This window comes from Actinomadura sp. NEAU-AAG7, assembly GCF_018603865.1.
GTDB lineage: Bacteria > Actinomycetota > Actinomycetes > Streptosporangiales > Streptosporangiaceae > Spirillospora > Spirillospora litoris.
Map to the genome: position 1 here is coordinate 227,346 of NZ_JAHFZY010000006.1, position 110,506 is coordinate 337,851.

General features: G+C 75.3%; 109 protein-coding genes and 1 pseudogene (2 of these 110 only partly in view). 45 read left to right on the forward strand and 65 right to left on the reverse strand.

What is annotated here, in order from left to right; genetic code table 11:
• On the forward strand, nt 1–98 hold the 3' portion of the coding sequence (locus KLI87_RS27380) for a hypothetical protein (protein WP_156216776.1). 265 nt of this gene lie to the left of the window's left edge; 98 of the gene's 363 nt are visible here — the last part of the coding sequence; the start codon falls outside the window, past its left edge; the stop codon is at nt 96–98.
• Nucleotides 99–140: 42 nt separating this feature from the next.
• On the opposite strand, the gene KLI87_RS27385 is transcribed toward KLI87_RS27380, so the two are convergent.
• Nucleotides 141–1,169 (reverse strand): alpha/beta fold hydrolase, encoded by a 1,029-nt coding sequence (locus KLI87_RS27385; RefSeq protein WP_214619250.1) that lies wholly within the window; start codon nt 1,167–1,169, stop codon nt 141–143.
• A 238-nt stretch (nt 1,170–1,407) separates the two neighbouring features.
• On the opposite strand from KLI87_RS27385, the gene KLI87_RS27390 reads away from it, so the two are divergent.
• Nucleotides 1,408–2,400 (forward strand): ABC transporter ATP-binding protein, encoded by a 993-nt coding sequence (locus tag KLI87_RS27390; protein ID WP_214619251.1) that lies wholly within the window; start codon nt 1,408–1,410, stop codon nt 2,398–2,400.
• Nucleotides 2,397–3,245, forward strand: a complete 849-nt coding sequence (locus KLI87_RS27395; RefSeq protein ID WP_156216770.1) for an ABC transporter permease — start codon at nt 2,397–2,399, stop codon at nt 3,243–3,245. Before KLI87_RS27390 ends, KLI87_RS27395 begins: the two co-directional genes overlap by 4 nt.
• Nucleotides 3,246–3,301: 56 nt before the next feature.
• Here the strand turns inward: KLI87_RS27395 and KLI87_RS27400 are convergent, their stop codons facing one another.
• Nucleotides 3,302–3,970, reverse strand: coding sequence for a class I SAM-dependent methyltransferase (locus tag KLI87_RS27400; protein ID WP_308166214.1), 669 nt, complete (start codon nt 3,968–3,970; stop codon nt 3,302–3,304).
• Nucleotides 3,971–4,122: 152 nt separating this feature from the next.
• On the opposite strand from KLI87_RS27400, the gene KLI87_RS41140 reads away from it, so the two are divergent.
• On the forward strand, nt 4,123–4,248 hold the full coding sequence (locus KLI87_RS41140; RefSeq protein WP_284734203.1) for a hypothetical protein: 126 nt from the start codon (nt 4,123–4,125) through the stop codon (nt 4,246–4,248).
• Nucleotides 4,249–4,669: 421 nt separating this feature from the next.
• Entirely contained in the window at nt 4,670–4,867 is a 198-nt protein-coding gene (locus KLI87_RS27405; RefSeq protein WP_214619252.1) for a hypothetical protein, read from the forward strand.
• A gap of 18 nt (nt 4,868–4,885) precedes the next feature.
• Here KLI87_RS27405 and KLI87_RS27410 read toward each other — a convergent pair whose 3' ends face one another.
• From KLI87_RS27410 to KLI87_RS27440, 7 genes are all read right to left on the reverse strand, one after another.
• On the reverse strand, nt 4,886–6,514 hold the full coding sequence (locus KLI87_RS27410; RefSeq protein WP_214619253.1) for an MFS transporter: 1,629 nt from the start codon (nt 6,512–6,514) through the stop codon (nt 4,886–4,888).
• 106 nt (nt 6,515–6,620) lie between these two features.
• Complete coding sequence (locus KLI87_RS27415; RefSeq protein WP_308166215.1) at nt 6,621–7,763, reverse strand: FHA domain-containing protein; 1,143 nt, start codon at nt 7,761–7,763, stop codon at nt 6,621–6,623.
• Between the two features lie 8 nt (nt 7,764–7,771).
• Complete coding sequence (locus KLI87_RS27420) at nt 7,772–8,212, reverse strand: hypothetical protein (RefSeq protein ID WP_214619255.1); 441 nt, start codon at nt 8,210–8,212, stop codon at nt 7,772–7,774.
• Between the two features lie 64 nt (nt 8,213–8,276).
• Nucleotides 8,277–9,794: a hypothetical protein gene (locus tag KLI87_RS27425; RefSeq protein ID WP_214619256.1), complete on the reverse strand. Its 1,518-nt coding sequence runs from the start codon at nt 9,792–9,794 to the stop codon at nt 8,277–8,279.
• Nucleotides 9,795–9,967: 173 nt separating this feature from the next.
• On the reverse strand, nt 9,968–10,867 hold the full coding sequence (locus tag KLI87_RS27430) for an NAD-dependent protein deacetylase (protein WP_308166216.1): 900 nt from the start codon (nt 10,865–10,867) through the stop codon (nt 9,968–9,970).
• A 73-nt stretch (nt 10,868–10,940) separates the two neighbouring features.
• Nucleotides 10,941–11,657 (reverse strand): Crp/Fnr family transcriptional regulator, encoded by a 717-nt coding sequence (locus KLI87_RS27435; protein WP_308166217.1) that lies wholly within the window; start codon nt 11,655–11,657, stop codon nt 10,941–10,943.
• 390 nt (nt 11,658–12,047) lie between these two features.
• Nucleotides 12,048–12,968, reverse strand: coding sequence for a 5'-3' exonuclease (locus KLI87_RS27440; protein WP_214619258.1), 921 nt, complete (start codon nt 12,966–12,968; stop codon nt 12,048–12,050).
• 255 nt (nt 12,969–13,223) lie between these two features.
• Between KLI87_RS27440 and KLI87_RS27445 the strand changes: the two genes are divergently transcribed.
• Nucleotides 13,224–14,333, forward strand: coding sequence for a Xaa-Pro peptidase family protein (locus tag KLI87_RS27445; RefSeq protein WP_308166218.1), 1,110 nt, complete (start codon nt 13,224–13,226; stop codon nt 14,331–14,333).
• A 123-nt stretch (nt 14,334–14,456) separates the two neighbouring features.
• Here KLI87_RS27445 and KLI87_RS27450 read toward each other — a convergent pair whose 3' ends face one another.
• Nucleotides 14,457–15,722, reverse strand: a complete 1,266-nt coding sequence (locus tag KLI87_RS27450; protein ID WP_156216755.1) for an ABC transporter ATP-binding protein — start codon at nt 15,720–15,722, stop codon at nt 14,457–14,459.
• A gap of 148 nt (nt 15,723–15,870) precedes the next feature.
• Here KLI87_RS27450 and KLI87_RS27455 point away from each other — a divergent pair, with 148 nt between their 5' ends.
• Nucleotides 15,871–16,944: a LacI family DNA-binding transcriptional regulator gene (locus tag KLI87_RS27455; protein ID WP_214619259.1), complete on the forward strand. Its 1,074-nt coding sequence runs from the start codon at nt 15,871–15,873 to the stop codon at nt 16,942–16,944.
• Between the two features lie 104 nt (nt 16,945–17,048).
• A complete protein-coding gene (locus KLI87_RS41650) occupies nt 17,049–17,489 on the forward strand; it encodes an Lrp/AsnC family transcriptional regulator (RefSeq protein ID WP_214619260.1) in 441 nt (146 codons plus the stop codon).
• 30 nt (nt 17,490–17,519) lie between these two features.
• Here the strand turns inward: KLI87_RS41650 and KLI87_RS27465 are convergent, their stop codons facing one another.
• The 7 genes from KLI87_RS27465 to KLI87_RS27495 all read right to left on the reverse strand — a co-directional run bounded on the left by KLI87_RS27465 (nt 17,520) and on the right by KLI87_RS27495 (nt 25,306).
• Entirely contained in the window at nt 17,520–18,428 is a 909-nt protein-coding gene (locus tag KLI87_RS27465; protein ID WP_214619261.1) for a TIGR03619 family F420-dependent LLM class oxidoreductase, read from the reverse strand.
• A gap of 104 nt (nt 18,429–18,532) precedes the next feature.
• Nucleotides 18,533–19,543: a BadF/BadG/BcrA/BcrD ATPase family protein gene (locus KLI87_RS27470; RefSeq protein ID WP_308166220.1), complete on the reverse strand. Its 1,011-nt coding sequence runs from the start codon at nt 19,541–19,543 to the stop codon at nt 18,533–18,535.
• Nucleotides 19,531–20,787 carry a 6-phospho-beta-glucosidase gene (locus tag KLI87_RS27475; RefSeq protein ID WP_156216753.1) on the reverse strand — a complete coding sequence of 419 codons (1,257 nt, stop codon included), beginning with the start codon at nt 20,785–20,787 and terminating at the stop codon, nt 19,531–19,533. Before KLI87_RS27475 ends, KLI87_RS27470 begins: the two co-directional genes overlap by 13 nt.
• On the reverse strand, nt 20,784–21,668 hold the full coding sequence (locus KLI87_RS27480; RefSeq protein WP_214619262.1) for a carbohydrate ABC transporter permease: 885 nt from the start codon (nt 21,666–21,668) through the stop codon (nt 20,784–20,786). The genes KLI87_RS27475 and KLI87_RS27480 overlap by 4 nt, the downstream gene beginning before the upstream one ends.
• The gene (locus KLI87_RS27485) at nt 21,665–22,675 is read right to left on the reverse strand and encodes a sugar ABC transporter permease (protein WP_308166221.1); all 1,011 of its coding nucleotides are present in this window, start codon (nt 22,673–22,675) and stop codon (nt 21,665–21,667) included. Before KLI87_RS27485 ends, KLI87_RS27480 begins: the two co-directional genes overlap by 4 nt.
• Nucleotides 22,676–22,677: 2 nt before the next feature.
• Nucleotides 22,678–24,009, reverse strand: coding sequence for an ABC transporter substrate-binding protein (locus tag KLI87_RS27490; protein WP_214619263.1), 1,332 nt, complete (start codon nt 24,007–24,009; stop codon nt 22,678–22,680).
• Between the two features lie 73 nt (nt 24,010–24,082).
• Nucleotides 24,083–25,306 carry an ROK family transcriptional regulator gene (locus KLI87_RS27495; RefSeq protein ID WP_214619264.1) on the reverse strand — a complete coding sequence of 408 codons (1,224 nt, stop codon included), beginning with the start codon at nt 25,304–25,306 and terminating at the stop codon, nt 24,083–24,085.
• Between the two features lie 439 nt (nt 25,307–25,745).
• Between KLI87_RS27495 and KLI87_RS27500 the strand changes: the two genes are divergently transcribed.
• Nucleotides 25,746–26,909, forward strand: a complete 1,164-nt coding sequence (locus KLI87_RS27500; protein ID WP_214619265.1) for an alkaline phosphatase PhoX — start codon at nt 25,746–25,748, stop codon at nt 26,907–26,909.
• A gap of 36 nt (nt 26,910–26,945) precedes the next feature.
• Here the strand turns inward: KLI87_RS27500 and KLI87_RS27505 are convergent, their stop codons facing one another.
• From KLI87_RS27505 to KLI87_RS27525, 5 genes are all read right to left on the reverse strand, one after another.
• Complete coding sequence (locus KLI87_RS27505) at nt 26,946–27,500, reverse strand: DUF1707 and FHA domain-containing protein (RefSeq protein ID WP_214619266.1); 555 nt, start codon at nt 27,498–27,500, stop codon at nt 26,946–26,948.
• Nucleotides 27,501–27,622: 122 nt separating this feature from the next.
• A complete protein-coding gene (locus KLI87_RS27510; protein ID WP_214619267.1) occupies nt 27,623–28,834 on the reverse strand; it encodes an acyl-CoA dehydrogenase family protein in 1,212 nt (403 codons plus the stop codon).
• Nucleotides 28,831–29,922 (reverse strand): DUF3616 domain-containing protein, encoded by a 1,092-nt coding sequence (locus KLI87_RS27515; RefSeq protein ID WP_214619268.1) that lies wholly within the window; start codon nt 29,920–29,922, stop codon nt 28,831–28,833. The genes KLI87_RS27510 and KLI87_RS27515 overlap by 4 nt, the downstream gene beginning before the upstream one ends.
• Nucleotides 29,923–29,965: 43 nt before the next feature.
• Nucleotides 29,966–31,168 (reverse strand): cytochrome P450, encoded by a 1,203-nt coding sequence (locus KLI87_RS27520; protein ID WP_308166223.1) that lies wholly within the window; start codon nt 31,166–31,168, stop codon nt 29,966–29,968.
• A gap of 76 nt (nt 31,169–31,244) precedes the next feature.
• Nucleotides 31,245–32,648 (reverse strand): KamA family radical SAM protein, encoded by a 1,404-nt coding sequence (locus tag KLI87_RS27525; protein WP_156216740.1) that lies wholly within the window; start codon nt 32,646–32,648, stop codon nt 31,245–31,247.
• A gap of 129 nt (nt 32,649–32,777) precedes the next feature.
• On the opposite strand from KLI87_RS27525, the gene KLI87_RS27530 reads away from it, so the two are divergent.
• A complete protein-coding gene (locus KLI87_RS27530; protein ID WP_214619269.1) occupies nt 32,778–33,824 on the forward strand; it encodes a zinc-binding dehydrogenase in 1,047 nt (348 codons plus the stop codon).
• A gap of 73 nt (nt 33,825–33,897) precedes the next feature.
• On the opposite strand, the gene KLI87_RS27535 is transcribed toward KLI87_RS27530, so the two are convergent.
• Nucleotides 33,898–34,632, reverse strand: coding sequence for a hypothetical protein (locus KLI87_RS27535; protein ID WP_214619270.1), 735 nt, complete (start codon nt 34,630–34,632; stop codon nt 33,898–33,900).
• Between the two features lie 164 nt (nt 34,633–34,796).
• Here KLI87_RS27535 and KLI87_RS27540 point away from each other — a divergent pair, with 164 nt between their 5' ends.
• From KLI87_RS27540 to KLI87_RS27550, 3 genes are all read left to right on the forward strand, one after another.
• A complete protein-coding gene (locus tag KLI87_RS27540) occupies nt 34,797–35,141 on the forward strand; it encodes a helix-turn-helix transcriptional regulator (RefSeq protein ID WP_214619271.1) in 345 nt (114 codons plus the stop codon).
• Nucleotides 35,138–35,602: an SRPBCC family protein gene (locus KLI87_RS27545; RefSeq protein WP_214619272.1), complete on the forward strand. Its 465-nt coding sequence runs from the start codon at nt 35,138–35,140 to the stop codon at nt 35,600–35,602. The genes KLI87_RS27540 and KLI87_RS27545 overlap by 4 nt, the downstream gene beginning before the upstream one ends.
• A gap of 71 nt (nt 35,603–35,673) precedes the next feature.
• Nucleotides 35,674–36,267, forward strand: coding sequence for a dihydrofolate reductase family protein (locus KLI87_RS27550; protein ID WP_214619273.1), 594 nt, complete (start codon nt 35,674–35,676; stop codon nt 36,265–36,267).
• An 88-nt stretch (nt 36,268–36,355) separates the two neighbouring features.
• Here KLI87_RS27550 and KLI87_RS27555 read toward each other — a convergent pair whose 3' ends face one another.
• From KLI87_RS27555 to KLI87_RS27565, 3 genes are all read right to left on the reverse strand, one after another.
• Nucleotides 36,356–37,612: an FAD-dependent monooxygenase gene (locus KLI87_RS27555; RefSeq protein ID WP_214619274.1), complete on the reverse strand. Its 1,257-nt coding sequence runs from the start codon at nt 37,610–37,612 to the stop codon at nt 36,356–36,358.
• Between the two features lie 170 nt (nt 37,613–37,782).
• Nucleotides 37,783–39,285, reverse strand: a complete 1,503-nt coding sequence (locus tag KLI87_RS27560; RefSeq protein WP_214619275.1) for a CYTH and CHAD domain-containing protein — start codon at nt 39,283–39,285, stop codon at nt 37,783–37,785.
• A 201-nt stretch (nt 39,286–39,486) separates the two neighbouring features.
• Nucleotides 39,487–40,260 carry an SDR family oxidoreductase gene (locus tag KLI87_RS27565; protein ID WP_214619276.1) on the reverse strand — a complete coding sequence of 258 codons (774 nt, stop codon included), beginning with the start codon at nt 40,258–40,260 and terminating at the stop codon, nt 39,487–39,489.
• Nucleotides 40,261–40,333: 73 nt separating this feature from the next.
• Between KLI87_RS27565 and KLI87_RS27570 the strand changes: the two genes are divergently transcribed.
• The 3 genes from KLI87_RS27570 to KLI87_RS27580 all read left to right on the forward strand — a co-directional run bounded on the left by KLI87_RS27570 (nt 40,334) and on the right by KLI87_RS27580 (nt 43,615).
• Nucleotides 40,334–41,212, forward strand: a complete 879-nt coding sequence (locus KLI87_RS27570; protein WP_308166225.1) for a sigma-70 family RNA polymerase sigma factor — start codon at nt 40,334–40,336, stop codon at nt 41,210–41,212.
• A gap of 88 nt (nt 41,213–41,300) precedes the next feature.
• Nucleotides 41,301–42,119 carry an alpha/beta fold hydrolase gene (locus KLI87_RS27575; RefSeq protein ID WP_214619277.1) on the forward strand — a complete coding sequence of 273 codons (819 nt, stop codon included), beginning with the start codon at nt 41,301–41,303 and terminating at the stop codon, nt 42,117–42,119.
• A 164-nt stretch (nt 42,120–42,283) separates the two neighbouring features.
• Nucleotides 42,284–43,615: a DUF2252 domain-containing protein gene (locus tag KLI87_RS27580; protein WP_156216727.1), complete on the forward strand. Its 1,332-nt coding sequence runs from the start codon at nt 42,284–42,286 to the stop codon at nt 43,613–43,615.
• 7 nt (nt 43,616–43,622) lie between these two features.
• Here KLI87_RS27580 and KLI87_RS27585 read toward each other — a convergent pair whose 3' ends face one another.
• A complete protein-coding gene (locus KLI87_RS27585) occupies nt 43,623–45,344 on the reverse strand; it encodes a PP2C family protein-serine/threonine phosphatase (RefSeq protein ID WP_214619278.1) in 1,722 nt (573 codons plus the stop codon).
• A 95-nt stretch (nt 45,345–45,439) separates the two neighbouring features.
• Here KLI87_RS27585 and KLI87_RS27590 point away from each other — a divergent pair, with 95 nt between their 5' ends.
• Nucleotides 45,440–46,240: an SAM-dependent methyltransferase gene (locus KLI87_RS27590; RefSeq protein ID WP_214619279.1), complete on the forward strand. Its 801-nt coding sequence runs from the start codon at nt 45,440–45,442 to the stop codon at nt 46,238–46,240.
• A gap of 79 nt (nt 46,241–46,319) precedes the next feature.
• Here KLI87_RS27590 and KLI87_RS27595 read toward each other — a convergent pair whose 3' ends face one another.
• A complete protein-coding gene (locus tag KLI87_RS27595) occupies nt 46,320–47,501 on the reverse strand; it encodes a hypothetical protein (RefSeq protein ID WP_214619280.1) in 1,182 nt (393 codons plus the stop codon).
• 2 nt (nt 47,502–47,503) lie between these two features.
• Nucleotides 47,504–48,271 (reverse strand): DUF4239 domain-containing protein, encoded by a 768-nt coding sequence (locus KLI87_RS27600; protein WP_156216718.1) that lies wholly within the window; start codon nt 48,269–48,271, stop codon nt 47,504–47,506.
• Nucleotides 48,272–48,605: 334 nt separating this feature from the next.
• Between KLI87_RS27600 and KLI87_RS27605 the strand changes: the two genes are divergently transcribed.
• From KLI87_RS27605 to KLI87_RS27635, 7 genes are all read left to right on the forward strand, one after another.
• Nucleotides 48,606–50,219, forward strand: a complete 1,614-nt coding sequence (locus tag KLI87_RS27605; protein ID WP_214619281.1) for a lysine 5,6-aminomutase subunit alpha — start codon at nt 48,606–48,608, stop codon at nt 50,217–50,219.
• Nucleotides 50,216–51,094: an OAM dimerization domain-containing protein gene (locus KLI87_RS27610; RefSeq protein WP_156216716.1), complete on the forward strand. Its 879-nt coding sequence runs from the start codon at nt 50,216–50,218 to the stop codon at nt 51,092–51,094. The genes KLI87_RS27605 and KLI87_RS27610 overlap by 4 nt, the downstream gene beginning before the upstream one ends.
• Complete coding sequence (locus KLI87_RS27615; protein ID WP_156216715.1) at nt 51,091–51,486, forward strand: hotdog domain-containing protein; 396 nt, start codon at nt 51,091–51,093, stop codon at nt 51,484–51,486. Before KLI87_RS27610 ends, KLI87_RS27615 begins: the two co-directional genes overlap by 4 nt.
• A gap of 665 nt (nt 51,487–52,151) precedes the next feature.
• Nucleotides 52,152–53,855, forward strand: coding sequence for an apolipoprotein N-acyltransferase (gene lnt / locus KLI87_RS27620; protein WP_214619282.1), 1,704 nt, complete (start codon nt 52,152–52,154; stop codon nt 53,853–53,855).
• 5 nt (nt 53,856–53,860) lie between these two features.
• Nucleotides 53,861–54,607: a polyprenol monophosphomannose synthase gene (locus tag KLI87_RS27625; RefSeq protein WP_156216713.1), complete on the forward strand. Its 747-nt coding sequence runs from the start codon at nt 53,861–53,863 to the stop codon at nt 54,605–54,607.
• Nucleotides 54,608–54,723: 116 nt separating this feature from the next.
• Nucleotides 54,724–55,293: an FxsA family protein gene (locus tag KLI87_RS27630; RefSeq protein WP_214619283.1), complete on the forward strand. Its 570-nt coding sequence runs from the start codon at nt 54,724–54,726 to the stop codon at nt 55,291–55,293.
• 365 nt (nt 55,294–55,658) lie between these two features.
• Nucleotides 55,659–55,817: a hypothetical protein gene (locus KLI87_RS27635; protein ID WP_214619284.1), complete on the forward strand. Its 159-nt coding sequence runs from the start codon at nt 55,659–55,661 to the stop codon at nt 55,815–55,817.
• Nucleotides 55,818–55,827: 10 nt separating this feature from the next.
• On the opposite strand, the gene KLI87_RS27640 is transcribed toward KLI87_RS27635, so the two are convergent.
• Genes KLI87_RS27640 through KLI87_RS27650 form a run of 3 tightly spaced genes read right to left on the reverse strand, consistent with a single transcriptional unit; the run spans nt 55,828 to nt 58,969 of the window.
• The gene (locus KLI87_RS27640; RefSeq protein WP_214619285.1) at nt 55,828–56,616 is read right to left on the reverse strand and encodes an ABC transporter permease; all 789 of its coding nucleotides are present in this window, start codon (nt 56,614–56,616) and stop codon (nt 55,828–55,830) included.
• A complete protein-coding gene (locus tag KLI87_RS41655) occupies nt 56,613–58,043 on the reverse strand; it encodes an ABC transporter permease subunit (protein ID WP_214619286.1) in 1,431 nt (476 codons plus the stop codon). The genes KLI87_RS27640 and KLI87_RS41655 overlap by 4 nt, the downstream gene beginning before the upstream one ends.
• Nucleotides 58,040–58,969, reverse strand: a complete 930-nt coding sequence (locus KLI87_RS27650) for an ABC transporter ATP-binding protein (RefSeq protein ID WP_156216707.1) — start codon at nt 58,967–58,969, stop codon at nt 58,040–58,042. Before KLI87_RS27650 ends, KLI87_RS41655 begins: the two co-directional genes overlap by 4 nt.
• Nucleotides 58,970–59,202: 233 nt before the next feature.
• Between KLI87_RS27650 and KLI87_RS40405 the strand changes: the two genes are divergently transcribed.
• Complete coding sequence (locus KLI87_RS40405; RefSeq protein WP_214619287.1) at nt 59,203–60,198, forward strand: histidine kinase; 996 nt, start codon at nt 59,203–59,205, stop codon at nt 60,196–60,198.
• Nucleotides 60,195–60,878 (forward strand): response regulator transcription factor, encoded by a 684-nt coding sequence (locus KLI87_RS27660; protein ID WP_214619288.1) that lies wholly within the window; start codon nt 60,195–60,197, stop codon nt 60,876–60,878. The genes KLI87_RS40405 and KLI87_RS27660 overlap by 4 nt, the downstream gene beginning before the upstream one ends.
• Nucleotides 60,879–61,000: 122 nt before the next feature.
• On the opposite strand, the gene KLI87_RS27665 is transcribed toward KLI87_RS27660, so the two are convergent.
• From KLI87_RS27665 to KLI87_RS27675, 3 genes are all read right to left on the reverse strand, one after another.
• On the reverse strand, nt 61,001–61,345 hold the full coding sequence (locus KLI87_RS27665) for an RNA polymerase-binding protein RbpA (protein ID WP_156217007.1): 345 nt from the start codon (nt 61,343–61,345) through the stop codon (nt 61,001–61,003).
• Nucleotides 61,346–61,498: 153 nt separating this feature from the next.
• Nucleotides 61,499–62,140, reverse strand: coding sequence for an ATP-dependent Clp protease proteolytic subunit (locus KLI87_RS27670; protein WP_214619289.1), 642 nt, complete (start codon nt 62,138–62,140; stop codon nt 61,499–61,501).
• Complete coding sequence (locus KLI87_RS27675) at nt 62,137–62,841, reverse strand: ATP-dependent Clp protease proteolytic subunit (RefSeq protein WP_308166230.1); 705 nt, start codon at nt 62,839–62,841, stop codon at nt 62,137–62,139. The genes KLI87_RS27670 and KLI87_RS27675 overlap by 4 nt, the downstream gene beginning before the upstream one ends.
• Nucleotides 62,842–62,939: 98 nt before the next feature.
• Between KLI87_RS27675 and KLI87_RS27680 the strand changes: the two genes are divergently transcribed.
• Nucleotides 62,940–63,236 (forward strand): type II toxin-antitoxin system Phd/YefM family antitoxin, encoded by a 297-nt coding sequence (locus KLI87_RS27680; RefSeq protein WP_156216702.1) that lies wholly within the window; start codon nt 62,940–62,942, stop codon nt 63,234–63,236.
• On the opposite strand, the gene KLI87_RS27685 is transcribed toward KLI87_RS27680, so the two are convergent.
• On the reverse strand, nt 63,118–64,428 hold the full coding sequence (locus tag KLI87_RS27685) for an alpha/beta hydrolase (protein ID WP_250904294.1): 1,311 nt from the start codon (nt 64,426–64,428) through the stop codon (nt 63,118–63,120). The genes KLI87_RS27680 and KLI87_RS27685 overlap by 119 nt on opposite strands.
• Nucleotides 64,429–64,601: 173 nt before the next feature.
• Between KLI87_RS27685 and KLI87_RS41660 the strand changes: the two genes are divergently transcribed.
• Nucleotides 64,602–65,807, forward strand: coding sequence for a histidine kinase (locus KLI87_RS41660; protein WP_308166231.1), 1,206 nt, complete (start codon nt 64,602–64,604; stop codon nt 65,805–65,807).
• Nucleotides 65,795–66,487, forward strand: coding sequence for a response regulator transcription factor (locus KLI87_RS27695; RefSeq protein WP_214619291.1), 693 nt, complete (start codon nt 65,795–65,797; stop codon nt 66,485–66,487). Before KLI87_RS41660 ends, KLI87_RS27695 begins: the two co-directional genes overlap by 13 nt.
• Before the next feature lie 10 nt (nt 66,488–66,497).
• Here KLI87_RS27695 and KLI87_RS27700 read toward each other — a convergent pair whose 3' ends face one another.
• Nucleotides 66,498–66,956, reverse strand: coding sequence for an Lrp/AsnC family transcriptional regulator (locus KLI87_RS27700; protein ID WP_214619292.1), 459 nt, complete (start codon nt 66,954–66,956; stop codon nt 66,498–66,500).
• Between the two features lie 63 nt (nt 66,957–67,019).
• Between KLI87_RS27700 and KLI87_RS27705 the strand changes: the two genes are divergently transcribed.
• Together KLI87_RS27705 and KLI87_RS27710 are read left to right on the forward strand one after the other, a co-directional pair.
• Nucleotides 67,020–67,715 (forward strand): AzlC family ABC transporter permease, encoded by a 696-nt coding sequence (locus KLI87_RS27705; protein WP_214619293.1) that lies wholly within the window; start codon nt 67,020–67,022, stop codon nt 67,713–67,715.
• 120 nt (nt 67,716–67,835) lie between these two features.
• On the forward strand, nt 67,836–68,168 hold the full coding sequence (locus tag KLI87_RS27710; RefSeq protein WP_214619294.1) for a branched-chain amino acid transporter permease: 333 nt from the start codon (nt 67,836–67,838) through the stop codon (nt 68,166–68,168).
• A 16-nt stretch (nt 68,169–68,184) separates the two neighbouring features.
• Here the strand turns inward: KLI87_RS27710 and KLI87_RS27715 are convergent, their stop codons facing one another.
• A complete protein-coding gene (locus KLI87_RS27715) occupies nt 68,185–68,700 on the reverse strand; it encodes a DUF4240 domain-containing protein (protein ID WP_214619295.1) in 516 nt (171 codons plus the stop codon).
• Nucleotides 68,701–68,805: 105 nt separating this feature from the next.
• A complete protein-coding gene (locus KLI87_RS27720) occupies nt 68,806–69,615 on the reverse strand; it encodes a glycerophosphodiester phosphodiesterase (RefSeq protein ID WP_214619296.1) in 810 nt (269 codons plus the stop codon).
• A 107-nt stretch (nt 69,616–69,722) separates the two neighbouring features.
• On the opposite strand from KLI87_RS27720, the gene KLI87_RS27725 reads away from it, so the two are divergent.
• Nucleotides 69,723–69,941, forward strand: coding sequence for an EF-hand domain-containing protein (locus KLI87_RS27725; RefSeq protein ID WP_156216687.1), 219 nt, complete (start codon nt 69,723–69,725; stop codon nt 69,939–69,941).
• A 114-nt stretch (nt 69,942–70,055) separates the two neighbouring features.
• Here KLI87_RS27725 and KLI87_RS27730 read toward each other — a convergent pair whose 3' ends face one another.
• The 6 genes from KLI87_RS27730 to KLI87_RS27755 form a co-directional block, all read right to left on the reverse strand.
• Nucleotides 70,056–70,859 (reverse strand): ABC transporter permease, encoded by an 804-nt coding sequence (locus tag KLI87_RS27730; protein ID WP_156216685.1) that lies wholly within the window; start codon nt 70,857–70,859, stop codon nt 70,056–70,058.
• Entirely contained in the window at nt 70,856–71,815 is a 960-nt protein-coding gene (locus tag KLI87_RS27735) for an ATP-binding cassette domain-containing protein (protein ID WP_214619297.1), read from the reverse strand. Before KLI87_RS27735 ends, KLI87_RS27730 begins: the two co-directional genes overlap by 4 nt.
• A gap of 28 nt (nt 71,816–71,843) precedes the next feature.
• A complete protein-coding gene (locus tag KLI87_RS27740; protein ID WP_156216680.1) occupies nt 71,844–72,689 on the reverse strand; it encodes a DUF4097 family beta strand repeat-containing protein in 846 nt (281 codons plus the stop codon).
• Between the two features lie 128 nt (nt 72,690–72,817).
• Nucleotides 72,818–73,393 (reverse strand): hypothetical protein, encoded by a 576-nt coding sequence (locus KLI87_RS27745; protein ID WP_214619298.1) that lies wholly within the window; start codon nt 73,391–73,393, stop codon nt 72,818–72,820.
• Nucleotides 73,394–73,462: 69 nt separating this feature from the next.
• A complete protein-coding gene (locus KLI87_RS27750; protein ID WP_214619299.1) occupies nt 73,463–74,392 on the reverse strand; it encodes a phosphotriesterase in 930 nt (309 codons plus the stop codon).
• A complete protein-coding gene (locus KLI87_RS27755; protein WP_173390757.1) occupies nt 74,389–74,802 on the reverse strand; it encodes a carboxymuconolactone decarboxylase family protein in 414 nt (137 codons plus the stop codon). Before KLI87_RS27755 ends, KLI87_RS27750 begins: the two co-directional genes overlap by 4 nt.
• A gap of 75 nt (nt 74,803–74,877) precedes the next feature.
• Between KLI87_RS27755 and KLI87_RS27760 the strand changes: the two genes are divergently transcribed.
• Nucleotides 74,878–75,435: an ABATE domain-containing protein gene (locus KLI87_RS27760; RefSeq protein WP_156216675.1), complete on the forward strand. Its 558-nt coding sequence runs from the start codon at nt 74,878–74,880 to the stop codon at nt 75,433–75,435.
• Between the two features lie 14 nt (nt 75,436–75,449).
• Here the strand turns inward: KLI87_RS27760 and KLI87_RS27765 are convergent, their stop codons facing one another.
• The 6 genes from KLI87_RS27765 to KLI87_RS27790 form a co-directional block, all read right to left on the reverse strand.
• On the reverse strand, nt 75,450–76,133 hold the full coding sequence (locus KLI87_RS27765; RefSeq protein ID WP_308166234.1) for a class I SAM-dependent methyltransferase: 684 nt from the start codon (nt 76,131–76,133) through the stop codon (nt 75,450–75,452).
• A 592-nt stretch (nt 76,134–76,725) separates the two neighbouring features.
• The gene (locus KLI87_RS27770; protein WP_156216670.1) at nt 76,726–77,277 is read right to left on the reverse strand and encodes a TrmH family RNA methyltransferase; all 552 of its coding nucleotides are present in this window, start codon (nt 77,275–77,277) and stop codon (nt 76,726–76,728) included.
• Complete coding sequence (locus KLI87_RS27775; protein ID WP_214619300.1) at nt 77,274–77,918, reverse strand: class I SAM-dependent methyltransferase; 645 nt, start codon at nt 77,916–77,918, stop codon at nt 77,274–77,276. The genes KLI87_RS27770 and KLI87_RS27775 overlap by 4 nt, the downstream gene beginning before the upstream one ends.
• A 72-nt stretch (nt 77,919–77,990) precedes the next feature.
• On the reverse strand, nt 77,991–78,938 hold the full coding sequence (locus KLI87_RS27780; RefSeq protein ID WP_156216664.1) for a VWA domain-containing protein: 948 nt from the start codon (nt 78,936–78,938) through the stop codon (nt 77,991–77,993).
• A complete protein-coding gene (locus tag KLI87_RS27785; RefSeq protein WP_214619301.1) occupies nt 78,935–80,059 on the reverse strand; it encodes a DUF58 domain-containing protein in 1,125 nt (374 codons plus the stop codon). The genes KLI87_RS27780 and KLI87_RS27785 overlap by 4 nt, the downstream gene beginning before the upstream one ends.
• On the reverse strand, nt 80,056–81,072 hold the full coding sequence (locus KLI87_RS27790) for a MoxR family ATPase (RefSeq protein WP_156216660.1): 1,017 nt from the start codon (nt 81,070–81,072) through the stop codon (nt 80,056–80,058). The genes KLI87_RS27785 and KLI87_RS27790 overlap by 4 nt, the downstream gene beginning before the upstream one ends.
• Nucleotides 81,073–81,344: 272 nt before the next feature.
• Here KLI87_RS27790 and KLI87_RS27795 point away from each other — a divergent pair, with 272 nt between their 5' ends.
• The 3 genes from KLI87_RS27795 (at nt 81,345) to KLI87_RS27805 (ending at nt 84,622) form a co-directional block, all read left to right on the forward strand.
• Entirely contained in the window at nt 81,345–82,112 is a 768-nt protein-coding gene (locus tag KLI87_RS27795; RefSeq protein WP_156216658.1) for a hypothetical protein, read from the forward strand.
• Between the two features lie 92 nt (nt 82,113–82,204).
• Nucleotides 82,205–82,888 carry a LysE family translocator gene (locus KLI87_RS27800; protein ID WP_308166236.1) on the forward strand — a complete coding sequence of 228 codons (684 nt, stop codon included), beginning with the start codon at nt 82,205–82,207 and terminating at the stop codon, nt 82,886–82,888.
• Between the two features lie 75 nt (nt 82,889–82,963).
• On the forward strand, nt 82,964–84,622 hold the full coding sequence (locus KLI87_RS27805; protein ID WP_156216654.1) for a DUF885 domain-containing protein: 1,659 nt from the start codon (nt 82,964–82,966) through the stop codon (nt 84,620–84,622).
• Between the two features lie 31 nt (nt 84,623–84,653).
• On the opposite strand, the gene KLI87_RS27810 is transcribed toward KLI87_RS27805, so the two are convergent.
• Nucleotides 84,654–85,517 (reverse strand): methyltransferase domain-containing protein, encoded by an 864-nt coding sequence (locus tag KLI87_RS27810; protein WP_156216652.1) that lies wholly within the window; start codon nt 85,515–85,517, stop codon nt 84,654–84,656.
• Nucleotides 85,518–85,545: 28 nt separating this feature from the next.
• Between KLI87_RS27810 and KLI87_RS27815 the strand changes: the two genes are divergently transcribed.
• A complete protein-coding gene (locus KLI87_RS27815; protein ID WP_214619302.1) occupies nt 85,546–87,345 on the forward strand; it encodes a PLP-dependent aminotransferase family protein in 1,800 nt (599 codons plus the stop codon).
• Nucleotides 87,346–87,436: 91 nt separating this feature from the next.
• Here the strand turns inward: KLI87_RS27815 and cydC are convergent, their stop codons facing one another.
• The 4 genes from cydC to KLI87_RS27835 all read right to left on the reverse strand — a co-directional run bounded on the left by cydC (nt 87,437) and on the right by KLI87_RS27835 (nt 93,087).
• Nucleotides 87,437–89,182 (reverse strand): thiol reductant ABC exporter subunit CydC, encoded by a 1,746-nt coding sequence (gene cydC / locus KLI87_RS27820; protein ID WP_214619303.1) that lies wholly within the window; start codon nt 89,180–89,182, stop codon nt 87,437–87,439.
• A gap of 17 nt (nt 89,183–89,199) precedes the next feature.
• Nucleotides 89,200–90,972, reverse strand: coding sequence for a thiol reductant ABC exporter subunit CydD (gene cydD / locus KLI87_RS27825; protein WP_308166237.1), 1,773 nt, complete (start codon nt 90,970–90,972; stop codon nt 89,200–89,202).
• The gene (locus tag KLI87_RS27830) at nt 90,969–91,727 is read right to left on the reverse strand and encodes a cytochrome d ubiquinol oxidase subunit II (protein ID WP_156216648.1); all 759 of its coding nucleotides are present in this window, start codon (nt 91,725–91,727) and stop codon (nt 90,969–90,971) included. The genes cydD and KLI87_RS27830 overlap by 4 nt, the downstream gene beginning before the upstream one ends.
• 94 nt (nt 91,728–91,821) lie before the next feature.
• Complete coding sequence (locus KLI87_RS27835; protein ID WP_214619304.1) at nt 91,822–93,087, reverse strand: cytochrome ubiquinol oxidase subunit I; 1,266 nt, start codon at nt 93,085–93,087, stop codon at nt 91,822–91,824.
• A 282-nt stretch (nt 93,088–93,369) separates the two neighbouring features.
• Here KLI87_RS27835 and KLI87_RS27840 point away from each other — a divergent pair, with 282 nt between their 5' ends.
• On the forward strand, nt 93,370–94,524 hold the full coding sequence (locus KLI87_RS27840) for an NAD(P)/FAD-dependent oxidoreductase (RefSeq protein WP_214619305.1): 1,155 nt from the start codon (nt 93,370–93,372) through the stop codon (nt 94,522–94,524).
• Nucleotides 94,525–94,543: 19 nt separating this feature from the next.
• Here KLI87_RS27840 and KLI87_RS27845 read toward each other — a convergent pair whose 3' ends face one another.
• Nucleotides 94,544–95,410, reverse strand: coding sequence for an LLM class flavin-dependent oxidoreductase (locus KLI87_RS27845; RefSeq protein ID WP_214619306.1), 867 nt, complete (start codon nt 95,408–95,410; stop codon nt 94,544–94,546).
• Nucleotides 95,411–96,020: 610 nt separating this feature from the next.
• On the opposite strand from KLI87_RS27845, the gene KLI87_RS41910 reads away from it, so the two are divergent.
• Complete coding sequence (locus KLI87_RS41910) at nt 96,021–96,206, forward strand: hypothetical protein (protein WP_374225486.1); 186 nt, start codon at nt 96,021–96,023, stop codon at nt 96,204–96,206.
• A gap of 64 nt (nt 96,207–96,270) precedes the next feature.
• On the opposite strand, the gene KLI87_RS27850 is transcribed toward KLI87_RS41910, so the two are convergent.
• The 5 genes and pseudogenes from KLI87_RS27850 to KLI87_RS27870 all read right to left on the reverse strand — a co-directional run bounded on the left by KLI87_RS27850 (nt 96,271) and on the right by KLI87_RS27870 (nt 101,006).
• Nucleotides 96,271–98,676 carry an excinuclease ABC subunit UvrA gene (locus KLI87_RS27850; protein WP_214619307.1) on the reverse strand — a complete coding sequence of 802 codons (2,406 nt, stop codon included), beginning with the start codon at nt 98,674–98,676 and terminating at the stop codon, nt 96,271–96,273.
• A gap of 64 nt (nt 98,677–98,740) precedes the next feature.
• Nucleotides 98,741–99,154, reverse strand: coding sequence for a VOC family protein (locus KLI87_RS27855; protein WP_214619308.1), 414 nt, complete (start codon nt 99,152–99,154; stop codon nt 98,741–98,743).
• 5 nt (nt 99,155–99,159) lie between these two features.
• Nucleotides 99,160–99,626, reverse strand: a pseudogene (locus tag KLI87_RS27860) (helix-turn-helix transcriptional regulator).
• Between the two features lie 180 nt (nt 99,627–99,806).
• The gene (locus tag KLI87_RS27865) at nt 99,807–100,520 is read right to left on the reverse strand and encodes a DUF72 domain-containing protein (protein ID WP_214619309.1); all 714 of its coding nucleotides are present in this window, start codon (nt 100,518–100,520) and stop codon (nt 99,807–99,809) included.
• Between the two features lie 33 nt (nt 100,521–100,553).
• Nucleotides 100,554–101,006 carry a hypothetical protein gene (locus KLI87_RS27870; RefSeq protein ID WP_214619310.1) on the reverse strand — a complete coding sequence of 151 codons (453 nt, stop codon included), beginning with the start codon at nt 101,004–101,006 and terminating at the stop codon, nt 100,554–100,556.
• A gap of 150 nt (nt 101,007–101,156) precedes the next feature.
• Here KLI87_RS27870 and KLI87_RS27875 point away from each other — a divergent pair, with 150 nt between their 5' ends.
• On the forward strand, nt 101,157–102,080 hold the full coding sequence (locus tag KLI87_RS27875; protein WP_214619311.1) for an NADP-dependent oxidoreductase: 924 nt from the start codon (nt 101,157–101,159) through the stop codon (nt 102,078–102,080).
• Nucleotides 102,081–102,189: 109 nt separating this feature from the next.
• Complete coding sequence (locus tag KLI87_RS27880; protein ID WP_214619312.1) at nt 102,190–103,257, forward strand: tyrosine-type recombinase/integrase; 1,068 nt, start codon at nt 102,190–102,192, stop codon at nt 103,255–103,257.
• Nucleotides 103,258–103,543: 286 nt separating this feature from the next.
• On the opposite strand, the gene KLI87_RS27885 is transcribed toward KLI87_RS27880, so the two are convergent.
• On the reverse strand, nt 103,544–104,746 hold the full coding sequence (locus KLI87_RS27885) for a serine hydrolase (protein WP_214619313.1): 1,203 nt from the start codon (nt 104,744–104,746) through the stop codon (nt 103,544–103,546).
• A gap of 310 nt (nt 104,747–105,056) precedes the next feature.
• Between KLI87_RS27885 and KLI87_RS27890 the strand changes: the two genes are divergently transcribed.
• The 4 genes from KLI87_RS27890 to KLI87_RS27905 all read left to right on the forward strand — a co-directional run bounded on the left by KLI87_RS27890 (nt 105,057) and on the right by KLI87_RS27905 (nt 108,681).
• A complete protein-coding gene (locus KLI87_RS27890; protein WP_214619314.1) occupies nt 105,057–105,719 on the forward strand; it encodes a DedA family protein in 663 nt (220 codons plus the stop codon).
• A 160-nt stretch (nt 105,720–105,879) separates the two neighbouring features.
• Nucleotides 105,880–106,668, forward strand: coding sequence for a phosphatase PAP2 family protein (locus KLI87_RS27895; protein WP_214619315.1), 789 nt, complete (start codon nt 105,880–105,882; stop codon nt 106,666–106,668).
• A 220-nt stretch (nt 106,669–106,888) separates the two neighbouring features.
• The gene (locus tag KLI87_RS27900) at nt 106,889–107,836 is read left to right on the forward strand and encodes an ABC transporter ATP-binding protein (RefSeq protein ID WP_156216626.1); all 948 of its coding nucleotides are present in this window, start codon (nt 106,889–106,891) and stop codon (nt 107,834–107,836) included.
• On the forward strand, nt 107,833–108,681 hold the full coding sequence (locus KLI87_RS27905; protein WP_214619316.1) for an ABC transporter permease: 849 nt from the start codon (nt 107,833–107,835) through the stop codon (nt 108,679–108,681). Before KLI87_RS27900 ends, KLI87_RS27905 begins: the two co-directional genes overlap by 4 nt.
• A 62-nt stretch (nt 108,682–108,743) precedes the next feature.
• On the opposite strand, the gene KLI87_RS27910 is transcribed toward KLI87_RS27905, so the two are convergent.
• The gene (locus KLI87_RS27910) at nt 108,744–109,421 is read right to left on the reverse strand and encodes a response regulator transcription factor (protein WP_214619317.1); all 678 of its coding nucleotides are present in this window, start codon (nt 109,419–109,421) and stop codon (nt 108,744–108,746) included.
• Nucleotides 109,418–110,506, reverse strand: the 3' portion of a protein-coding gene (locus tag KLI87_RS40415; protein WP_214619318.1) for a sensor histidine kinase. It continues 810 nt past the right edge of the window; only the last 1,089 of its 1,899 coding nucleotides appear in the window; the start codon falls outside the window, past its right edge; the stop codon is at nt 109,418–109,420. Before KLI87_RS40415 ends, KLI87_RS27910 begins: the two co-directional genes overlap by 4 nt.

Genomic DNA, 110,506 nt, shown 5'->3' on the forward strand with positions numbered 1-110,506 from the left:
GCCTGTGGTGGCGCTGCGAGTCGCTCGGCGAGCGGCTCTACGTCAACAGGCGGTTCCACAAGGACGTCAACGCGGCCGACGAGCTCGCCACCGCCTGACCGCGCGTCCGGGCCCGGCCCCGCGCCGGGCCGGGCCCGCAATCAGCGCCCCGGGGCCGCGGCCTCGATCGCGTCCGCGACCTCGCGCGGGTGCGACACCAGCGCCAGGTGCCGCGCCCCCGGGATGACCGTCGGGGGCGGGGCGCCGATCCGGGCGGCCGTCTCGCGGGGGGTGGCGGCGGAGAACACGTCGTCGCCGGCGCCGAACACCACCGCCTTGCGGAGCGGGACCCGCGCGAGGTCCGCGACCCGGGACGCGGGCAGCCCGACCACGCCCCGCATCCGCCACAGCGCCTCCTCGGCGCCCTCGACCTGGAACGGGCGCCGCCACCGGTCCACGCCCGCGCCGTCCAGCCGGGGGCAGGCCGGCCCGCACTGCGACCCGTAGATCTTCCTGATCACCCAGTCGGAGCGGACCGCCAGCCGCAGCAGCGTCGTCCGGAACGGGTCGCGCAGCACGAACCGCAGCCCGTCGGCGCCCGACCCCGCCCCGGTGTCCAGGGCGTCGCCGTCCAGGAACACCAGCCCGCCCATCCGGGACGGGGCGCGCAGCACCGCCTCGGCGGCCACGCCCGCGCCGCTGGAGTGCCCGACGACCAGCGCGCCGTCCAGGCGCAGCGCGTCCAGGAACCCCAGGAGCTGCTCCCCCTGGTGCGCGGCGTCGTAGGGGGCGCGGCGCTCGCTGTAGCCCCAGCCGGTCAGGTCGAGCGCGAACACCCGGTGCCGCGCCGCGAGCCGCGCCGCCACCGCCTCCCAGGTGTCGGACGACTCGGCGGCTCCGTGCACCAGCACCACCGGCGGCCCCTGCGTCCCCCAGTGCCGGTAGCGGGTGCGGATCCCGGCGGCCTGGACGAACTCCAGCCCGTCCGGTTCGCGGGCGCGGCCCGCCGTCGCCGCGTTGTAGCCGAAGGAGAAGCAGGTCGCCAGCACCAGCAGCGCGAGGAACGCCACCGCGGCCCGCCGCGCCCACCGGCGGAGCCTCGGACGCCCCCGCCGGGGTCCGGGGTTCGGCGCGGGCTCTTCGGCGGGCCCCGCGGCGGGGTCCGTCGCGGGCTGGGGCTCGGCTGTCATGGGCCTCCCTTTCGGTCGCCACCCCAGCATTCCCGCCGCCGCCCCGCCCGTCATCGGGCCTCCAGACGACCCGTCCCTGCTCCCCACGAAGTAGGAGACCGGATTGTCCTACACCTCCGGGATTCCCCTACCGTGGTCGGAGACGGATCGGCTTCCAGGAGGATCCGTCGCCGACGATCAGCACGTTAGTGTGATCCCGGTCACCGAACCCGTCATCGACCCCCCAGGACGTAAACGCATGATCGAGGCGGAGAACCTCACCAAACGCTACGGCGACAGGCTCGCCGTGGATGACCTCTCTTTCACCGTGCACCCCGGCAGGGTGACCGGCTTCCTCGGCCCGAACGGCGCCGGGAAGTCGACCACGATGCGGCTGCTGCTCGGTCTCGACCGGCCGCACCGCGGCGACGCGCGCATCCACGGCCGCCACTACCGCGACCTGCACGAGCCGCTGCGGGTCGTCGGCGCGCTGCTGGAGGCCCGCGCGGTCCACACCGGCCGCAGCGCCTACAACCACCTGCGCTGCCTCGCCCAGACCCAGGGCGTCGGCCGCAAGCGGCTCGACGAGGTCATCGAGCTCGTCGGCCTCACCGGCGTCGCCCGCAAGCGCGCCGGCGGCTTCTCGCTGGGCATGGGGCAGCGGCTCGGCATCGCCGCCGCGCTGCTGGGCGACCCGTCCATCCTCATCCTGGACGAGCCGGTCAACGGCCTCGACCCCGAGGGCATCGTCTGGATCCGCACCCTCATGCAGCGGCTCGCCGCCGAGGGGCGCACGGTGTTCGTCTCCAGCCACCTGATGAACGAGATGGCGGTCACCGCCGACCACCTCATCGTCATCGGCCGGGGCAAGCTGATCGCCGACTGCTCCACCGAGGAGTTCATCGAGCGCAGCACCGAGAAGATGGTCCTCGTCCGCACCCCCGAGGCCGAGCGGCTCACCGGCCTGCTCACCGCCGAGGGCGCCACGGTCGTGCCCGGCGCCGAGCCGGGCGCCCCGCTCACCGTCACCCACATGGAGGCGCCGCGCGTCGGCGAACTCGCCGCCGCCGAGGGCCTGGTGCTGCACGAGCTCACCCCGCGCCGCGGGTCGCTGGAGGCGGCGTTCATGGAACTCACCCGCGAGAGCGTCGAGTACGGCGACACCGCCGGGGGCGCGGCCGCCGCGGCCGGCCTCGACGGTGCCGCGGCGATCCCGGGTGCCGTTCCCGCACAGGAAGGGAAGACCCGATGACCGCCGCCACCTCCGGCCACGCCGCGTCCGCGCCGCCCGGGACGGCGCCGGTGCCGCTCGGCAAGCGCGTCGGCCGGCTCATGATCGCCGAGTGGACGAAGATCCGCACGGTCCGCTCGACGCTGTGGTCGCTGATCCTGCTGGTCGTCCTCGACCTCGGCTTCACCGCCCTGTTCGTCGGGCTCACCGTCGGGCAGTGGGACAAGACCGACGCGGGCGACCGCGCGACGATCGCCGCCGACCCCACCAGCATGATCCTCGGCAGCGGGTTCTTCCTCAGCCAGCTGACCGTGTGCGTCCTCGGCGTCCTGGTGATCGCCTCGGAGTACTCCACCGGCATGATCCGCGCGAGCCTGCTGGCCGTGCCGCGCCGGCTGCCGATGCTGTGGGCGAAGGCCGCCGTGTTCGGGCTGCTGATGCTCGTCCTCGGCGTCGTGGTGTCGTTCGCGTCGTTCTTCATCGGCGCCGCGCTGATGAACGACAAGGTGCCGGTGTCGCTCGGCGACCCCGGCGTGCTGCGCGCGGTCGTCGGCGGCGGCCTGTACCTGGCGATGCTCGGCCTGTTCGCGATGGCGATCGGCGCGATCGTGCGGCACCCCGCCGGCGGCATCACCGGCGTGATCGGGTTCGTGCTCGTGCTCTCGCCGCTGGCCGCGCTGCTGCCCGGCAGCCTCGGCGACCACGTCCACGCCTACCTGCCCTCCGAGGCCGGGCACCTCATCGCCCAGGCCCACCAGGGCAAGGACGACCTGCTGACGCCCTGGCAGGGCTACGGCGTCTTCGCCGTGTGGACGGTGCTGCTGCTCGCCCTCGCGGCGACCCTGCTGAAGCGCCGCGACGCCTGACCCGCATCACCTGACCGGCCCGGGGCATCGCGCCCCGGGCCGGCCACGTGAGACGGTCAGGCGGGGCGTGCGGCCACCCAGCCGTGCTCCTCGTCCAGGAACCGGTCCAGGCGCAGCCCTGACGCCGCCAGCACCTCCGGAAGCTCCTCCTCGCCCAGCCTCCGCGAGACGAAGGAGTGCGTCCAGCGGCGCTCGCCCATCCGGTACTCGATCGTCGCCGCGCACCGCTCCGGGTCCAGCCGCTCCAGCTCGGACAGCCGGAAGTCGATCCCGTCGTGCGACCACGCGCGGGGGGCCTCCTCCCAGTCGACGGTCTCGCGCTGCACGATCACCAGCCCGTCCGGGGCGGCGTGCCGGCGGCAGGCGTCCAGCAGCGCCGTCCGGTCACCGTAGTTGACCAGGTAGGACATCATCAGCACGCAGCCGAACCGGTCCGGCAGGTCCAGGTCCTCGATCGGCGAGCACACCGTCCGCGCGCCCGTCACCCGGGCGAGCATCTCCGCCGAGTCGTCCACCGCCGTGACCGGGTGCCCGAGCGCCACCAGCGGCGCGGTGACCCGCCCCGCGCCCGCGCCCAGCTCCAGGATCGACGCGCCCGGCGGCAGCGCGCCGTGCACCAGCGCGGCGGCCTCCTCGTTGCGGGGCTGCGCGGCGTAGAACTCCACCGCCGACCCGTCCGGCGCGATGTCGCCGGGCCCCGTCCCGCTCGATCGTGTCTTCCCCACCGGCGTCCCCTCCGCTCGTCCCGCCGCCCACGGCCGTTGATCACCGAATCGTCGGACGCGCCGCCCGCCCCCGTCAAGGGCCCTGCCCCGCCGCTCCTCGCACCGTCGGTACCGCTATCGGGCAGTCGCCAAGCGAGTGACCAAGCGGCGGGATGGCCGACGACGAGGTGCTGGCCGAGGGCGGCTGGGCCGCGGTGACCTCCCGGGTCGTGGCAAAGCGGGCGCGGGCCGACAACGCGCTCGCGCACTACTTCGGGTCGGTCGAGGCGCTGCGGTGATGCACGCGCCGGAGCGGGAGCCGGAGGGGCTGCCCGCGGCGGTCTCCAGGCCCCCGGCGCGCGCACCGTCGCCGACGTCCCGATGCGCATGCCCGACGGGTCCCCGCTCGTCGGACGCGTCGCCGGGCTCCCCGCCGCCGCGCAGCCCGAGGTGAACGGGGTGAAGGTCCTGAAGGGCGCCTACCTGGACCGTCGCCGACCACGCGCACCTGGCGCCCGGCTCGCGGATCGCGGTCTGGCACGGCGGTTCCTGGCGGAGCCTGGGCGTGCGCGGCACCGTGTCCTCGCCCGAGTACCTGTGGCCCGCCGCGAGCCGCCAGGACGTGCCGCCCGCGCCCGGTTCCTGCGGCGTCCTGTTCATCCCCGAGCCGCTGGCCCGGCGGATCGCGGGGACGACGGCCCCGAACCAGGTCGCGCGACGATGCTCGCCGGGCTCGCCTACGGGCTGGCCGCGGGCGCCGTGCCCGGCCTGGTCCTCGGACGGCTCGCGACGGGCGCGTTCAACAGGCGTTCCAGGGCCGGCGTCCGGGCCGCTACGTTCGCCTGGTCCGCGCTCGCCGCGGCGTTCCTCGCGCAGCGCCCTGGCCTGCCCGCCCTCGTCCGCGAGAGGGCGGGCTAGCCCGGGACCGGCCGTGCGTCAGGTGTCGGCGGACGCGGCTCCCGGCGGACCGGCCGGGCCCGCCGCCCGCCGCGTCTCGACGCCGAAGAACATCACCACGACCACGGCGGCCAGCAGCGGGATCGCGCCGAGCAGCGCCGTCTGCCCGATCGAGGGCACCGTCGAGCCCGCGACCAGCACGACCGTCACGACCACGCCGCCGAGCTTGCCGACGCCCGCCGACAGGCCCGACCCACGCGACCGGATCCGCGTCGGGTAGATCTCCGAGCTGTAGGCCGCCAGCACCGCGCCGATCGTCGCCGTCCCGACGATCGGGCCCGCCAGCAGGACGTACAGCCACACGCGGTCGTGCGCCAGGTCCTCGCCCGCGAACGAGAACGCCACCAGCGCCGCCGCGACCAGCGCCGTCAGCACGATGATCGTCTTCTTGGCGCTCCACAGCCCGTACATCGCGGCGGCGACGAACACCAGCGGCAGCCCGAGCAGCGAGGAGTCCCGCAGCGCCTCGTCGGCGCTCTTCTGCGCCAGCCCGAGCTTCTGCAGGTTGGAGGGGATCCACAGCTGGAACCCGTAGGTCACCAGCCCGATCCCGAGCCCGAGGATCACCACCGCGAGGCTCAGCCCGCCGAACGGCCGCCGGAACAGCGGCAGGTACCCGGCGCCGCGCGCGGCCTCCTCCCGCTCGTCGCGCGCCACGTCCGCGGCGGCCTCCTCCTCCGACGCCTCGACCACGCCGTAGCGGGCCATGATCTCGCGGGCCTCGGCCTCGCGGCCGTGCGCGAGCAGGAAGCGCGGCGACTCGGGGATCCACCGGTTGAGCAGGATCAGCGCGACGCCCGTGGGCAGCCCCACCAGCCACAGGATCCGCCACGAGTAGTGCGGGACGAGCGCCGACGACAGCGAGCTGGTGATCACGTAGGCGAGGGCCAGGTTCCCGCCGATCAGCACCATCACCCAGCCGCGGTGCCGCCCCGGGACCATCTCCGCCAGCAGCGAGAACGTGATCGGCAGCATCCCGCCCGCCGCCAGCCCCATCAGCAGGCACATCACGAGATTCCACCAGAACGACGGCATCGTCCCGCACACCGCCGTCGCCACGAACATCACCCCGGCCAGCAGGATCGACGAGCGGCGCCCGATGTGGTCGCCGAGCCAGCCCCACAGGAACGAGCCGAGGACCGTTCCCGTCAGCCCGAACAGCGGCAGCAGCGCCACCGGCCAGTGCCCGCCCGGGTTCAGCGCCGACTTCAGCCCGTACTCCTTGCCCATCCCCGGCGCGACGAACGACAGCGAGATCGGCTTCATCGCGTCGATCGTCACCGCCGTCGTCATCACCAGCACCAGCCCGATGTGCGCCGGACGGAACGGGGCGTCCCGCGCCGCGCGCACCCGCACCTCCGCGCCCCGGGGCGCCCGGAGCCCCCGGGGGATCAGCCCGTAGGCGGTCGCGGCGAGCCCCGCCACGATCAGCGCCATCCCGGCCTTCATCGGGGTGTCCATCGGCATGTCCGCCATGTGGTAGTGCATGTCGGACGAGTCCAGGTACATCGGCAGGTGCAGCACCACCCCCGCGACGCACGCGAGGAAACCGGCCCAGAAGGCCGGTGGATGGGCGAAGGCGATGCCGCCCACGGGCCGTGATCGCATCGAGGTCCTTTCCAGGGGGAGCCGGCGGAGCCGACCGGGGGGAGTCAGCGGGAGCGCCGCCGTGCGGACGGGCGTCCCGCGCGGGCCATGATCCCGCAGAAGCGGATCACACCTTGCGGTTGGATTCGAATCGGAAGGTGCGCGACAGCCCGATCCGGACCGTCGCGCCCGGCCGCAGCTCGACCGCGGTCTCCGGCGGCAGCCTGCGGAACTCCTCCGTGCCCGGGTCCCGCACCGCCGTGCCGTTCGCGGAGCCGAGGTCGACCACGCTCACCTGCCACTCGTCCAGCCGGACGAGCGCGTGCCGCCGCGACACCGACGCCTCCTCGTCGGTCAGCCGCAGCGGGCGCGCCTTCCCCGCGGCCACCTCCGGCGCCTTCTCGGCGACGCGCCCGACGAGCTGGTCGTGGTCGAGCGGGATCGCGTGGCCGTCGTCCAGCAGCAGCACCCCGAGCGGCGGCCGGGGCCCGTGGAACGGCGAGAGCGTGAGTTGCAGCATCGAGATCCCGCACACCGCGCAGTAGTGCGCGCGGGGGTCGTTGAAGTGCTCGTTCTTGCAGTTCACCCCGAGCACCCGCGGGCCGGTCGCGCGCCTCGGGTGCTTGCGGATCAGGCTGACCGGCTCGGGCGCCGGCTCGATCGCCGTGGGCGGCGGCGCGACCTTCGGCGCGGGCCGCGCGAGCTCCTGGACGGAGGGCTTCCCGGCGGCCCGCACCGCCGCCTGCGCGGCCGACCCGGCGGCGGGCCGAACCGGCCGGACGGATGCTCGCGCGGGCCGCCGCAATGACCGGCGCAGCCCGCCGCCCCGCACGACGCCCGAGGTCAGCCGCAGGCGCGGCTCGGCCCGCCCGGCGGTGCCGAGGGCCAGTTCGAGGCTCGCGACGGGTCCCTGGACGGTCCGCTCCTCCGTGCCGCCCGGGGCGCCGCCGAGCCGGACCTCCGCGCCGCCCGCCAGCATCACCCGGGCGCCGGCGTCCCCGCTGACCAGCACCGCGAGCCCCGACTCCCCGGACGGCCCGGCGACCGCGCACGCGTGCGGGCGCAGGCCGCGCCGCGCCGCGAGGAGCCCGGCGACCCGGCCCACCAGCGCGGTCCCGTCCCCGTCCGCCTCCGCGACCTCCTCCAGCGCCGTGAGGAGCGCGTCGACCAGTGGCGCGGTCACCGCGTCCGGCGCGGCGCACACCAGCGAGAGGGAGCCCTCCTGGGCGACGAGCCCGTCGCCCGGCAGCGGCCGCGCGAACCCGTGCACGCCGCCCCTCACAGCAGCCGCCCGCCCCGCAGCCGCCACGTCACCGACAGCACCCGCATCGGACCGTTGAGGAACAGCCACTGCCCGAGCCACACCACGACGAACATCGTCGCGAAGGTGGAGGCCGCGACATGCCCCCGCACGCCCGGCACCAGCCCGCCGTCCAGCAGGAACCACATCACCAACCCTTCCGGGACCATCGTGACGAGTCCGAACAGCGTCGGCCAGTCCTTGTCCCAGCGGAACTGCATCACCAGGTGGTAGAGCAGCTCCCAGCCGAGCCCGACCACGGCGACCGCGAGCAGGATCAGGTAGGCGGTCCGGTAGGTCTGCGCGAGCGGGCCCGCGGTGCCGGGCAGCACCGGCACGATCAGCGCGGTCAGTACCGCGCCGACGGTCGCCAGCACGAACACCCGGGTCTGGAGGCGACCGGCGAGGGTCGGGATCACGGTGGGACGCTCCTGGGGGAACCGAGATGTGAGGAGGGAGGCGGGGGGTGGCGGGGGAGAGGGGTCAGACGGGGCGGCCGGTGGCCCAGCGCGTCCACTGGCGGACCGACCGCGCCGGGCCGAGCCGCCGGCAGAACCCGCGCCGGGCGAGGTCGGCGGCGATGTCCAGCGCGGCGGTCTGCATGCCGAGGAAGCTGTCCACGGCGGGGAAGTGGTTGCCCGCCGCCGCGGCGCCCGAGGCGTAGAGCACGCCGTCGCCGCTCTCGGCGCCGAGCACCGCGAAGCTCGGCGCGACCGCGAGCCGGCCCGCGCCGTTGCGCCGCGCCCCGCCGTGCTGGAGCAGGTCGGCCAGCACCCGGTGCTCGGGCATGTCGGCCTCCAGCCCGGTGCAGTCGACGATGAAGTCCGACACGTGCCGCGCCCGGCCGCCGTCGTCGCCGCGCACGTGGCTGACCAGCCGCCCGTCCGGCGACGGCTCGACCCGGTCGACGACGGCCTGGACCGGCACGTACCAGCCGCCGCTCCGGCCCAGCCGCATCTGCTCCTGCCAGCGGCGCAGCTTCGGCGTCGTGGTCCCGCCGACGGCCTTGGACAGCGCCGCGCGCCGCTCCGGCGACGCCTTGCGGAACTGCGCCTTCAACTGCCCGCCGAACGCCGACTTGGGCAGTGTGAACGCCTGGTAGGCCCAGCCGTCGCCGCCCTTGCGCCGCATCCACGGGTGCGGACCGTGCGCGCCGGTCACATACGTGCGGAACACGTGCACGATCCGGGTCTGGAGGCCGTGGCGCTCCCGGTCGTCCATCAGCCGCTGCAGGACGCGCGAGGCGACGATCCCCGCGCCCCGCACGACCACCACGCCCGGACGCGACTTGAGCGTCTCGTACACGTGCTCGTGCGGCTCGTAGGCGTTCACGACGCGGTGGTAGTCGTTGTGGGTCTCGCGGAACTCCTGGAGGTCCTGCAGGAACTTCAGCCCGGGGTAGCCGACGGCCAGGTGCACGTACTTCGACCGGATCGCGACCCGCCTGGTCGGCGCCGTCCCCGGCGGCGGGTTCAGGACGGTGAAGTACCCGCCGCCCGCGCGGCGCCGCACCATCCGGACCTGGCCCTTGACGAGCATCTCCCAGTAGGAGATCCGGTCGGCCTCCCGCCGGACGGTGTCGAACACCGTCTGCGCGCGCGGGCTGAAGAAGTCGCTGAGGATCGGCTCGGTCAGCACCTGCCACAGCAGGCGGGGGGAACGGTCCCGCCACGCCTCGTGGACGGCGTAGGAGGGGAAGCCCCAGATGTTGTCGGGTCGCGCGCCCGCGTCGGAGCGGATCCGCTCGCCCGCCGGGAGCTGCGACACGCGCGTGAGGTACTCCCACGACTGCCAGGGCGCGTCCCGGCTGGACACCACCCGCATGGACGCGGTGGCGGCGCCCTGGATCCGCAGCACGTCCAGCAGCGTGAACGAGCCGAGCCCGCCGCCCACCGACACCAGCGGCATGTCGTAGATCGGGATCCCCGCGTCCCGTACCCGGTCGTCGTCCCACACCGAGGCCCCGAGCAGACACGGGGTGAGATCCCCCGGTGGCCGCATACCTGACAAGTGACGCCCCCGCCCTGCGAACCCCATCGAACAGGGCGACACCCTATCCCAGCCCGACGCCCCGGATCTGCGGACTCGGGCGCACACCGCCCCGGCGGCCGACGTGATCGTTCCGGTGGCGGCGCGCCGACGGTCGCCTCGGCGGACGGCCGGGCGGACGGGGATCAGGCGGAGGGGACGGTTCCGGGCGCCACGGCGGGCCCCAGTTCGGCGAGCAGGGCGGCCAGCGCCGTGCCGAGCGGCGCGTCCAGCGTGAGGGCCGCGTGCGCGTCACCCCGCGTGGCGCCCCGGTTCACGATCGCGACCGGGACGCCGAGCCGCGCCGCGTGCCGGACGAACCGGAGCCCCGACATCACCGTCAGCGACGACCCGAGCACCAGCAGCGCGCGGGCCGCCTCGGTCAGCGCGTAGCACTCCGCGACGCGGGCGGGCGGGACGTTCTCCCCGAAGAACACCACGTCGGGCTTCAGCGGGCCGCCGCACCGGTCGCAGCCCACGGTCCGGAAGGCGTCCACGGCGGCGTCGTCGAGGGCGACGTCGCCGTCGGGGTTCACCGCCTCCGCCCGCCCGGCCCAGCCGGGGTTGGCCTCGCGGAGGCGCCGCTCCAGGTGGCCGCGCGGCGTGCGCCCGCCGCAGGCCAGGCACACCACCCGGGACAGGGCGCCGTGCAGCTCCACCACGTCCCGCGCCCCGGCGGCCTGGTGCAGCCCGTCCACGTTCTGCGTGATGACCGCGCCGACCAGCCCCCGCGCCTGCAGCTCGGCGACCGCGAGGTGCCCGCCGTTCGGGCGCGCGCCCGCGATGTGCCGCCAGCCGAGATGGCTGCGCGCCCAGTACCGGCGGCGCGCGGCGGCGCTGCCGGTGAACCGCTGGTAGGTCATCGGCTGCTCGGTGGAGCGGGCGCGCTGCCGCTGCCCGGTCTCGCCCCGGTAGTCGGGGATGCCCGACTCGGTGGACAGCCCAGCCCCGCTCAGCACCAGGACGCCGCCGCCCGCCACCAGCTCCGCCAGCGGCCGCACGGCGGGGGCCGCCGCCCCGGCCTGCCCGTCCAGAACCTCCGTCACCCCTCCATGGTGCACGACGACCCGCACCGCTCGTCACCATTGCGAATCTACAATGTAAAGGGCGGGGCCGCGGTCAGTCCTGGCCGTTCGCGAACGCCCGCAGGCCGGGCAGGTCCACCACGGTGATCTTCCGCCAGCCCGTGCTGACCAGGCCGCGCCGCCGCAGGCTGTTCAGGGCGCGCGCGACGGTCTCGCGGGAGGCGTCCATCCAGCTGCCGAGCTCCTCCTGCGACAGCGGCGGGGCGATGTCGACGCGGCCGTCGGGGGAGGGCGGGCAGTGCCGCGCCGACAGCTCCGCGAGCTGGGTGAGCAGCAGCGCCAGCCGCCGGGCGCCGCGCGCCGACACGTGCGCCTGCAGGCGCCGGTCCGCGTCGTCCAGGCGGCGCACGAACGTGCCGCTGACCAGCAGCCACACGGCGGGATGGGCGTCGAGGAAGGCGGTGAAGCGCGCGGCGGGCACCACCAGCGCGCGGATCGGGCTGAGCGCCGTCACGGTCGCCGACCGCTCCCGGCCGCCGAGCACCGCGCTCTCGCACACGAGGTCGCCGGGGCCGCGCACGGCCAGCACCACCTCGTGCCCGTCGGCGGTGGAGGAGATGACCTTCGCCCAGCCGCTCTCGATGAGGATGATGTGGTCGGACTCGTCGCCCTGGTAGCACAGCGGCATGCGCGGCTGGTAGTTGCGCGGCCGCGCCACCTGCCGCAGCGCCGCGCGCTGGGGGGTGTCGAGGTCGTCCCAGAAGCCCTCGCCGCGCGCGAGGGTGAGGTCGGGGCCGGTCCGTTCGCTCACGAGGGGTCCGCTTCCCGGGCCCGCGGGCCCGCGGGTCGGGGCAGGGACGCGCCGCCAGGTGAACCGGTACCCGCGGCTGGTGGGAGGAGTGGGGCGCTGAGGCCCGGTGCCGCGGATACCGGTCCGCTCATGCGGCCGCCGCGGACGGGGCGCGTGTCCTGCCCTGTCCAGCGGCGGTGCCGGCATCGCATGTCCCTCAGGAAACCCCCTCACTGATTCCCCAGGCTGCACCCGTGGGCCCATACCGTCTGCGTCACCTGACACAGTGGGTCTCGCGCCGGTCAAGCCCCCAGGTCACGGCGCTCCGGCGGATGACGGTCGGCGGGACGGCCGGCGCGGGCGGTCCGGCGGGCGGGTCAGCGGGCGGTCAGCGGGCGGTCCGGCGGGCGGTCAGCGGGCGAGGGCGTTGAGGAGGCGGTTGACGGGGCCCGACAGGTTCCAGCGGTCGGCCAGCTCGACCAGCGCCTCGGGGTCGCGGGGCTCGGTGGGGAGCCGGTCGTGCAGGCCGGTCAGCTCGGGCGCGTCGATGTCGGTGACGACGCGGACCACCGTCTCGGCGGAGGCCAGGTACCCGCGGGCGGCCTCCATCCGGCGGCGCGCGCCCGCCGGGAAGCCCTCGTCGGTGCCCGCGTCCAGCGCGGCGAGGATCCCCGCGACCGACCCGAACCGGGTGACCAGCGCCGCCGCGGTCTTGTCGCCGACGCCCGGCACGCCGGGCAGCCCGTCGCTGGGGTCGCCGCGCAGCGTCGCGTAGTCGCCGTAGGCGCGGCCCGGGATGCGGTACTTCTCCGCGACCTCCTTCTCGCCCATGATCTGGAGGTTCCTGATGCCGCGCGCGGTGTACAGGACGGCGACGGGCCCGGCGTCGTCGACGAGCTGGAACAGGTCGCGGTCGCCGGTGACGATGTCGACCGGGCCCTCGGCGGCGCCGCGCACCGCGAGGGTGCCGATGACGTCGTCCGCCTCGTACCCGGCGACGCCCGCGCTGGCGAGCCCGAACGCGGCGAGGACGGCGTCGATCACCGGGAGCTGCGCCTCCAGCGCGTCGGGCGTCTGGTCGCCGCCGTCGTCGGCGACCCGGTGCGCCTTGTAGGACGGCAGCGCCGCGACCCGGAACTCGGGCCGCCAGTCGGCGTCCATGCAGCACACGAGCCGGTCGGGGGAGCGGTCCTGGACGAGCCGCGCGATCATGTCGACGAGGCCGCGCACCGCGTTCACCGGCGTCCCGTCGGGGGCGGTGACCGACTCGGGCACCCCGAAGAAGGCGCGGAAGTACAGCGACGGCGTGTCCAGCAGCATCAACCCGCTCATGCGCCCCATCGTCGCACGCCGGTACGACGGTCCCGGGCCGACCCGGGCGCGCGGGGGCGCGGGTGTCGCCGGCGGGGGCGGGCCGGGGCGCCGGGAGGCCGGGGTCCTTGGGATCCTGGTGGTGTGCCCGGGGCGGGCGTCCCGCCTCCGAGCACAGGTGAGACGACATAAGGCCAGGTCACAGGGAGGAGGGAGCGGCGGCACGCGGCGCGGTCGGCGCCGCGCGGTGCCGTCGCGACCGGCATGGAGACGGATGTGACGACGGAGTTGTATCCGCGCGAGCGCGTCGGACGGGTGCGGGAGGCCACGGCGCGGGCGGGCCTCGGCGCGGTGCTGCTGACGCCCGGCCCGGACCTGCGCTATGTCACCGGGTACGACGCGCTGCCGCTGGAGCGGCTGACCTGCCTGGTGGTGCCCGCCGCCGGGGAGCCGTTCATGATGGTGCCGAGGCTGGAGCTGCCCGCCGCGCGGGAGTCGCCCGCCGGGCGCCTGGACGTCGAGCTCGTCCCGTGGGACGAGACCGACGACCCGTTCGCGCTCGCCGCCGCGCGGCTGCCCCGCGACCTCGCGAGGGTGGGCGTGGCCGACCGGATGTGGGCGGTGATGGCGCTGCGGTTCCGCGCGGCGCTGCCGGGCGCCGAGCAGGTCGCGGCGGGCGAGGTGCTGCGGACGCTGCGGATCCGCAAGAGCGCCGCCGAGGTGGCGGCGCTGCGGGAGGCGGGCGCGGCGATCGACCGCGTCCACCGCCGCGTCCCCGGCCTCCTCAAGGCGGGGCGGACCGAGCACGAGGTCGCCCGCGACATCGCCGACGCGATCATCGCCGAGGGCCACGCCACCGTGGACTTCGTCATCGTCGGGTCCGGCCCGAACGGCGCCAACCCGCACGCCGAGCCGGGCGATCGCGTCATCGGCCCCGGCGAGCCCGTCGTGGTCGACATCGGCGGGACGATGCCGAGCGGCTACTGCTCGGACTCCACCCGCAACTACTGCGTCGGCGAGCCCCCGGCCGCGTACCTGGAGTACTACCGGGTGCTGGAGGAGGCGCAGCGGGCGTCGTGCGCGGCGGTCCGCCCCGGGGTCACGCCCGAGGCGGTGGACGCGGCGGGCCGCGACATCATCGCGGCGGCCGGGTACGGGGAGCACTTCTTCCACCGCACCGGCCACGGCATCGGCCTGGAGACCCACGAGGACCCCTACATCGTCGCGGGCAACCGGGAGCCGCTGGAGCCCGGCATGGCGTTCTCGGTCGAGCCGGGCATCTACCCGGGCCCGCACGGCGCGCGCATCGAGGACATCGTGGTGTGCACCGAGGACGGCCACGAGCCGATGAACACCACCGACCACGGCCTGGTGATCACCGGCTGACCCTCCGCCCGGCAGGGCGACGCCCACGGTCCGTGCGGGCCGTGGGCGTCGCCGTGCGGAGGGCGGTGTTACCTGGCGGTGGCTCCTCGGCGGTGGTCCTTGACGATGGCTGCGCGGCGGCGGCTACTTGCGGAGCGTGTCGGTGACGGTGTCGGCCGGGGACGCGGCGCCCGACGTGCCCGCCGCGTCCGGGTGCCCGATCGCCAGGCCGCTGGCCGGGTCGAAGAAGTGCAGCCGCGTGGTGTCCACGGCCAGGTCGACCTGCTGGCCGGGGCGGACGTGCGAGCGCGAGTTGACGCGCGCCGTCCACAGCGCCCGGTTGTCGATCAGCGGGATCGCCTCGGTCTCGCCCTCGGCGGCGTCCTCGGCCAGGTCGGCGGTGTCCTTGTGCTCGACCGGCGGCGCGTCGATCGCGAAGATCACGTTGATCTCGCTGCCCAGCTCCTCGGTGACGCTGCTCTTGACGGTCAGCGGCGCCCACGCGGAGTCGGCGTGCGCGGCGTCCTCGAAGTCCGACGGGCGGATGCCGAGGATCACCGTGCGGCCCACGTAGCTCTGCAGGCCCGGCTTGGCGGCGAGCACCGAGTCGGGCACCGGCAGCGAGAACCCGGCGAAGGAGATCCGCGCGCCGCCGCCGGCGCCGCCGGTCAGCTCGGCGGAGACGAAGTTCATCGCCGGGGAGCCGATGAAGCCCGCCACGAACAGGTTGACCGGGTTGTCGAACAGCCGCTGCGGGGTGTCGACCTGCTGCAGCTTGCCCTCGCGCAGCACGCACACCCGCGAGCCCAGCGTCATCGCCTCGACCTGGTCGTGGGTGACGTAGACGGTGGTGACGCCGAGCCGCTCGTGGAGCTGGCTCAGCGACGCGCGCATGGACACGCGCAGCTTGGCGTCGAGGTTGGACAGCGGCTCGTCCATCAGGAACGCGCGCGGCTCGCGGACGATCGCGCGCCCCATCGCCACGCGCTGGCGCTGGCCGCCCGACAGCGCGGCGGGCTTGCGGCCGAGGTACTGCTCCAGGCCGAGCATCTTGGCGGCCTCGTGGACCTTCTTGCGGATCTCGGCCTTGGGGGTGCCGCGCAGCTTCAGCCCGAACGCGAGGTTCTGCTCGACGGTCATGTGCGGGTACAGCGCGTAGTTCTGGAACACCATCGCGATGTCGCGGTCCTTCGGCGCGAGGTCGTTGACGACCTGGTCGCCGATCGAGACCTTGCCGCCGCTGATCTCCTCCAGCCCGGCGATCATCCGCAGCGCGGTCGACTTGCCGCAGCCGGACGGACCCACCAGGACCATGAACTCGCCGTCGCGGATCTCCAGGTCCAGGCCGTCCACGGCCTTGACGCCGCCCGCGTACACCTTGTCGACCCGGTCCAGCACGATCTTGGCCATCAGATCCTCCCGATGGAAACGTTTTCTATCCACCCTGTCCAACAGGGAATTTATGTCAGTCTCCGGAGTAAACAACATGGAATCGTTTCCAGGGGAGGCCGGGTCATGAGAAGATGATCGGAAGGCCGGGACGGGAGGGGGCGGGGTGGTGACGCAGCCGCGATCGGCGACGATCAAGGACGTGGCGGCCGCGGCCGGCGTCGGGATCGCCACGGTGTCGCGGGTGTTCTCCGGCACGGGCTCGGTGAGCGCGGCGACCCGCGAGCGGGTGCTGGCCGCCGCCCGCGAGCTGGACTACCGGCCGAGCGCCCTCGGCCGCGGCCTGAAGCTGCGCCGCAGCGGCGGCATCGGGCTGATCGTCCCGGACGTCACCGACCCGTTCTGCGCGGAGCTGGTCGCGGGCGTGCTCGCCTGCGCCCGCACGCTCGGCGAGCACGTCATCGTGGACGCCGCCCACGGCGACCCCGCCCGCGAGGCCGAGATCCTCGACCGGCTCGTCGAGCAGCGGGTGGACGGCGTCATCGCGGTGCCCGCCGGGCGGGAGGCCGACTGGCGCGCCGCCGCCCGGGTGTGCTCCAGCGTCGTGTTCGCCGACCGGGTCCTGCCGGGCCTGCCGGAGATCCCCGCGGTCCTCGCCGACGACGCGGGCGGCGTCCGCTCGCTCGTGGAGTACCTGGTCGGGCTCGGCCACCGCACGATCGCTTTCCTCGGCGCCGCGCCGCCCGGCGTCCCGCGCGAGGAGCCGGGGACGCCGCTCGGGGTGCGCGAGCGCGCGTTCCGCGACACGCTCGCGCAGCTGCGCGTCCCGGTCGAGGAGGACCTGGTCGTCGCGGCCCGCCCGGCGGGCGACGCCGCCTACGCGGCGGCCGCGGGCCTGCTGCAGCGGCGCGCCGACGTGACCGCCGTCCTGGCCGCCGGGCACCTGCTCGGCGAGGCCGCCGTGCTGGTCGCCCGCGAGCTGGACCTGCGGGTCCCCGCGGACGTGTCGATCGCGATGGTCGACGACGTCGCGTGGGCCGAGCTGTGCGACCCGCCGCTCACCGCGGTCGCGCGTCCCGCCCGCGACATCGGCTACCGGGCGTGCGAGCTGCTGCTGCGCGACCGGGCCCGGCGGGGCAGGGGAGGGCCGGTGCTGCTGCCGACCGAGCTGGTCGTGCGGGGGAGCTGCGGCGCGATCCGCACGGCCCGCGCGCCCGGCCGGGGCACGCCCCGCCACCCCTGAGCCCCGCGTTTCGGGCGGCGCCCGGCGCCGGGGACGCCGTTCTGTGGTCCGTTCTGTGATCCGACCGCCCCCGGGGAGGGCGCCCGGCACGCTAGATTTCCGGCGTGGAGGAGATCGATCGTCAGATCATGGCGCTGCTGGCCGATGACGGGCGGATGAGTTTCACCGATCTGGCCAAGGAGACCGGCCTGTCGGTGTCGGCCGTGCACCAGCGCGTCCGGCGGCTGGAGAAGCGCGGCGTGATCAAGGGGTTCACCGCGCAGCTCGACCACGAGCAGGTCGGGCTGCCGCTGACCGCGTTCGTGTCGATCAAGCCGACCGACCCCGCCGCGCCCGACGACGCGCCCGAGCGGCTCGCCCATCTCACCGCGATCGAGGCGTGCCACTCGGTGGCCGGGGACGAGAGCTACATCCTCAAGGTCCGCGTCGCGTCCCCCAACGAGCTGGAGGAGCTGCTCCAGCTCATCCGCGCGGCGGCGAACGTCGCGACCCGCACGACGGTCGTGCTGAGCACCCCCTGGGAGGGCCGCCGCCCCCGCCTGTGAGCGGCGCCTGTGAGCGGCGCCTGCGAGCGTTCAGACGGGCGCGAACGCCTCCAGCGCCTCGTGCGCGAGCCGTGTCGCGGCGTCCGGGTCGGCGTCCGGCCCGGTGACCTCGGGGTCGAAGTTCAGGTCGAGGAACGCCTCGGTGACGCCCTGCCGCTCCAGCGACGCGAGGTCGTCGCGGATCTCCTCGTGGGTCCCGGTGAGCGGCCTGCGGTCCTCTCCGCCCACCCCGCCGGGACGGATCCGGACGGCCGCCCGCGCAACGAACCGCAGCTCCGCGGCGTCCCGTCCCGCCTCCCGCGCCGCCGCGCGGACGGTCTCGATGGAGCGGCCGAGCGCGGCGGGGTCGGCGCGGCTGGAGCTGACCCAGCCCGCCGCGAGCCGCCCGGCCCGGCGCAGCGCCCGCTCGGACGCGCCGCCGAGCAGCACCGGCGGCCCCGCCGGCTGGAGCGGGCGCGGCTCCATGATCACCGGCGGGACGTCGTAGAACTCCCCGTGGTACTCCCCGGACCCGTGCCACAGCGCCCGGAGCACCGCGAGGAACTCCTCCGCGCGGGCGCCGCGCCGCTCCATCGAGGCGCCGAGCGCGGCGAACTCCTCGGGCATCCAGCCGAGCCCGAGCCCGAGGTCGAGCCGCCCGCCGCTGACGTGGTCGAGGGTGGCGGCCTGCTTGGCGAGCATCGCGGGCGCGTAGAAGGGCAGGTTGACCACGGCCACGCCGAGCCGCGCCCGCCGGGTGAACCCGGCGAGGTAGGCCAGCGTCACCAGCGGGTCGGGGACGGCGCGGTAGTCGCGCTCGGGGGAGCCGGCGGGGTTGAGCAGGCGCTGCAGCGTCCACAGCGAGTGGTAGCCGAGCTCCTCCGCGCGCCGCGCGATCTCCACCTGGTGGGCCGGGGTGGCCCACGCCCCCGACACCGGTACGGCGAACCCGATCAGCACGGCGCCTCCCTTGGTCTCCCGCTGCCCGTCTTCGCTCCGACCCTAGTACCGGCCCGCACCTTACAACGTCAAGGCGGCGGGCCGGTACGTCCTGCCGGTCGAGGTCAGCCCTCCCGGGAAGCGGTGCGGAAGGCGGCCCGGAAGGTCTGGTGGACGGCGGCCGGGGCGTCGAGCTGGTCGAGGCCGAGGAGCGCGGCGCCGAGCAGCGGGGGGTCCTCGGGGACGAGGAGGCGGGTGCGGGGGGCGGCGTCGGCGTAGCGCTCGGCGACCGCGTCCATCAGCAGGGGGCGGCGGGCGCGCAGGATCCCCCCGCCGAGGACGACCTCGGCGGGGGAGTCCTCAAGCCCGAGGCGGCGCAGGATCACGGACCCGAGCAGCGCGATCTCCTCGGCGAGCCGGAACACGACCTCGCGGGCGACCGGGTCGCCCGCCTCGGCGGTGTCCAGCAGCAGCGGCGCCAGCTCGGTGAGGTTCTCCCGGTCGAAGTCGCCGTCGTGCATGCCGAGGCCGACGTCGATGGCGCGCTCGACGCCGTAGTGCGCGGCGACGGCGGCGGTGAGCGCGGTCTCGGGACCCCGGCCGTCCTCGCCGCGGATGCCGTGCCACAGCGCCGCGCGGCCGAGTTCGCCGCCGCCGCCCCAGTCGCCGGTGTGGGGGCCGAGCGAGGGGAAGCGGGCGGTGCGGCCGTCGGGGGCGATGCCGGCGCAGTTGATGCCCGCGCCGCACACGACGGCGACGCCCCAGCCCTCGGTGACGGCGCTGCGCAGCAGCGCGAGCGTGTCGTTGCCGACCCGGACGCTCGGCGCCGGGCCGCGCGCCAGCAGCAGCTTCTCCAGCCGCTCCTCCTCGGCGGGCAGGTCCACGTTCGCCATGTACGCGGCGAGGTGCGCGACGTCGCCGCGCTCGACCCCGGCGCGCTCCACCACGGCGTCGATGACCCCGGCGAGCGACTCCAGCGCGACGTCGAACCCGGTGGTCTTCGGCCGGAACCCCGGGCCGCGCGCGGTGGCGAGAAGCTCGCCGCCTGGCCCCGCCACGGCCGCGTCGATCTTGCTGTTGCCGCCGTCCACGGCGATGAGGACGCCGCCCGGACGGCCGGGGGTCACCTCGCCCACGGCAGGTGCTCGCGGTTGGCGGCGACGAGGTCGCCGGCGAGCCTGTCGGCGAGGTCGGCCTGCCCGACCAGGGGGTGGGCGAGCAGCGCGCGGGCGACGCGGTCCACGCCGCCGCGCAGCGCCGCGTCCAGCGCCAGCTCCTCGTAGGCCGACACGTGCGCGACGAGCCCGGCGAACAGCGGCTCCAGCGGCGGGACCGGCAGCGGCTCCGGCCCGGTCGCGGTGATCCGCGCGGGCACCTCGATGACGGCGCGGTCGTCGAGGAAGGGCAGCGTCCCGCCGTTGCGGACGTTCACGACCTGGGCGTCGCCGCGCCCGGTGAGCAGGGACGCGGCGAGCTGCACGGCGGCCTCGGAGTAGAACGCGCCGCCGCGCTCCTCCAGCCGGGCCGGCTTGGTGTCCAGGGCGGGGTCGGCGTACATGTCGAGGAGGTCGCGTTCGAGGGCGGCGACCTCCTCGGCGCGGGAGCGGGCGCCGCGCAGCTCCTCCACGACCTGGTCGTGCCGGTAGAAGTAGCGCAGGTAGTAGGACGGGACGGCGCCGAGCCCGCGGATGAACGCGGCGGGCATGCTGGCGGCGCCGGCGAGGTCCTCGGCGTGCTCCTCCAGCAGCTTCGGCAGCACGTCGGCGCCGTCCACGTCGATCGAGCGGACCCAGGTGAGGTGGTTGAGCCCGGCGTGGCCGAGGCTCACCCGCTCGGGCGGGACGTCCAGGAGCTTCGCGGCGCGGCGCTGGACGCCGATCGCGACGTTGCACAGCCCGGCGGTGCGGTGGCCCGCGTCCAGCAGGGCGCGGGTGACGATGCCGACCGGGTTGGTGAAGTCGATGATCCACGCGTCGGGGGCGAGGGCGGTGACGCGCTCGGCGATGTCCAGGACGACCGGGACGGTCCGCAGCGCCTTGGCGAGCCCGCCCGCGCCGGTGGTCTCCTGCCCGACGCAGCCGCAGGCGAGCGGCAGCGTCTCGTCGACGTGCCGGGCCGCCTGCCCGCCGACGCGCAGCTGGAGCAGCACCACGGTCGCGCCCTCCACGGCCGCGTCGAGGTCGCCGGTGGTCACCACCGCGGCGGGGTGCCCGGCGCGGGCCAGCATGCGCCGGGCGAGGCCGCCGACCAGCTCCAGCCGCCCGGCGTCGGGGTCGGCGAGGACGAGCTCGGACACCGGAAGGTCCGCGCGCATCCGCGCGAGCCCGTCCACCAGTTCGGGGGTGTAGGTGGAACCACCCCCGATGACAGTCAGCTTCAACCCTTCACTCCCGTCAGAGTCACACCCTGGATGAACACGCGCTGGGCGAGCAGGAACACCACCAGCACGGGCATGATGGTCAGCAGCGTCGCCGCCATCGTGAGGTTCCATTCGACGTGGTGGGCGGCGCGGAAGGTCGCGACGCCGATGGCGAGCGTCCAGTGCTCGGGCTTGGCGTACACGAGCGGCCCGTAGTAGTCGTTCCAGCAGTAGAAGAACTGGAACAGCGCGACCGCGGCGAGCGCGGGGCGCGCCATCGGCAGCACGACCCGCAGCATCGTCCGCAGCTCCCCGCAGCCGTCGACGCGCGCGGCGTCGGCGTACTCGCGGGGGATCGTGATGAGGAACTGCCGCAGCAGGAAGATCGAGAACGCGTCGCCGAACAGCTGCGGGATGATCAGCGGCCAGAGCGTCCCGGTGAGGTGGAAGCGGGACCACACGATGTACAGCGGCACCATCGTCACCTGCGGCGGCAGCATCATCGCCGAGATCACCACGACCAGGGCGGCGTTGCGGCCGCGGAACCGGAAGCGGGCCAGCGCGTAGGCGACCGGGACGCTGGAGACCAGCATGAACGCCGTGGACAGCCCCGCGTACATGGTGCTGCTGAGCGTCCAGCGGACCATGTCGCCGGTGAACACGCGCCGGAAGTTCTCGAAGTGCCACTCGCGGGGCCAGATCTGGTCGCTGAGGGCCTGCTCGTCGCTCATCACGGCGGTGAGGAACATGAACACCAGCGGCGCGAGGAACATCACCGCGAGCGCGACGGCGATGGCGTGGGTGGCGAGCCACAGCAGCATCCGGCGGGAGCGGGGCGCGCGGAGCCGCGCGGCCCGCCGCCGGTGCGGCGAGGCGCCCGCCGTGGACGGTGCGGCGCTCATCCGGCCTCCTCTCCGGCGAAGGCGTTGAACTGCCGGAGCAGGACGAGCGTGAACGCCATCGCCACGACGAACATGACCAGCGCGAGCACGCACGCGTAGCCCATGTTGAACTGCCGGAACCCCTCGTCGTAGAGCCACTGCGGGAACGTCAGCGTGGACCCGCCGGGGTAGCCGGGCGCGAAGCTGGTGCCGGCGAGGTCGGCCTGCCCGGAGGCGACCTTGGCCGCCACCAGCGCCTGCGTGAAGTACTGGAGGGTCTGGATGACGCCGGTGACGGCGGAGAACGCCAGCACCGGCGAGACGGTCGGCAGCGTGATGTGCCGGAACCGGGCCCAGGCGCCGGCTCCGTCGATCGCGGCGGCCTCGTACAGCGACGCCGGGACGTTCAGCAGCGCCGCGAGCAGGATGATCATGACGTCGCCGACGGCCCACAGCCCGAGCAGGCCGAGGCCGGGCTTGGCCCAGGCGGAGTCGTTGAAGAAGTCGGGCAGCGAGACCCCGAGCCGGTCGGCGATCACCGGGAACGGGCCGGTGCCGGGGTTCAGCACGTACACGAACGCGACCGTGGCCGACACCGGCGGGATCAGGTAGGGCAGGTAGAACACCGACCGCAGCAGCGCGCCGCCCCGCTTGACGCGGGTGAGGAGCTGGGCGACGCCGAGCCCGAACACCACCCGCAGCGGCACGACGATCGCGACGAGCCACAGGGTGTTGCGCATCGCCGTCCAGGCGTCGTCGTCGCGCAGCAGGAACTTGTAGTTGTCGAACCCGACGTACTCCAGCGTGAACAGGTTGTAGCGGGTGAAGGAGAAGTAGACGGTGGCGGCGAGCGGGTAGGCGAAGAACATCCCGAACCCGATCAGCCACGGCGACAGGAAGGCCAGCACCCGGAGCCTGCGGCGGCGGCGCGCGCGGGGCGCCGCGTGCCCGCGGCCGCCGGGCCCGGCGCGGCGCGCCGAGCCCCGGACGCGGCCGCCGGAGGGGGCGCGCGGCGCGACGGAGGTCACCCTCAGCCCCCGGCCAGCTTCAGCGACTCGTCGACCTTCCCGTCGAGGTCCTTGAGCGCCTGGTCGAGGTCGGACACCTTCCCCGGCTCCCACTGGTCCTGGACGAACTGCTGGAACTTCACGACGTAGTCGTTGCCGTTGGGCGTCGGTGGTGTGGTGAAGGAGTTCGGGTTCTTGAAGACCTGGAGGAAGGTCTGGAACTGGGGCGGCAGCGCCAGCTGGGGCGAGCCGAGCGAGGTGATCGTGGTGGGGACGTTGCCGAGCGCGTTGGCGAAGGTGACCAGCGAGGTGGTGTCGGTGGTGAGGTACCTGACGAACTCCCAGGCGGCCTGGGCGTGCTTGGCGCCGCGCGGGATCCCGATGACCGTGCCGATGACGAAGCCGCCGCCGTAGCGCGCCTGCTGGCCGTCGGGGACGGGCGCGGGCGCGGTGCCGTAGTCGACGTTGGGCGCCTCCTCCTGCATGAACTTGGTGCGCCACTCGCCGTCGACGGCCATCGCGACCTGCCCCTTCTCGAAGGGGTTGGACGACTCGAACTCCTGGCCGATCGAGCGCAGGAACTTCTTGACGTTGTTGTAGCCGTACCAGTCGATCAGGCTCTTGTTCCATTGCAGGTAGGCGCGGAAGGCCGGGTCTCCCGCGAAGTTGGCCTTCCCCGCCGGGGTCAGCCACTTCGCGCCCCACTGGCTGGCGAGGTGCTGCGCCTGGTGCTCGTAGTACTGGACGGACGGCAGGAACCCGGCGACGCGGATCGTCCCGTCCGGGTCGCGCTTGGTGAGCTTCTTGGCGAGCGCTGTCAGCTCGGTGAACGTCTTCGGCGGCTGCTCGCCCTTCATCAGCGCCTTGTTGTAGTAGAGGCCGTAGGTGTCGGCGAGCAGCGGCATCGCGCAGCGGCGACCCTTGTACCGCGTGTACTCCTGGACGACCTTCGGGAACTGGTTCAGGTCCAGCTTCGACTTGGAGACGTAGGGGTTGAGGTCCTGCCAGGCGCCGCTCTGGCACCACTGCCCGACGCTGTCGGTGGTGAAGGAGGACACGACGTCGGGCGGGTTCCCGCCCCGGATGGCGTTGGAGATGCGCTCGTCGGTCTGGTCCTTGACCAGCTTGACGGTGATGTTGGGGTGGGCCTTGTGGAACCCGGCGGCGGCGGACTCGAACGCCTTCACCTCGTGGGCGGCGCTCCAGCCGTGCCAGACCTCGATGGTCTGCTTCTCCCCGGCGTCCGGTCCGCTGCCGGACTGGTCGCCGCCGCCTCCGGCGGTGCAGGCGGCCGTGAGGCCGAGCGCCGCGGCGGCGAGGGCCGCCGCGAGACGGCGCGGTGTGGTGGTGGGCACTCCGGTTCTCCTTCGGGGGAGGGACGGCCGGTGCCGCCGTCCGAGGGGGGCGGGGTCTAGGGGGCGGCGGGGGTCAGGGGGCGGTGGTGGAGAAGACCTCCTCACGGGTCTCCTGGAGTGCCTGCTGGAGGGCCCCGGCCAGGACGGGGTTGCCCTGGACGGAGCTGATCCGCACCTTCGGGCGCGGGATCGTCAGGCTGTGCAGGTGCTGCTCGACGCGGGCGCGCAGCGGCTCCCCGCCGGCGTGCAGGACGTCGCCGGTGAGGACGACGAGGGCGGGGTCGAGGACGCCGACGACGGTGGCGAGCGTGACGCCGAGCCGGGAGGCCAGCTCGGTCAGCGCCCGTTCGGCGCGGGCGCCCGCGTCGGCGGCGGTGCGGGTGCCGGTCGGGGCCGCGCCGACGGTGGCGGCGGCGCGGCGCAGGACGGCGGCGGCGTCGCGGCCCCGGAACCCGTGCTCGCGCAGCAGCCGCAGCACCGCCACGCCGCCGGTGAGGCTGTGCACGCCGCCGGTGTGGGTGCGGCGCACGTCCCGCATGAGGGGCGCCCCGACGGCGGGCATGTAGCCGATCTCGCCCGCGCCGCCGGTCGCGCCGCGGTGCAGGGCGCCGTTGAGGACGACGGCCATGCCGACGCCGTCGGCGACCCACAGCAGCACGAAGTCGCCCGCGCCGGCGGCGCGCCCGCCCGCCAGCTCGGCCAGCGCGGCGAGGTTCACGTCGTTCTCGATCGCGACCGGCACGCCGAGGCCGCCGCTCAGCGTGCCGACCAGGTCGGGGATGTGCCAGCCGGGGATGTGCGCGGCGTAGCCGAGGCGGCCGGTGCCCGGGTCGACGGCGCCCTGGATGCCGATGACGGCGCGGTCGAGGTCCGCGCGGGTCAGGCCCGCGTCCTTGGCGGCGCCGTCCAGCGCCTCGCCCATCCGCGCCACCACGTCCACCCGGATGCGGCCGGGGGTCTCCAGGGTGTGGGCGCCGACGACCGTCCCGGCGAGGTCGGCGACCGACACGCTGATCCGGGCCGGGGTGACGTCGGCCCCGGCGACGTGCGCGGCGGCGGCGTTGAGCCGGTACAGCCCGGCGGTGCGGCCCGGCAGGCCCGCGCGCGTCCCGTCCCGGACGACGAGCCCCGCCTCCTCCAGCCGCGCCAGCAGCTGGGACGCGGTGGGCTTGGAGATCCCGGTCAGCTCCGACAGCTCCGGCCGGGTGAGCGGGCCCCGCGCGAGCAGGGCCTCCAGCGCGGCGCGGTCGTTGATGGCGCGCAGCAGGCTGGGCGTTCCCGGGACCGGTGCGGGCACGGTACTCCCTCCGAGTTAGGAAGGTTTCCTAACTCGGAGGAGAAAGTAAGGAGTACGCACGGCCGCGTCAAGACCCGGGCCGGGAGCGGACGCCCGCCGTGCGGACGCCCGGTGGGCCCTCCCGAGGGGCGGCGCCATCGTGGGAAACGCGGAACCAATTCACGGGCGACAAGGGCGTGCGGTCGCGTCGCGCGACGAATGTGGACCTCGTTTTCGGGTGCGGGGCGATGACATTTCCGCGGCCACTTCCCCCATCTCCTGTTGTTGCGGTTCCGTTCGCTGAACAGGACAATTACGGTTAACGGTAAGTAGTGCACGGGTCATTATCCGTTAAGATCCCCTACCGCGAAATGACCGCCCGACTGCCTAGCTTTTTCCGTGGTCGTCATCGGCGGCCGTCTCTCCTTCGAGCCCCACCTCGGTCAGAGAGGTCTCGCCCATGGAACACCGTTCACTCTCCCGCCCGCCGGCGGCCGGCGCCGGCGCGCTCGCCTTCTCCGGAAGCCTGTGGCGCGGGGCGGCCCTCACCTCCGCGGCCCTCACCGACCCCGCATCCCCCTACGGCCCGCTCGGGCCCCCCGACGCGGGCGGCGTCGCGCTGCCCGAGGGCTTCACCGCCCGGGTCGTCGCCCGGTCCCGGCGGACCGTGACCGGCACGGCCTTCACCTGGCACGACGCCCCGGACGGCGGCGCGTGCTTCTCCGACGGCACGGGCTGGATCTATGTGTCCAACGCCGAGGTCGGGGCCGGGGGCGGCGGCGCGTCGGCGCTGCGCTTCGGCCCCGGGGGCAACATCACCTCGGCGTACACGATCCTGTCGGGCACCAGTCGCAACTGCGGGGGCGGCGCCACGCCCTGGAGCACCTGGCTGTCGTGCGAGGAGACCGCCGCCGGACACGTCTGGGAGACCAGCCCCTGGGGCGGCCCCGCCGTCCGCCGCCCGGCGATGGGGCGCTTCAACCACGAGGCCGCGGCGGCGGATCCGGTCCGCGAGGTCGTCTACCTCACCGAGGACGAGCCCGACGGCGGGTTCTACCGCTTCGTCCCGGACGCCTGGGGCGACCTGTCGTCGGGGACGCTGCAGGTCCTCGCGGCGGGCGCCGCGACGTCCGGGCCGTTCACCTGGGAGGCCGTGCCCGATCCCGGCGGGTCGCCGCGCGCCGTCCGCGAGCAGGTGCCCGGGATGAAGGCGTTCGACGGCGGCGAGGGCTGCCACTGCGCGGGCGGCGCCGTCTGGTTCACGACCAAGGGCGACGGCCGCGTCTGGCGGGTGGACCTGCTCGGCGGCACCTACGCGCTCGCCTGCGACGGCGGCGTCGCCGTCCCGGGCCGGGGGCCGCTGGCCCGGCTGGACGGCATCACCGGCTCCTCCTCGGGCGACCTGTACGTCGCCGAGGACGGCGGCGCCATGGAGATCCGCGTGATCACACCGGACGGCGGAGTCTCGGTGTTCCTGCGGGTGAGCGGCCAGAGCGCCTCGGAGCTGTGCGGCGCGGCGTTCAACCCCGCCGGGGACCGGATGTACTTCTCCTCCCAGCGCGGCACGAGCGGGTCGCCGTCGGGCGGCATCACCTACGAGGTCCGCGGTCCGTTCCGCACGTGACCGCGACCGCCTCCGACGGGCGGGGCCGGGGGCGCGTCAGGGGGCGCCGGGCAGCGGCGCCGCGACGATGAAGGCGGCGTTGCCGAAGCCGACCTCGTCGCCGGGGCGGACGCGCGCCGGGGCGGTCAGCCGCCAGCCGTTGACCCGGGTGCCGTTCATCGAGCCGAGGTCGGAGATCATCCATCCCTCCTCGGCGCCGTAGATCTCGGCGTGGAACCGGGACACGGTCAGGTCGGTGAGGATGAACTGGCAGCCCGGGGCGCGGCCCACGACGATGCGGGACGCCTCGCCGGGCGGCAGCGTGAAGCGGGGCAGCCGGGGCGCCCGCCAGGCCGCCTCGATCCGCGCGGTCACCTGCGACACCGAGGAGATGATGCCGGTCAGCCGGCCGAGCACCCGGCCGGCGGGCGGCAGGTCGTGCACGATGTCGGCCAGCTCGGCCTGGCTGCGCGCCCGCAGCACCTGGTCGACGCGGCGCTCGAACGTCTCGTGCGACATCCGTCCCTCGGCGACGCGTTCGCCGAGCACGCGCAGGACCCGGTCGCGTTCCATGTCGGACGCCCGCACCGGATATGAGGGCCGACCGTCCATGCTGTGAGTATCCAGTTCCCGTCGACGCCTGTCCAGAAAAAGCGAGGGGCCGGGCGATCGCCCTCACCCGCCCCCCACCGCCTTCGATGCCGGGCCCTCCGGAAAAGTTCGGGCCGGCGGGGTCAATGTTCGTCGTCGTCTTCTTCGTGGCGCGAGAGGAGGTCGCGCGCGATGTGCGTCACCTGGATCTCGTCGGTGCCCGCGTAGATCTGGAACGAGCGGGCGTCGCGGGCGAGCTGCTCCACCCGGTACTCGCTCATGTAGCCGTTGCCGCCGAACAGCTGCACGGCCTCCTGCGCGACCTCGCTCGCGGCGCGCGCCGCGTACAGCTTCATCGCCGACGCCTCGGCGAGCGTGGGCGACCGGCCGGCCCGCTGCATCTCGACGTGGCGGAACACCAGGTTCTGGACGTTGAGCCGCGCGACCTCCATCGTGGCCAGCTTGAGCTGGATGAGCTGGAAGTCGCCGATCGGCCGCCCCCACAGCTCGCGGTCCCGCGCGTACTCCACCGACAGCTTCAGGCACTCCTCGATGACGCCGAGCGCCATCGCGGCGACCCCGGCGCGCTCGGTGACGAAGTTCTGCCGCGCCGACTCCTTGCCGCCGCCCGCGCCGGAGGCCAGCAGCCGGTCGGCGCCCGCGCGGACGCCGTCCAGGAACAGCTCGCCGGTGGGGGAGGAGTGCAGGCCCATCTTGCGCAGCGGCCCGGTCTGCTCCAGGCCCTCCATGCCGCGGTCGAGGACGAAGGTGAGGATCTCCCGGTCGCGCGGCTCGCGCCCGTCGTCGAGCTTGCAGTACAGGACGACGGTGTCGGCGTAGGGGCCGTTGGTGATGAACGTCTTGGCGCCGTCGATGACGTACCCGTCGCCGGAGCGCCGCGCGGTGGTGCGCATCCCGCCGAACGCGTCGGAGCCCGACCCGGTCTCGGTGATCGCCCACGCGCCGACCTTGTCGAGCGTGAGCAGGTCCAGGCCCCAGCGCCGGCGCTGCTCGGCGGTGCCCCGCTTCATGATCGTTCCGGCGGCGAGGCCGAGGCTGACGCCCAGCGCCGAGACCAGGCCGGGCGCGACCCGGCACATCTCGATGACGGGCAGCAGCGTCATCGCCGGGTCCGCGCCGCGCTCACCCTCCGCCTTCCGTTCGCCGGACCGCCGGGCGTGGAAGGAGGAGCGCGCCATCTCGTCCAGGCCGAACGTCCGGTACAGGTTCCGCAGGAGCCCGTAGGGCGGCAGCTCGCCGGACTCCAGCGCGTCCAGATGCGGGCGGACCTCCGCGTCGACCCAGCCGCGCACCGCGTCCCGGATCATCAGGTCGTCGCCCGACCATTCGATCATGGAAGCACGATCACGTCGGCGAGGACGCCGCCGTCGGCGGTGAGCCGGGCGGGGGAGGGGCTGTCGTAGACGACCAGGACGCGGAGGCCGGAGCCGTCGGGCTCGTCCAGCACGGCGATGCCCTCGGCGTGGTCGTCGCCGTCGCCGTAGGGCAGCTCGCCCAGCACCTCCAGCTCGGACGCGGGGACGATCTCGGCGGCGTCGGTCTTGGCCGCGCCGCGCCACCGCACGACGCGGACCGGCCCGTCCAGGTCCATGCTGGGGCCGGTGAGGATGAGCAGGTCGTCGCCGTGCGGGCACAGGTCGCGGATGCCGAGCCCGCCGAGGTCGAGGAAGTGGGTGCGGTACAGCTCGTCGTCATCGTCGCCGACCGGCAGCGCCCGCAGCCGCCGGGGGTCGCGGCGGTCCGTGCCGGGGCGGATCTCGACCAGGACGGCCCAGCCGCGCAGCACGGGCCCGCGCAGGCCGATGTAGAGGCGGTCGCCGTGCGCGGCGATGCCCTCGACGTCGAGGCCGTTGTCCTTGCTCGGGATCGACAGGAACGGCGCCAGGTGGGGGTCGTCGGCGAGCAGGTCGGTGAGGGAGTCGCCGCGCCCGCCGAGGACGGCGGCGGTGCGGGTGCCGCCCTCGCCGGGGGCGTCGGGGGCGACCTCGGGCAGCCCGTCCTCCCCGGGGACCAGGGGGAGCCGCGCGATGATGTAGCGGTTGTCCTCGCGGACGACCGTCGCCAGCCGCTTGCGGGCCTTCGCGCCGGACTGCCCCGGCTTGATCTTCTTGCGCTTGAGGCTGTGCGAGCCGATCGCCCACAGCCATCCGTCGGCGCGGGCCAGGCCCTCGATGTCGGCCTCCTCGTCGGGGCCCGCGGGCAGCGGGACGAGGTCGGCCAGCGCGACCGTGACGTGCTCGCCGTACCCGGTGACCCGGCCGTCCGCGCCGGTCACGGCCGTGAGCCGCTCGATGGTGGCGGTCTCGTCGCCGGCCGTCCACAGGCAGCGGCCGTCGCGGCGCACGGCGGACAGGTTGGTGTGGGTCTCGGCGTCCCGGCTCTCTTGGCCGAAACGCAGCTCGACCTGGCGTTCCACGATCATTTGGAGATGTTCCCACAAACGCCGCGCGGTCAGGGCGGCGCGGTCATGCGGGCGCGTCCCACCGGACGTGCAGGTGCGGCGGCTTGCGGAACACCAGCCCGTGCGGCGCGGACGGCCGGGACGGGTCGAGCCGCAGGCCGGGCAGCCGGTCCAGCAGGGCGGCGAGCGCGGTGCGGGCCTCCAGCCGCGCGAGGGGGGCGCCGAAGCAGAAGTGCGGGCCGTGCGCGAACGCCAGGTGCTCGGCGGCGTCGGCGCGCCGGATGTCGAACCGGTCGGGGTCGGCGAAGACCGCCGGGTCGCGGTTGGCGCCCGCCAGCGACACCCGCACCAGGTCGCCGGCCTGGACGCTCGCCCCGCCGAGCACGACGTCGCGGGTGGCGTAGCGGTCGACGACCGACGCCGAGGGCTCCAGCCGCAGCGACTCCTCGACGGCGGCGGGCAGCAGGCCGGGGTCCTCCAGGACGAGCCGGAGCTGCTCGGGGTGCCCGAGCAGGTGGAACGCCAGGTTGGCGACCATGCCCTCGGTGGTGTCGATGCCGCCGAACATCAGGACGGCGGTGTTCGCGACGACCTCGGCGGTGTCGAGCCCGGAGGGGTGGCGGGCGGCCTCGGCGAGCAGCGAACCGGGGGAGTCGGCGCGGATCGCCTCGACGACCGCGTCGCGGAGCAGCGCGTACGCCTGGCTGGAACGTTCCGGTGCGGTGCCGCCGGCGGTGATCGCGGAGACGGCCTCGACGAACGCCCCGTACCAGGAGCGGACGGTCGCGGCGTCCACGCCGTCCAGGCCGAGGGCCTCGGCGACGACCGCGACGGCGAGCGGGCCGGCGAGGTCGCCGCGCAGCTCGGCCCGTCCCGCCGGGGCCAGGGCGCCCACCAGCCGGTCGACCTCGGCCTCGACGAACGCGGTGAACCGCTCGCGGGTGCGGGCGGGGCGCAGCGGCCGGGCGAACGGGTCGCGGTGCCGAGTGTGGTCCGGGCCGTCCAGCGACAGCATGCTCGGCCCGACGACCTGGGCGGTGGAGAAGCGCGGGTCGTCGACGGTGAACACCGGCGCCTCGCGCATCACCCGCAGCGCGAGGGCGTGCGAGGTCACCAGCCAGCCGTCGAGGGCGGGCAGCCAGGACACCGGCTCGCCCGCGCGCAGCCGCGCGAGGAGGGGGTGCGGGTCGTCCTCGATCTCGGCGACGGTCGCGGACGCGCCGACCGGGTACCGGGCCGCGAGGTCGCGCGCGTTCAGGGAGGTCACCCGTCCGAGGATAGGCACTCGCGGGACCGCCCCGCCCGTTAGAAATCTACAACGTAAAGGCGCCGGGCGGTCCGCATCACCCCTGAAGCCCCCCGGAACGTTCCCGCCACCAGGCGCGGCCGCTCTCGGGCAGGGTGTGGATCGGGTCGTGGTACTCGTAGCGGCGGGTGAGGGCGTCGGGGTCGGCCGCCTCCAGGCCGGTGCGGTAGTTCTTCGTCCAGTAGGAGATCCCGCGCTCGCGGTCGTAGTCGGCGAGCTGGTGCACCCACCGCTTGCCCACGTAGGGGACGTCGCAGACGATCCGCGGGGTGGCGAACCCGGGCAGGTAGCCCATGATCGCGTGCTGCAGCTCCTGCGCCTCCCACACGGCGAGCCGCCAGTGCTCGCTGTTGGGGATCATGTCGCACATGTAGAGGTAGTAGGGGAGGATCCCGGCCTCGTCCAGCAGCGCGAACGACAGGTCGAGCAGCGCGGCGGGGGAGTCGTTGACGCCGCGCAGCAGCACGCCCTGGTTGCGGACGTCGCGGATGCCGGTGTCGAGCATCGCGCGGGCGGCCCGCGCGACCAGCGGCGTCACCGACTGGGCGGCGTTGACGTGGGTGTGGATCGCGATCTGGACGCCGCGCCGGTGCGCCTTGGCGGCCAGGCGCTCCATGCCGGCGCGGATCTCGTCCTGGAGCCAGTGCTGGGGCAGGCCCATGAGCGCCTTGGTGGCGAGGCGGATGTCGCGGATGTTGTCGATGTCCAGCAGCGCGTCGACGAAGGACTCCAGGCGGGGCCAGGGGAGGTTGGCGACGTCGCCGCCGGAGACGACGACGTCGCGGACGCCGGGGGTGCGGCGGAGGTAGTCGAGCATCGCGGCGAGCCGGTCGGGGGGTTTGACCAGGAAGCGGTGCTTGTCGACGGTCGGGGTGGAGTTGCCGACCAGGTCCATGCGGGTGCAGTGGCCGCAGTACTGGGGGCAGGTCGGCAGCAGCTCGGCCAGGACCTTGGTGGGGTAGCGGTGGGTGAGGCCCTCGACGGCCCACATCTCGGCCTCGTGCAGGGAGTCGCGGGCGGCCAGCGGATGGGAGGGCCAGTCGGTCCGCCGGTCGCCGAACACCGGGAGCATGTAGCGGCGGACGGGGTCGGCGCGGAACGCCTCGGTGGAGGAGGCGTCCATGGTGTTGAGCATCTGGGGCGGCAGCAGCGTCGACATCGTCGCGCGCTCGGTGCGGTCGCGGTCCAGATCGGTGTAGAAGTCCTCGTCGAGCAGGTCGCCCATGACCTGGCGGAGCTGGCGCGGGTTCTTGACGCAGTGGGCGCGCTGCCACTGCGCCGACTCCCATTCGGCGCGCGTGACGTCCCGCCAGCCGGGCAGGCGGCGCCAGTCGGGCTCCTCCAGCGGCCGGCGCCGGTAGAGGTAGGGCTGGGCGGAAGCATCCCGGCCGGCGGCGGTCGCCGCGGCGGCGTCGCGGTCCGGATGCAGGGCAGTGGTCATCGTCGACCGCCTCCTCGCGTCACATTGATCGCATAAAAGTCTTGTATGCAGCCGACGTTACGGGAAGACTTTCGATGAAACCAGTGCTGCCCGGTACATCTTCCGGGCCGAGTGGGCGTGGAGGTGGCCGTGCGCGAGGGGGGCGGCGTGGGCGCCGCGGCGGGGCTGCGCCGCGTGCTGGAGCCGGCGGGGGTGCTGCCCCAGGCGGCGTCGCGGCTGGACACCGACCCGCGGATCCGCCCCGACGAGGTGCGCGTCCGCGTGGAGCGGCTGAACCTGGACGCCGCGTCCTACCGGCAGCTGCACACCGCGCACGGCGGCGACCCGGACGCGATCCGCGCGGAGGTGCTGCGGATCATCGGGGAGCGCGGCAAGATGCACAACCCGGTCACCGGGTCGGGCGGCATGCTCGTCGGCGTCGTGGACGAGGCCGGCCCCGACTCGCCGCTCGGGCTGCGGGCGGGCGACCGCGTCGCCACCCTGGTCTCGCTGACGCTGACGCCGCTGGCGGTCACCGACGGGCTCGCGCGCTGGGACGGCCGGTCCGAGCAGGTCCCGGCGGAAGGGCACGCGATCCTGTTCGCCCGCTCGATCGCCGCCGTCCTGCCGGACGACCTGCCGGTTCCGCTGGCGCTGTCGGTCATGGACGTGTGCGGCGCGCCCGCGCTGACCCACCGCGTCGTCGCGGCGCGGGAGGAGGCGCCGGTGGTGGCGGTGCTGGGCGCGGCGGGCAAGAGCGGGTCGCTGTCGCTGGCGGCGGCGCGCCGCGCGGGCGCGTCCCGGGTGATCGGGCTGGTCCCGACGGAGCGGGAGGAGGCGCTGCTGTCGGGGACCGGCCTGGCGGACGCGGTGGTGCGCGCCGACGCGCGGGACCCGGTGGCGGTGGCCGCCGCGCTCGGGGCGCCCGCCGACGTGACCGTCGTGTGCGTGGATGTGCCGGGCTGCGAGCACGGCGCGATCCTGGCGACCGCCCCGGGCGGCACCGTGGTGTTCTTCTCGATGGCGACGTCGTTCCCGGCGGCGGCGCTGGGCGCCGAGGGGCTGGCCGCCGACGTGACGATGCTCATCGGGAACGGCTACGTCCCCGGCCACGCGGCGATGGCGCTGGACCTGCTGCGCTCGGAACCGGCGGTTCGCACGCTCTTCACCGCCCGAGGGGCCGATTCGGCCCGATGACCGATCGCAGCTGAGCGACAGGCCGGCCGCCCTCCCTGGGAGACGGCCCGGGGCGTCGAGGGCTCGCGCGCCCTCACATGCTCGCGAGCTGGGTCAGCGTGTCTTTGGCGATGTCCCAACTGGTGTCCACCATCGCCAGGCTCTGGGCATCCGGCAGGGTGGCCGCGTCCATCCGATAGCCGTTGTAGGCCGTGCAGAACCACCGCCTGAGGTGGGAGTCGGCGTCGTACAGGTTGACGCACCTGGGCGTCAGGCCGGTGCTGACCTTCTGGTTGGCCTCGCGGAGGAGCGGCACGAGGGTGTCGTTGTGCAGGCCGGCCTTGCTGCGCGCCATGAGCGCGATGGGGCCGACGGCGTTGACCGAGAAGCCGAGCTGGTCCTTGGCCGCACCGCTGGTCACCGTGGACAGCAGGCTGTCGATCTGGGTGATGCAGGAGGTCGCGCTCAGCGCGAAGTACTGCTTGTTGTCCGGGGTCAGATTGTCGAAGTCGGGGAAGTTGAGCACGGCGCTGCGCGCGCAGGCGCGCGCGTCGGCGGCGGCGATGGCGTCGATGTGGTTGATGATGTCGCGCTCGGCCGTCTTGATCGCGGCGATGATCTGGGCGGTGGCCGCCGCCGATGAGCCGCCGCCGAGGAAGGACTTGTACGCGTCGTACGCGGCCTTGATCGCCGCGGCGACGGTCGCGGGGTCGGTGTTGGGCGCGGCCGTGGAGCTCGCCTCCTTGGGGGTGGCCGCCTGGGCCGGACCGGGCATGGCCGTGGCGGTCATGGCGAGCGCCACGGCAACACCGATGAGCTTGCGTCTCACTTCGTGCCTCCTTCGACCGGGCAGGACCTCTGCTGGTAATAGGCGGCCGGGTTACACGGACCGCGGTCGTGAACCACCGGGCCCGGACAAGGCCGGGGTTGACCGCCGGGCGGCGCGGCCCCTATATTCAACGCATCGGTTGATAAAGCGATTGGTTGAACAACATGAGTGTTGACGACCGTGATGAGCGGCTTGACCGGGCGTTCACCGCGCTGGGGGATCCCGTACGGCGGGCGCTGGTCGCGCGACTCTCGCGGGGGGACGCGACCGTCAACGAACTGGCCGAGCCGTTCGCCATCACCAAGCAGGCGGTCTCGCGGCACGTCCAGGTGCTGGAGGCGGCCGGCCTGATCACTCGCAGCCGGGACGCGCAGCGGCGGCCGTGCCATCTGAACGCGGCCGCCCTGGAGGAGCTGACCGCCTGGATCGACGCCTACCGGCTGGCCGTCGAACAGCGCCACCGCCGCCTGGACACGGTGCTGGAGGACATGAAGGAGCAGGACAAGTGAACGAGACGACGATCACCGCCCGGCCCGGGACCCCGTTCATCGACACCGTCCGGGAGTTCGACGCGCCCGCCGGCCTGGTGTTCCGCGCCCTGACCGACCCCGAGCTCATCCCGCGGTGGCTCGGGCCCTCCACGATGACGACGGAGGTCGTCGAGTACGAGGTGAGACCGGGAGGCCGCTACTCCTACATCCACCGCGGCGGGGGCGGGGAGCACCGTTTCCACGGCGTGTTCCACGCCGTGGTGGCCGACGAGCGGATCGTGCAGACCTTCCAGTACGACGGCCGTCCCGACGAGGTCAGCCTGGAGACGCTCACCTTCGCGAACCTGGGCGACCGCACCCGCATGCACATCCACGCGGTCCACGGGTCCGTGGAGGCCCGCGACGCCATGATCGAAAGCGGTATGGAGCACGGCGTCCGCGACTCGATGGCGCGCCTGGAGCACCTGCTGGCCCGATGACCGCTCCGCCTTGACCGCGAAGCCGACGACGTGCTCCTCCCCACCGGACACCCAGAAAGCGAACGATCACTATGACGAAGCTCCTGTGCGACATGGCCGTCTCCGTCGACGGCTTCATCACCGGCGACGGCCCCGCACCGGGGCGCGGTCTCGGGGACGGCGCCGTCCTGCACGACTGGTACTGGAACGGCGAGGCGCGCAGCCGCGTCGTGCCCGAGTTCCGGCTGTCGGAGACCACCCGCGACTTCATCGACCCGTTCGCCGAGCGCGTCGGCGCGGTGGTCGCGGGCCGCAACAGCTACGACGACGCCCGAGGCTGGGGTGGCGGCAGCCCCCATCCCACGGCCCCCCTGGTCGTCCTCAGCCATCGCCCCGCGCCTCCCGGGGCGACGCCGGCGCAGCGGTTCGCGACCTCGATCGAGGACGCGGTCGCCGCCGCCCGCGAGGCCGCCGGCGACCGCGACGTCGGCCTGATGGGAGGCGGCGTGCTCACCACCGCCCTGGCCGCGGGACTGGTCGACGAGATCGTCGTCCATCAGGTGCCGGTGCTGCTGGGCGCGGGCCGGCGCCTCTTCCAGGAGCTGCCCGGCCACATCCGCCTCACCCTCGTCCAAGCCCTGCCCGCCCCGGGCGTGACCCACCTGCACTACCGCGTGGAGCGTTGACCCCCGACGGCACGCGGGCGCCCGCTTCGACCGGCCTCGCGAGCGCCGACCAGTGAAGCGCGGTCGCCCTCGGCACGTCAGGTGTCGCCTACGGCCCGGCCGGCGAGGTGACCGGCGGTCCGGCCGGGGCCGCGGAGTCCGGCACCCCGGCGTAGTCGGGCAGTTCGATGCCGTTGATCGCGCGGCCGACCAGCTCCATGAACCATTCGCCGGTGAAGTCGGGGAGCGGCTCGGCGTCCGGCCCGGGGACGTCGCGGGTGCGGGCGTTCAACCGGCCGATCTCCTGGTTGGCCTCGACGAACGGGCGCATCCGCGCCTCGTAGCGGGCGGCGCCGGCGCCGGGGTCCCATCCGGCGGCGGCCAGCTCTCCGGCCAGGACGTAGGCGCCGACCAGGGCCAGCCCGGTGCCCTGCCCGGACATCGGCGAGGAGCTGAACGCCGCGTCCCCCAGCAGCACCACCCGTCCGCTCGACCAGCGGTCCATCACCACCTGGGCGACCTGGTCGAGGTAGAAGTCCGGGGTGTCGTCCAGGTGCGCGAGGACGTCCGGGGCCGACCAGCCCAGGCCCGCCATCCGCTCACGCAGCAGGGCCTTCTGCGCCACGATGTCGCGGTGGTCGACGTCGAAGTCGGCCGCGGCGAGGTAGAACATGGCCATCGCCCGGGTGGCGTCCTGGATGGGCCGCAGGAGGACCGACCGCCCGGACCCCTGGTCCTGGTGTTCGAGGAGCCAGCGGTCCAGCCCGAACTCGTTGGGCACGCTGTAGAAGGCCAGCACGTGCCCGAGGTGGCGGAGGAACCGCTCGTGCGGCCCGAAGACCATCGCCCGCAGCTCCGAGTGCAGCCCGTCGGCCCCGACCACCAGGTCGAAGCGCCGCCGGTCGCCGCCCGCGAAGACCACGTCGACCCCGTCCGCGTCCTGGGCGAGCCCGGCGATCCGGTCGCCGAAGATGTACTCGACGCCCTCGCGGGTGTCGTCGTAGAGCACCTGGGACAGGTCCCCGCGCAGGATCTCGATGTCCGCGATGAACCCGTCGCCGCCGTCGTCGTCGGCGCGGAAGGTCTCCAGCACCTGCCCGTCCGCGTCCACGGTGTGCGCGCCGGCGGTGTCGGTGCACGCCGCGCGCACCGCCGCGTCCAGCCCCATGCGCCCGATGACCTCCCTGGCGACCCCGCGCGCGTCCACCGCCTGCCCGCCGGGACGCAGTTCGGGAGCCCGCTCCACCACGGTCACCTCGGCCCCCCGCCGGCGGAGCCAGTGGGCCAGTGCGGGACCCGCGACGCTCGCCCCCGCCACCAGCACCCTCGGGACGGTGTGCTCCCGCTTGGAGTCGTCGCCGCTCATCACTGCCTCCATGTGCTTCCTCACGCGCTGGATCCCAGCACAGGCCCGCCGCCGTCGGTGGGTCCAGCCGTATCGACCACGGCTCCGCACGAAACTCATCGGCACGACCGAAATCGCGTCCAACGCCGATTCGGGCGCCGCCGCCGCGGCAGGAGGGTGAACGGTGCCCGCTACAGGCGCTTGACCAGCTTGGGGTCGGCCGCCTTCCGCCAGGTCGAGGGGAGGTCGGTCAGCGGATCGTCGTAGCGCTGGAGCGTCGTTAGCGCCCCCAGCGCGTAGGCGTCGGAGGCGTCGGAGGCGCCGCCGGGCTCCGGGGCCATCCGCTCCAGACGGCCGGCGGCGACGATCCTGTCCTGGTTGTCGCCGAGGACGTCCTGCAGCTTCTCGGCACGCCGGGCGATCTTGGCGGCCCGCTTGCCGAGGACGGGCTTCGCCGCCTCGGCGGTGTGGCGGAGCCGCTTGGCGGCCTTGCGGGTCTTGTGGAGGGCGGCGTCCCGGTCCTCGCCCCGCGGCGCCTTCCCCGCTTCGCGGTAGGCGTCGGTCATCTTGCGCCGGGCCCTGGCCACGATCTTCCGCTGCTGCTTGCGCGCCGCCTTGTGCGCCTTGCGGCGGACGGGCGGGTCGGTGACCATCGCGTCGATGCGGTCCAGCAGGGCCAGATAGCGCTGGCTGCGCAGGACGCCGCGCAGCCGCTCTCGGGCCTGCAGCTCCTGGTGGCGCATATCCAGCAACCAGCCCGGCTCGGAGCGGCCTCCCGGCAGGCCGGCGAGCTGGGCGCGGAACCGTGCCTGGAGCACCTCCAGGTCGCGGACCTCGCCGAGCGCGTCGGACAGCCACTTGAGTTCGGCGTCCAGGGGCTTGACGCGCGGGCGGTCGAGGATCGTGCGGTGGGTGCGCAGGATGCTCCGGAACCGGCGGATCGAGGTGCGCATCTTGTGCACCGAGTCGTCGTCGTGGTCGGCGAGCCGTACGCGGGGGTCGTAGGCCAGCATGCGCGCGGCCTGTGCGCTGAGATAGGCGGACATCACCTGGACCGTGCTGCGCATCTCGCCGGAGTAGCCGTCCGGCGCGGGCGCGACGCCCAGCACGATCGACAGCTTGTTCGACTCCTGGCTCGCCTGCGCGCCCGAACCGGTCAGGTGCTCGCCGACGGCGTCGAGCACGTCCTCCTCTCCGTCGACGAGTTCCACCTCCAGTTCACGCCAGGTGACCACGCCCTCCTCGCGCGGCTCCAGCCGGACGCCGGTGACCCTGTCGTCGACGAGCTGGGCCAGCACCGTGCCGCCCCGGTCGAGCAGCTCGCGCTCGGTGCGGTCGGTGCGGATCTCGGCCACCGCCACCAGCGGGAGGCCGCGGGTGTGGGCGAGGAGCAGGCCGGCCAGTTCGGCGGGTGGCGGGCTCGCGGCCTCCCCGGCCGGCGCCTGGATCTCGTCGCGCCCGCCCTTGGCCCTGGGGAGTTTGAGGTGCCAGCCGTCGTCGGTGCCGCCCGTACGGCGCCGCAGGGTGATGCCGCGGCGCGCCAGCCGCAGGTCGGCGGTGTCGTAGTAGCGGGCGGTGAGGGTGAGGGTGCGGGGTTCGGCCGCCGTGCTCAGCCCGGTCACCTCCCGCAGGTCCGGAAGGCTGTAACCGCCGCCGACCTTGTATTTGCGTTCGACCTCCACATGGGCCGTCACGTTCATTCCTCCTTTGCGAAATCTTGTATCCTCCCCTACCCGTCCTCTTCGTTCTACGCGTCCTTTCCGGACGCCGGGGCCCTCAAGGCGGCCGAAGACCGGTTCGCCCGCGCGGCCTACGGTCGTCCCGAAGGTGGGGGCGCATGGACCACATCACCTTCCCGCTGGGCGCCCTGACCGTCAGGGCGCCCGTCCTCGCCCTCACCGCTGGGAGCCGGTGGTCTGAGCGGTCAGGAACTCCTCCCAGGTGCGGGTGCCGACGGATGCGTCCAGGCTGAGGTTGACTCCCGACCGGTAGGCTTTGCCGATCTTGCCGGGGACGCGGATCGGGAGCCTCATCCGGCGCCTGCCCACCGCGGCGAGGTAGCCGCGCTGGAGCTCCTCCAGGGTGTAGACGCGCGGCCCGACCAGGTCGGAGACGCGCCCCGCCGGAGCGCCCAGGGTGAGCTCGGCCAGCCGGGCCGCCACATCGCCGGACGCGACCGGCTGCCAGCGGACCCCGCCGGGCGCCGGCAGGACCGGCGCCTTGGCCATCGCCCGCACCGTCTTCAGCGCCAGCTCGTGGAACTGCGCGGCACGCAGGATCGTGTACGGGATGCCGGAGGCGGCCACGATGGCCTCCGCCGCCGCCTTGCGTGCGAAGTAGCCGATCGGCACGGCGTCGGCGCCGACGACCGAGATCAGCACCAGGTGGTCCACGGAGCCGGCGCGCCGGGCGGCTTGGACCAGGTTGCGGGTGCTGGCGTCATCGCCCTTGGGGCCTCCGGCGAGATGCAGCACGGTCCGCACGCCGTCGAGCGCCGCGTCCAGGCCCTCGCCGGTCATGAGGTCGACCGCCACGTATCGCACGCCGTCCTCGGGGTCGCGGTCATGCCGGCTCAGCACTCGGACCGTGTGCCCGGCCCGCCGCAGGAGCGGAACCACCTGCGCGCCCAGCAGCCCTGTACCCCCGGTGACCAGGATGGTGGAGGTCATCGCCCGTATCTCCCTCTTGTAGGTTGACGGTGTAACAGGGCTACGACCCGGCCCCACGCAGGAACGTGACACGGTGACCCAAGATTCTTCGGCGCCGGCCGGCTTCGAGGCCGAGCGCCCCCGGCTGCGGGCACTGGCCTACCGGATGCTCGGCTCCGCCACCGAGGCCGACGACGCGGTCCAGGAAACCTGGCTGCGGTACTACCGCGCCGACCTGGCGCAGGTGCGGAACCTGCCGGCCTGGCTGACCACGGTGGTCACCCGGGTCTGCCTCAACCTGCTCCGGGCGCGGCGGACCCGGCGCGAGGAGTCGCTGGAGAGCTTCACCACCGACTGGCTCGGCGCGGCCGACCACGACCGCGTCCCGCAGGAGGAGGCCGAGCTGGCCGACTCGATCGGGCTGGCGCTGCTGGTCGTCCTCGACCGGCTGAGCCCGGCGGAGCGGGTCGCGTTCGTCCTGCACGACATGTTCGACGTGGCGTTCGGCGACATCGCGCACATGATGGAGCGCGACCCCGCCGCGGTCCGGCAGCTCGCCAGCCGGGCCCGCGCGAAGATCCGGGGCGGCACCGGGACGAAGACCGCGGACGCGGCCCGCCGCCGTCAGGCGGTCGAGGCGTACCTCACGGCCACCCGGACCGGGGACTTCGAGGCGCTGCTGAGGCTGCTCGATCCCCAGGTCGAGCTGCGCGCCGACCCGGAGGCCACCGGCGCCGCCGGGCCCCTCACCCTCCAGGGCGCCCTGGTCGTGGCCAAGAGCGCCCTCGCCTCGGCCCCCCGCGCCCGCTTCACCGCCCCGGCCCTCGTCGACGGCCGCCCGGCGCTGGTCATGGCCCCGCTCGGCCGGCTCTGCGTGGTCATCCGGTTCACCTTCGCCGACTCCACAATCACCGCCATCGACGTCACCGCCGCCCCGAGCCGCCTCCGCGCCTTCGAGATCACCCTGGACTGACGCCTCGTAGGGACGGGCATTACCCCGCACGTAATCGCCCCCGCTCACCCCTTCGGACACGATGAACACATCGAGCTGAGGAGCGGCAATGTTCATCGAGGCGAACGACGGCACTCGTCTGGCGTACGAGGATCACGGGCAGGGGCGGCCGATCGTGCTGCTGGCGAGCTGGGTTCTGCACAGCGACATGTGGGAGTACCAGATCCCCTTTTTGGTCGAGCACGGCTACCGCTGCGTGACGCTGGACCGCCGCGGTCACGGTCGCTCCGACCGGCCCTCGGCCGGGTACGACCTCACCACCAGCGCCGACGATCTCGCAGCGCTCCTGGAGCACCTCGACCTGAACGACGTCATCCTGGTCGGGCACTCGATGGGCGGCGCCGAGGTCGCCCGCTACCTGGCCCGGCACGGGGAGGACCGCGTCGCCGGCGCCGCGTTCGTCTCGGCCGTCCTGCCCTTCCTCAAGCTGACCGACGACAACCCCGGAGGCGTTCCGGAAGCGGCGCTGCGGGCCATCCTGCAGGCGTTCCGCGCCGATCGTCCCAAGTGGTTCGCCCGGCAGGCCCAGCTCTGGTTCGCCACCCACCTCAACGAGGTGTCACCGGCCATGGTCGAGCACACCATCGCCCAGTGCCTGTCGGCCTCGCCGTGGGCGACCGCCGAGCTGTTCGCCTCGGCCTTCCACGAGGACCACCGGGACGACCTGCGGAAGCTCTCCATCCCCGCCCTGGTCGTCCACGGGACGCTCGACTCCTCCGCACGGATCGAGGTCACCGGCCGCCGCACCGCCGAGCTGATCCCCGACGCGGACTACAAGGAGTACCCGACCGCCAGCCACGGCATCTACTTCACCCACAAGGACGAGCTCAACACCGACCTTCTGGACTTCATCAAGTCCCGCTGCTGAGACCGACGGTCCACGCGGCCGCGCGCCGCGTCGCCGGCCGGTGCCCGCCGCGCCCGGAACCGGCGGTTCGCGCGCCGTTCACCGCCCCGGAGGCCGGTGATTCGGCAGAATGACCGGAATACGCCCCGGCGGGGGGCCATCCGATCATCCGAGGAGTCAGCCTGATGGCGAGCATCATCGAGGACCTGCGCGGTCGTGACCGCGGGGAGCGGCAGGCGCAGATCGTGGACGTCCTGGTCGAGGCGTTCTCGGACCTGATGGAGCGCAGCCCCGCCGAGTTCCGCCGCCGCTTCCGCAAGATGGCCTCCGACCCGTTCGCGTTCTACCGGGGCAGCGCCTGCCTGTTCTACGCCGACATCGTCCACGACGAGGACCCGTGGGCCGACGAGCGCACCGGCCGCGTCTGGATCCAGGGCGACCTGCACGCGCAGAACTTCGGCACCTACATGAACGACGACGGCGTGTTCGTGTTCGACGTCAACGACTTCGACGAGGCCTACGTCGGGCACTTCACCTGGGACGTCAAGCGGCTGGTGGCGAGCCTGGCGCTGCTGGCCTGGCAGAAGGCCATCTCCGACGCCGACATCCGGCGGCTGATCGAGACCTACGTGCGCGCCTACGTCGACCAGGTCCGCGGGTTCGCGGCGCACGACGGCGGCCACCGGTTCGCGCTGACCCTCGACACCGCCGACGGCTACGTCCGGGACGTGCTGGTCGCGGCGATGTCGGGCACCCGGATCGGGCTGCTGGAGGGCATGACGGTGGTCGACGGGGCCGAGCGCCGGTTCCGGGACCGCTCCGGCGTCCGCCGGCTGGAGGCGGCCGAGCGCGCCAAGGTCGAGGCCGCCTACCAGGACTACCTGAACACGATCCCGGCGGAGAAGCGGTTCGGCAGCCTCACCTACGAGGTGAAGGACATCGTCGGCGCGTCCGGGTTCGGGATCGGCTCGGCGGGCCTGTCGGCCTACAACATCCTGGTCGAGGGCAACACGCAGGCGCTGGAGAACGACGTGGTGCTGTCGATGAAGCAGGGCAACGTCGCCGCGCCGAGCCGCGTCGTCGACGACGCCCGCATCGGCGAGTACTTCCAGCACCACGGGCACCGCACGGCGGTGTCGCGGCGCGCGCTGCAGGCCAACACCGACCCGTGGCTCGGCCACACCCAGATCGACGGCGTCGGGTACGTCGTGCAGGAGCTGTCCCCCTACGAGGAGGACCTGGACTGGGGCGCCCTCACCGAGCCGGAGGAGATGCTGTCGGTGCTGGACGACCTGGGCCGCGCCACCGCCAAGATCCACTGCGTGTCCGACAGCGACTCCGACCACACGCTGGTCGGGTTCCAGGTGGAGGACGCGATCGACGCGGCGATCGGCCCGGACGAGTCGGCGTTCGTCGCGGCGATGGTGGAGTTCGGCACCGGGTACGCCGAGGTCGTCCGCGCCGACCACGCCCTGTTCGTCGACGCCTTCCGCGAACACCAGATCACCGGGCTCTGACCCGGGGTCAGCCGGGGCGTACCAGTAGCAGCGCGATGTCGTCCTGGTCCCGCTGGTCGGGCAGCAGGGCCAGGACGCCGTCGGCGGTGTCCTCCAGCGACGGCGACTGCGCGGCGATCAGCGCCGAGGCGAGCCGGGTGATCCCGGCGTCCAGGTGGCGGTGGCGGCTCTCGACGAGGCCGTCGGTGTAGAGCGCGAGCGTCCCGCCGTCCGGGAGCGTCGCGGTGACCTGCTCGTAGGCGGCGGGGTGCGCGGGGTCGGACACCCCGAGCGGCAGGCCGTGCGGGACGCCGAGGTGCCGGGCGCCGCCGCCCGGCAGCGCCAGCAGCGGCGGCGGGTGCCCCGCCGAGGCCAGCTCGCAGCGCAGCGTCGCCGGGTCACAGGTCAGGCACAGGCAGGTCGCGAACTGGGCGGCGTCCAGGTCCTGGGCGATGGCGTCCAGCCGCGCCAGGACCTCGGCGGGCGGGAACTCGCAGCTCGCCAGCGTGTGCGCGGCGACGCGGAGCTGGCCCATCGCCGCGGCGGCGGCCACGCCGTGGCCGACGGAGTCGCCGATGACGATCGCGACGCGCCGCCCGGGCAGCGGCACCACGTCGTACCAGTCGCCGCCGACGCCCGCGCGGGCGGGCAGGTAGCGGTGCGCGATCGCCAGGCCCGGCGGCGCGGTGACGGCGGCGGGCAGCAGGCTGGCCTGCAGCACGGTCGAGGTGCGGCGTTCGCGGCGGAACACGCGCGCGTTGTCGATGCAGGTGGCGGCGCGTCCGGCCAGCTCCGCGGCGAGGGCCTTGTCGGCGGCCGAGAACGGCAGCCGGCCGCGTTTGCGGCTGAACACCGCGAACCCGAGCGCGCGGCCCCGCACGGCCAGCGGCACCGCCAGCAGCGACACGTGCTCCAGCACGCCGTCCACGACGCGGCCGGTGACCGAGGCGATCGTGTCCTGGACCGTGTCGCCGCCGAACTCGACCATGGCGAGCGTGGCCAGGCAGCGGGCGTAGGGGGTGGGCGGCGGGTAGACGATGACCTCGTTGACCGGGAACTCGCGGGAGAACGTGCGCGGGTCGTCGGCGGCGAAGGCGACCGCCAGCCGCCGCACGACCGCGGCCCGCTCCGGCTCGGCGGCGGGACGGTCGTCGTCGGCGAGCAGCCGCTCCAGGACGTAGATCGCGCCCGCGTCGGCGAACCGGGGGACGGCGACCGCGACGACCTCGCGGGCGGTCGCGCCGAGGTCGAGGCTGGAGCCGATGCGGCGGCCCGCCTCGCTGAGCAGCTCCAGCCCGCCCGCCCACGGCGGCGTGACCGTCAGCGCGACGACGCGGCCGGAACCGGTCTCCAGCGGCTCGCACGTCACCGACAGCCCTTCCGCGGTCAGGGGCAGGACGCCGCGCCAGGCGCGCCCGGCGGCGGCGAGGGCGAGCGCGGCCTCCAGCGGGGCCGCGGCGGCGGGCCGGCCGAGCAGCGCGGGCAGCGCCGACCCGACGGCCTGCCCGGCGGTCCGGCGGAACAGCCGCGCGGCGGCCTCGCCCCACCCGGTGACCGTGCCGTCGAGGGCGAGCAGGACGGTCACCGGCGCGGGCTCCTCCGCCGGCACCGGGGGCTCGTGGGGCTCGTGGGTCCGGCACGTGGCCCGCGGCGCGGCGCGGGGGCCGCGCTCCGGCGCGGTCGCGGCGGAAGCCCCCGCGGGCGGCCGGCGGGCCGTCCCGGGCGTCGGTGTCGTCGGTACGTCAGACATCGGTCCTTCACTGTCCGTCGGCCTCGGCCGTCCGGCGGCGCGGGTTAGGCTGTGATCTCGCGCGGACGGCGCCCCTCGGTCAAGGGAGACGATGCATGGACTCCGGGTGGATCCCTCCGGACGTCGACGGCCAAAGGGCAAGCGTCGCACGGGTCTACGACTTCCTGCTGGGCGGCGGTCACAATTTCGCGTCGGATCGTGACCTGGCGACCGGGCTGCTGCGGATCGAGCCGCGGGCGCGGGAGTTGGCGCAGGCCAACCGGGCGTTCCTGCGCCGCGCGGTCCGCGAGTTGGCGGCAGCCGGGGTGACGCAGTTCGTCGACATCGGCTCGGGGATCCCGACGCAGGGCAACGTGCACGAGATCGCGCAGGCGGTGGACCCCGGGGCGCGGGTGGTCTACGTCGACAACGACGACGTCGCGGTCGCGCACAGCCGCTCGATCCTGGCGGGCGACGAGAACACCGCCGTGATCCAGGCCGACATGCGCCGCCCCGGCGCGCTGCTGCGCGACCCGGAGCTGAACCGGGTCGTCGACCTCACCAGGCCGGTCGCGTTCCTGCTGGTCGCGGCGCTGCACATGCTGACCGACGACGACGACCCGGCGGGCGTCGTCGCGGCGCTGCGGGAGGCGTGCGCGCCCGGCGGATACCTGGTGATCTCCCATTTCACGCACGAGGCCGAGCCGGGCAAGTCCGCGGCGATCGGCAAGCTCTACGACCGGGCGACCTCCCCGATGGTCGCGCGCTCGCACGCGGAGATTTTGCGGTTCTTCGACGGCTGGGACCTGCTCGACCCCGGCCTGGTGTACGTGCCGCTGTGGCGTCCCGAGGGCGGCGAGGTCGACGGCAGGCCCGAGCGGTTCCTGGTGTTCGGGGGCGTCGGACGCCGCCCCTGACCCCCGCGCCCCGGGCGGGACGCGGGGGCCTGTCAGGCGACCTGCCGCGATGTCGGGCACGGTCGGCGGCCTTCCGGGTTCAGCGTGCGAACGCGATCGCCGCGCCGGCGCTGATGATGACGGCGATGACCACCAGCACCAGCGGGGCGTCGAGCGGGTTCCGGCGGTGCGGCGGCGTCTTCATCGCGCGCGGCGTGACGTGCTCGACGGCGGCCCGCGCCGGTGGCCTCGGCTTCGGCTTCGGCCGCACCGCCGCGGGGGCGCGCGGCGCCAGCGCGGCGGGGACCACCACGGGGGCGACCGGCGTGACCCGGGGCGGCACGGCGGGCGGCGCGGTGACCGGCGGCACGGGCGGGGCCGGCGACGGCGGGACCGGTGTCGGTGGCACCGGGGACGGCGGTACCGGGGACGGGGGCGTGGGCGGCACGGGCGGTTCCGGTGCCGGGGGCTCCGGCGACGGCGGGACCGGCGGCTCGGGCTGGGGCGGCACGGGAGGCTCGGGCGCGGGCGGCTCCGGTTCGGGGGGCTTGGGCGGATGCTCGCATCCCGAACCGAGGCTGATCCTGAGGTGCAGGATGAGGTGGACGTCGAGGCAGAGGTTCAGCCCGAGGCCCAGGTCCAGGCCCAGACCGAGCCCGAGTCCGATCCCGCGGCCCTCGGGCCCGTCCTCTCCGGCGCCGGGGAGCAGCGGCAGACCGCGGCCGGGAGCGTCGCCGGGCCGGTCGCCGGGTTCGGCGCGGGGGGAGGGACGGCGGGGGAGCGGGGCCGTGGAGCCGCCGGAGCCGCCGGAGCCGCCGGAGCCGCCGGAGCCGTCGGGGCCGTCGGGGCCGTCGGGATCGTCGCCTTCGGAACGGCCGGGGCCGGGGCGGCTGTGCGGGGAGTGGCCGGTTCCGGAAACGCCGGTTTCAGTGCCGAGTCGTCCCGGATGGCCGTTTTCTGGCCGACCGTTTCCCGGCTGATCGCGGCCCGGGACGGCGTGCTTTCGACCACTCTGCTTCGGCACACCCTGCTTCGGAGTGCCTTGCTCCGGCGTCCTTAAAGCGCGCGCCCGGTCGGCCGGGCTCTCGCGTTCGGGCGCGTCGCGTCGGTCGCCGTGACCCGCGGTGGCGCCGCGTGCGGGCGAGGCGCGTCCGGGGTCGTCCGGGGTGGTGCGGGCGGGTGCGGGGCCGCCGGTCGCGGGGCCCGCGGCGAGGGCCGCCTGCGGGAACACCAGCGTCCCCGCGACGGCCGCGGGCAGGACCAGGACGGGCAGTCGGCGCATGGTCATCCACCTCCCGAGATGCGTTGCAGTTCGTCTTGCAGGCTCGTGAACGCGTCGGGCTTCACGGCCAGGGCACCGTCGAACACGTGCGAGATGTCGATGGTGAGGTAGGCGCCGATGGTGAGGAGCGCGGCCATGATCCCGAACGGGATCAGCGTCATCCCGCGCGGGCGCGCGCCCGAGATGAACGGCAGCAGGATGACGGCGACGCCGGTGATGAGGGTGACGGCCAGCAGCCCCGACGGCGGGGTGGTGCGGGCGTCGGCGGCGCGCTGGTGGCGGGCGGCCGAGATCTGGGCGAGCTGGTCCAGGGCGGCGGCGCGCGCGTCCTTGGCCTCGTCGTTGGCCGGTTTGAACGCGATGACCTCGCGGCGGATGTTCTCCAGCCGCGTCCAGCCGTCGGTGCTGAGCCGCCCGTCGCGCATGAGGCGCCACTCGGGGCCGCGGACCTGGGCGGTGTAGGCGCGCAGGCCCGCCTGGACGTGCTGGCCGGTGGGGGCGGGCAGCCGTCCCGCGGCCCAGTACGCCTCGCCGATCGCCTGGCTCTCGGTGTAGGTGTTGTTGCGGGCCGAGTCGGCGCTGGTCCAGGGCACGACGATCGCGATCGCGAAGGCCAGCAGGAACAGGGCCGACAGCATCCCGCCGGTGTGGCCGGCGGTGGGGCCGTCGGGGTCGGGGTCCTCGACGCCGTACCGCAGCCGCCGCACGAGGCGGCTCGCGACGAGGACCACCGCTACCGCGCAGGCCGCCGCCACAATGGAAATGATCATGTTGCTCCCGGGGGGATCCCGCGGTGGGCCGGCCGGGCGCGGCTACCCACCGCTACGTGATGTGATTCTAATAACACAGAGTGTTCCAATAGGTCTGTTGCATCCGGGTCCTCACCTCGCGGTCAGGTGACCCGACGGTCAGGGGAGAGGAAAGTGGCGGGAAGGACCGCGCGCCCGCCGGCCGGGCCTGCCCAAGGATCATGGGGGATGCCGGGTCACCGCGAGTTCTTGCGGATAGCGGGGTGAATGCCGGAAGATCTCTTGTAGAGCACTCGCTGCCACGGATGATGTTCGGACCCGGCCTGAGAGGGCGGCTGCGTGAGGGGAGACGGCGATGGCGCCGCAGGGCAAGCTCGACCTGGACCCGGAGGTGGTGCGCACCGCCCGGCGGCTGGCCGCCCGCGCCGCCGAACCGATCATCACGATGGCCCGCTCCCACACCACGGTCTCGGTCGAGCGGGCGCTGCTGCGGCTGGCGGGCCTGGCCGGCGCCGACGACGGCGGGCGCCCCTGGGCCAACCACCTCGCCGACGCCGTCGCCGCCCAGACCGGCCTGGAGCACGGCCTGGCGCTGCCGGTGTGGGACGCGCTGCTGAACGGCCCCTACGGCTCCCTCGCCGACCTCGCCCGGGACGCCGCCGCCGGCCGCGCGGCCTTCCGGCTGCCCGGCGGGGCCGACGCCGCCAAGGCCCGTGAGGCCGCCCGCCGCGCCGCCCGCGAGGGCATCGGCCGCGTCGACCGCCGCCGCGCCGAACGCGACCGGCTGCTGGCCGAGCTGCCCCCCGGCGGGCCGCCCGGGGACGGGCCGCCGCGGCCGCTGATCTACCTGATCGTCGCGACCGGCGACATCTACGAGGACATCCCGCAGGCGCAGGCCGCCGCCCGCGAGGGCGCCGACGTCGTCGCGGTGATCCGCTCCACCGGCCAGTCGCTGCTGGACTTCGTCCCCGAGGGCGCCACCCGCGAGGGCTACGCGGGCACCTACGCGACCCAGGAGAACTTCCGGCTGATGCGCGCCGCGCTGGACGAGGTGTCCCGCGAGCTCGGGCGCTACGTCCGGCTGACGAACTACGCCTCGGGGCTGTGCATGCCCGAGATCGCGGCGCTGGCCGGGCTGGAACGCCTGGACATGATGCTCAACGACTGCATGTACGGGATCATCTTCCGCGACATCAACCCCCGCCGCACCTTCATCGACCAGCGGTTCTCCCGGCAGGTCCACGCCCGCGCCGGCATCGTCATCAACACCGGCGAGGACAACTACCTCACCACCGCCGACGCCGTCGACGCCGCGCACACCGTGATCGTCAGCCAGCTCCTCAACGAGCGGTTCGGGCACGAGGCGGGCCTGTCGGACGCGCAACTCGGCCTCGGCCACGCCTTCGAGATCGACCCGGCCGTCCCCGAGTCGTTCCGGCTGGAGCTGGCGCACGCGCAGCTCGTCCGCGAGCTGTTCCCGGACGCGCCGCTGAAGTACATGCCGCCGACCAAGCACATGACCGGCAACATCTTCGCCGGCTACCTGCTGGACGCGTTCTTCAACCTCGCCGGCGTCATGACCGGCCAGTCCATCATCCTGATCGGGATGATGACCGAGGGCATCCACACCCCCTGGCTGTCGGACCGCGACCTGGCGCTGGAGAACGTCCGCTACGTCCGCGACGCCTGCGGCGGGCTCGCCGAGGACTTCGTGCCCCGCCCCGACGGCATGCTCGTGCGGCGGGCGCGGCGGGTGCTGGCCGAGTCGGTGGGGCTGCTGGAGCGCGTCAGCGACGACGGGCTGCTCACCGCCATCGCCGAGGGCACCTTCGGCGTCACCCGCCGCCCCCCGGACGGCGGCAAGGGCCTGGAGGGCGTCGTCCCGCACGCCGACGGCTACTTCAACCCCGCGATCGAGATCCTCGACGCCGAGGACCCGAACGGCCCGGAGCGGGAGGCGCGCGCATGACCGAGGAAGGAGCGGCGGCGGTGACCGTCCAGACACCCGGCACGCAGGCCCCGGCGGACCCGGCCGACACCCGGCAGGTGATTCGCCCCTACGGCGACACCACCGGCGACGGCATGGTCCAGATGTCGTTCACGCTGCCCGTCCCCGCCGGGGCGCGCGCCGACGCCGCCGCCCTGCAACTCGCCGCGAAGATGGGCCTGGAGCCCGCCAGCGTCGTGCACGCCAAGCCGATGGGCCCCGACTTCACCTTCTTCATCGTCTACGGCCGGACGCGGCACCTCATCGACTACGCCTCCATCCCCGCCCCGCCGGAGCGCGCCTACCCGCTGCTGAGCGCGCCGGAGGTGAACCAGGCGATCCGCCGGGCGCTGAACCGGCGGCTGGTGGTGGTCGGCGCCTGCATCGGCACCGACGCCCACACCGTCGGCATCGACGCGATCCTCAACGTCAAGGGCTTCGCGGGCGAGAAGGGCCTGGAGTACTACCGGGAGATCCAGGTGGTGAACATGGGCGCCCAGGTCACCGTCGCCGAGCTGGTGGAGCGCGCCAAGGCCGTGGACGCCGACGCCGTCCTGGTCTCGCAGGTGGTCACCCAGCGCAACGCGCACCTGCACAACACCAAGCAGATGGCCGCCGCGTTCCACGCGGAGTACCCCACGGCCGTCGCCGCCGGGATGGGGCGGCCGCTGCTGGTCGCCGGCGGCCCCCGCTTCGACACCGTCACCGAGGGCGACCTCGGCGTCGACCGGATCTTCGGCAGGGGCACCACTCCCGCGGAGGTGGCCAGCTACCTCGTCCACGCCCTCCTGCCCGACACCCCCGACGGCGCCGCGCCGCAGGACACGACCCCAGAGGAAACGGAGGACGAGGGATGAGCGACCCGCGCGAGGGGCTGACCGTCACCCACCGCCGCTACGTGCCCTACGCCCACGCCCACTACGCCGGCGACCTGCTGGACGGCGCCTACGTCCTCGGCCTGTTCGGCGACGTGGCGACCGAGGTGTGCGTCCGCACCGACGGCGACGAGGGCCTGTTCGCCTCCTACTCCGACGTCCAGTTCCGCGCGCCCGTGCGGGCCGGGGACGTGCTGGAGGCCACCGCCGTCGTCACCCGCGTGGGGACCCGCAGCCGCACGCTGGAGTTCCAGGCGCGGGTGGTGTGCCGGGGCCGCCCGGACCGGGGGCCCTCGGCCGCCGAGGTCCTCGCCGAGCCGCTCGTCGCGGTCACCGCGACCGGGACCGTCGTCGTTCCCGCGCCCGGCGGATGACCCGCCGACCGGCCCGCGGGGGACCCCGCCGACCGGCCCGTGGAGGACCCCGCGGCGGCGCCGGGGACGGCCCGGTGCCGGGCCCGCGCCGCCACCGAACTGCGAAAACATCACGATCATGGTGTTGAGCTGGGGAAACACGGAGTCGCCGCAGAACATGCCGCGGTTGACAAGGCCGTGGAAGCCGGTAGCTTTGCAGCAGTCCAGCACGGGACTCACCGATCGGCCGCCCGAGGCGCCACCGGGCACCGCGCCGCGACGGGACGGATGCGGATCACGCCCCGCCCGTCCGAGCCAGTGCGGTGATCCGGAAGACGCGTCCGGGTGGAGCCGCCCGATCGCGCGGGGGCTTGGACCCGGGAAGGGCCCGGACATCCAGTAGAAAACGGAGCCTCGTTCTCACCGCCTGTGGGGCGACTCCGGCCCGATGGGTGTCACGGGCCCTCTTCCGTGTGTCCGCCCTCCCACCCGGTCCCGCGCCCCATCGCCCTCCCCGTCCTCCCGGCGCGGTCGGGCACCGTCCAGGCCCCGTCCTCGCGCCGGACGGCGCGGATCCGCGCCGTCCGCGCGATGATGGTGGGGGCGGCGAACCCGGGTCCCGGTCGCCGTGGCGCGCGCGGGCCGGTAGCGTTCCCGCGAGCAGACCGAGCGAACGAGGTGTCGAGTTGGCCCAGGAGACCCTCCCGGAACGCCCCCCGGCCGCCGCGCCGGGCGAGGGCGCGGCTCCGGGGCGCCTGGCGCGGCTGCGCGGACGCCTGGCGCGCGTGCGCGGCGGAGGCCGCGCGGGCTGGCCCCGCACCCTCCTCGCCCTGGCCGCCGGGCTGGTCATGTGGCCGGCGTTCCCGCCCGCCGACCTCACCCCGCTCGCCCCGGTCGGCGTCGCGCTGCTCACCCTCGCGCTGCGCGGTCAGGCGCCCCGCACCGGCGCGTGGCTCGGGTTCGTCGGCGGCGCCGCGTTCTTCCTGCCCGTCCTGGACGGCATCATCAAGATCGGCCCGGACGGGTGGATCCTGCTCAGCCTCGTCCAGGCCGCCTACTTCCTCCCGCTCGGCGCCGGGATCGCGGTCCTCACCCGGCTGCCCGGCTGGCCGGTGTGGACCGCCGGGCTGTGGGTCGCCGACGAGGCGCTGCGCGGGCGGTTCCCCTTCGGCGGGTTCCCCTGGGCACGGCTGGCCTTCAGCCAGACCGCGACCCCGCTGACGCACTTCGCCTCCCTCGGCGGCGCGCCGCTGGTGTCGTTCCTGACCGCGCTGACCGGCGGGCTGCTCGCCTACGCCGCCGTCGCCGTCCTGCGCGCCCGCCCCGCCATCCGTCCCGACGCAGGCCCCGACGCAGGCCCTGGCGCCGGCTCCGAGGAGGCCGGGACGCCCGGCGGACCGGCCGCCTGGGCGCGCCGCGCCGCCGCGCCGGTCGCCCTCGCCCTCGCCGGGATCGCGGCGGTCGTCGGCGGCGGCGCGCTGATCCCCACCCCCACCGCCGGGCGGCCCGTCACCGTCGCGGTGATCCAGGGGAACGTGCCACGGCTCGGGCTCGACTTCCTCGGCCAGCGCAAGGCCGTCCTGAACAACCACGTCCAGCGCACCCACGAGCTGGCCGAGCGGGTCCGCGCCGGGAAGGTCGCCAGGCCCGAGCTGGTGGTGTGGCCGGAGAACGCCAGCGACCTGGACCCCTACAAGGAGTCCGACGCCTACGCCGCGATCGACGGCGCCGTCCGCGACATCGGCGTGCCCGTGCTGGTCGGCGCGCTCACCGACACCCCCGACGGCGAGAAGGTCGAGAACCGCGGCATCGTCTGGGACCCGCGCACCGGCCCCGGCGACTACTACGTCAAGCGGCACCCGGTCCCCTTCGGGGAGTACATCCCGTTCCGCGACGTCCTCACCAAGCTGATCACGCGGTTCGAGCGGATCCCGCGCGACTTCGCCCGCGGGAAGCGGTCGGGCGTGATGCGGCTCGGCCCGGTCGACATCGGCGACGTGATCTGCTTCGAGGTCGCCTACGACAAGGAGGTCCGGGACGTCTCGCGCGGCGACGTCCTGGTCGTCCAGACCAACAACGCCACCTACGGCCGCACCAGCCTGCCGCCGCAGCAGATCGCGATGTCCCGGCTGCGCGCCGTCGAACATGGCCGTACGATCTTGGTTGCCGCGACGAGCGGCATCAGCGCGATCGTCGCGCCGGACGGCCGGATGGTCGCCCGGTCACGCGAGTTCGTCCCCGACATCCAGGTCGCCCGGGTGCCGGCGCGCACGTCCCGGACGCTGTCGGACCGGCTGGGCGAGGCGCCCGAGTGGGTCCTCGCGGCGCTGGGCCTCGGGGCGGTCTGCGCGGCGGCGTGGTCATCGTCGAGAAAGAACGAGGGGAATTGACGCCGATGGAGATCCCAGCCGACCTGGGCCGGGTGCTCGTGATCATCCCGACCTACAACGAGCGGGACAACATCGAGGACATCGTCGGCCGCGTGCGGGCCGCCGTGCCGCCGGTGGACGTGCTGGTCGTCGACGACGCCAGCCCCGACGGCACCGGTGAGCTCGCCGACGCCCTCGCCGAGGCCGACGACCAGGTGAAGGTGCTGCACCGCACCGGCAAGGACGGGCTGGGCGCCGCCTACATCGCCGGGTTCGGCTGGGCGGCCGAGCACGGCTACGACGTCATGGTGGAGATGGACGCCGACGGCTCCCACCAGCCCGAGGAGCTGCCGCGGCTGCTCGCCGCGCTGGAGGACGCCGACCTGGTGATCGGCGCCCGGTGGGTGCCCGGCGGCAAGGTGCTGAACTGGCCCAAGCGCCGCGAGGCGCTGTCGCGGGGCGCCAACACCTACGCCCGGCTGATGCTGGGCTTCCCCCTGCACGACGCCACCGGCGGCTACCGGGCCTTCCGCGCGGCGACGCTGGAGAAGATCGACCTGGAGGGCGTGGAGTCGCGCGGCTACTGCTTCCAGATCGACCTGGCGCTGCGGGCGCTGCGGCAGGGCCTGCGGGTCGTGGAGGTGCCGATCACCTTCGTCGAGCGCGTCCACGGCACCAGCAAGATGAGCCGGGACGTGATGGCCGAGGCGGCGCTGCGGATCACCCAGTGGGGGATGGCCGACCGCACCGGCCGCCTGCGCCGCCCCCGCTGACCCCCGCCCCCGCCGATCTTCCGCTCCCGCCGGTCTCCCGCCGCCCCGGGGGAAACTTCGGGGCCGTTCCGGCGTTGAAGAGGGCAGAGGACGTTCCGCTACCCGAAGATGGAGCCATGCTGCTCGTACTGGTCCTGGCGTTCCTGCTGCTGCCGGTCGTGGAGATCTATGTGATCATCCAGGTCGGCCAGGAGATCGGGGCGTGGCCGACGATCGCGCTGCTGGTCGCCGAGACCCTGCTGGGCGGCTGGATCGTGCGGCGCGAGGGCCGCCGCGCGTGGCGGGTGCTGCAGGAGACCTTCGGCCGCGGCGTGATGCCCGACCGGGAACTCGCGGACGCCGCGCTGGTCATGATCGGCGGTGTGCTGCTGCTGACCCCCGGGTTCGTCACCGACGTGCTGGGACTGGCGTTCGTGCTGCCCTTCACCCGTCCGCTGGTGCGGCGGGGCCTGGTCCGGTTCGCCGAGCGGCGGGTCCGGCGCATGGAGGCGCGGGCCGCCGCGTACCCGCCCGGCATCGGCGGCATCGGCGGGCTGGGCGACCTGCGGGGCGGCCCGTTCGGCCCGTCCCGGGACGGCGGGCGCGAGGCGGGTCCTGAGCCGAGCGGCCCGGTCGTGCGCGGCGAGGTCATCCACGACGAGCCCGCCGACTCCGCAGAGGGCGGCGGCAGCCCGTCCCGCACCTGAGCGACCCCCAACCTCCGAACACCGGGTCGGTGTCGTGGCCCTGCCCTACGGTGGGGCGCCATGGACGATCATCTCCGCTCGGCCGCGGACGAGGACGCCCTCGTGATCCCCGGCTCCTGGCGCCGCCGCCCTTATCCCCGGCGCGGCGGCGTCCTCGGACCCGCCGTCAGGATCGACCGGTCCGCGGGCCCGGCGCCGCGCGCACGCGTCCGCGACCTGGACGCCGCGGCGCGCCTCGCCGACCGGCCCGGCGTCGACCCGGGGATGGCCGAGGCGGCGCGCGCCCACCTGGCGGGCGCCGCCGACGCCCGGGGCGCGGCCGTGGTCGCGGCGCCCGCCTCGACCCGGGGGTCCCGGTCGGGCGGGTGTACGAGGGCGGCGACCGGCGGCTCGCGGAGATCCGGCTGGACGACCGTCCCGAGGACGGCCGCTGGCCCCCGGGACGCGCCGGCCGCCCGTTCGGGGACCTCGACCCGGTCACCGCCTCGGAGGTGCTCGCCGACCTGGCCGCCGCCGCGTCCTGACGCCCGTGGATCACGCGTCGCGGGCGGCGAACCGGGCGCCCCCGGCCAGCAGCGCCGCGACCGCGTAGGCGGCCAGCACGCCCAGCCCGGCCCACGGGCCGATCGGCAGCCGCTCCAGCGACCGCGTCGACTGGACGGCGAGCCCGGCGGTCATCGGCGCGAACCGGTCCAGCCGCCGCTGCCAGGTGTCGTCGGCGACGAGCGAGGCGAGCACCGGGACGATCCACAGCAGCGCCAGCACCGCCGTGATCGCGGCGGCGGAGTCGCGCAGCGCGGCCCCGGCGCCGAGCGCGAGCAGGGCGGTCAGCACGAGGTAGAGCACGGTCCCGAACGCGGCGCGGGCGGTGGCGCCGTCGGCGGGGGACAGCAGCGGGTAGCCGTGCTCGGGGGTGAACCCGTTGCGCGGCAGGATCAGCCGCCCGGCCGCGACCGCGCCGAGGACCCCCGCCGTCCCGGACGCGGCGACCGCGCCGGAGACGACGGCGGCCTTGGCGGCCAGCACCGTGACCCGGCGGGGGACGGCGGTGAGCGTCACGCCGATCGTCCCGGCCGCGTACTCGCCGCCGACCGCCAGCGCCCCGAGGGCGACGGCGGCGACCTGCGCGATCCGCACCCCCGACAGCGCCAGGCGCGGGGTGTCCTCCGCGCATCCGGCGGGGGTGGCGCAGTGCGAGGTGTCGACGGCGCCGGTGACGGCGGCGCCGACCAGCACGGTCACGGCGGCCAGCGCGGCCAGCAGCCATCCGGTGCTCGGCAGCGTCCGCAGCTTGGTCCACTCGGCGTGCAGGGCGCGGCTCACGCGTCCCGCCGCCTGAGCAGCCAGGCCGCGGCGGCGAGCGCGGCGGCGGTGTACAGGCACAGCACGCCGAGCCCGGCGAACGCGCCGATCGGGGTGTCGTAGCGGCGGACGGTGTGCTGCACGGCGAACCCGGCGGCCGGGGTGAGCCGCTGCAGCCACCGCGCCGCCGCGACCGGCAGGCCCGTCGCGACGATCTGCGGGACGAGCAGCACCAGCAGCACCAGCGTGATCGCGGGGGCGCCGCGCCGCAGGATCGTGGCGGTCGCGACCCCGAGCACCGCGACGACGGCCATGAGCACGGCGGTGCCGACGGCGGCGCGCAGCACCGCCGGGTCGGTCAGCGGCGGCGGCTCCGTCCCGTGCGCGCGCAGCACCGGGCGGGCGGCCAGCAGCGACCCGAACGCGGCGGCGAGCCCGGCGGCCAGCACCGCGAGCCCGACCACGGTCGCCTTGGCGGCCAGCACCCGGCCCCGGCGGGGGCTGGCGGCGAGCGTGAGGCGGATCGTGGCGCGCCGGTACTCGACGGTGACGAACAGCACGGCGAGCGCGACGATCGCGGCCTGCCCGACCAGCGCGCCGGTGAGGGTGGTGCGGGTGACGTCGTCGGCGAACGCGTCGGGCCCGATGTCGCCGGACCCGGCGAGGGTGATGGTCCCGCCGGTCCGGGTCGTCCCGCCGGGGTCGGGCGCTGCGGGCCCCCCGGCGCCGCCCCGGTCGCGCCACGGCCCGGTCACCGGCGCGCCCCCGGCGGCGGTGAGGGTGACGTTGTCGAAGGAGGCGCGGGTGTCGGCGGGGGTCCCGGAGATGCTCTCCCCGCCGAACTGCCGCTGCACCTCGACCCGGTCGGGTGCCGCGACGAACAGTCCCGCCGCGGCCGGGCCCGGCGCGTCGAGCTCCACCGCGCCCACGCGCCGCCACGTCCGGCCGTCGGGGGAGGCGTATCCGGTCACGGTCGTCCCGGCGCGGGTCAGCCGCAGCCAGGCCGGCGGCGTACCGGGCGCGCCGCCGGGGCCGCCGTCGCGGTAGCCGCTCAGCAGCCGGACGCCGTGGCCCGGCGTCACCGCGATCGCGGCGTAGGGGGTGCCGGGCCGCAGGTCCGCCCTGATGATGAGGCCGGCCTTGGCCCAGCCGCCCCCGCCCCCCTGCGCGGTGACGCGGGCGGTGAGGGCGCCGTCGTCGGGCAGGGTCTGGTAGGTGATGCGGCCCTGGTCGGAGAGCGGCCGCAGCCGTGCGGGCGGGCCGCCGCCGCCGGTGGTCTGCGACCCGGCGGCGGTCAGCACCGCGACCGCGACGGTCAGCAGCACCGACGCCGCGAGCGCCAGCCGCCAGCGGGGGACGGTCGCCAGCTTGGTCCACTCGGCGGCCAGCAGCCGCCCGAACCCGTCGCGGGCGTCGGCCAGGACGGTGCTGCGGTAGGGGGCGGTCACAGCGCCTCCCCGCCGGTGCCGGCCCGGAACTCCACCGCGTCGCGGGTCAGCTCCATGTATGCCTCCTCCAGCGTCGCGCGGTGCTCGGCGATCCCGGTGAAGGGCACCCGCGCGGCGGTGAGCACCTCGATGATCCGCTCGGCGGGCAGCCCGGACACCGTCACCGCGTCCCGCTCGGCCGCCGCGACCTCGGCGCCCTCGCGGGCCAGCGCCGTCATCGCGCGCTGCCGGTCGGGGGTGCGCAGCTCGGTCCGCCCGCCGGACGCGGCGGCCAGCAGCTCGGCGACGCCGGTGTCGGCGATGACGCGGCCCCGGCCGATCACCACGAGGTGGTCGGCGCCGCCCTCCAGCTCGCTCATCAGGTGGCTGGAGACCAGCACCGCGCGGCCCTGCGCGGCCAGCGACCGCAGCAGCCCCCGGATCCAGGCGACCCCCTCGGGGTCCAGGCCGTTCACCGGCTCGTCGAACATCAGCGCGGGCGGGTCGCCCAGCAGCGCGGCGGCGATCCCGAGCCGCTGCCGCATCCCGAGCGAGAACCCCCCGGCGGGACGGTTCGCCACGCTCCCCAGCCCGGCCAGCTCGATCACCTCCCCGACCCGGCGGGCCGGGATCCCGTTCGCGTGGGCGAGCCACCGCAGGTGGTCGCGGGCGCGCCGCGCGGGGTGCACGGCCGACGCGTCCAGCATCGCGCCGAGATGGCACAGCGGGGTCCGCAGCGACCGGTAGGGCCGCCCGCCGACCAGCGCGGCGCCCTCATCGGGCCGATCCAGGCCGAGGATCATCCGCATCGTGGTGGACTTCCCCGCGCCGTTGGGGCCGACGAACCCGGTGACCAGGCCGGGCGCGGCGGTGAACGACAGGCCGTCCACGGCGAGCCTCGGCCCGAACCGTTTGCGGAGCCCCCGCACTTCGATGGTTGCCTCCATGCCACGGGAGGCTACGGACCCCGGGGCCGCCGGGTCGTCACGCGGCGGGGCCGTCCTGCCCGCCCGGGGACGGGGGAGGAGCCGTCCCCGGGGCGGGGGACGTCCCGGCGCCGCCGTCCCCCGCCGGAGGGACGCCCGCGCGCTCCGGGAGACGCCACAATTGCAGCGTGCGCGCACAACCTGGGAGAGGGCGGCCGTTCCGGCCGTTCCGGTCGTTTCCGTCGGAGAGGGGCGTGTGGGAGTGGCCGGTGGCCGGGATCGCGCTCGCGGCGGCCGGGGTGGGCGAGGCGGTGGTGCGCGCCGGTGACTCGGGGGTGCTGCTGCCGCCGGCGATCCTGCTGGCGGTGTGCGCGACGCTGCCGCTCGCGCTGGCCCGCGACCGCGACCTCGCCGCCGCCGTCATGATCACCGCCGCGGTCGTGCCGGTGTCGGTGCTGGAGCGGGGCCCGGCGCTCGCCGGGGTCGGGGCGCTGGCCGCCGCCTGGACGGTGCCGGCCCGCCGCCGCGTCGGCCGCCGCCGCGCCGCGGCCGCCGCGCGCGAGGAGTCCCGCCGCGCGTTCGAGCACACGCTGCTGGAGCACACCGCGCGCGGTGAGCGCGCCCGGATCGCCCGGGAGCTGCACGACGTCGTCGCGCACCACATCTCGATGATCCCCGTGCAGGCGGAGGCGGCGCGGCTGGCCGTCCCCGGCATGCCCGAGGAGGGCGCGCGGCGGCTGCTGGCCATCGGCGACACCGCCCGGACGGCGCTGGCGGAGATGCGGCGGCTGCTGGGGGTGCTGCGCGAGGACGCGGGCGGCGAGCCCACCCGCCGCCCGCAGCCCGGCATCCAGCAGCTCCTGGAGCTGGTCGACGAGGTCCGCGACGCGGGCGCGGCGGGCGGCCGCCTGATCGTCCGGGGCCGGGTCGCCGCGCTGGACCCGGGCGTGGAGCTGACCGCGTACCGGATCGTCCAGGAGGCGCTGACCAACGCGCGCCGGCACGCGCCCGGCGCCGCCGTCGACGTCGAGATCGACTACGCGGGGGACGCGCTGCTGGTCAGCGTCCGCGACAACGGCCCGGGGCCGCCGCCGGGCGCGCCCGCGCGCGGCGGGCTCGGGCTGCTCGGCATGCGGGAGCGGGCGGCGGCGGTGGGCGGGGAGCTGCGCACGGGGCCGGGGCCGGTCGGCGGCTTCCTCGTCCGGGCCCGCCTCCCGCTCGGACCGGACGCCGCGGGGACCCTTCCATGACCGGCGCGGAGGACTCCCGGCCGGTGCGGATCGTGGTGGCCGACGACCAGGAGGTCGTCCGCGCCGGGTTCGGGGCGCTGCTGGGCACCCAGCCCGACCTGGTCGTCGCCGGGACCGCCGCCGACGGCGCCGCGGCGGTCGCCGCGTGCCGCGAGCACGGTCCCGACGTGGTGCTGATGGACGTGCGGATGCCGGTGATGGACGGCATCGAGGCCACCCGGCGGATCACCGCCGCCGCGGACGCGCCCCGGGTGCTGATGCTGACCACGTTCGACCTGGACGAGCACGTCTACGACGCGCTGGTCGCGGGCGCCAGCGGGTTCCTTCTGAAGGACGTGACCACCGAGCGGCTGTTCGACGCGGTGCGGGTCGTCGCGGCGGGCGAGGCGCTGCTGGCGCCCGCCGTCACCCGCCGGCTCATCGGGGAGTTCGCGCGGCTGCGGCCCCGCCCGCCCTCGGCGGCGCTGGACGCGCTGACCCCGCGCGAGACCGAGGTGCTGCGGCTGGTCGCCGAGGGCCTGACCAACGCCGAGATCGCGGCGCGGCTGGTGGTCGGGGAGGAGACGGTCAAGACCCACGTCAGCCGCGTCCTGCGCAAGCTCGGGCTCCGCGACCGCGTGCAGGCGGTGGTGGCCGCCTACGAGACCGGGCTGGTGCTGCCTCGCCTCGGCGGCCGCTGACCGCTGACGCCAGGCGCCTACCCGGGTGCGGACAAGGGGTCCGGACAGGGGGTCCGGACAGGGGAAGGGCCCGCACCGCCCCTGCCGGCGGTGCGGGCCCGTCCCGCGAGGCGCTCAGCCGATCACGCGGACTTCCTGCGCCCAGCGCGCAGGATCTCCAGGCGTTCGGCCAGGACCTCCTCCAGGTCTTCGAGCGTCCGGCGTTCCATGAGCATGTCCCAGTGGGTGCGCGGCGGCTTCCCCTTCTTGGCCTGGGGCAGTTCGCCGTCCACCCGCAGGGCGGTGGCGCCGCAGCTGCGGCATTCCCATGTCATCGGCACCTCAGCCTCGGCGGCGAGCGTCACGGTGAACCGGTGGCCCTTGGTGCAGTTATAATCCACCTCTTGCCGAGGGGCCAGATCGGTGTTGCGATCGTTCTCGTAGCTCGTCGCTCCGAGCCGGGTGCCGCGAAGTGCGCGCTCGGCCATCGTCACGTGCCTCCCAGACGGCTTGCGGTCTTGCCCTGACCAACGCTGATTGCGGTGACAAGATTCCCGGTCCCGGCGCGATCCAACCCTGCCGTTTCGGTTCGCCTGCCGCCGCTCCCGCGCGGGCCCCCGTGCCGCCCGTCCGGGCGGGCGCTAGACCCGGGTGGTGAGGACCTCGTCGATCAGGCCGTACTCGCGGGCCTCCTCGGCGGTGAAGTAGCGGTCCCGGTCCAGGTCGCGGCGGACGGTCGCGGGGTCGCGGCCGGTCGCGGCGGCCACGATCGCGTCGGTCTGCTCGCGCAGCCGCAGCACCTCCCGCGCCTGGATCTCCAGGTCGCTGGACTGGCCCCGGGACACCTCGATCGACGGCTCGTGCAGCATGATCCGGGACCGCGCCAGCGCGGCGCGCTTGCCGGGCTGGCCCGCGGCGAGCAGGACCGCCGCGGCCGAGGCGGCCTGCCCGAGGCAGGTCGTCTCGACCGGCGGCCGGATGTACTGCATCGTGTCGTGGATCGCCAGCATCGCCGTCAGCGACCCGCCGGGCGAGTTGATGTAGAGGGCGATGGGACGCTCGGGGTCCATCCCCTCCAGCGCGAGCAGCTGCGCGGTGACGTCGTTGGCGCTGGTGTCGTCCACGGGGGTGCCGAGGAAGATGATGCGGTCCTCGAACATCTTGTTGTAGGGGGTCATCTCCTTGACCCCGTAGGCCGTCCGCTCGACGAAGGAGGGGACGACGTAGCGGCCCTGCTCGCCGTAGACCCCGCGATAGACCCCGCCGTACACTCCGCCGGTCACGAGCCCACCCGGTCGGTGCTGTCGATCACGTGGTCGACGAAGCCGTACTCGCGGGCCTGCTCGGCGGTGAACCAGCGGTCGCGGTCGGCGTCGGCCTCGATGCGCTCCACCGGCTGCCCGGTGTGGAACGCGGTCCGCTCGGCGAGGATCCGCTTGAGGTACACCGACTGCTCGGCCTGGATCTTGATGTCGGACGCGGTGCCGCCGATCCCGCCGTGCGGCTGGTGCATCATCACCCGGGCGTGCCGCAGCGCGAACCGCTTGCCCGCCGTGCCCGCGCACAGCAGCGTCTGGCCCATGGAGGCGGCCATGCCCATCGCGACCGTCGAGACGTCGTTGGGGACGAACTGCATCATGTCGTAGATCGCCATCCCGGCGTCGACCACGCCGCCGGGGGAGTTGATGTAGATCGTGATGTCGCGGTCGGCGTCGTGCGCGGCGAGCAGCAGCAGCTGCGCGTTCACGCGGTTGGCGACCTGGTCGTCGATCTCCGACCCGAGGAACACGATGCGCTGCGCGAGCAGCCGCTCCGAGAGCTGCGCCTCGGCGAGCCGGGGCGCCTCGGCGACCTTCGCCCACGACCGGCCGACGTAGGTCTCGGCGCGGCCGGCCGCCTCGGTCGGCGGGGGCGGGCCCGCCGGGCCCGCCGTGCCCGCCGTCCAGGCGTGTCCGGGTCGGTCCTTGCCGGGTGTGTGCAACACCGGGGCCTCCTCAAGATCAACTGTACAGAACGTACGCTGTGTACGTTTACGGAGAGTACAGCCGCCGCCGGGGGAGGACCAGGGGAGTTCGCTATACGATGAACAGCGTGGAAAAGCCGGTGACCGAGGCACGCAAGGAGTTCGCCGACCTGGTGAACCGGGTCGCCTACACGGGCGAGCGCGTCGCGCTGACCCGCCGCGGGAAGGTCATGGCCGCCCTGGTGTCGGCGGAGGACCTCGAACTGCTGGAGAGCCTGCGCGCCGGGCGGCTGGACCTCACCCAGAGCGGCCCGGCGGCGGCGCCGCCGGCCGAGCGCCCGCAGCCCTCGCCGCTGCGGATCGCGGCGGAGTACCGCCCCGGCGGCCCGCCCCGTCCGCCGGGCTTCGGCCGCTGACCTCGCCCGCCTCGCCCCCGTCCGCCTCGCCCCCGCCTGCCTCGTCCCCGCGCGCCCCGGCGTCCCCCGCGTCCCCCGCAAGGGCGTGGGCGGTGAAGACCTCGATCCCGTCCACCAGCGCCTCGAAGCGTGGCGAGCGGAACAGGTCGAAGCAGTGCTGCGCGCCGGGCAGTTCGGCGTAGACGACCGGGGCGCGGGACGCGGCGCGCAGCCGCCCGGCGAACGCGCGGGCCTCGTCCACGGGCATGCAGGTGTCGTGGTCGCCGTGCGCGACGAGGAACGGCGGCGCGCCGTCGTGGACGCGTTCCAGCGCCGAGGTCGCGGGCCCGTCCTCGTAGACCTCGCCGTAGTACCCGTACAGGCAGACCGCGGCGGCGACGGAGGTGTCGGCGTCCTCGAAGCCCGGCTGGAGGGCGGGGTCGCCCTGGGTGAAGGCGGCCATGGCGGCCAGGTGCGCCCCGGCGGAGCTGCCCGACACGACCACCGTGGACGGGTCGGCGCCATACTCGCCCGCGTGCGCGCGGGCCCACGCGATGATCCGCTTGGTGTCGACGAGGGGGTCGGGGTAGCGGGACCCGGGCCGCAGCCGGTAGGTGGCGCTGATGCACACCCATCCCCGGCCGGCGAGGCGGTGCGTCAGCAGCCGCGCCTCGCGTCCCTTGCGCCCGCCGGTGAACCCGCCGCCGTGCAGGTGGATCAGGACGGGCCCGCCCGCCGGGCGGGACCGGTGGTGGTGGACGTCGAGGAGGTTCCGCTCGCCGGCGGGCCCGTAGGCGATGTTCCTGACGCGCCGGACGCGGCGGGGCCGGACCGGCAGGGGCGCCAGCAGCAGCGCGGCGCGCCGCCGCCAGGTGAGCGGCGCGGTCGCGGCGGGGACGCCCAGGCCCGCGGCCAGCGCCTGGTCGATGACGGGCCGCGCGCGGGCGGAGCGGCGGGCGATGGCGACGAGCGCGATGCCCGCCGCGGACGCCGCCGCGGCGACCGCCTGGGCGGCGGGGGCGGCGAGGTCGCCCTGCGCGGCCGCGACGGCCGTCCACAGCGACAGCCAGGCCAGCGCCGCGAACGGCAGTTCGCTGACGACCAGGCCGGAGCGGAAGCTGATCCGGCCGAGGAACCGGCCGTGCAGCGGGACGAGCGCGAAGAACACGAACCATCCCGTGACCGCCACGGTGATCAGATACCCGTACGGCATGGGGCCTCGCTCCTTCGGTGGTGCTCCTGGGGGTGACTCATGCGGAGCAGCCTCGCCGGGACGGGACGGGCCGCGCATCGGGCGGGCGTCGGCGGCCGGTCAGCCGGGGGACGGGGGGCGGGTTCGACTTTGGTAGGTGCCGGGCGCGGCCGTCCGGCGGCTAGCTTGGGCCCGTGAACAGCGAGATCCTCAGCGACGCGCCGCCCGGGGGCCGCCCGGAGGGCGTGCGGGGCCGCGTGGTCGTGACCGCGGCCACGGCGATGGTCGTGCTGGTCGCGGTGACGGTGTGGGCGCGGTGCCAGTCCGGCGTCGTGGGCGCGGTCATGGCGGCCGACCTCGCCGCCGGTGCGGCGGGGTGCGCGCTGCTGCCGGTCGTGGCGCGCCGCCCGGTGCCGGGCGCGCTGGCGCTCGCGGTGCTGGCGGCGCTGTCCCCGGCGGCGACCCCGCCCGCGACGCTCGCGGCGCTGTGGGCGGCCGAGCGGCGCCGGTTCCCGGTCGCGGCGGCGCTGGCGGCGGCGGGCGTGGCGGCCCACGCGGTGCAGGGCCTGTGGCGGCCGAACGGCGGCATCTCCTACGCCTGGTGGCTGGGGCTGATCACGGTCGCCTACGGGGCGCTGGTCGGCTGGGGCGCGCTGGCGCGGGCGCGGCGGGCGCTGGTGGCCTCGCTGCGCGAGCGCGCGGCGCGGGCCGAGGCCGAGCAGGGGCGGCGGGTGGCCGAGGCGCGCATGCTGGAGCGGACGCGGATCGCCCGGGAGATGCACGACGTCCTCGCGCACCGGCTGTCGCTGCTGGCGACCTACGCGGGGGCGCTGGAGTACCGTCCGGACGCGCCGCCGGAGAAGCTGGCGCGCGCGGCGGGCGTCGTGCGCGCGGGCGCGCACCAGGCGCTGGACGAGCTGCGCGAGGTGATCTTGCTGCTGCGCTCCGACGACGACGGCGAGGACGGCGGCGACGGCGGCGACGGCGCGGCCGGCGGGCGGCCGCAGCCGGTGCTGGCCGACCTGCCGCGGCTGGTGGCCGAGTCCCGCGACGCGGGCGGGCGGGTCCGGCTCAGCGACCGCGTCGTGGACCCGGACGCGCTGCCCGCCGCGGCGGGACGCACGGCCTACCGGGTCGTCCAGGAGGGGCTGACCAACGCCCGCAAGCACGCGGCGGGGCAGCCCGTCCAGGTGGCGCTGGAGGGCCGCCCCGGCGACCGGCTGGAGATCGCCATCAGCAACCCGCTGCCGGATCCGGCGGCCGCCGGGCCGGCCGTGCCGGGCTCGGGCACGGGCCTGGTCGGGCTGACCGAGCGGGTGCGGCTGGCCGGCGGGCGGCTGGACCACGGCACGGCGTCCGGGGAGTTCCGGGTGCGGGCCTGGCTACCATGGCCCGCGTGAACGCCCTCGAACCTGGTCAGACCTCCTCGGATCGTCCGTTGCGGGTGCTGGTCGTCGACGACGACGCGCTCGTCCGCGCGGGCCTGGCGATGATGCTGGACGGCGTCCACGGCATCCGGGTGGTGGGGGAGGCCGCCGACGGCGCGGAGGTGCCCGCCGCCGCCGACGCCCTCGCCCCGGACGTGGTGCTGATGGACCTGCGGATGCCCGGGGTGGACGGGATCACCGCGACGGTCCGGCTGCGCCGCCGCCCCGACCCGCCGGAGGTGATCGTGCTGACCACGTTCGACGCCGACGAGAACATCCTGCGGGCGCTGCGGGCGGGCGCCGGCGGGTTCCTGCTGAAGGACACGCCCCCGGACCGGATCGTCCAGGCGGTGCGGCGGGTCGCCGAGGGCGAGCCGATCCTCTCGCCCCGGGTGACGCGGCGGCTGATGGAGCGCGCGGCGGTGCAGGCGGGCGCCTACGAGCGGGCGCGCGAGGCGCTGGCGGCGCTGAGCCCGCGCGAGGGCGAGGTGGCCGTGGCGGTGGCGCGCGGCGGCAGCAACGCCGAGATCGCGGCGGAGCTGTTCATGACGGTCGCGACGGTGAAGGCGCACGTCTCGCACGTCCTGGACAAGCTGGGCCTGGACAACCGCACCCAGATCGCGCTGCTCGCCCACGACGCCGGGCTGGCCTGACCGGTCCCGCTCAGTCGGTCACCTTGATCTTCTTCATGGTGGGCTGGGAGATCACCCGCGCCACCCCCGGAATACAGATGATCTTGGTGGTCTGGAAGGTCTCGTAGGCGGCGTAGTCGGCGACCAGCACGCGCAGGTGGTAGTCGGGGGCGCCGAACACGCGGCGGAACTCCACGACCTCCTCGCACGCGGAGATCGCGGCCTCCAGCCCCTCCAGCGTCCGCAGGTCGCTGACCGACACCTCGATGGACACCAGCACCTCCAGCCCGCGCCCGGTCGCCTCGGGGTCGACGCGGGCCCGGTAGCCGGTGATGACCCCGGCCTCCTCCAGCCGCCGCACCCGGCGCAGGCAGGGCGGCGGCGTCAGCCCGACCCGCCGGGCCAGCTCCACGTTGGTCAACCGGCCGTCCCGTTCCAGGTGGAACAAGATTTCACGGTCAACGGCGTCGAGTTCATATCCATTGCTCACGCTGCGATTCTAGGGTCATTTTTCGAAACCATATGAGGCGCGATCTTTTCTAGAATTGCCCGGATGGTGACGCTGCGTCAAGGGTTGCGCCAGGGGTTGGAGGACTCGGGCCCGGTAGGGCTCGGCGCCGTCCCGATGGGGATGGCGTTCGGGGTGCTGGTCGCCCATTCGGGGCTCGCGTGGTGGTGGGCGAGCGTGTTCTCGGGCCTGATCTACGCCGGTTCGCTGGAGTTCCTGTTCCTCGGCCTGGTGCTGGCGTCGGCGCCGCTGGGGACGATCGCGGTGACGGCGTTCCTGGTCAACTTCCGGCACGTCTTCTACGCGCTGTCGTTCCCGCTGCACCGCGTCCGCGGGCGGCTCGGCAAGGTCTACGGCACGTTCGCGCTGTCGGACGAGGCGTACGCGGTCGCGGCGGGCGCGCGGGCGGCGTCCTTCGGCGGCCGGCGCATCCTGCGCCTCCAGGCGTTCGTCCACCTGTACTGGGCGGGCGGCGCGACGGCCGGGGCGCTGCTCGGGACGGTCGTCCCCGCCCGGGTCGCCGGCCTGGACTTCGCGGTGACGGCGCTGTTCACCGTCCTGGCCCTGGACGCCTTCCGCGCGCCCGAGCCGGGGCGGCGCGACGTGGCGGGCGCGGTGCTGGCGGGGGTGTGCGCGCTGGCGGCGCGGCTGGTCCTGCCGGGGCAGATGCTCCTGGCCGCCTTCGCGCTGTTCACCGCCGCCCTCGTGGCCCGCCGCGCCCTGGGACGCGTCCGCCTCTGATCCGCCCCCTCGGCCCCGCCTGCCGGCCCCGCCCCCGGGACCCGTCCCTAGATCTGCCTGCCGGACCCGTCCCCTCAGCCGGCCCCCTCGACCCGCCCGTGTCCGACCTTGGAGGTGCCCGTGCCCGACACCGGATATCTGCTGGCCGCCGTCGCGACCGCCGTCGCGGTGACGTGGGGCCTGCGCGCGCTGCCGTTCGCCGTGCTCGCGCCGCTGCGCTCCAGCCCGCTGCCGGCCTACCTGGGCGCGGTGATGCCGGTGGGCGTGATGGTGATCCTCGCCGTCTACACGCTGCGGGACCTGGACCCGGGCGTCCCGGGCCGGGCGGTGCCCGCGGCGCTCGCGCTCGCGTTCACGGTGGCGGCGCACCTGTGGAGGCGCGACGCCGTCCTGTCGATCCTGGGCGGCACCGCCCTCCACGTGGCGCTGTGCAGCACCGTCTTCGCCCCCTGAGCGGGACCGGCACGCCTCAGGCGGGCCATCCCTCGCGGTTGGAGCAGGTCTCGCGGGAGATGCCCGAGCCGGTGTCGGGGAAGTCCCCGAACCGCTCGTTGTGCGCGTGGAAGAAGAAGTAGCACAGGCGTTCGCACTCGGCGTCCAGGATCGCGACGCGGGGGTCGCGGTTCACGGCGGTGTAGAACTCCCGGCCGAGCGCGACGATGAATCCGCGCGCGTACAGGAAGCCGTCGTCGGAGCCGTCGGTGACGGCGTGGATCTCGGCGCGGTCGATGTCGAACAGCAGCCGCTCGACCGCCCGGTCGAGGCCGGTGAGCTCCTCCGAGGACAGGTCCCGGCTCAGCTCGGCGAGGTTGTCCAGGAACGCCTTCAGGGCGTTCTCGACCAGGGAGAGGGGCGGCTTGCCGTAGAGGTCCTCACCGGGTTCGGGGGTCCGCCGGGCGAGTGCCCGCCGGGCCTGGCCGACCTCGGGGCCCAGCGGCGCCCACGCCGCCTCCAGCATCTCCCACAGCCGCGTCTCGTCGTTCATCCGCCGCTCCTCCGCGCTCGCACGCTCACCGGGCCCGTGCCGGGCGCCGTGATCCGATCGCCTGATCCAAGCAGGTGGGACCGACACCGCGCGGGCGGGAGGGGGTCAGTCGTCGCGGGGGGCGGCGTGGGGCCACAGGCCGCGCGCGGCCATGACGTGGCGGAGGGTGACCAGCTCGTCGGTCATGATGCCGTCGACGCCGAGGTCCAGGAGGCGCTCCATGGCGGCGGGGTCGTTGACCGTCCAGGCGTGGACCTTCAGGCCGAGTTGGTGGGCGTGCTCGACGAACGCCTCGGTGACGAAGGGGACGGGGCCGAGGCCGTAGGGGACCTGGGCGCAGGCGACGCCGGTGGCGGCGAGGCGGACGAGCTTGGCGGCGGGCCCGCCGTAGGAGCGGGCGCGCAGCGCCATGAGGCCGCGGGGGCCGAGCGCGGTGCACACGTCCCGGTCGGTGAACAGGGGGAGGCGGGCGCGCATCTGCGCGAGGCGGCGGGTGGAGAAGGAGGTGATGCACACCCGGTCCCAGGCGGCGGTGCGGTGCAGGACCTCGGCGAGGGGGCCGATGACGGGGGCGTCCTTGAGGTCGATGTTGACGCGGGCGTCGGGGAAGGAGCCGAGGATCTCCTCCAGGCGGGGGATGGGCTCGGTGCCGCCGATGCGCGCCTTGGCGACCTCGGCGTAGGGGAGGCGGGCGATGGCGCCGGTGTGGCCGGTGACGCGGTCCAGGGTGCGGTCGTGGAAGGCGACGACGACGCCGTCGGCGGTGGCGTGGGCGTCGGTCTCGAAGTAGCGGTAGCCGAGGTCGGCGGCGCGCTGGAAGGCGGCCATGGAGTTCTCGGGGCGGCCGCCGGCTCCGCCGCGGTGGGCGAAGGGGATGGGGCCGGGGTGGTCGAGGAAGGCGTACGGGCGGCGCACCCGACCGATTATGGCGGAGCCCGCGGCCCACCTGGACCTTACTGTGTAAAGGCGGTGGGCGGTGTTACCGTCGACGCTCCCATTTTCGATCATTCGAGGAGCTGGCGATGGCGAACGCGGAGGAGTACCGGGCGACGTTCGAGCTGGTGGACGTGGACGGCGACGGCTACATCTCGACGGCGGAGCTGAAGAACCTGATGCGGGCGCTGGGGGAGCGGATCACCGAGACGCGGGCGGTGGAGGTGGTCGTGGCGGCCGACCGCAACCACGACGGGAAGATCTCGCTGGAGGAGTTCGCGGCGCTGATGGAGGGCACCGCCCGCTGAGCCGGCGCGGCGGGCGCCTGCGCCGGTGGGCGGGGACGCTCGCACCCCACCTGTCCCCCGGCCGCCGTGGTCGGGCGGGGGCGGGGCGGCGGGGTGGGGCGCCGGCGGGGCCGGTCAGGTGCCGACGGTCCTGCTGTAGAGGCGGGTCGCGAGGGGGACGAACACGGCGAGCATGGCGGCGATCCACAGCAGCGAGGCCGGGACGGGGTGCTGCATGGGCCAGGCGCCGGAGGTGTCCATCGCGGCGCTGGTGTTGCCGAACAGTTCGCGGGCGGCGGCGGTGAAGGTGGAGACGGGGTTCCACTCGGCGGCGACGCGCAGCGGGGTGGGCAGTTCGGAGCTGTCGAGGAAGGCGTTGGAGATGAACATGAGCGGGAACGACACCGTGGTGGCGGTGTTGTTGAAGCTCTCGGGGGTGCGCAGCGCCAGCGCGACGGTCGCGGTGACCCAGGAGAAGGCGTAGGCGAACAGCAGCAGCAGCCCGAAGCCGAGGGCGGCCTCGTGGGGCGGGGTGTGCACGCGCCAGCCGACGAGCAGGCCCATGAGGGCCATGACGGTGAGGCCGGCGAGGTTCATCAGCAGGTCGCTGACGGTCTGCCCGATGAGCACCGCGGAGGGCGCCATGGGCAGGGAGCGGAACCGGTCGAAGATGCCGTTGCGCAGGTCCAGGGTGAGGGCGTAGCCGGTGATCTGCGCGCTCATCAGGACGGCCTGGACGAAGATGCCGGGGAGCAGGAACTCCCGGTAGGACATGCCGGGGACGTCGATGACGCTGCCGAACACGTAGGCGAACATCAGCACGAACACGATCGGGAACATGATCGCCGAGCCGATCAGGTCGGGGGAGCGCCGGATCTTCAGGGTGTTGCGGCGGGCGATCGTCCAGCCGTCGGCGAAGGGGAGGGTGAGGGCGTTCATCGGGCGGCCTCCTGCCCGGCGGCGGGGTTTCCGGTGAGGGTGAGGTAGACGTCGTCGAGGGTGGGGCGCCGCATCCCGGCGTCCCGGACGGTGACGCGGGCGTCGGCGAGGGCGCTGAGGACGTGGCGGAGCGCCTCGGGCCCGTCGGTGACGGGGGCGGTGACCCGCAGGGACTCGGGGGCGGTGCGCAGGGCGCCGACGGCGTGCCAGGCGAGCGCCTGGGCGGCGGCGTCGAGGCCGGCGGTGTCGGTGAGGGTCAGCTCGACGCGGTTGCCGCCGACCTGGTCCTTGAGCTCGTCGGCGGTGCCGCGGGCGATGGCGCGGCCGTGGTCGACGACGAGGATCTGGTCGGCGAGGCGGTCGGCCTCGTCCATGTACTGGGTGGTGAGCAGGAGGGTGGTGCCGGCGGCGACGAGTTCGGCGACGGTGTCCCAGAGCGCGGCGCGGGCGCGGGGGTCCAGGCCGGTGGTGGGCTCGTCCAGGAACAGCACGGGCGGGTCGGCGACGAGGGCGCCGGCGAGGTCGATGCGGCGGCGCATGCCGCCGGAGTAGCCCTTGACGGGGCGGTCGGCGGCGCCGGCGAGGTCGAAGCGTTCGAGGAGTTCGCGGGCGCGGGCGCGGCTGCGCGCGGCGCCGAGGTGGTAGAGGCGTCCGATCATCTCCAGGTTCTCGGCGCCGGTGAGGTGCTCGTCGACGGCGGCGTACTGGCCGGACAGGCCGATGCGGGCGCGCAGGCGGCGGGCGTCGCGGGCGACGTCGCATCCGGCGACGGTGGCGCGGCCGGCGTCGGGGCGCAGCAGCGTGGTCAGGACGCGGACGGTGGTGGTCTTGCCGGCGCCGTTGGGCCCGAGGAGGGCGAGGACGGTTCCGGTGGGGACGGTGAAGCTCAGCTCGTCCAGGGCGGTGACGTCGCCGTATCTCTTGACGAGCCGGTCGGCGGTGATCGCGTCGGTCATGGGGGGCTCCTCGCCGGGGGTGTCGGGGTCAGGACCGGTGGACGTCGACGTCGCCGTAGTTGGTGTGGACGTGGATCTCGACGACCGCGTCGGTGGTGGCGGGTCCGTCGGCGGCCTCCAGGGTGTTGCGGACGACGCCGTTCTTGCTGTGCAGGTCGAGCCAGGCGGCGGTGCCCTCGGCGACGCCGACGCCGACCTTGCCGTAGCCGTTCTCCAGGTGGAGGGCGCCGCTGACGGCGGTCTCGACGCGGATGCGGCCGTGCGCGGCCTTGGCGGTGAGGACGCCGAGCGCGCGGCCGACGCTGATGTCGCCGGTGGCGGCCTTGAGGTGGAGGTCGCCGGTGGTCTCGGCGACGGTGATGGCGCCGGTGGAGGTCTTGGCGGTGCCGGGGCCCTCGATGGTGCCGATGCGGATGGCGCCGTTGGAGGTGACGGCCTCGGTGGGGCCGGTGACGCGGTCGACGGTGATGTCGCCGTTGGAGGTCTTGATCTCCAGTGGTCCGGCCTCCTCGACGTGCAGGTCGCCGTTGGAGGTGTGCAGGGTGGTGTGGCCGAGCGCGCCGGTGGTGATGACGTCGGCGGCGCCCTCGGTCCGGACGCGGGAGCCGGCGGGCAGGTCGATGGTGACCTCGACGGAGCCGCGCCAGGGCAGCAGGTGGGCCAGGGCCTTGGGGCGGGGGCTCTTGACCAGCAGCCGTCCGGCGGAGAACTCGACGACGGTGCGTTCGGCGGCCTGGACGCTCGCCTCGCTGGAGGGGTCGCTGGGCCGGACCTCCACGACGGTGTCGGCGCGGTCGGCGGCGTTGACGCGGACGCGGCCGAGGAAGACCTGGAGGTCGGCGGTGATCGGTTCGGGTGTGGCGAAAGCGGGCATGGCGGAGCCCTCCTCATGGGTCGGAGCGTCCCGGCGGCGGTGCGGCCGGGTGATAGGTGACGGCGCCGGGCGGTGGGGCCGGCGTGGTGGGTGACCGGGCTGCCGTGCCCGGGGTCAGCGTGGGCGGGTCAGCGCACCCAGCCGGTGTAGTCGCGCGCGGTCCGGGGCGGCGGGGCCGGGTCGGCGGGCGCGGCGGGCGCGGCGGGCGCGGCGGGGTCGAGCGCGGCGGAGACGGCGCGGACGAGCCAGGCGTTGACGGAGATCCCCTGGCGGCCCGCCGCGTCCTCGACGCGTGTCTTGAGGTGCTCGGGGAGCCGCAGCGTCATGCGGGCGGTGCCGCCCTCGTCGGCGGGCGGTGCCGCGGGCGGTGCGGCGGGGGTGCGGGCGGGGGGCTCCACGGCGTCCCGGGCGGGTTCGGCGGCGCCGGGGGAGGCGTGGCCGGTGTCGGCGGGGGGTGACGTCGGCGGTGGCGTCACGACGAACGCGGGGTCGCCGCCGCGCAGCCGCACCTCGACCGAGCCGGGGGCGAGGTCGGTGGTGATCTCGTCGGCGGCGGCCGACAGCGCCTCCAGCAGGGTGAGCCGGGCGGCCGAGTCCAGGGGGCCGGTGAGGCGCTCGGCGAGCGCCCGCGCGTCCGGGCCGCCCGCCTCGGCGGCGACGGCGAGTTCGCGGCGGAGGTTCTCGACGTACGGCAGCAGATCCATGCCCCTAATATGACGTCACTGCGACGTCATGTCAAGCGGCAAAGTGACGTCACAATGCCGTGCATGGCGTCAGACGGCGTCAGAGGCCGTGGGCCGGGGCCGGGGCCAGGGCGCGGCGAACGCGCGTGCGGGGTTGCGCACGAAGATGGCCTCGGCGGTGTCGTCGCCGAGCTCGTAGGCCACCCGGGGGCGCAGGGTGGTGAGCAGGTAGGGCATGCCGGGCCCGTCGGCGGTGGAGCGCGCGGCGGCGGTGACGGTGTCGCCGCCGAGCAGGATCTGGTCGGTGTGGCCCGCGCCGGCGAGCGCGGCGAGGCAGTCGATGAGGTGGGCGTCGGCGGCGTGGTGGGCGCGGGAGGGGCCGTCGAAGGCGAGGTAGGCGCCGGCCTGCGCGGCCTGCAGGTGCAGGCGGGTGTCGGGGAAGCGGTGCAGGTGGCCGAGGACGACCCTCTCGGGCGCGACGCCGTGGGCGCCGCACAGGTGGTCGAGGGTCTCCAGCGCCGCGGTCCCGCCTTCCAGGTGGACGCCGATGGGGGCGCCGGTGGCGTGGTGGGCCCGCGCGGCGGCGGTCATGACGTGCCGGGCGTGGTCGTCCAGGTGGTGGAAGGCCCCGGCGACCTTGATCAGCCCGGCGCCGGCGGTCAGCTCCGCGACGAACAGCTCGGCGAGCCCGTCGGGGACGTGCCGGTAGTGCCGGGCCTGGTGGAGGCCGGTGGCGGCGACGATGTGGACGCCGCAGTCGCGGGACAGGGCGGGCAGGTCGCCCAGGCGCCGGCCCATGCCCCAGGGCGTCCACTGGACGACGGCGCGGCCGCCGTGCGCGGCGAAGGCGGCGAGCTCGGCGCGGGCGGCGCGCGGGTCGTCCAGTTCCTGGCCGGGCAGCGCGGGGGTGGTGAGGAACAGGTGGTCGTGGGAGTCGCAGACGCCGAGGCTCCCGGGCGGGACGTCGCCCAGGACGGTGCGGACGGCCGCGGCGGGCCCGCGCGCGGTGTCGCCGGTCACGGAGCGGCGCCCTCGTCCGCCGGCGCCGCGTCCTCCAGCGCGGCCGTGGCGACCCGCAGCCCGGCCAGTGCCTTGGGGACCCCGATGTAGGGGGCGAGGTGGACGAAGGTCTCGGTGATCTCCCGGCGGGTCATACCGATCCGCAGGCAGGTGCGCACGTGGCCGGTGAGCTGGGGGTCGACGCCGCCGAGGGCGGTGAGCGCGGCCAGGTTGAGCAGCTGCCGGTCGCGGGGGGACAGCCCGGGGCGCTGGTAGGTGCCGCCGAACAGCGCGGTGACGATCCAGTCGGCGAACCCCGGCGCGGCGGCGTCCAGGCCGGGCAGGGTGGCCTCGCGGGTGGCCTCGTCCTGGAGGCGGTCGAGCATCCGGTACCCGGCGGCGCGGTCGAGCCGGGTGGGTTCCAGGTCCATCGCCGAACCTCCGTAACGGTCGAGTCGTTACGTGAACGCTATCAGTTGTAACGGGCAGAGCGTTACACTCGCGGGATGGGGACGGAGGAGTTCCGCTTCGACTGCGGCGCGGTGTGGCTGGACCTGCTCGCCACCAAGGGCCGCAGCTTCAGCGCGGCGCCGGTGGAGCGGATCGGCGACCCCGGGCGGCTGGCGCTGTGGCTGGAGCGCTGCGACCTGGCCCCGCAGGCCCCGCCCGCCGCCGCGGATCTGGAGGCGGCGGTGGGCGTCCGGGAGATGCTGCGGGTGCTGGCCCTGGCGGCCGTGCGGGAGGACCCGCCGCCCCGGGACGCCGTCGCCGCGCTGGAGGGGTTCCTGGCCGGGCACGAGGAGCCGATCCGGTTCGTCGCCGGCGGGCGGCTGCGGCGCGAGCCGCCCGCGACCACGCTCGCCGCCCTGGCGCGGATCGCCCGGCAGGCCGCCGACCACCTGACCGGCGCGGACCGCCGCGCGCTGAAGGTCTGCCCGGAGCCCGACTGCCGGGGCGTGTTCACCGACCCGCCGGGGCGGCGCCGCTGGTGCCCCTCGCCGGCGTGCGCGTCCCGGGGCCGGGTCCGCGCGCTGCGCGCCCGCCGCGAGGCCGCCGCCGGCTGACCGGCCCGCCCCGGTCAGAGGCGGCGGAGTTTGAGGACGTTGTCGGTGCGGGTGGCGGGCCTGCCGTCGGGTCCGTTCTGGACGCGCGGGTGCTCCTCGGCGAGCTGGACCTCCCACTCCCCCTCCGGGAGCCGCAGGGACGCCAGGACCTCCTCGGGCGTGGGCAGGTCGACGGCGTGGTGGCCGTGGCCGTGCTCGTGGCCGTGCTCGTGCTGCTCCCAGGGCGGCAGCCCGGCGTGCCCGGTGATCAGCAGGGTGCCGCCGGGCGCGACGGCGGCCGCGGCGGCGCGCAGGACCTCCTCGCGCGGCAGCGGGGCGGGGGAGTGCAGGAACTGCGCGGAGACCAGGTCGTAGGTCCCGGCGGGGAAGGACACGGCGAGGTCGTGCCGCTGGAGGTCGACGCGGTCGGCGACCCCGGCGTCGGCGGCGTGCCGGGCGGCGCGCTCCAGCGCGACGCGGGAGACGTCGGTGGCGGTGACGCGCCAGCCGCGTCCGGCGAGCCAGACGGCGTCGGCGCCCTCGCCGCAGCCGAGGTCCAGGGCGGTGCCGGGCGGCAGCGCCGCCGTCTCGCGGACGAGGACGATGTTGGGGTCGCCGCTCCAGATCCGGTCGCTCTCGGCGTAGCGGGCGTCCCAGAACTCGGCCGGGTCGGCGCCGTCCCCGGCCGGGGTCTGCTCGCCGACGGTCTCTTCGGTCACGGTGGTCTCCTTGGCGTGAGGTCGCGGGCTCACGGCGTGGGCCCCCGGTCCCTCCGATGGTCGCGGCCGGGGCGGCTTTCCGGCAATTTTTGTTGCCGTTCCGGCAACTCCGAGGAGGAGGGCGGCGGGGAGGGCGGCGAGGGTGAGGGTGTAGGCGGCGGCCATGGGGGGAGCGCGCGGCGGGGCCCGTGCCGGTCGATGAGCGCGGCGCGGGGCGGTGACGGCAGCGCGGCGGTGAGGCCGACAGGGCGATGAGGGCGCCGGCGGAGGTGTAGGAGCCGGTGGCGCCGGTGCAGGTGAGGGTGAGGGAGAGGAAGACCGTCCCGTAGGACAGGCGGCCCAGCGGCGCCGCGCCGAAGGTGTGGGAGGCGTGCGGGGTGCGCAGGAGGGCCGCGTAGGACGGTGCCCCCGAGGGGGCGGCTGTGGGGGCCACGGTGCGTGTTCTCCGGGGAGGCCCGCGCGGGCGCGGGCGGGTTGCGTGGACGCCGGGTCACCGGCTTGGCGGGCCGGTGCGGAGGCGTCCTAGGCGCGAGGCGGGAACAGCACGGGGTGATCGTAACCCGGTGCCGGGCGGATCACGGCGGGGGAGGGGTCAGCCGGTCCATTCGCGGCGGCGGGCCTCGGCGAGGGCGAGGGCGGCGGCGACGGCGACGTTGAGGGATCCGACGCGTCCGGGCTGGGGGATGTAGGCGACGGCGTCGGCGGCGGCGAGCAGGGCGGGGGAGCAGCCGTGGTCCTCGCCGCCGACGGCGAGGCAGACGTCGCCGTCCAGGGGCGCCTCGTGCAGGGGGACGGCGTCGCCGGTGAGTTCGACGGCGACCAGCCGCAGCCCCTGCGCGCGGACGGCGGCGGCGGCCTCGGCGGCGGTGCCGGCGTGCTCCCAGGCGATGAGGCGTTCGGTGCCGAGGGCGGTCTTGGTGGCGTTGCGGTGGGTGGGGGGTGTGGCGTTCCCGGCGAGCCAGAGGCGCTCGACGCCGAACACGGCGGCGCTGCGGACGATGGAGCCGATGTTGAACGGCTGGGTGACCGACTCCACGAGCAGGTCGAGGCGGTCGCCGGCGCGGCGGCGCCACTCGCGGTTGAGGCGCTTGACGTCGGTGGGGCGCAGCTGGCGGCGCTGCGGGGCGGGGTCGGGGGCGGTCATCGGGTGGGGCCTTCCGTGGTGGACGCGGCGCTCGGCGCGGTGGGGGAGGGGGCGTCGACGCGCAGGACGCGGTAGGCGGAGCGGGACGCGATCCGGGTGGTGCGGTGGCCCTGGGCGTCCAGCCAGCGCTGGAGGGAGTCGGAGCCGAGGTGCTTCTGGACGACGAGGTGCGCGGCGCCGCCGGGGGCGAGGCGGGGGAGCCAGGCGAGCAGGAGGCCGTGCAGGGCGGCCTTGCCGATGCGGATCGGGGGGTTGGACCAGATCGCGGCGAAGCGCAGGTCGGGGCTGACGTCGTCCGCCGCCCTGAACCTTACATTGTCAAGGCCGGCGGCGGTGGCATTCTCCTCCGCGATCTCCAGAGCACGCTGGTTCACATCAACCCCCCATACGCTCGCCTGCGGCGAGCGGCTCGCCATGGTGAGGGCGATGGGCCCGTACCCGCAGCCGAGGTCGAGGAGGTCGCCGGTGGGCGGGGGAGGGGGGACGGTCTCCAGCAGGACGCGGGTGCCGGGGTCGACGCGGTCGGGTGAGAACATGCCGCTGTCGGTGGCGAGCCGCAGGTGCAGGTCGGGCAGGACCAGGTCGACGGTGCGGCGTCGGGCGGCGGCGCCGGGCCGCTCGGCGAAGTAGTGTTCCCCCACGTCGGCCGACCGTATCAGCGTCCCGGACGTCCCGGCGCCACACCCGGCCCGCCGCCGGCCCGGCCGCGCGGGTCAGGGGAGGCGGGAGAACCAGGCGAGGGACGCGCCGCCGGCGGCGAGGGCGAACAGCAGCGCGAGGCCGGTATAGCGGGCGGCGATGTCGCGGTGCTCGGTGGTGAAGCCGAGGGAGCTGCCGATGTTGGCGTAGACCTCGTCGAGCTGCCCGGCGTCGGCGGCCTCGTAGGCCTTGCCCTGGGTGCTGTCGGCGAGGGTCTTGAGGGTCTCCTTGTTGACCGAGACGCTGGTGGTCTCGCCTTCGATGTCGACGGTGCCGTAGGGGGTGCCGAAGGCGATGGTGGAGACGGGGACGTGCGCGGCGCGGCTGGCGTCGATGGCCTCCTGGACGGTGCGTCCGGTGGTGTTGTCGCCGTCGGACAGCAGGACGATGTGGGCGGGCGGGGGGTCCTGGCTGGCCTGGGCGTCGAAGGTCCGCACGCCTTGCAGGGAGGTGAAGACGGCCTCGCCGATGGCGGTGCGTTTGGCGAGGACGAGCTGGTCGAGGGAGGCGATGGCGGCGTCGCGGTCGGCGGTGGGGGCGGCGACGAGGTTGGCGTTGCCGGCGAAGGAGACGACGCCGACGTTGAAGCGGGAGGGGAGTTCGCGGATGAAGGTCTTGGCGGCGTTCTTGGCGGCGTCGAAGCGGGAGGGGGCGACGTCGCGGGCCATCATGGACAGGGACACGTCGACGGCGACCATGATGGTGGCGCGGTCGCGGGGGACCTTGACGGAGCTGGCGGGCCGCGCGAACCCGATCATCATCAGGACGATCATGATGAGGAACAGGGCGGCGGCGACGTGCCGGCGCCAGCCGGGGCGGCGTGGGGCGACCTGGGCGAGCAGGGCGAGGTTGGTGAAGCGGACGGTGTGCTGTCGGCGGCGCAGCTGCATCAGGACGTAGGCGGCGGCGAGCAGCGGCGCGAGGGACAGCAGCCAGAGGCGTTCGGGTGACAGGAAGGTCATGGGCGCGCTCCCGTGGGGGTGACGGGGCGTCCGGCGGCGCGGCGCTGGCGGAGGGCGAAGCGGGCGATGTCGGTGATCCAGTCGCGGTCGGTGCGCAGGACGAGGTGGTGGGCGCCGCTGCGGCGGAGGGCGGCGCGGGTGCGGTCGCGTTGGGCGGCGGCCGCGGCGGCGTAGCGTTCGCGGACGCGGCGGTTGAGGACGATCTCGTGGACGGTGCCGGTCTCGGGGTCGGTCATCTCGACGAGTCCGACGTCGGGGAGGTCGAGTTCGCGGGGGTCGATGATCTCGATGGCGAGGACCTGGTGGCGGGCGGCGAGGCGGCGCAGGGGCCGTTCCCAGGGGGGCGGTGCGGTGTCGGATCCGGTTCCCTCGTCGAGGGGGGCGAGGAAGTCGGAGATGAGGACGCGCAGGCCGCGGCGGGTCTGGCCGCGGTCCAGGGCGGTGATGGCGGCGGCGAGGTCGCCGTGGCGGGCGGCGCCGGGGGCGGTGCGGGTGCTGAGGCCGGAGCGGGCGCCGGTCATGGCGGTGGTGAGGGAGGTCTCGGTGGCGCCGGGGGCGCTGGTGGGGGCGTCCAGGACGGCTTGGAGGAGGGCGTAGAGGGCGGCCTTGCCGGTGCGGGCGGGGTGGCGGCGCAGGCCGTCGCGGTGCAGGAGGTAGGCGCCGGCGCGGTCGCCGAGGCGGACGGTGAGGAATCCGACGGCGGCGAGGGCGGCGACGGCGAGGTCGCGTTTGACGAGGGTGGTGGTGCCGAAGTCCATGCTGGGGGTGAGGTCGACCAGGGCCCAGGCTTCGAGTTCGTGGTCGGCGATGAGGTCGCGGACGTGGGGGGTGGTGGTGCGGGCGGTGACGGCCCAGTCCATGAAGCGGACGTCGTCCTCGCCGGGCTGGTAGAGGCGGGCTTCGGCGAGTTCGGTGCCGGGGCCGGGGAGGAGGCCGAGGTGTTCGCCGTTGAGGAGGCCGTCCAGGCGGCGGGTGACCTGGAGTTCGAGGCGGCGGAGGGTGCGTTCGGGGGCGAGGCGGGCGATGTCGGCGCCGTCGGCGCCGCGGTGCGCGCCGCGGCGTGTTCCGCGCCGTGTCCCGTGTCGTCCGGTTCCCGGTGTGTGGCGCCCGCGGGGGTTCATGCGGTGGTCACCGCCGCGGCGCCGTGGTTCCACACGACGCGGGGCGGGGGGACGGCGGTGAGGATCTGGGCGATGACGTCGGCGGGGTGGACGCCGTCGGCGAGGGCGTCGAAGGTGAGGACGAGGCGGTGGGCGATGACGTCGACGGCGACGGCGCGGACGTCGTCGGGCAGGACGTAGTCGCGGCCTGAGAGCAGGGCGAGGGCGCGGGCGGCGGAGACCAGGCCGAGGGTGGCGCGGGGGCTGGCGCCGATCTCGATGACGGTGCGCAGGTCGGGGAGGCGGTACTGGTCGGGTTCGCGGGTGGCCATGACGAGCCGGACGATGTAGTCGGCGACGAGTTCGTGGACGGCGACCTCTTCGGCGGCGCGTTGGAGGCGGGCGAGGCCGGCGGTGTCGAGGATCTGGGCGGCCTCGGGGGGGTCGACGCTCATCCGCTGGAGGATCTGGAGTTCCTCGTGGGCGGCGGGGTGGTGGACGTCGATCTTCATGAGGAACCGGTCGCGTTGGGCTTCGGGGAGGGGGTAGACGCCTTCGGACTCGATGGGGTTCTGGGTGGCCAGGACGATGAAGGGGCGGGGGAGGGGGTAGGTGTTGCCGCCGAGGGAGACCTGCCGTTCGGCCATGACCTCAAGGAGCGCGGACTGGACTTTGGCGGGGGCGCGGTTGATCTCGTCGGCGAGGACGAAGTTGACGAAGACGGGGCCGAGTTCGACGTCGAACTGCTCGGTGGAGGGGTGGTAGATGCGGGTGCCGACGATGTCGGAGGGGACGAGGTCGGGGGTGAACTGGAGGCGGGCGAAGGTGCCGCCGACGACGCGGGCGAGGGTGCCGACGGCGAGGGTCTTGGCGACGCCGGGGACGCCTTCGATGAGGCAGTGGCCGCGGGCGAGGAGCGCGACGACCATCCGTTCGACCATGTGCTCCTGGCCGACGATGACCTTTTTGACCTCGGTGACGGTGGTCTGCAGCTGGGCCGCGGCCTCGTCGACATCGTGGGCGGCGATGGTCATCTCAGGTGTCCCTCGGTGTCCTCGGAGTGGTCCTGGGGCGGTGCGGTGACTGGTGCGGTGACTGCGGTGCCGGCGGTGCTCCCGGGTGCGGGGCGGGCGCGTTACGACCCTACGCGATCACTTGTACCCGTTCGTGAGGGATAACTGCGTGTTGCGGGTGATCGGTTCCCGGTGGGGGGCTGGTGCCGGTCTGGCGTCGGTCCGGTTCCGGTCTGTGCGGGTCGGGGCGCGGGTCGGGGCGGCGGGTCGGGGGTGGTTGTTAGTGTTGCGTCATGTCGAGGCCGTTGCCCCCGGGTGATCCCGCTCAGCTTGGCCCCTACCGCCTGTCGGCGCGCCTGTCGGAGACGGCGGCGGGCATCGTGTTCCTGGGGGTGGACGGGCAGGGGCGGCGGGCGAGTGTGGCGGTGCTGAACCGGGGCGCGGCGGGTGACGCGGCGGCGCGGGACCGGTTCCGGGCGGCGATCAACGCGGCGGTGCCGGGGCGGGGCGGGCCGGTGGCGCCGGTGCCCGGGGGTCCGGCTCCGGTGGTGGCGGCGCAGCCGGAGGGGCCGGCGCCGTGGGTGGCGACGGTGTACGAGGCGGAGCGGGCGGGGGCGGAGCGTTTTCTGGAGCCGGTGCTGCTGGGGGCGTCGCGGGGCCGGTGGGGGCGGCGCCGGGGGCCGGGGTTCCAGCCGCACTGGCTGGGGTCGGGGGAGCCGGCGTTGGATCGTCCGGTTCCGCCGCCGGTGGAGGCGGGTCCGGTGCCGGTGGGGGAGCGGCCGCCGGAGCGGAGCATGGTGCGGGCGGTGCTGGGGTTGGCGGCGGTGCTGCTGGTGCTGGCGGTGCTGATGGGGGTGCTGTTCGCGTGCCAGCCGGAGGTGGAGGAGCCGCCGCCGCTGCCGCCGGAGCCGACGCCGACGGTGCGGGTGCCCTCGCCGGGTCCGGCGTCGCCGACGACGCCGCCGCCGGTGAGTCCGCCGGAGCCGTCGCCGTCGCTGCCGCCGACGGCGCCGCCGACGTCTCCGGGTGGGGGCGGCGATGACGGTGGCGGTCCCGTCTGAGCGCTTCCCCGGTCGCGGCGCGTTGTGGGGCGGTTTTATGCGTTGCGGGGGTGGGTGGCGATGGGCAGCATGGGGTGATGCTGGAGAGTTTGGTGGCTTTTGCGGGTGCGGCGGTGCTGATCGCGGTGGCGCCCGGCCCGAGCACGGTCGTGATCATGCGGGAGTCGGCGCGGTCGGGGCGGCGCGCGGGGATGGCGGCGGTGCTGGGCAACGAGGCGGGGGTGCTGGCGTGGGGGCTGGCGGCCGCGGCGGGGCTGTCGGCGCTGCTGGTGGCCTCGCGGCTGGCCTATGACGGGTTGCGGGTCGTCGGCGCGGGCGTACTGGTGTGGTTCGGGGTGCGGGCGCTGTGGCGGGCGCGGCGCGGCGCGTCCGCACCGGAGCCCGGCGGCGGCAGCGCCCTGGACACAGCCCCGGGCACCGGCCGGGGCACCGGCCCGAACGCCGGTGCGGGAACGGGAACGGGCGGTGCGCCGCGCGGGGGGTGGCGGTGCTTCCGGCTGGGGCTGGTCACCAACGCCGCGAACCCGAAGGCGGGGGTGTTCGCGGTGTCGTTCCTGCCGCAGTTCGTCCCGGAGGGGTGGCCGGTGCCGCTGGCGCTGGCGGTGCTGTCGGTGCTGTGGGTGGCGATCGACCTGGCCTGGTACACCGGGGTGGTGTGGCTGGTGGGCGCGGCGCGGCGGCTGGTGGGCCGCCCGGCGGTGCGGCGCCGGTTGGAGCAGGTGTCGGGCGTGGTGCTGGTGGGGCTGGGGCTGCGGCTGGCCGCCGAGACCCGCTGACCCCCGCCGGAGGGACGCGGAGACCCCCGAAATCCATGATCGCGGAAGTGGGCGGTTGGGCCTTAGCCTTGGGCGATGACCGCACTGGATGACCTCGCCGACCGCTACATGGACGAGCTCGCCGTCCTGGACCCGTGCCAGGCGGCGATCATGGGGATCGCCGGGCAGGACTCCCGTCTGACCGACTACGGTCCCGACGGTCCGGCGGCGCGCGCCGACCTCGCGCGCGCCACCCTCGCCCGCCTGGACAGCACGCCCGCCGCGCCCGGCCCGGCCGCCGGATCCGACCGGATCTCGGCGGCGGTGCTGCGGGAGCGGCTGGAGACCGACCTGGCCCTGTTCGACGCCGGCGCGCACGAGGGGTATCTGGAGACCATCGACGGGCCGCTGCAGCGGCTGCGGGTGGCGATCGACCTGCTGGACCGGGGCCCTGGCACCGACTGGGACGCGGTCCGCGACCGGGTGCGGGCGCTGCCGGGGGCGCTGGAGGGGCTGCGGGTGAGCCTGGAGCGGGCGCGGCAGCGGGGCCGGGTCGCGGCGCTGCGGCAGGTCGTCCGCAACGAGCGGGAGTGCCGCGACACCCCCGCCTACCTGGAGGGGCTGGCCGCCGGGTACGGGGACGGGCCGCTGCGCGGGGAGCTGGACGCGGCGGTCGCGGCGGCGTCGGCGGCGCTGGGCGCCTTCGCGGAGTTCCTGTCGCGGGACCTGGCGCCGCACGCGCCGGAGCGGGACGCGCTGGGCGCCGACCGGTACCGGCTGGGGGTGCGCGACTTCCTCGGGACCGCGCTGGACCTGGAGGAGACCTACGCGTGGGGGTGGGAAGAGCTGGCGCGGATCGAGGCGGAGATGGACGCGGCGGGCGAGCGGATCCTGCCCGGGGAGCCGCTGCCGGCGGTCCGCGCCGCGCTGGACGCCGACCCCGCCTACCGGATCAGCGGCGCGGAGGCGTTCCGGGACTGGATCCAGGCCCTGGCCGACAAGGCGATCGAGGACCTGGACGGCGTCCACTTCGACATCCCCGAGCCGCTGCGGCGGATCGACTGCCGGATCCCGGCGGTGGAGTCGGGGATCTACTACCTGGCGCCGGCGGAGGACCTGTCGCGTCCGGGAACGGTGTGGTGGACGGTGCAGGACCCGGGCGAGGGCATCGTGACGTGGACGGTGCCGGGCACCATGTTCCACGAGGGCGTCCCCGGCCACCACCTGCAGCTCGGGGTGTGCGTGCTGAACACGGGCCTGAACCGGTTCCGGCGGCTGGCCGGGGAGCTGTACCCGGGGTACTGCGAGGGGTGGGGCCTGTACGCCGAGCGGCTGATGGACGAGCTGGGCTACTACCGCGACCCGGCGCACAAGCTGGGGATGCTGGCGGGCGGGCAGCAGTTCCGCGCGGCGCGGATCATCCTGGACATCGGCATGCACCTGGAGTTGGAGATCCCCGCCGGGGCGGGGTTCCACGACGGCGAGCGGTGGACCGCGGGGCTGGGCCGCGAGTTCCTCAAGGCGCACTCGGGTCCGCAGCCGGACGCGGCGATCGCGTTCGAGATCGACCGGTATCTGGGGCGCCCCGCGCAGGCGATCGCCTACAAGGTGGGGGAGCGGGTGTGGCTGGAGGCGCGGGAGGCGGCGCGCTCGCGCGACGGCGCCGCGTTCGACCTGCGCGAGTTCCACCGGCGGGCGCTGGACCTCGGGCCGATGGGCCTGGACCTGATGCGCGCCGAGCTCACCCGCCCCTGACCCCGGCCGGCGGCGTCCAGTTGGTGGGCGGTCACCTGACGGCGGTGCCTTTGAAGAAGGTGTAGTGGAAGGTCCCCCCGTCGCCGGCGGCGCGGTCGAGGTCGGCGACGCCCCGGTCGAAGGTGAGGGGGTCGGCGAGCCCGGCGGCGACCGCCTCGTCGCGGACGGCGCGGACCATCGCGACGAACGTGGCGCGGGTGAAGCCCTGCACGAGCGCGGGCCGGGACGCGTCGGCGTAGACGGTGCGGGGCGCGACGCGGACGTCCCGGTACCCGGCGGCGTCCAGCAGCGGCCGCACGCGCCGTCCGATCAGCGCGTCGCCGCCGGCGGCGGCTTGCAGCGCGACCTGGTGGCCGATCACGGCGCGCGCGGCGGCGCTGTCGGGGTGGAAGAACGCCGACCCGTGGTCGCCCTCGATCACGGTGATCGTCCCGCCCGGCGCCAGGACGCGCCGCAGCGCCGTCAGCGCCCGCAGCGGGTCGGGCAGGTGCTCCAGGACGAAGCAGACGAACACGTGGTCGAAGTGCCCGTCGGGGTAGGGGAGGGCGTGCAGGTCGGCGCGCACCCACTCCACCCGCGCGGCGGGCGCCCCGCGCGGGACGCGGGCGGCGAGGGCGGCGCGGGCCCGCGCCAGCGACGCCTCCGAGACGTCCACGGCGACCAGTTCCGCGCCGGGACTGGCGGCGGCGAGGTGGACGGTCTGCGCGCCGACCCCGCAGCCGGCCTCCAGGACCCGGCTGCCGGGCGGGTAGGCGGTACCGTCGTGCAGCAGCCCCGCGAGCGTGTCGGCCTGGTCGCCCAGCCGCCGCGTCTCGTGGTCGGAGTAGCCGTGGACATAGGTGAGCGGCGCCTGCGCGCGCGGTGTTCCCAGCGGGGTTTCCAGCGGTGTTCCCATGGGTCCACCGTGCCGCCACAATGGCCTCATGGACAGGTCCAATGACGTGGCGGGCGACCGAACCATAACCGGTGCGTCCACCGGCCCCGCCGCCGGCGCGCCGGCGGCGCCCGACCCGGGCGGCGCGGCGGCGCCCGACCCGGCGCCCGACCCGGCACCCGACCCGGCACCCGGCCTGGCGCCGAACGCGGTGTCGGACGCGGCGGCGCAGGTGGGGGCGCAGGTGGGGGCGCAGGTGGGGGCGCAGGTGGGGGCGGGCGGGGCGCGGGGCGCGGACTTCCTGCAGCTCGATCCCGCCGACGCGCCGCCCGGCGGGCTGTCGGAGTGGCTGGCGGGACGGCTGCGCGACGCGATCGGCGACGGGCGCCTCCCGGTCGGCGGCCGGCTGCCCGCCAGCCGCGTCCTGGCCGCCGAGCTGGGCGTGTCGCGCGGCGTGGTCACCGAGGCCTACCAGCGGCTCGTCGACGACGGGCACGTCGCGGGGCGCGGCCGCGGCGGCACCGTCGTGGTCGCCGCGCCCCTCACCCCCCGGGGCCGTCCCCCCGCCGCGCCCGCACCGGCCCTGGAGGCGGCGGAGGCGACCGGCGGCACCGCCGGGGCGGCGGGCGCGGCCGGGGCGGTGGGGGAGCGGGAGGTGTTCGTCCGCGAGCCCGGCCCCGAGGTGTTCGACGTGCTGCGCGCCGCGCCCGCCCGTATCGACCTGTCCCCGGGCGTCCCGGACCTGGCGGCGTTCCCCCGCGCGGCGTGGCTGCGCGCCGAGCGGTCCGTCCTGGCCGAGCTGTCGGCGCCCGCCCTCGGCTACGGCGACCCGCGCGGCACCCCGGCGCTGCGCGCGGCCGTCGCGGCGTGGCTGGCCCGCAACCGGGGCGTCCGCGCCGACCCCGGCGACGTCGTCGTCACCACCGGGACCGCGCAAGGGCTCGCGCTGCTGGCCCGCGTCCTGACCGCGGAGGGGATCGCGGAGGTCGCGGTGGAGGACCCGGGGTCGCTGGGCACCCGCCAGCACCTGCGGCACTGGGGGATGCGGACCCCGCCCGTCCCGGTCGACGCGGGCGGCGTCCGCGTCGACCGGCTCCGCGCGTCCGGCGCGCCCGCCGTGCTGCTCACCCCCGCGCACCAGTTCCCCACCGGCGTCGTGCTGGACGGCGCGCGCCGCCGCGACCTGATGCGCTGGGTCGCGGCGGGCGGCGTGGTCATCGAGGACGACTACGACGCCGAGCACCGCTACGACCGGCCGCCCGTCGCGGCGCTGCGGTCCATGCTCGCCGACCGCGTCTTCTACGCCGGGAGCGTGTCCAAGCTGCTGGCGCCGGCGCTGCGGATCGGGTGGGTGCTGGCGCCGCCCGGCCACCGGGACGCGCTGGTGGAGGCCAAGCGGTTCGCCGACCTCGGCGGCGCCGCGCTGCCCCAGCTCGTCCTGGCCCGCCTGATGGACTCCGGGGAGATGGAGCGGCACCTGCGGCTGCTGCGCCGCCGGCACCGCCGCCGCCGCGACGCCATGATCACCGCGCTGCGGGAGCACCTGCCCGGCGCGGTCGTGCACGGCGCCGCCGCCGGGCTGCACCTGACCGTCACCTTCCCCGGCCGCTCCCCCCGGCCGCCCGCGCAGACCCGCGCGCAGGGCGGGACGGCGCGGGCGGCGCGGGCGGTGCCGGACACGGCGCTGGCGGCGGCGGCGCTGGCGCGGGGGGTGAAGACCCATCCGCTGTCGTGGCACGGGCAGCGCCGCCACCGCCCCGGGCTGGTCCTGGGCTACGCCGCCGCGGCGCCGTCGGCGATCGAGGAGGGCGTCGCCGCCATCGCCGCCGCCCTCCACGACCTCACCTGACCGCCCCCCGGGGCCCACCGGCGGGTCGGTGGCGGGTCGGTGGCGGGTCGGTGGCGGGTCGGTGGCGGGTCGGTGGCGGGTCGGTGGCGGGTCAGGTGGTGAGGAGTTCGGCGTCCCACAGGTCGCGGTAGGCGCCGGGCGCGGCCAGCAGCGCGGCGTGCCGCCCGCGCTGCACGATCCGGCCGCGGTCCATCACCAGCACCTCGTCGGCGGCCTCCAGCGCCGCGAGCCGGTGCGTGACCAGCAGCACCGTCCCGCCGCCCGGCGCGGCCAGCAGGTCGGCGACGACACGGTCGGCCATCACCGGGTCCAGCGCCTCGGCGGGCTCGTCCAGCACCAGCACCGGCGGGGCGGCCAGCAGCGCCCGCGCCAGCAGCAGCCGCTGCCGCTGCCCGCCCGACAGGCCCCGCCCGCCCGCGCCGACCGGGGTGTCCCAGCCCTCCGGCAGGTCCCGCACCACCGGCCACAACCCCGCCCGCTCCGCCGCCTCCCGCAACTCCGCGTCGCCGGCGTCCGGGCGGGCCAGCCGCAGGTTCGCCCCGACGGTCGCGGCGAACACGTGCGCGTCCTGCGCCAGCCCCCGCACCGTCCCGCCCGCACCGCCGGGCGAGGCCGGGCGGCCGCCGACCCGCACCGTCCCCGACGACGCCGCGGCCTCACCCGACAGAACCGCCAGCAGCGTGCTCTTGCCCGCGCCGCTGGCGCCCACGACCGCGACGCGGCGGCCCGGCTCCACCCGCAGGTCCACCCCGTCCAGCGCCGGGGCCGTCCCGCCCGGGTAGGTGAGGGTGACGCCCCGCAACTCCACCGCCGCGCCCCCGGCCGGTCCATCCTCCGCGTCCCCGCCCGCAAGGGCCGGGGGCGGGGGAGCCGGGGGCGGGGGCGTGCGGAGCAGCGCACCGGTGCGGCGCGCCGCCGGCCGCACCTCCCGCAGCCGCCGCGCCGCCTCACCCAACGGCAGCACCGCCTCCACCGCCACCAGCGCCGTCAACGCCAGCACCGCCGCCCCCACCTCGTCCACCCCGCGCGCCGCCGCGGCCGGGCGGGTCGCCGCCCACACCACCAGCGCCGCCGTCACCCCCTGCACGGCGTACCCCGCCGCCGCCACCGCCGCGCCCAGCCGCGCCGCCGCCCGCTCCGCCCGCTCCAGCCGCGCCGCCGCCTCCCGCGCCGCGCCCGTGAACCGCCCCGCGGCGCCGAACATCGCCAGGTCGCGGGCGCCCTCCAGGACGTCCAGCGCCCGCACCGCGAGCGCGTCCCGCGCGGACGCCGCGCGCCGCGACGCCCGCCCGCCCAGCACCGCCGCCGCCACCGGCACCACCACCCCCGCCACGACCAGCCCGCCCGCCAGCACCGCGCCCGCGACCGGCAGCACCGCCCAGCACACCACCGCCCCCGCCGCCCCGCACACCGCCGCCGCGACCGCCGGCAGCGCGCACCGCAGCAGCAGGTCCTGGACGGCGTCGACATCGGACACCAGCCGCGTCAGCGCCTCCCCGTCCCGCCCCCGCCCAGCATCCGCGCCCGGTGCGGTGGAGGAGTGGCGGGGGGAGGCGGCGAGCGCGTCGAACACCCGGCCCCGCAGCTCCGCCAGCGCCCGCAGCGCCGCGTCATGGCCCGCGAGCCGCTCGGCGTAGCGCAGCGCCCCCTTCGCCAGCGCGAACCCCCGCACCGCCACGACCGCCACCGACAGCGCCGCCAGCTCCGGGCGCTGCGACGCCCGCGCGATCAGCCACGCCGCCGCCGCGACCAGCCCCAGCCCGCACAGCTCCGCCGCCGCCGCCGCGACCGCCGCGACCACCAGCCGCGCCGCGTGCGGCCGCACCGCACCCCGCATCCCGCCCTCCACGGCCCTCACACCCCCACCCCGCCCGAGACCCGCGCCGACGCGGCGGACGCGGGGGAGGAGGTGATCCGGCCCGACTCCAGCCGCACCACCCGGTCCACCGCCCGCAGCAGCGCCGGACGGTGCGCCACCAGCACCGCCGTCCGCCCCTCCAGCAGCCGCGCCGCCGCCTCCACCAGCGCCCGCTCGCTCGCCAGGTCCAGCCGCGCCGTCGGCTCGTCCAGCAGCATCACCGGCCCGCCCGACAGGAACGCCCGCGCCAGCGCCAGCCGCTGCGCCTGCCCCGCCGACACCCCCGCGCCGCCCTCGCCCAGCACCGCCGCGAACCCGCCGGGGAGGGCCTCGACGAACTCCTCCGCGCACGCCGCGCGCGCCGCCGCCCGCACCCGCCCCATCGGCGCGCCCGGATCGCCCAGCCGCAGGTTGTCGGCGACGGACGCGGCGAACAGGTGCGGGCGCTGCGGCACCCACCCGACCCGCGCCCGCCACGCCGCCGCGTCCAGCCCCGCCAGGTCCGCGCCGTCGACCAGCACCCGCCCCGACGTGGGCGCCACCAGACCCGCCAGCACCAGCAGCAGCGTCGACTTCCCCGCACCTGAGGGGCCTGTCACCGCCAGCCGCTCACCCGCCGCGACCCGCAGCGACACCCCCTCCAGCGCCGCGGCGTCCGCGCCCGGATACCGCACCGTCACCTCCTCCAGCACGATCTCCGGCGCCCCCTCCGGCGCGGCCACCGCCCCACCCGGGCGGACCGGCGCGGGAACGTCGCCGTCGCCGTCGCCGTCGCCGTCGTCGTCGTCGTCGAGGGCGGCGAACGCCTCCCGCGCCGCCGCGACACCCTCCGCGCTCGCGTGGAACCGCGCGCCCAGCGCCCGCAGCGGCAGATACACCTCCGGGGTCAGCAGCAGCACCAGCAGACCCGTCCGCAGCGCCATCTCCCCGTCCAGCAGCCGCAACCCCACCGGCACCGCCACCAGCGCCACCGACAGCGCGCACACCCACTCCAGCACCAGCGACGACAGGAACGCCACCCGCAGCGCCCGCACCGTCGCGCGGCGGTGCTCCCCGGCCAACTCCCGCACCACCCCCGACTGGTGGCCCGCCCGCCCGAACGCCCGCAACGTCGCCGCGCCCGCCAGCACATCCCGGAAATGCCCGCCCAGCCGGTGCAGCAGCCCCCACTGCCGGGCCGTGAGCGCCGCCGTCCGCGCCCCCACCAGCGCCCCGAACACCGGCACCAGCGGCACCGTCACCGCCACCACCAGCGCCGACGCCCAGTCCGCTGACGCCAGCCGCGCCAGCACCACCACCGGCACCACGCACGCCGCCAGCAGCTGCGGCAGGTAACCGGTGAAGAACGGGTCGACCGCGTCCAGGCCCCGCGTCAGCAGCGTCACCCGCCCGCCCGCGCCCGCACCGCCCGGCGGGCGGGCCAGCAGCGCGGCCCGCAGGTCCGCCTTCACCCGCGCCGCCGTCCCGCCCGCCAGCCACGCCACCGCCCACGCCAGCGCCGCGCGGCCCGCGACCGCCGCCACCAGCCACACCAGGAGGCCCGCGTCCAGCGCCGCGACCGCCCCCGCCAGCAGATCCGCCTGCACCACCAGCAGCACACCCTGCCCGGCCGCCGCCACCGCCAGCGCGCCCACCACCCGCCGCGGCACCAGCCCCCGCAGCCGCCGCTCCACCACCCGCGCCCCACCCCGCCCCGCACCGGCCCCCGCCGCCGCGCCCATCCCGTCCGCCGCGCCCGACACCGCGCCGCCGTCCCCGCGCCCGGTCACAGGTAGGAGGGGGCCTGGACACGGCCGCGGAACGTCCACCACACCAGCCCCTGCACCACCGCCAGCAGCGGCAGCAGCACCACCGCCGCCACCGCCGTCAGCGCCAGACCCGACCCCTGCGCCGCGGCCCCCGACCACGGCAGACCCGCGCCCGCCGCCACCGGCGCCGCCGCCAGCACCACCGCCGACACCCCGTACCGGGCCGGGACGCCCCGCAGCCGCGCCGCCATCGCCTCCGGCAGCCGCCACCGCGCGAACCCCACCCCGTGCCAGACGAACAGCGCCGCCAGCGGCAACCCCAGCACCGACCCCGCGTTCATCCCCTCCCCGCCGCCCGCGCCCGACACCACCAGCGACCCCAGCAGCGACGCCCACCCGAGCGCCAGCGCCCAACTGCCCGCCACCACCGCGCCGTCGCACCCGCCCCGCCACCCCGCGCCGTCGACACGGCCGCGCAGCCACAACCCCATGTCCCGCACGACCCACCCCACCACCAGCACCACCGCCACCGGGGACAGATCCTCCAGCAGCCTGTGCTCCAACCCCGGGAACGCGCCCACGACGATCCCCACCGCCGCGACCAGCCACACCTCGTTGCCCAGGAAGAACGGCGCGAACGAGGCGATCACCAGCCGCCGCTCGTCCTGCCCCCGGCCCAGCCACGGCAGCGCCATCCCCACCCCCACGTCCCCGCCCGCCAGCACCAGGTACCCGGCCGTGAACACCGCCAGCATCACCACAGCGAGGAACTCCATCACCGCACTCCCGTCCCGGACCCGTCCGTCATCTCCGTCATCGCCTGCACCACCATCTGCACCGTCTGCGTCGTCGTCTGCGCCGTCCCGGCGGTCACAGCGTCGGGGACAGCGCCGGGGACGGGGGAGCGGCACCCGCGGGCACACCCAGCCCCACCCCGCCCGGGCCCCGCCGCGCGAACCGCGCCAGCAGCCACACGTTCACCCCCACCAGCACCGCGAACAGCACCGTGAACACCGCGAACGACACCGCCGCCGCCACCGCGCCCGTGTCCGACACCGCGTCCCGCGTCTTCAGCACCCCGTACACCATCCAGGGCTGCCGGCCCACCTCCCGGAACACCCACCCCGCCAGCATCGCGACATAGGGCAGCGGGATCGCCGCGATCATCACCACGTGGAACACCCGGCCCCGCTCCAGCCACCGCCCGAACGGCAGCTTCACCAGCGCCGCCACCGCCAGCACCGCCATCAGCGCCCACATCGACATCATCAGCGCCTCACCCGCCTCCGACAGCCCCGGCGGGCGGTAGTCGTCGGGCCCGAACCGCGCCGTGAAAGCGGCGACCGCCGCGTCCGCGTCGTCCCCGCCCAGCTTCGTCGGCTGCAGGTCGGCGAACTGCGCGCCGCCCAGCACCACCACCGGCACGATCGAGGCGACCACCGCCACCAGCCCGACCCGCATCGACCGGCGGAAGAACTCGGTCTCCCCGGCCCGGCGCCGCAGGTGAAACGCGCTCACCCCCGCCACGAAGAACCCCGCCGTCAGCAGCCCCCCGAACAGCACGTGCCCGAACGCCAGCACCGCCGGCGGGTTCCCCAGCAGCGCCCCCACATCGGTCAGCCGCGCCCGCCCGTCCCGCATCTCATAGCCCACCGGACGCTGCAGCCACCCGTTGGCGACCAGCACGAAGTACGCCGACAGGTACGCCGTCACCGTCACCACCCAGATCAGCGCCAGATGCACCCACCGGTTCAACCGCTCCCACCCGAAGATCCACAGGCCGAGGAACGTGGACTCCACGAAGAACGCCACGATCGTCTCCAGCGCCAGCGGCGCCCCGAACACCCCGCCGACCGTCCGCGACATCCCCGCCCAGTTCAACCCGAACTGGAACTCCATCACCAGCCCCGTCACGATCCCCACCGCGTAGTTCACGACGTACAGCTGCCCCCAGAACCGCGTCATCCGGGCGTGCACCGCCTCACCCGACCCGCCCGCGCCGCCCCACACCGTCGCCCGCGTCTGCATCAGCGCCACCAGCGTCGCCAGGCCCAGCGTCAACGCCACGAACAGGAAATGCGTCCCGGCCGTCAACGCGAACTGCACCCGCGCCAGCATCAGCGCGTCACCCGACATGCGCCCCCACCCCTCACGCGCCCCGACCCGGCGCCGCCCGCGATCACCTCGGACCCGGAGGAGGTCCGGGCCCGGCCGTCCCATGCTGGGCCCCCGCGCCGCGCGAGCGAATCGTGCCCGAGCCGTCAACACCGCTGCGCGTTTGGCGTAGCGGACGCCGCGCCGCTACACCTCCCGGCGTACACGGCCGGGGGAGCGGGGGGCCTCGCGCACCTTGTGGACGCCGCCACCACCCTCTATGTAAAGTAGTACTACAGGCTGTAGTAGATAGGGGTGCGGGTCATGCGGGTCCTCGTCGCCGGAGCCGGCATCAGCGGCCTCACCGCCGCCCACGCCCTCACCCGCGCCGGACACACCGTCACCGTCCTCGAACAGGCACCCGCCCTCCGCCTCGGGGGAGGAGCCATCACCCTCTGGCACAACGGCACCGCCATCCTCACCGACCTCGGCATCGACCTCACCGCCACCGGCCAGCCCCTCACCACCCTCGCCCTGCGCACCGCCACCGGCCGCACCATCCTCCGCATCGACCTCGACGCCCTCGCCCGCCGCTTCGACTCACACGCCCTCGCCCTCCCGCGCCGCGCCCTCATCACCCGCCTCCACCACGCCCTCCCCACCGGCACCGTCACCTTCGACGCCCCCATCACCCGCCTGCGCACCGGCCCCGACGCCGTCCACGTCCACACCCGCGACGGCCACCACCACACCGCCGACCTCCTCATCGGCGCCGACGGCGTCCACTCCCGCGTCCGCGCCGCGCTCCTCGGCGACACCCGACCCGCCCTCACCGGCGCCGCCACCTGGCAGGGCCTCGCCCCCGCCCCCTTCGACCCCGGAACCACCACCACCATGATGATCGGCCGCCAGGGCGACCTCGGCTACACCGGCGCCGGCGGCGGCCTCATCCAATGCTTCTTCGACATCCCCTGGCCCCGCCACACCCCACCCCAACCCCTCCCGCGCGACGAGGCCCTCCGCCTGCTGTCCCGCCGCTACGCCACCTGGGGCGACCCCGCCCCCCAACTCCTCGACACCCTCACCCGCGCCGACGCCGGCCTGTACCCCCACACCCGCCACACCGTCCCACGCCGCTGGGGCGCCGGACGCTGCGTCCTGCTCGGCGACGCCGCCCACGGCATGCCGCCCATCATGGCCCACGGCGCCAACCAGGCCCTCGAAGACGTCGCCGCCCTCATGGACTGCCTCACCACCCCGCACCCGCCCGACCCGTCCGCCATCGCCCGCGCCTACACCGCCCGCAGACGCCGCCGCGCCGCGCTCGCCTCCACCCTCGCCACCCGCAGCCTCGCGGTGTCCGGCCCCCGCACCCTCCTGCAGAGCGAACACCTCCTCCGCCTCAACGCCACCCTCCCGCCCCGCCTGGCCACACTCGGATTCGGCCGCCTCCTCGCCGCCCTCAGCAACCGCATCTGACCCGCGGCGGACAGGCCCCTCACAGCACCGGCGGCCCCTGCTCCACCCGCCGCAACACCACCTCCGCGCGGGCGAGGTCGCCGCTCGTCAGCGGCAGCCGCTCATCCCACCACGTCGCCCCCGCCTCCACCAGCGGCCCCACCACATCCCGCGCCGCCGCGCCACCCGGGCTGGTCCCGCCCACCACGAACTCGAACGGCTCCTCCCGCCGCCCGCCCCGCTCCCGCTCCCGCCCCACGAACTCCACCAACTCCCGCACCTCATCGACGGCGGGCGCCCGCCCATGCCCCGACGAGGCGAACAACGGGATCGCCCCGTCCCACCGCGCCGCCCGCCGCATCGGCCGCCGATGCGGCCAGACCCCCGCCACCCACACCGGCGGACGCGGACGCTGCACCGTCGCCGGCAGCAGCGCCACATCCCGCACCCGGTAGAACCGCCCCTCATGGTCCACCGGCTCACCCGACCAGAACCGCTCCAGCAGCCCCAGCCCCTCGTCCAGCATCCCCGCCAGCACCACCGGATCGGTCGGCTCCCCAAAACTCCCGAACTCGTCCTCCACCGGCCCGCCCAGCCCCGCACCGAACACCACCCGGCCGCCGCTCAACCCGTCCAGCGTGGCCACCTGCCGCGCCACCTGCTGCGGACGCCGCCGCGCCACCGGCGTCACCATCGTCCCCAGCCGCAGCCGCGACGTCGCCAGCGCCGCCGCCGTCAGCAGCATCCACGGATCCCCGAACGTCCGCCGCAACGCCTTGTCGTGCACCACGTGATCCCACACGAACAACCCGTCCCACCCCGCCCGCTCCGCCGCCACCGCCACCCGCGCGACCGTCCGCGCGTCGGCGAAGTCCCCGAAGTTCGGAATGTTGATCGAGAAGCGCATACCCGCATCCTGCTTCACCCCGCCCCCCACAGCAATCACCCGCCCACCCCCAGGAACATCGGACGCGGGGGAGAGGGACGGCACCCGGACCGAGTCACGCCCGAAATGTCCGATTGCCCACGGCCCGAGCCGATCGGGGAGTTCCTGCGCACCCGGGAACCGGGCCAGACCCGCCACGGCGCGGTGCACTCCATGCGGTGCACTCCATCGAGCGCCTCGGCGTGTTCGGGGACTCGCCGGCGCCGACGGGCCGGCAAGCACACCCGAACCCGCCTGGAGCCGCCCGCCGCGCCGGAGTTCACCGGCGCGGCGCCGCCGGAGGAGGGGCGGGACCCGAGGGCGCCGATCGCCGACACCGGCCTGCGGCGGCGCCGCACCAGGCTCGCACCGGCCGGAGCGGGGCCTCCCAGCGGTCTACTTTACATAATGTACATTATCGACCAAGCCTGAAGGGGTGCGGAAGTGGACCTTGGGGACGGTGCCGAAGCCGTTGCGGGCGACTTCGACGGCGACGGCCGCATCGACCTGCTGACCCCCTTCGGCGGCGGAGGACGCACCCGAGCCGGACGGGCCGCACCACCGGTTCGGCGCCGCCTGCCCGCTCGCCGACATCGACCGCGACGGCCGCACCGAACCGGTCGTCGGCGCGCCGGGCGCGGACGGCGGCCAGGGACGCCTGCACATCCTCCCCGGCACCGCCGCAAGGCCCACCACCAAGGACGCCAGGCGGATCGGCCCGGCGGCCCTGGGCATCGGCGGCGCGGACACCGAACTGGGCGGACACCTGCTCGGCTGACCCGGGAGGCGCCTCTGACCTGCGTCGACGGGGCGCCACTCCCCCCGGATCCGCGGCGGGGCGCTCACGCGCCGACGTAGGCCGCCAGATGCTCGCCCGTCAGCGTCGAACGCGCCGCGACCAGATCCGCGGGCGTCCCCTCAAACACCACCCGCCCGCCGTCGTGACCCGCGCCCGGACCCAGGTCGATGATCCAGTCGGCGTGCGCCATCACCGCCTGGTGGTGCTCCACCACGATCACCGACCTGCCCGCGTCCACCAGCCGGTCCAGCAACCCCAGCAACCGCTCCACATCCGCCAGGTGCAGGCCCGTCGTCGGCTCGTCCAGCACGTACACCCCGCCCCTGCCCGCCATGTGCGTGGCCAGCTTCAGGCGCTGCCGCTCACCGCCCGACAGCGTCGTCAACGGCTGCCCCAGGCTCAGATACGCCAGACCCACCTCCGACAGCCGCCGCAGGATCGCCAGCGCCGCCGGCGTCCGCGCCTCACCGGCGCCGAAGAACCCCTCGGCCTCCTCCACCGACATCGCCAGCACCTCGCTGATGTCCCGGCCGCCCAACCGGTGCTCCAGCACCGAAGCCTCGAACCGGCGCCCCTCGCACTCCTCGCACGTCGCCGCCACACCCGCCATCACCGCCAGGTCCATGTACAGGACGCCCGCGCCCTTGCAGGCCGGGCAGGCGCCCTCGGAGTTCGCGCTGAACAGCGCCGGCTTCACCCCGTTGGCCTTCGCGAACGCCTTGCGGACCGGGTCCAGGAGCTTGGTGTAGGTCGCCGGGTTGCTGCGGCGCGACCCGCGGATCGCGTCCTGGTCCACCGACACCACCCCCGCGCCCGCCGGCATCGACCCGTACATCAGCGAACTCTTCCCCGACCCCGCGACCCCCGTCACCACCACCAGCACCCCCAGCGGAACGTCCACGTCCACGTCCCGCAGGTTGTTCGCCGACGCGCCCCGGATCGCCAGCGTCCCCGACGGGGCCCGCACCCGCTCCTTCACCGCCGCCCGGTCGTCCAGATGCCGGCCCGTCAGCGTCCCCGCCGACCGCAGCCCCGCCACGGTCCCCTCGAAGCACACCGTCCCGCCCGCCGAACCCGCGCCCGGACCCAGGTCCACCACATGGTCGGCGATCGCGATCGTCTCCGGCTTGTGCTCCACCACCAGCACCGTGTTGCCCTTGTCCCGCAACCGCAGCAGCAGCGCGTTCATCCGCTGGACGTCGTGCGGGTGCAGCCCGATCGTCGGCTCGTCGAACACATACGTCGTGTCCGTCAGCGACGACCCCAGATGCCGGACCATCTTCACCCGCTGCGCCTCACCCCCCGACAGCGTCCCCGACGGGCGGTCCAGCGACAGGTACCCCAGCCCGATCTCCACCAGCGACTCCAGCGTCCGCCGCAGCGACCCCAGCAGCGGCGCCACCGACGGCTCCGCCAGCCCCGCCACCCACCCCGCCAGGTCGGTGATCTGCATCGCGCACGCGTCGGCGATGCTCACCCCGCCGATCCGCGAGGACCGCGCCGCCTCGCTGAGCCGCGTCCCCCCGCACCCGGGGCACGCCGTGAACGTCACCGCCCGGTCCACGAACGCCCGCACGTGCGGCTGCATCGCCTCCCGGTCCTTGGACAGCATCGACCTGCGCACCTTCGGGACCAGCCCCTCGTAGGTGAGGTTGACGCCCTTGATCTTCACCTTGGTCGGCTCGCGGTACAGGAAGTCGTGCAGCTCGGTGTCGCTGTAGTCGCGGATCGGCTTGTGCGGGTCCAGGAACCCCGACTCGGTGAACACCCCCACCGTCCACCAGCCGTCCACCTTGTACCCGGGGACGGTGATCGCGCCCTCGGCCAGCGACCTGGACTCGTCGAACAGCTGCGTCAGGTCGAGGTCGGACACCGTGCCGCGCCCCTCGCAGCGCGGGCACATCCCCCCGGTCCGCGTGAAGGTCCGCCGCACCGTCTTCCCGCCGCCGCGCTCCACCGTGATCGCGCCGCTGGCCCGCACCGAGGGGACGTTGAAGGAGAACGCGTTCGGCGACCCCACATGCGGCGTCCCCAGCCGGCTGAACAGGATCCGCAGCATCGCGTTCGCGTCGGTCGCCGTCCCCACCGTCGAGCGCGGATCGGCGCCCAGCCGCTGCTGGTCCACGATGATCGCGGTCGTCAGGCCCTCCAGGACGTCGACCTCCGGGCGGGACGGCGCCGGCATGAACCCCTGCACGAACGCACTGTAGGTCTCGTTGATCATCCGCTGGGACTCGGCGGCGATCGTGTCGAACACCAGCGAGCTCTTCCCCGACCCCGACACCCCGGTGAACACCGTCAGGCGCCGCTTGGGGATCTCGATGCTGACGTCCTTCAGGTTGTTCTCCCGCGCGCCGTGCACGCGGATCAGGTCGTGGCCGTCGGCGGCGTGCGGCGCGCCGGTGGAGGGCCGTCCGGGCGGCCCGTCCGGGGGCGTGGCGGTGCTCATCGGGTCTCCCTCACTGTTGCGTGGTCGGTCGCGCGGCTCCGCCGGCGGGTGTCCGCGCCGCGGGTCAGCGCAGTTCCTGGATGCGGACGAGGTTGCCCGCAGGGTCCCGGAACGCGCAGTCGCGCGCCCCGTAGGGCTGCTCGGTCGGCTCCTGGACGACCTCGGCGTCGCCCGCCCGGAGGCGCGCGGACGTCCCGTCCAGGTCGCGGGTGGCCAGGTTGACGCCGGCGTAGGTGTCCTTCGCCATCATCTCCACGATCATGCGGCGCTCCTCGTCGGTGACGCCGCAGCCCGGGACCGCCGGGGGCGCCAGGACGATGGAGGTGCCGGGCTGCCCGGGCGGGCCGACCGTGATCCAGCGCATCCCCTCGTAGCCGACGTCGTCGCGGACCTCGAACCCGAGGACGTCGCGGTAGAAGGCCGGCGAGGCGTCCGGGTCGGTGTGCGGGAGGGAGCTCTCGTGGATGGTGACGTCCATGGCCGTCACGCTGGGTGAGGTGCGGCGGTGCGCGCTTCTCGATTCCTGATCGGTCGGGTCACCCGCTTGGCCACGCGGGAGGGCATGCCCGCGGTCGCGCGCGCCGACCGCCGCCGGTACCGGCTCGGCGGCACCCCGACCAGCTCGGTGAACCGCGTGCTGAAGGTGCCCGGCGAGGAGCAGCCGACGGCGAGGAGCAGCCGACGGCGAAGCACACCTCGGTGACGCTGAGGTCGCCGCGGCGCAGCAGCGCCATCGCGCGTTCGATGCGGCGCGTCATGAGAGACCCGTAGGGTGACCCTCCGTAGGCGTGGTGGAACCGGCGGCTGAGGTGCCCGGCCGACATGTCCACGCCCCGTGCGAGCGCCTCGGCGTCCAGCGGCTGCGCGTACTCGCGGTCGATCCGGTCGCGGACGCGGCGCAGCAGCGCGAGGTCGCGCAGGTGGCGGGTGTCGTCGGGTGTGCTGGTCACCTGCGGAATCGTGCCATGCCGGGCGGTGTCATGTCACACCGGTTGCGCCACTTCCCCGCCTCTGGGGCCTCTGTTCGCTTCTGTGGGTAACCGAACAGAATATGAGTTCTGTCTGCTTTGCGTAGATTATTCCTGTTTGGGAGGTTTGACCGTTCTCTGTGGGGTGCCGGCGGCGCGGGGTCACCTCGCGCGGGCCAGCGCGAGGAACCTGCGCGCGTCGCGGACGGCCGCGCCGCCCGGGTCGTTGTTGAAGTAGACGTAGGCGTCCTCCCCCGGCCCCACGCGCCGCACCCACGACGCCAGCGCCCGGTCCCCGTAGTGCGGCCGCGGGGACGCCGCGCCCTCGTGCAGGCGCAGGTAGACCCAGCCGGCCGTCCGCCACAGGGGAGTGACGGGCCGTCCGAGCCGGTCCGCCCAGCACAGCGCGGCGCCGTGGTCCTCCAGCACCCGCCGGACCCGCGGCGTCCACCAGGTCGGGTGGCGGGGCTCGACCGCCACGCGGACGCCGCCGGGGAAGCGGCGCAGGCAGGCGTCGAGGAGGTCGGGCGCGCCCCGCAGCGTGGGCGGGAGTTGGAGCAGCACCGGTCCGAGCGTGCCGCCCAGTCCCCCGGCGGCCTCCATCAGCCGGGCGACGGGTTCGGCGGGGTCGCGGAGCCGTTTCATGTGGGTGAGGTACCGGCTGGCCTTGACCGCCATGACGAACCCGGGCGGGACGGCTTCGCGCCAGCGTTCGAACGTGGCGCGGGCCGGCAGCCGGTAGAAGGCGTTGTTGTTCTCGACGGTGCCGAACTCCTCGGCGTAGTGGGGCAGCCAGCGGCGCTGCGGGAGGCCCGGCGGGTAGAGCACGTCCCGCCAGTCGGTGTACTGCCATCCGGAGGTGCCGACGCGTATCACGGCCCCTCCCCTACCCAGGGCGCGGCGTTTCGGTCAGGCGCGGTGGGGTTCGAGGGCGCGGATGTAGTCGACGAGGCGGACGCCGATCTCGAAGGGGACATCGGTGGCGTCCAGGTCGGGGTCGGGCCAGGTCTCGGAGACGCGGCGCCAGGTGGCCCGGCCGAGGAAGGCGCCGGCGGCGGGGTCGTCGCCGAGGTCGCGGCGCCAGGCGGGTTCGGCGGCGAGGAGGTGGTCGAGGGCGGCGGTGTTGTCGGGTTCGGCGGGGTGTTCGGCGTGGAAGCCGATCTCCAGGGCGCGGACGCGGGCGCCGGGGGCGAGGTCGGCGGGGATGATCTGGGCCTCGTAGTGCTCGCGCTGCGGGGCGGGGTCGCCGAACCAGACCTTGAGGCCGTTGTGGCGGACGTGCAGGTGCGGGGGGCCGAGGTCGGGCGGGGCCGATCCCCGGACGACCTCGGCGGCCTGCTCGAAGAGATGCCGGTCGGTCACGGTGGTGATCCTAGAGGTGGGCGTGCGCGGGGTGGTCGGGGTGGGCGGGGCGGTGGTGGTCGGGGCGGTGTCAGCGTGGTGTGCGGTCCGTGTCAGCGGTGGGCGGCAGGGTGGGGTGTGCCGGGAGGGTTCGGATGGAGGGAGTGCGGGATGAGGGCGGTGGTGTTCGGCCGGTTCGGGGGGCCGGAGGTCCTGGAGGTCGTCGAGGTCGCGGAGCCGCGTCCGGGCCCGGGGCAGGTGCGGATCGCGGTGCGCGCCGCCGGGGTCAACGCCAGCGACTGGATGAAGCGGCGGGGCCTGATGGATCAGGGGCTTCCGCAGCGGTTGGGGTATGAGGCGGCGGGCGTGGTGGACGAGGTCGGCGCGGGCGTGACCGGTGTGGCCGTCGGTGACCGGGTGTTCGGGTTCTCCGCGGTCGGCGGCGTCCAGGCGGAGCTGGCGGTGCTGTCGTGCTTCGCGCCCGTCCCGGCGTCGCTCGGGTTCGCGGGGGCCGCCGCGCTGCCGGTGGCGGTGGAGACGGCGGCGCGTGCCCTGGACCGGTTGGGCGTCGGGGCGGGCGAGGTGGTGCTGGTCAACGGGGCGTCGGGGAGTGTGGGGGGCGCCGCCGTGCAGCTCGCCGTGGCGCGGGGGGCGCGGGTGATCGGTACCGGGGGTCCGGGTGCCCGTGGTCGTCTGCGGTCGTTCGGCGCGGAGCCCGTCGCCTATGGTCCGGGTTGGGCGGAGCGGGTCCGTGCGGTCGCTCCCGGCGGGGTGGACGCCGCGTTGGACGTGGCGGGCGGGGGTGTGCTGCCGGAGTTGGTCGCGCTCGCGGGTGGTGCGGGGCGGGTGGTCACGGTCGCGGACGCCGAGGGGGCGCGGCGGCATGGGGTGCGGTTCAGCGGGGGCGAGGAGGGCCGTGCGCTGTATGTGGTCTCGGAGATCGGGGCGCTGGTCGATTCCGGGCGGTTCGTCCTTCCGGTGGGGCGGACGTTCCCGCTGGCGGAGGTGGCGGAGGCGCATCGGGTCGGGGAGGCGCGGCGGGTGCGCGGGAAGCTCGTGCTGCTGGTGGGCCCGGAGGCCGGGGACGCGTCCTGAGGGAGGGGTGCCGCGCGGCGGGCCCCGCCGCCGGGTCGGGCGTGGGGCGGGTGGGTTCGTCGTGTCGTCGCGGCGGGTTCTGTCGGTGGCGGGCGGTAGCGTGCGGCGGGTGCGTCCGAGTGATGTTCAGCGGCTGACGGTGGCGGAGACGGCCGACCGGTATGTGGAGATGGTGCGGGCGAAGCGGTCCACGGGCGCGCTGGCGGCCGGGACGGCGGAGGTGTACGCGCGTGACGTGGTGACGTTCGCGGCGCTGGCGGGTCCCGAGCGGGTGCTGGACGACCTGACGGGCGAGGACGTCGACGCGGTGCTGCTGCGGTTCGCGCGCAAGCCCGACGGGCGCCGCTCCCCCGGTGCCGCCGCTCCCCCGCCCGCGGACGGGCGGCCGTCGCAGAGCGCGGCGTCGCAGGCGCGGTTCCGGCGTTCGCTGTCGGCGTTCTTCCGGCACGCGCTGGTGGCGGGGTGGGTGCAGCTGGATCCGATGGGGGCGGTGACGCTGCGTTCGCGGCATCGGGGCGGGTTGCGGGCCGAGCGGCGGGCGCTGACGGTCGAGCAGGCGGAGGGGCTGCTGGGCGCGGCGCATGACCTGGTGGAGACGGCGCCGGCGGCGCGGGGCCGGCAGGACCAGCGGACGGAACTGCGCGACGGGTTGATCGTGCTGCTGCTGGCGGCGGTGGGGCCGCGGGTGTCGGAGCTGACGCGGGCCAACGCGGAGGACTTCTTCGTCAACGCGGGGACGCGGTACTGGCGGATCTTCGGCAAGGGCGGGCGGACGCGGGACGTGCCGGTCCCGGCGCCGGTGGCGGAGGTGCTGGACGCCTACCTGGAGCAGGGGCGGCGGCTGCTGGACCGGGGCCGCGAGCCCAAGGCGCTGCTGCTGTCGTGGCGGGGGCGGCGGCTGGCGCGCGGGGACGTGCAGGCGGTCATCGACCGGGTGCTGGCGCGGGTGGAGCCGGGCCGGCGGCGGGGGGTGACGCCGCACGGGCTGCGGCACACGACGGCGACGCATCTGCTGGCGGCGGCCACGGACATGGACGCGGTGCGGCGGGTGCTGGGGCACGCCGACCTGTCGACGCTGGGCCGCTACCGGGACGAGTTGCCGGGCGAGTTGGAGGCGGCGATGCGCGTCCACCCGCTGCTGGGCCCGCTGGAGGGGCGGGCCCGGCGCGGGGGGTGAGCGGACGCGCGCCCCGACCGGCGCTGGGGTTGCGCGGGCAGCGGGCAGCGTCGGGAAGCGGTGCGGCGGCGCGGTGGGGCGGCGGTGATCGGTTTCGCCGGGCTCGGTTTCGCCGGGCGGGGTGGTGCCGCCTCCCCCGCCGCGCCGCCTGCCGGGCGTTGGGCGTGCGGCGCCGGTGACCGGCGCCGACCGTCCGGTGGCCGGTGGGCGCCGTGCGGTGGTGGAAGGTTCGGGGCCCGGTAGGGCGGCCGTCTCGTGTGTGCGGGGGGGGGCGGGTGCGGGGCTGTCAGCGTGCGGTGGTGGGGCGGGGCGGGCAGAGTGCCGTTTCGATGGCGGCCTTCATGTCCGCGCTCTGCGCGTCCGGGCCGCCCGGGCCGAGGTTGACCATGACGGTCGCCTGGGCGCCGTCGCGGGTGGCGCCGCCCATGGTCTCGAAGCCGAGCATGTCGCCGGTGTGCCCCCAGTACAGGCCGCCGCAGGGCAGCGGTCTGCTCTCCAGGCCCAGGCCGTAGGCGACGCCGTCGGGGTGGCCGGTGGGGCGGGTGCGTGTCATCTCGCGGAGCTGGGCGGGGCGCAGCAGCGCGCCGCGGACGAGGGCGTCGAAGAACCGGTTGATGTCGGTGCCGGTGGAGATCATCTCGCCCGCCGCGCCCGCGGCGGAGGGGTTGACGGCGGTGGTGTCCAGGAGCGGCGCGTCCTCGCCGGGGCGGGCGTAGCCGCGCGGGTGCGGGCCGGGGATCTGCGGGGAGTCGCCCGGTACGGAGGTGCCGTCGAGGTCGAGGGGGGTGATGACGCGGTGGTGGATCTCCTCGGCGTAGGTGTGGCCGGTGACGCGTTCGATGAGCATGCCGGTGAGGAGGTAGCCGGTGTTGGAGTAGCGCCAGCCGGTGCCGGGCGCGAAGGTCGGGGGGTGGGCGAGCGCGAGGTTCACCAGGTCGCGGGTGTCGTGGTGGGCGGTGGGGTCCTTGAGGATGTCCAGCGGTGAGAGGTAGGTGAGGTAGTCGGGGACGCCGCTGGTGTGCTGGAGGAGTTGCCGGACGGTGATGACGCGGCCGTCGTTGCCGTGGCCGCGGACGACGCCGGGCAGGTACCGCTCGACGGGTGCGTCCAGGGCGAGGCGGTGCTCCCCCGCGAGTTGCAGGACGACGGTCGCGATGAACGGTTTGGTCATGCTGCCGATCCGGAACCGGCTGTCGGGCCGCATCGGCGTGTGCCGGGTGATGTCGGCGTCGCCGCCGGTCAGGACGGTGTCGCCGGTGCGGTCGCGGTACTGCAGGAGCGCTCCGGGGGCGCCGTCGCGGGTGGTGAGGCGCCGCAGGATCTCGCGGAGCCGCCCGTGGTCGGCGCCGCCGGACGGATTGGACGGTGTGGCCGGTGTGGCCGCGGCGGCGGCGCGTCCCGGGGTGTGGTGGACGGTGAGGGCGGTCGCGGTGGCGGCGGCCGCCGCGAGGGTGAGCGCGCCGCCCAGCGCGCGCCTGTGCCTGGTCACATGGGCTCCCGTGGTGGTCGAGGGTCATCACGGTAGGGATCGGGGTGTTCGCCGCGCGTCACCCGGGAGAGCCACGGCGCCTCTCGTACCGGAGGTGCACGGCCGTCCGGTGGGGGCATGGGCGGTGGGGTGGCCGCCGGTCACCCTGCGGCGGGGGCGGGGCGGGACGTCGTTCTTTCGGGGTGCGGGGCGGCGGGGTCCTCCCCCTCAGGGACCTGGCGGGGGCGGGTCGTGTACTGCCGAAAGTCGGGGATGGTCCCGATCTTCCGTCCGATGCCACCACGGGTGACCGTTACCTAGCGTTGTGGACATGGACGGTGTTGTGGACTTCCTGCACACGGCGGTGACCTCGCCCTGGTTCTATCTGGCGTTGTTCGCGGTGGCCGCGCTCGACGGGTTCTTCCCGGTGGTGCCGAGCGAGAGCATGGTGATCACCGCGGGGGTGTACGCGGCGTCGGGGCGTCCCGAGCCGGTGCTGGTGGTGGTGCTGGCGGCGCTCGGCGCGTTCACCGGGGACCATGTCGCCTATCTGATCGGGCGGGGATCGGGCGGGCGGCTGACGCGGTCGCTGCGGCCGGGGACGCGGCGGCACGCCGCGTTCGGGTGGGCGCGGCGGACGATGGACGAGCGCGGCGGGCTGATCCTGGTCGTCGCCCGGTACGTGCCGGGCGGGCGGACGGCGGTGACGATGACGATGGGCGTCATCCGGTACCCGCTGCGGTCCTTCACGCCGTTCGCGGCGATCGCGGCGGTGTCGTGGGCGGTGTACGGGACGCTGCTGGGCTACCTGGGCGGCGTCGCGTTCGAGGACGACCCGATCAAGGGCGTCGCGGTGGGGCTGGGGTTGGCGCTGGCGGTGACGGGCGTCGTCGAGGGCGTCCGGTTCCTGCGGCACCGCCGTGCCCGGGGCGGCGCGGCGGCCTCCGGCGGGGAGGGCGCGGAGGCCCCCGAGACGTCCCGGACCCCCGTCTGAACCGTCCGTCCCCGTCTCACCCTTGTGGAACGTGCCCGAATCCCGGCGGGCGCCCGCCGCGCCGTGACAGTCTTGACGAAAGGTGAACAAAAGATGAACTTCGGTGGTTCTGCCGGGGTCACACCCCCCGGGAGGACCACCCGCGACCGTGAGGGAGAGCATGCGAGCGCCCGACGTCAGCGTCGAGATCTACCGGGACGTCACCGGGTTCGCGGACGGCACACCGCCCTGGGTGCACACCGCCGCCGACGTCGGGACGAACGCGGGGCTGCTGCTGTTCGCCGCGCTGTTCGCGGCGGGCTGGTGGCGGGCCCGCGGCGGCGACGGCCGGGCGATGGGCCTGGCGCTGGCGGCGCCGGTCGCGATGGTCGCGGCGTACCTGGTCAGCGAGGTGTCCAAGGGGTACCTGCGGGAGGAGCGGCCCTGCCGGGCGGTGGCGGGCGCCGTGCACATCGCGGCGTGCCCCGCGCCGGGCGACTGGTCGTTCCCGAGCAACCACGCGACGATCGCGGCGGGGTCGGCGGCGGCGCTCGTGGTGGCCTGGCGGGCGACGGCGCCGCTGGTGCTGCCGCTGGCGGCGCTGATGGCGTTCTCCCGCGTGTTCGTCGGGGTCCACTACCCCCACGACGTCGCGGCCGGGTTCGCGGTGGGGTGCGTGGTCGCGCCGGTCGTGGCGCTGCTGCTGGTGCGGGTCGCGGCGCCGCTGGTGGACAGGCTGCGGGACGTCCCGGTGGGCGCGGCCCTGCTGGGCGCCTCCCTGGGGGTCCCCCCGGACGGCCTGGGCGGCCTGGGAGGTGCGGCCGGGCTCGGGGCGGCGCGTCCGGCCGTCCCGGTGGGCGGTGCGGTGCCCGGCGGGGTGTCCCGCGCGGTGGGCGGGGACGCGGCGGTCACCACACCTGACGTGATGGGCGCGGCGCGCGGCGTCCCCGAGCGGCCGCCGCTCCCCTAGCACCCTCGCACCTCTTCCGGACGGGCCGGGCCCGGCGGCGCCCACATGCCGCCGGCCCGGCCCGTCCGCATGTCCGCCCCCCCGCGTCCCGGCGCCCCGCCGCGCCCTGCCTGCCGTCCCCTGTCGAAAGTCGGGGGGCGGGGGCGACGAACGCGCACTGCGCGGGGCCCGGCCCGCCTCCTAGCGTCGGATCCGCGACCGACACCGGCCGGGAGGCTTGATGATCACATTGCGGCGGCTGACGAAACGCTACGGGGACACCACCGCCGTGCGGGACCTCACCCTGGACGTCGCTCCGGGGCTCGTCACCGGGTTCCTCGGACCCAACGGCGCGGGGAAGTCCACCACGATGCGGATGATCCTCGGCCTGGACCGCCCCACCGGCGGGCACGCCCTGGTCGGCGGGCGCCCCTACGCCGCGCTGCGGCACCCGCTGCGGGAGGTGGGGGCGCTGCTGGACGCCGGGGCCCTCCACCCCGGGCGGTCCGCGCGGCGGCACCTGCTGGCGATGGCGCGCAGCAACGGCATCGCGGCCCGCCGCGTGGAGGAGGTCCTGGCGACGGTCGGGTTGGAGGGCGTCGCCGGGAGGCGCGCCGGGTCGTTCTCCCTGGGCATGGGGCAGCGGCTCGGCATCGCCGGGGCGCTGCTGGGCGACCCGGCGGTGCTGATGTTCGACGAGCCCGTCAACGGCCTGGACCCCGACGGCGTCCGGTGGGTGCGGCGGCTCATGCGGTCGCTGGCCGCCGAGGGCCGCACCGTGTTCGTCTCCAGCCACCTCATGAGCGAGATGCAGCTCACCGCCGACCGGCTCGTGGTGATCGGGAAGGGGCGGCTGATCGCGGACGCGCCCGTCGCCGAGGTCATCGCGGGCAGCTCCCGCAACGCCGTCCGGGTCCGCAGCCCGCACGCCCCGCGCCTGGCCGAGCGCCTCGAAACCGCGCCCGCGCCCGGGCCCGGGGCGAAGGTCGAGGTCGCGCGCGTCGCCGACGGCGAGCTGCTGGTCACCGGGCTGCCGCTGGAGGAGGTCGGGATGGCCGCCCACGCGGTCGGCGCGCCGGTCCTGGAGCTCAGCGAGGTGAAGGCGTCCCTGGAGGAGGCGTACATGGAACTGACCGGCACCAGCGTCGAGTACGGCGCGTCCACCCCCGGAGCGGAGCGGCACCCGTGACCACCGACGTGCACACCGACCCCCACACCGGCCCCCACAGCGAGGCTCACAACGGTGCTCCCGGCGCCGGGCCCCGCGCGGGCGGGGGGACGCGCGGCGCGGTCGCCGCCGAGTGGACCAAGCTGTGGTCGGTCCGCTCCACCTGGTGGGGGCTGGCCGGGTCGCTGCTGATGATGGTCCTCATGTGCCTGATCCTGGGGACGGCGACGGTCGGCGCCAACACCGACCCCGACGGCACCGACCCGCCCGGGGTGGTGTCGGCCAGCGGGCTCGCGACCGGGGCGGTCGACATGGTGCAGTTCGTCGTGCTGACCCTGGCGATCCTGGTCATCACCGGCGAGTACGCGACCGGCGCGGTCCGCGCGACCCTGCAGTGGGTGCCGGTCCGGACGCGGATGCTGCTGGCCAAGGGCGCCGTGGTCGCGGCCGTGGTGTTCCCCACCGGGGTCGTGCTGGCCCTCGCCGGGACCGCGACCGCCTACCCCGCCCTCGGCGAGTGGGGGCGGCTGCGCGCCGCCGACCTGGCCCGCGACGCGCCCGCCACCGGCCTGTACCTGGCGCTGGTCAGCCTGATGATCCTGGGCGTGGGGGCGGTGCTGCGCAGCACCGCCGCGACCCTCACCAGCGCGTTCCTGTTCCTGATGGTGCTGCCGCTGACGCTGGCCAACAGCGGCTCGACGGTGCCGGCGCACGTCGCGGACGCGCTGCCCAGCAGCGCCGGCCGGCACTTCCTCAGCCCCGAGGACGCCCCCTACCCGGCCGCCGCCGGGCTGGCGATCCTCACCGCCTGGACCCTCGCCGCGCTCGCCGGGGGGATCACCGTGCTGCGCCGCCGCGACGCCTGACCCCGGCAAGGCCCCGGGCCCGGGGCGCGGGGCGCGGATGCCGCGTCCCGGCCCGGAGGGCGTCAGGCGGGGCGGGGGGACTCCTCGCCGCCCTCGACCAGGCCCGCCTCATAGGCCAGCACCGCCGCCTGCACCCGGTTGCGGACGTCCAGGCGCGTCAGGATCGCGCTCACATACGCCTTCACCGTCCCCTCCACCACGTGCAGCCGCCGCGCGATCTCCGCGTTGGACAGTCCCGCGCCCAGCAGCGCCAGCACCTGCCGCTCCCGCGGCGTCAGCGCCTCGGTGCGCTCCCGCGCCCGCGCGCCGACCGCCATCCGCCCGCCGCCCAACTCGGTGATCACCCGGTGGGCGACCTGCGGCGACAGGTAGGCCGCGCCGCCCGCGACCGCGCGGACCCCCGCGATCAGCTCGCGCGGGTCCCCCGACTTCAGCAGGAACCCGCTCGCGCCGCCCGACAGCGCCCGCGCGATGTACTCGTCCTCACCGAACGTCGTCAGCATGATCACGCCGGTGGCGGGCGACAGCCGGTTCAGCTCCGCCGCGGCCGCCAGCCCGTCCAGCCGCGGCATGCGGATGTCCAGCAGCGCCACGTCCGGGCGGTGCGCCAGCGCGGCCTCCACCGCCTCCCGCCCGTCGGCGGCCTCCGCGACCACCTCGATCCCCGCGTCCGCCGCCAGGATCGCCCGCACCCCCGCGCGGATCATCGCCTCGTCGTCGGCGAGCAGAACCCTGATCACCCCTTGTCCTCCCCGATCGTCGCGCCCTGCCCGGTCCGGTAGGTGTTCTTGCCGATCAGCCTGCCATCCGCGAAGCACAACCGGTAAACGCGTGCCAGGCCCAGCAGGTTGGTGTTGGAACGGTAGTAGCGGCAGTCCGCGCCCGCCGGCTCCGGCACCCGCGCGCGGACCTCCCCCACCCCCATCGCCTCCCGCTCCGGCAGTACCCGCTCCACCCGCGCCTGCGGGTCGCCCACGCGCAGCGCGTCGTAGTCGGCCGGTTTCAGCTCCGAGGTGAACGTCGACCGGACGTAGTAGCCGACCATCACCGTCGACAGCACCAGGATCAGCCCGGCCGGGACCGCGATCGCCGTGACCAGGCCGCGCCGCACCTGCCGGCGCTCGCGCGCCAGATGCCGCGCCGACTCCGACGCCCACTCCCCCCGCCCCTCGACCGGACCGGAGGCATCGGCGGCGGGGCCCTGCGGCGCGGCGGGCGCCGTCGGCGCCACGGGCATCTCCGCGACGACCTCGAACCCGCCGTCGCCGGAGGTGCCCGCCCGCAGCGTCCCGCCCGCCACCCGCACCCGCTCGGCCAGCCCCGTCAGCCCCCGCCCGCCGCCCGAGGGCAGCAGCGGCGGCTGCGCGGGCGGCTCGTTCACCACCCGCACACAGATCACCCCGCGCCCATGCCCGTCCGCGCCTGTGTCGGTGTCGGCGCGGCGCGTCACCGACACCGTCACCGCCGCGCCCGGGGCGTGCTTGGCCGCGTTGGTGATGCCCTCCTGGACGACCCGGTGCGCCGCGAGCCGCACCAGACCCGCGACCTCCTCGGCGTCCACCGGCGTCACCCCGCCCACTCCGCCGCCCACACCGCCGTCCGGGTCGCCGTCCGGGTCGCCGCCCGCGCCGGTGGGGGCCAGGCGGATCGGGACGCCCGACGCCCGCGCCCGCTCCACCAGGTCGGGGATGCTCTCGCGGGCCGGGCGGATCCGCGGCCCGCCCCCCACCTCCCCAGCGCCCTCCCCGGCGCCCTCCCCGGCGGCCCCGCCGCCGTCCTCGCGCAGCACCCCGATGATCTCCCGCAGGTGCTCGGTCGCCTCCGC

Excerpts from the sequence above, each read along its gene's own strand:
- KLI87_RS27385 (WP_214619250.1), bottom strand. The coding sequence starts at position 1,169 with ATGACAGCCGAGCCCCAGCCCGCGACGGACCCCGCCGCGGGGCCCGCC.
- KLI87_RS27390 (WP_214619251.1), top strand. The coding sequence starts at position 1,408 with ATGATCGAGGCGGAGAACCTCACCAAACGCTACGGCGACAGGCTCGCC.
- KLI87_RS27395 (WP_156216770.1), top strand. The coding sequence starts at position 2,397 with ATGACCGCCGCCACCTCCGGCCACGCCGCGTCCGCGCCGCCCGGGACG.
- KLI87_RS41140 (WP_284734203.1), top strand. The coding sequence starts at position 4,123 with ATGGCCGACGACGAGGTGCTGGCCGAGGGCGGCTGGGCCGCGGTGACC.
- KLI87_RS27405 (WP_214619252.1), top strand. The coding sequence starts at position 4,670 with ATGCTCGCCGGGCTCGCCTACGGGCTGGCCGCGGGCGCCGTGCCCGGC.
- KLI87_RS27410 (WP_214619253.1), bottom strand. The coding sequence starts at position 6,514 with ATGCGATCACGGCCCGTGGGCGGCATCGCCTTCGCCCATCCACCGGCC.
- KLI87_RS27425 (WP_214619256.1), bottom strand. The coding sequence starts at position 9,794 with ATGCGGCCACCGGGGGATCTCACCCCGTGTCTGCTCGGGGCCTCGGTG.
- KLI87_RS27440 (WP_214619258.1), bottom strand. The coding sequence starts at position 12,968 with ATGAGCGGGTTGATGCTGCTGGACACGCCGTCGCTGTACTTCCGCGCC.
- KLI87_RS27450 (WP_156216755.1), bottom strand. The coding sequence starts at position 15,722 with ATGGCCAAGATCGTGCTGGACCGGGTCGACAAGGTGTACGCGGGCGGC.
- KLI87_RS27480 (WP_214619262.1), bottom strand. The coding sequence starts at position 21,668 with ATGAGCGCCGCACCGTCCACGGCGGGCGCCTCGCCGCACCGGCGGCGG.
- KLI87_RS27500 (WP_214619265.1), top strand. The coding sequence starts at position 25,746 with ATGGAACACCGTTCACTCTCCCGCCCGCCGGCGGCCGGCGCCGGCGCG.
- KLI87_RS27505 (WP_214619266.1), bottom strand. The coding sequence starts at position 27,500 with ATGGACGGTCGGCCCTCATATCCGGTGCGGGCGTCCGACATGGAACGC.
- KLI87_RS27510 (WP_214619267.1), bottom strand. The coding sequence starts at position 28,834 with ATGATCGAATGGTCGGGCGACGACCTGATGATCCGGGACGCGGTGCGC.
- KLI87_RS27515 (WP_214619268.1), bottom strand. The coding sequence starts at position 29,922 with ATGATCGTGGAACGCCAGGTCGAGCTGCGTTTCGGCCAAGAGAGCCGG.
- KLI87_RS27525 (WP_156216740.1), bottom strand. The coding sequence starts at position 32,648 with ATGACCACTGCCCTGCATCCGGACCGCGACGCCGCCGCGGCGACCGCC.
- KLI87_RS27540 (WP_214619271.1), top strand. The coding sequence starts at position 34,797 with ATGAGTGTTGACGACCGTGATGAGCGGCTTGACCGGGCGTTCACCGCG.
- KLI87_RS27550 (WP_214619273.1), top strand. The coding sequence starts at position 35,674 with ATGACGAAGCTCCTGTGCGACATGGCCGTCTCCGTCGACGGCTTCATC.
- KLI87_RS27555 (WP_214619274.1), bottom strand. The coding sequence starts at position 37,612 with ATGAGCGGCGACGACTCCAAGCGGGAGCACACCGTCCCGAGGGTGCTG.
- KLI87_RS27565 (WP_214619276.1), bottom strand. The coding sequence starts at position 40,260 with ATGACCTCCACCATCCTGGTCACCGGGGGTACAGGGCTGCTGGGCGCG.
- KLI87_RS27575 (WP_214619277.1), top strand. The coding sequence starts at position 41,301 with ATGTTCATCGAGGCGAACGACGGCACTCGTCTGGCGTACGAGGATCAC.
- KLI87_RS27580 (WP_156216727.1), top strand. The coding sequence starts at position 42,284 with ATGGCGAGCATCATCGAGGACCTGCGCGGTCGTGACCGCGGGGAGCGG.
- KLI87_RS27585 (WP_214619278.1), bottom strand. The coding sequence starts at position 45,344 with ATGTCTGACGTACCGACGACACCGACGCCCGGGACGGCCCGCCGGCCG.
- KLI87_RS27590 (WP_214619279.1), top strand. The coding sequence starts at position 45,440 with ATGGACTCCGGGTGGATCCCTCCGGACGTCGACGGCCAAAGGGCAAGC.
- KLI87_RS27595 (WP_214619280.1), bottom strand. The coding sequence starts at position 47,501 with ATGCGCCGACTGCCCGTCCTGGTCCTGCCCGCGGCCGTCGCGGGGACG.
- KLI87_RS27600 (WP_156216718.1), bottom strand. The coding sequence starts at position 48,271 with ATGATCATTTCCATTGTGGCGGCGGCCTGCGCGGTAGCGGTGGTCCTC.
- KLI87_RS27605 (WP_214619281.1), top strand. The coding sequence starts at position 48,606 with ATGGCGCCGCAGGGCAAGCTCGACCTGGACCCGGAGGTGGTGCGCACC.
- KLI87_RS27610 (WP_156216716.1), top strand. The coding sequence starts at position 50,216 with ATGACCGAGGAAGGAGCGGCGGCGGTGACCGTCCAGACACCCGGCACG.
- KLI87_RS27615 (WP_156216715.1), top strand. The coding sequence starts at position 51,091 with ATGAGCGACCCGCGCGAGGGGCTGACCGTCACCCACCGCCGCTACGTG.
- KLI87_RS27625 (WP_156216713.1), top strand. The coding sequence starts at position 53,861 with ATGGAGATCCCAGCCGACCTGGGCCGGGTGCTCGTGATCATCCCGACC.
- KLI87_RS27630 (WP_214619283.1), top strand. The coding sequence starts at position 54,724 with ATGCTGCTCGTACTGGTCCTGGCGTTCCTGCTGCTGCCGGTCGTGGAG.
- KLI87_RS27650 (WP_156216707.1), bottom strand. The coding sequence starts at position 58,969 with ATGGAGGCAACCATCGAAGTGCGGGGGCTCCGCAAACGGTTCGGGCCG.
- KLI87_RS27660 (WP_214619288.1), top strand. The coding sequence starts at position 60,195 with ATGACCGGCGCGGAGGACTCCCGGCCGGTGCGGATCGTGGTGGCCGAC.
- KLI87_RS27665 (WP_156217007.1), bottom strand. The coding sequence starts at position 61,345 with ATGGCCGAGCGCGCACTTCGCGGCACCCGGCTCGGAGCGACGAGCTAC.
- KLI87_RS27680 (WP_156216702.1), top strand. The coding sequence starts at position 62,940 with ATGAACAGCGTGGAAAAGCCGGTGACCGAGGCACGCAAGGAGTTCGCC.
- KLI87_RS27685 (WP_250904294.1), bottom strand. The coding sequence starts at position 64,428 with ATGCCGTACGGGTATCTGATCACCGTGGCGGTCACGGGATGGTTCGTG.
- KLI87_RS27695 (WP_214619291.1), top strand. The coding sequence starts at position 65,795 with ATGGCCCGCGTGAACGCCCTCGAACCTGGTCAGACCTCCTCGGATCGT.
- KLI87_RS27705 (WP_214619293.1), top strand. The coding sequence starts at position 67,020 with ATGGTGACGCTGCGTCAAGGGTTGCGCCAGGGGTTGGAGGACTCGGGC.
- KLI87_RS27715 (WP_214619295.1), bottom strand. The coding sequence starts at position 68,700 with ATGAACGACGAGACGCGGCTGTGGGAGATGCTGGAGGCGGCGTGGGCG.
- KLI87_RS27725 (WP_156216687.1), top strand. The coding sequence starts at position 69,723 with ATGGCGAACGCGGAGGAGTACCGGGCGACGTTCGAGCTGGTGGACGTG.
- KLI87_RS27730 (WP_156216685.1), bottom strand. The coding sequence starts at position 70,859 with ATGAACGCCCTCACCCTCCCCTTCGCCGACGGCTGGACGATCGCCCGC.
- KLI87_RS27735 (WP_214619297.1), bottom strand. The coding sequence starts at position 71,815 with ATGACCGACGCGATCACCGCCGACCGGCTCGTCAAGAGATACGGCGAC.
- KLI87_RS27740 (WP_156216680.1), bottom strand. The coding sequence starts at position 72,689 with ATGCCCGCTTTCGCCACACCCGAACCGATCACCGCCGACCTCCAGGTC.
- KLI87_RS27745 (WP_214619298.1), bottom strand. The coding sequence starts at position 73,393 with ATGGATCTGCTGCCGTACGTCGAGAACCTCCGCCGCGAACTCGCCGTC.
- KLI87_RS27755 (WP_173390757.1), bottom strand. The coding sequence starts at position 74,802 with ATGGACCTGGAACCCACCCGGCTCGACCGCGCCGCCGGGTACCGGATG.
- KLI87_RS27760 (WP_156216675.1), top strand. The coding sequence starts at position 74,878 with ATGGGGACGGAGGAGTTCCGCTTCGACTGCGGCGCGGTGTGGCTGGAC.
- KLI87_RS27770 (WP_156216670.1), bottom strand. The coding sequence starts at position 77,277 with ATGACCGCCCCCGACCCCGCCCCGCAGCGCCGCCAGCTGCGCCCCACC.
- KLI87_RS27780 (WP_156216664.1), bottom strand. The coding sequence starts at position 78,938 with ATGACCTTCCTGTCACCCGAACGCCTCTGGCTGCTGTCCCTCGCGCCG.
- KLI87_RS27785 (WP_214619301.1), bottom strand. The coding sequence starts at position 80,059 with ATGAACCCCCGCGGGCGCCACACACCGGGAACCGGACGACACGGGACA.
- KLI87_RS27790 (WP_156216660.1), bottom strand. The coding sequence starts at position 81,072 with ATGACCATCGCCGCCCACGATGTCGACGAGGCCGCGGCCCAGCTGCAG.
- KLI87_RS27795 (WP_156216658.1), top strand. The coding sequence starts at position 81,345 with ATGTCGAGGCCGTTGCCCCCGGGTGATCCCGCTCAGCTTGGCCCCTAC.
- KLI87_RS27805 (WP_156216654.1), top strand. The coding sequence starts at position 82,964 with ATGACCGCACTGGATGACCTCGCCGACCGCTACATGGACGAGCTCGCC.
- KLI87_RS27810 (WP_156216652.1), bottom strand. The coding sequence starts at position 85,517 with ATGGGAACACCGCTGGAAACCCCGCTGGGAACACCGCGCGCGCAGGCG.
- KLI87_RS27815 (WP_214619302.1), top strand. The coding sequence starts at position 85,546 with ATGGACAGGTCCAATGACGTGGCGGGCGACCGAACCATAACCGGTGCG.
- cydC (WP_214619303.1), bottom strand. The coding sequence starts at position 89,182 with ATGCGGGGTGCGGTGCGGCCGCACGCGGCGCGGCTGGTGGTCGCGGCG.
- KLI87_RS27830 (WP_156216648.1), bottom strand. The coding sequence starts at position 91,727 with ATGGAGTTCCTCGCTGTGGTGATGCTGGCGGTGTTCACGGCCGGGTAC.
- KLI87_RS27835 (WP_214619304.1), bottom strand. The coding sequence starts at position 93,087 with ATGTCGGGTGACGCGCTGATGCTGGCGCGGGTGCAGTTCGCGTTGACG.
- KLI87_RS27840 (WP_214619305.1), top strand. The coding sequence starts at position 93,370 with ATGCGGGTCCTCGTCGCCGGAGCCGGCATCAGCGGCCTCACCGCCGCC.
- KLI87_RS27845 (WP_214619306.1), bottom strand. The coding sequence starts at position 95,410 with ATGCGCTTCTCGATCAACATTCCGAACTTCGGGGACTTCGCCGACGCG.
- KLI87_RS27850 (WP_214619307.1), bottom strand. The coding sequence starts at position 98,676 with ATGAGCACCGCCACGCCCCCGGACGGGCCGCCCGGACGGCCCTCCACC.
- KLI87_RS27855 (WP_214619308.1), bottom strand. The coding sequence starts at position 99,154 with ATGGACGTCACCATCCACGAGAGCTCCCTCCCGCACACCGACCCGGAC.
- KLI87_RS27875 (WP_214619311.1), top strand. The coding sequence starts at position 101,157 with ATGAGGGCGGTGGTGTTCGGCCGGTTCGGGGGGCCGGAGGTCCTGGAG.
- KLI87_RS27890 (WP_214619314.1), top strand. The coding sequence starts at position 105,057 with ATGGACGGTGTTGTGGACTTCCTGCACACGGCGGTGACCTCGCCCTGG.
- KLI87_RS27895 (WP_214619315.1), top strand. The coding sequence starts at position 105,880 with ATGCGAGCGCCCGACGTCAGCGTCGAGATCTACCGGGACGTCACCGGG.
- KLI87_RS27900 (WP_156216626.1), top strand. The coding sequence starts at position 106,889 with ATGATCACATTGCGGCGGCTGACGAAACGCTACGGGGACACCACCGCC.